The organism is Rothia sp. HMSC061E04 (genome assembly GCF_001813685.1).
Taxonomy (GTDB): Bacteria; Actinomycetota; Actinomycetes; order Actinomycetales; family Micrococcaceae; genus Rothia; species Rothia mucilaginosa.
On sequence record NZ_KV813698.1, the window covers coordinates 160980 to 276322 of the forward strand.

100 protein-coding genes and 5 tRNA genes (1 of these 105 only partly in view) are annotated in these 115343 nt (G+C 58.0%); 22 read left to right on the plus strand and 83 right to left on the minus strand.

The genetic code is table 11. From position 1 onward, the window contains the following. Nucleotides 1-38: 38 nt before the first annotated feature. From truA to rpsJ, 33 genes are all read right to left on the minus strand, one after another. A complete protein-coding gene (gene truA, locus HMPREF2927_RS03540) occupies nucleotides 39-1004 on the minus strand; it encodes a tRNA pseudouridine(38-40) synthase TruA (protein WP_070685616.1) in 966 nt (321 codons plus the stop codon). A 173-nt stretch (nucleotides 1005-1177) separates the two neighbouring features. After that, the gene (rplQ, locus tag HMPREF2927_RS03545) at nucleotides 1178-1831 is read right to left on the minus strand and encodes a 50S ribosomal protein L17 (RefSeq protein ID WP_005505032.1); all 654 of its coding nucleotides are present in this window, start codon (nucleotides 1829-1831) and stop codon (nucleotides 1178-1180) included. A gap of 105 nt (nucleotides 1832-1936) precedes the next feature. Then, nucleotides 1937-2929: a DNA-directed RNA polymerase subunit alpha gene (locus HMPREF2927_RS03550; protein ID WP_070685619.1), complete on the minus strand. Its 993-nt coding sequence runs from the start codon at nucleotides 2927-2929 to the stop codon at nucleotides 1937-1939. A gap of 138 nt (nucleotides 2930-3067) precedes the next feature. Next, nucleotides 3068-3475 (minus strand): 30S ribosomal protein S11, encoded by a 408-nt coding sequence (gene rpsK, locus HMPREF2927_RS03555; protein ID WP_005505028.1) that lies wholly within the window; start codon nucleotides 3473-3475, stop codon nucleotides 3068-3070. 68 nt (nucleotides 3476-3543) lie between these two features. Beyond that, nucleotides 3544-3912, minus strand: a complete 369-nt coding sequence (rpsM, locus tag HMPREF2927_RS03560; protein WP_005505026.1) for a 30S ribosomal protein S13 — start codon at nucleotides 3910-3912, stop codon at nucleotides 3544-3546. 179 nt (nucleotides 3913-4091) lie between these two features. After that, complete coding sequence (gene rpmJ, locus HMPREF2927_RS03565) at nucleotides 4092-4205, minus strand: 50S ribosomal protein L36 (protein WP_004005257.1); 114 nt, start codon at nucleotides 4203-4205, stop codon at nucleotides 4092-4094. A 124-nt stretch (nucleotides 4206-4329) separates the two neighbouring features. Further along, a complete protein-coding gene (infA, locus tag HMPREF2927_RS03570; RefSeq protein WP_005505018.1) occupies nucleotides 4330-4551 on the minus strand; it encodes a translation initiation factor IF-1 in 222 nt (73 codons plus the stop codon). A gap of 287 nt (nucleotides 4552-4838) precedes the next feature. Further along, nucleotides 4839-6053: a dual-specificity RNA methyltransferase RlmN gene (gene rlmN, locus HMPREF2927_RS03575; RefSeq protein ID WP_044150213.1), complete on the minus strand. Its 1215-nt coding sequence runs from the start codon at nucleotides 6051-6053 to the stop codon at nucleotides 4839-4841. Nucleotides 6054-6175: 122 nt separating this feature from the next. Then, entirely contained in the window at nucleotides 6176-7015 is an 840-nt protein-coding gene (gene map, locus HMPREF2927_RS03580; RefSeq protein WP_070685622.1) for a type I methionyl aminopeptidase, read from the minus strand. A gap of 120 nt (nucleotides 7016-7135) precedes the next feature. Further along, nucleotides 7136-7699, minus strand: coding sequence for an adenylate kinase (locus tag HMPREF2927_RS03585; RefSeq protein WP_005505015.1), 564 nt, complete (start codon nucleotides 7697-7699; stop codon nucleotides 7136-7138). Next, nucleotides 7696-9003 carry a preprotein translocase subunit SecY gene (gene secY / locus HMPREF2927_RS03590; RefSeq protein WP_070685625.1) on the minus strand — a complete coding sequence of 436 codons (1308 nt, stop codon included), beginning with the start codon at nucleotides 9001-9003 and terminating at the stop codon, nucleotides 7696-7698. The genes HMPREF2927_RS03585 and secY overlap by 4 nt, the downstream gene beginning before the upstream one ends. Nucleotides 9004-9284: 281 nt before the next feature. Beyond that, nucleotides 9285-9731 carry a 50S ribosomal protein L15 gene (rplO, locus tag HMPREF2927_RS03595; RefSeq protein WP_005505008.1) on the minus strand — a complete coding sequence of 149 codons (447 nt, stop codon included), beginning with the start codon at nucleotides 9729-9731 and terminating at the stop codon, nucleotides 9285-9287. A 2-nt stretch (nucleotides 9732-9733) separates the two neighbouring features. Continuing rightward, nucleotides 9734-9940 (minus strand): 50S ribosomal protein L30, encoded by a 207-nt coding sequence (gene rpmD, locus HMPREF2927_RS03600; protein WP_004005265.1) that lies wholly within the window; start codon nucleotides 9938-9940, stop codon nucleotides 9734-9736. 2 nt (nucleotides 9941-9942) lie between these two features. Beyond that, the gene (gene rpsE, locus HMPREF2927_RS03605; protein WP_199774565.1) at nucleotides 9943-10587 is read right to left on the minus strand and encodes a 30S ribosomal protein S5; all 645 of its coding nucleotides are present in this window, start codon (nucleotides 10585-10587) and stop codon (nucleotides 9943-9945) included. 29 nt (nucleotides 10588-10616) lie between these two features. Then, on the minus strand, nucleotides 10617-10976 hold the full coding sequence (gene rplR / locus HMPREF2927_RS03610) for a 50S ribosomal protein L18 (protein WP_005505006.1): 360 nt from the start codon (nucleotides 10974-10976) through the stop codon (nucleotides 10617-10619). 2 nt (nucleotides 10977-10978) lie between these two features. Next, a complete protein-coding gene (rplF, locus tag HMPREF2927_RS03615) occupies nucleotides 10979-11515 on the minus strand; it encodes a 50S ribosomal protein L6 (protein WP_005505004.1) in 537 nt (178 codons plus the stop codon). A gap of 27 nt (nucleotides 11516-11542) precedes the next feature. Further along, on the minus strand, nucleotides 11543-11941 hold the full coding sequence (gene rpsH / locus HMPREF2927_RS03620; RefSeq protein WP_005505003.1) for a 30S ribosomal protein S8: 399 nt from the start codon (nucleotides 11939-11941) through the stop codon (nucleotides 11543-11545). Between the two features lie 73 nt (nucleotides 11942-12014). After that, nucleotides 12015-12575, minus strand: coding sequence for a 50S ribosomal protein L5 (rplE, locus tag HMPREF2927_RS03625; protein ID WP_005505001.1), 561 nt, complete (start codon nucleotides 12573-12575; stop codon nucleotides 12015-12017). Next, nucleotides 12575-12910 carry a 50S ribosomal protein L24 gene (gene rplX, locus HMPREF2927_RS03630; protein ID WP_005504988.1) on the minus strand — a complete coding sequence of 112 codons (336 nt, stop codon included), beginning with the start codon at nucleotides 12908-12910 and terminating at the stop codon, nucleotides 12575-12577. Before rplX ends, rplE begins: the two co-directional genes overlap by 1 nt. Before the next feature lie 3 nt (nucleotides 12911-12913). Continuing rightward, the gene (gene rplN / locus HMPREF2927_RS03635; protein ID WP_005504986.1) at nucleotides 12914-13285 is read right to left on the minus strand and encodes a 50S ribosomal protein L14; all 372 of its coding nucleotides are present in this window, start codon (nucleotides 13283-13285) and stop codon (nucleotides 12914-12916) included. Nucleotides 13286-13944: 659 nt separating this feature from the next. Further along, on the minus strand, nucleotides 13945-15135 hold the full coding sequence (locus HMPREF2927_RS03640; protein WP_070685632.1) for a YncE family protein: 1191 nt from the start codon (nucleotides 15133-15135) through the stop codon (nucleotides 13945-13947). A 963-nt stretch (nucleotides 15136-16098) separates the two neighbouring features. Beyond that, nucleotides 16099-18858, minus strand: coding sequence for an LPXTG cell wall anchor domain-containing protein (locus HMPREF2927_RS03645; protein WP_070685634.1), 2760 nt, complete (start codon nucleotides 18856-18858; stop codon nucleotides 16099-16101). 473 nt (nucleotides 18859-19331) lie between these two features. Then, entirely contained in the window at nucleotides 19332-19604 is a 273-nt protein-coding gene (gene rpsQ / locus HMPREF2927_RS03650; protein WP_005508401.1) for a 30S ribosomal protein S17, read from the minus strand. Then, entirely contained in the window at nucleotides 19601-19840 is a 240-nt protein-coding gene (rpmC, locus tag HMPREF2927_RS03655) for a 50S ribosomal protein L29 (protein WP_005504969.1), read from the minus strand. Before rpmC ends, rpsQ begins: the two co-directional genes overlap by 4 nt. A 5-nt stretch (nucleotides 19841-19845) precedes the next feature. Further along, on the minus strand, nucleotides 19846-20265 hold the full coding sequence (gene rplP / locus HMPREF2927_RS03660; RefSeq protein WP_005504968.1) for a 50S ribosomal protein L16: 420 nt from the start codon (nucleotides 20263-20265) through the stop codon (nucleotides 19846-19848). Further along, nucleotides 20266-21063, minus strand: a complete 798-nt coding sequence (gene rpsC, locus HMPREF2927_RS03665) for a 30S ribosomal protein S3 (RefSeq protein ID WP_005504966.1) — start codon at nucleotides 21061-21063, stop codon at nucleotides 20266-20268. It abuts the gene before it with no gap. Continuing rightward, nucleotides 21064-21429 carry a 50S ribosomal protein L22 gene (gene rplV, locus HMPREF2927_RS03670; protein WP_005504964.1) on the minus strand — a complete coding sequence of 122 codons (366 nt, stop codon included), beginning with the start codon at nucleotides 21427-21429 and terminating at the stop codon, nucleotides 21064-21066. It lies immediately after the preceding gene. Nucleotides 21430-21489: 60 nt separating this feature from the next. Next, on the minus strand, nucleotides 21490-21771 hold the full coding sequence (rpsS, locus tag HMPREF2927_RS03675) for a 30S ribosomal protein S19 (RefSeq protein WP_004005282.1): 282 nt from the start codon (nucleotides 21769-21771) through the stop codon (nucleotides 21490-21492). A gap of 12 nt (nucleotides 21772-21783) precedes the next feature. Continuing rightward, nucleotides 21784-22620 carry a 50S ribosomal protein L2 gene (gene rplB / locus HMPREF2927_RS03680; RefSeq protein ID WP_005504961.1) on the minus strand — a complete coding sequence of 279 codons (837 nt, stop codon included), beginning with the start codon at nucleotides 22618-22620 and terminating at the stop codon, nucleotides 21784-21786. Nucleotides 22621-22660: 40 nt separating this feature from the next. Continuing rightward, nucleotides 22661-22963 carry a 50S ribosomal protein L23 gene (rplW, locus tag HMPREF2927_RS03685; protein WP_005504959.1) on the minus strand — a complete coding sequence of 101 codons (303 nt, stop codon included), beginning with the start codon at nucleotides 22961-22963 and terminating at the stop codon, nucleotides 22661-22663. Next, nucleotides 22963-23580, minus strand: coding sequence for a 50S ribosomal protein L4 (rplD, locus tag HMPREF2927_RS03690; protein WP_070685637.1), 618 nt, complete (start codon nucleotides 23578-23580; stop codon nucleotides 22963-22965). The genes rplW and rplD overlap by 1 nt, the downstream gene beginning before the upstream one ends. A 6-nt stretch (nucleotides 23581-23586) precedes the next feature. Beyond that, the gene (rplC, locus tag HMPREF2927_RS03695) at nucleotides 23587-24243 is read right to left on the minus strand and encodes a 50S ribosomal protein L3 (RefSeq protein WP_005504955.1); all 657 of its coding nucleotides are present in this window, start codon (nucleotides 24241-24243) and stop codon (nucleotides 23587-23589) included. 13 nt (nucleotides 24244-24256) lie between these two features. Further along, the gene (gene rpsJ / locus HMPREF2927_RS03700; protein WP_070685641.1) at nucleotides 24257-24565 is read right to left on the minus strand and encodes a 30S ribosomal protein S10; all 309 of its coding nucleotides are present in this window, start codon (nucleotides 24563-24565) and stop codon (nucleotides 24257-24259) included. Between the two features lie 486 nt (nucleotides 24566-25051). Here rpsJ and HMPREF2927_RS03705 point away from each other — a divergent pair, with 486 nt between their 5' ends. Continuing rightward, nucleotides 25052-28471 (plus strand): Fe2+/Zn2+ uptake regulation protein, encoded by a 3420-nt coding sequence (locus HMPREF2927_RS03705; RefSeq protein WP_070685643.1) that lies wholly within the window; start codon nucleotides 25052-25054, stop codon nucleotides 28469-28471. Between the two features lie 623 nt (nucleotides 28472-29094). Here HMPREF2927_RS03705 and tuf read toward each other — a convergent pair. The 22 genes from tuf to modA all read right to left on the minus strand — a co-directional run bounded on the left by tuf (nucleotide 29095) and on the right by modA (nucleotide 65240). After that, a complete protein-coding gene (gene tuf, locus HMPREF2927_RS03710) occupies nucleotides 29095-30285 on the minus strand; it encodes an elongation factor Tu (protein ID WP_070685645.1) in 1191 nt (396 codons plus the stop codon). A 199-nt stretch (nucleotides 30286-30484) separates the two neighbouring features. Then, entirely contained in the window at nucleotides 30485-32599 is a 2115-nt protein-coding gene (fusA, locus tag HMPREF2927_RS03715) for an elongation factor G (RefSeq protein ID WP_005504943.1), read from the minus strand. Nucleotides 32600-32671: 72 nt separating this feature from the next. Continuing rightward, nucleotides 32672-33142: a 30S ribosomal protein S7 gene (gene rpsG / locus HMPREF2927_RS03720; protein ID WP_005504941.1), complete on the minus strand. Its 471-nt coding sequence runs from the start codon at nucleotides 33140-33142 to the stop codon at nucleotides 32672-32674. Continuing rightward, the gene (gene rpsL, locus HMPREF2927_RS03725) at nucleotides 33142-33516 is read right to left on the minus strand and encodes a 30S ribosomal protein S12 (RefSeq protein ID WP_005504939.1); all 375 of its coding nucleotides are present in this window, start codon (nucleotides 33514-33516) and stop codon (nucleotides 33142-33144) included. The genes rpsG and rpsL overlap by 1 nt, the downstream gene beginning before the upstream one ends. 664 nt (nucleotides 33517-34180) lie before the next feature. Beyond that, entirely contained in the window at nucleotides 34181-36286 is a 2106-nt protein-coding gene (locus HMPREF2927_RS03730) for a neutral/alkaline non-lysosomal ceramidase N-terminal domain-containing protein (protein WP_083311164.1), read from the minus strand. 508 nt (nucleotides 36287-36794) lie between these two features. Further along, entirely contained in the window at nucleotides 36795-40697 is a 3903-nt protein-coding gene (locus tag HMPREF2927_RS03735; protein ID WP_070685647.1) for a DNA-directed RNA polymerase subunit beta', read from the minus strand. 110 nt (nucleotides 40698-40807) lie between these two features. Continuing rightward, nucleotides 40808-44314 carry a DNA-directed RNA polymerase subunit beta gene (gene rpoB, locus HMPREF2927_RS03740; protein WP_070685649.1) on the minus strand — a complete coding sequence of 1169 codons (3507 nt, stop codon included), beginning with the start codon at nucleotides 44312-44314 and terminating at the stop codon, nucleotides 40808-40810. Nucleotides 44315-44571: 257 nt separating this feature from the next. Further along, nucleotides 44572-46068 carry an L-serine ammonia-lyase gene (locus tag HMPREF2927_RS03745; protein WP_070685652.1) on the minus strand — a complete coding sequence of 499 codons (1497 nt, stop codon included), beginning with the start codon at nucleotides 46066-46068 and terminating at the stop codon, nucleotides 44572-44574. A 275-nt stretch (nucleotides 46069-46343) separates the two neighbouring features. After that, a complete protein-coding gene (gene gcvT / locus HMPREF2927_RS03750; RefSeq protein ID WP_049338079.1) occupies nucleotides 46344-47462 on the minus strand; it encodes a glycine cleavage system aminomethyltransferase GcvT in 1119 nt (372 codons plus the stop codon). Between the two features lie 172 nt (nucleotides 47463-47634). After that, nucleotides 47635-50475: an aminomethyl-transferring glycine dehydrogenase gene (gcvP, locus tag HMPREF2927_RS03755; RefSeq protein WP_012903038.1), complete on the minus strand. Its 2841-nt coding sequence runs from the start codon at nucleotides 50473-50475 to the stop codon at nucleotides 47635-47637. 284 nt (nucleotides 50476-50759) lie between these two features. Beyond that, the gene (locus HMPREF2927_RS03760; RefSeq protein WP_070685655.1) at nucleotides 50760-51980 is read right to left on the minus strand and encodes an MFS transporter; all 1221 of its coding nucleotides are present in this window, start codon (nucleotides 51978-51980) and stop codon (nucleotides 50760-50762) included. A 30-nt stretch (nucleotides 51981-52010) separates the two neighbouring features. Continuing rightward, on the minus strand, nucleotides 52011-52844 hold the full coding sequence (narI, locus tag HMPREF2927_RS03765) for a respiratory nitrate reductase subunit gamma (protein WP_070685657.1): 834 nt from the start codon (nucleotides 52842-52844) through the stop codon (nucleotides 52011-52013). Nucleotides 52845-52870: 26 nt separating this feature from the next. Next, entirely contained in the window at nucleotides 52871-53611 is a 741-nt protein-coding gene (gene narJ, locus HMPREF2927_RS03770; RefSeq protein WP_060824415.1) for a nitrate reductase molybdenum cofactor assembly chaperone, read from the minus strand. A gap of 3 nt (nucleotides 53612-53614) precedes the next feature. Continuing rightward, nucleotides 53615-55228: a nitrate reductase subunit beta gene (narH, locus tag HMPREF2927_RS03775; RefSeq protein WP_005504921.1), complete on the minus strand. Its 1614-nt coding sequence runs from the start codon at nucleotides 55226-55228 to the stop codon at nucleotides 53615-53617. Next, entirely contained in the window at nucleotides 55228-58947 is a 3720-nt protein-coding gene (locus tag HMPREF2927_RS03780; RefSeq protein ID WP_070685660.1) for a nitrate reductase subunit alpha, read from the minus strand. The genes narH and HMPREF2927_RS03780 overlap by 1 nt, the downstream gene beginning before the upstream one ends. 78 nt (nucleotides 58948-59025) lie before the next feature. Beyond that, the gene (locus HMPREF2927_RS03785) at nucleotides 59026-60219 is read right to left on the minus strand and encodes a ThiF family adenylyltransferase (protein ID WP_070685663.1); all 1194 of its coding nucleotides are present in this window, start codon (nucleotides 60217-60219) and stop codon (nucleotides 59026-59028) included. 113 nt (nucleotides 60220-60332) lie between these two features. Beyond that, nucleotides 60333-60839 (minus strand): molybdenum cofactor biosynthesis protein MoaE, encoded by a 507-nt coding sequence (locus HMPREF2927_RS03790; RefSeq protein ID WP_070685666.1) that lies wholly within the window; start codon nucleotides 60837-60839, stop codon nucleotides 60333-60335. Then, nucleotides 60829-61347, minus strand: a complete 519-nt coding sequence (locus HMPREF2927_RS03795; RefSeq protein ID WP_005504911.1) for a MogA/MoaB family molybdenum cofactor biosynthesis protein — start codon at nucleotides 61345-61347, stop codon at nucleotides 60829-60831. The genes HMPREF2927_RS03790 and HMPREF2927_RS03795 overlap by 11 nt, the downstream gene beginning before the upstream one ends. Nucleotides 61348-61412: 65 nt before the next feature. Beyond that, a complete protein-coding gene (gene moaC / locus HMPREF2927_RS03800; protein WP_044150196.1) occupies nucleotides 61413-61913 on the minus strand; it encodes a cyclic pyranopterin monophosphate synthase MoaC in 501 nt (166 codons plus the stop codon). A gap of 108 nt (nucleotides 61914-62021) precedes the next feature. Next, nucleotides 62022-63401 carry a molybdopterin molybdotransferase MoeA gene (locus HMPREF2927_RS03805; protein WP_070685669.1) on the minus strand — a complete coding sequence of 460 codons (1380 nt, stop codon included), beginning with the start codon at nucleotides 63399-63401 and terminating at the stop codon, nucleotides 62022-62024. Between the two features lie 122 nt (nucleotides 63402-63523). Then, nucleotides 63524-64396: an ABC transporter permease gene (locus HMPREF2927_RS03810; protein WP_070685672.1), complete on the minus strand. Its 873-nt coding sequence runs from the start codon at nucleotides 64394-64396 to the stop codon at nucleotides 63524-63526. A gap of 37 nt (nucleotides 64397-64433) precedes the next feature. Continuing rightward, a complete protein-coding gene (gene modA, locus HMPREF2927_RS03815; protein WP_070685675.1) occupies nucleotides 64434-65240 on the minus strand; it encodes a molybdate ABC transporter substrate-binding protein in 807 nt (268 codons plus the stop codon). A 228-nt stretch (nucleotides 65241-65468) separates the two neighbouring features. On the opposite strand from modA, the gene moaA reads away from it, so the two are divergent. From moaA to HMPREF2927_RS03840, 5 genes are all read left to right on the plus strand, one after another. Then, a complete protein-coding gene (gene moaA / locus HMPREF2927_RS03820) occupies nucleotides 65469-66680 on the plus strand; it encodes a GTP 3',8-cyclase MoaA (RefSeq protein ID WP_070685679.1) in 1212 nt (403 codons plus the stop codon). Nucleotides 66681-66807: 127 nt separating this feature from the next. Beyond that, the gene (locus HMPREF2927_RS03825) at nucleotides 66808-67074 is read left to right on the plus strand and encodes a MoaD/ThiS family protein (RefSeq protein WP_070685682.1); all 267 of its coding nucleotides are present in this window, start codon (nucleotides 66808-66810) and stop codon (nucleotides 67072-67074) included. A gap of 14 nt (nucleotides 67075-67088) precedes the next feature. Further along, nucleotides 67089-67766 (plus strand): molybdenum cofactor guanylyltransferase, encoded by a 678-nt coding sequence (locus HMPREF2927_RS03830; RefSeq protein WP_369825415.1) that lies wholly within the window; start codon nucleotides 67089-67091, stop codon nucleotides 67764-67766. 138 nt (nucleotides 67767-67904) lie between these two features. Beyond that, the gene (locus HMPREF2927_RS03835) at nucleotides 67905-69218 is read left to right on the plus strand and encodes a molybdopterin molybdotransferase MoeA (protein ID WP_070685688.1); all 1314 of its coding nucleotides are present in this window, start codon (nucleotides 67905-67907) and stop codon (nucleotides 69216-69218) included. A gap of 168 nt (nucleotides 69219-69386) precedes the next feature. Beyond that, nucleotides 69387-70463: a LacI family DNA-binding transcriptional regulator gene (locus HMPREF2927_RS03840; RefSeq protein ID WP_070685690.1), complete on the plus strand. Its 1077-nt coding sequence runs from the start codon at nucleotides 69387-69389 to the stop codon at nucleotides 70461-70463. 103 nt (nucleotides 70464-70566) lie between these two features. Here the strand turns inward: HMPREF2927_RS03840 and HMPREF2927_RS03845 are convergent, their stop codons facing one another. From HMPREF2927_RS03845 to HMPREF2927_RS03900, 12 genes are all read right to left on the minus strand, one after another. Next, nucleotides 70567-71220: a GNAT family N-acetyltransferase gene (locus tag HMPREF2927_RS03845; protein ID WP_070685692.1), complete on the minus strand. Its 654-nt coding sequence runs from the start codon at nucleotides 71218-71220 to the stop codon at nucleotides 70567-70569. A gap of 273 nt (nucleotides 71221-71493) precedes the next feature. Further along, a complete protein-coding gene (locus HMPREF2927_RS03850; RefSeq protein WP_070685695.1) occupies nucleotides 71494-73491 on the minus strand; it encodes a PTS sucrose transporter subunit IIABC in 1998 nt (665 codons plus the stop codon). Between the two features lie 252 nt (nucleotides 73492-73743). Further along, a complete protein-coding gene (locus HMPREF2927_RS03855) occupies nucleotides 73744-75285 on the minus strand; it encodes a glycoside hydrolase family 32 protein (protein WP_070685698.1) in 1542 nt (513 codons plus the stop codon). Between the two features lie 324 nt (nucleotides 75286-75609). Beyond that, nucleotides 75610-75984 (minus strand): 50S ribosomal protein L7/L12, encoded by a 375-nt coding sequence (gene rplL, locus HMPREF2927_RS03860; protein ID WP_070685701.1) that lies wholly within the window; start codon nucleotides 75982-75984, stop codon nucleotides 75610-75612. 155 nt (nucleotides 75985-76139) lie between these two features. Beyond that, nucleotides 76140-76670 (minus strand): 50S ribosomal protein L10, encoded by a 531-nt coding sequence (rplJ, locus tag HMPREF2927_RS03865; RefSeq protein ID WP_005504882.1) that lies wholly within the window; start codon nucleotides 76668-76670, stop codon nucleotides 76140-76142. Nucleotides 76671-77069: 399 nt separating this feature from the next. Beyond that, nucleotides 77070-78212, minus strand: coding sequence for an ABC transporter ATP-binding protein (locus HMPREF2927_RS03870; protein ID WP_070685703.1), 1143 nt, complete (start codon nucleotides 78210-78212; stop codon nucleotides 77070-77072). Nucleotides 78213-78425: 213 nt separating this feature from the next. After that, complete coding sequence (locus HMPREF2927_RS03875) at nucleotides 78426-79415, minus strand: TDT family transporter (RefSeq protein WP_070685706.1); 990 nt, start codon at nucleotides 79413-79415, stop codon at nucleotides 78426-78428. A gap of 218 nt (nucleotides 79416-79633) precedes the next feature. After that, a complete protein-coding gene (gene rplA / locus HMPREF2927_RS03880) occupies nucleotides 79634-80329 on the minus strand; it encodes a 50S ribosomal protein L1 (RefSeq protein WP_070685709.1) in 696 nt (231 codons plus the stop codon). 137 nt (nucleotides 80330-80466) lie between these two features. Continuing rightward, nucleotides 80467-80895, minus strand: a complete 429-nt coding sequence (rplK, locus tag HMPREF2927_RS03885) for a 50S ribosomal protein L11 (protein ID WP_005504870.1) — start codon at nucleotides 80893-80895, stop codon at nucleotides 80467-80469. A gap of 266 nt (nucleotides 80896-81161) precedes the next feature. Continuing rightward, nucleotides 81162-81908, minus strand: coding sequence for a transcription termination/antitermination protein NusG (nusG, locus tag HMPREF2927_RS03890; protein WP_070685712.1), 747 nt, complete (start codon nucleotides 81906-81908; stop codon nucleotides 81162-81164). Between the two features lie 105 nt (nucleotides 81909-82013). Next, a complete protein-coding gene (gene secE / locus HMPREF2927_RS03895; RefSeq protein ID WP_070685715.1) occupies nucleotides 82014-82292 on the minus strand; it encodes a preprotein translocase subunit SecE in 279 nt (92 codons plus the stop codon). Between the two features lie 77 nt (nucleotides 82293-82369). Further along, nucleotides 82370-82442: transfer RNA gene (locus HMPREF2927_RS03900), tRNA-Trp, on the minus strand. Between the two features lie 353 nt (nucleotides 82443-82795). Between HMPREF2927_RS03900 and HMPREF2927_RS03905 the strand changes: the two genes are divergently transcribed. Beyond that, complete coding sequence (locus HMPREF2927_RS03905; RefSeq protein WP_070685718.1) at nucleotides 82796-83998, plus strand: pyridoxal phosphate-dependent aminotransferase; 1203 nt, start codon at nucleotides 82796-82798, stop codon at nucleotides 83996-83998. A 472-nt stretch (nucleotides 83999-84470) separates the two neighbouring features. Next, complete coding sequence (locus HMPREF2927_RS03910) at nucleotides 84471-85502, plus strand: 6-phosphofructokinase (protein WP_005504866.1); 1032 nt, start codon at nucleotides 84471-84473, stop codon at nucleotides 85500-85502. 124 nt (nucleotides 85503-85626) lie between these two features. On the opposite strand, the gene HMPREF2927_RS03915 is transcribed toward HMPREF2927_RS03910, so the two are convergent. Both HMPREF2927_RS03915 and HMPREF2927_RS03920 read right to left on the minus strand, forming a co-directional pair. Then, the gene (locus tag HMPREF2927_RS03915) at nucleotides 85627-86862 is read right to left on the minus strand and encodes a CAF17-like 4Fe-4S cluster assembly/insertion protein YgfZ (RefSeq protein ID WP_070685721.1); all 1236 of its coding nucleotides are present in this window, start codon (nucleotides 86860-86862) and stop codon (nucleotides 85627-85629) included. Nucleotides 86863-86927: 65 nt separating this feature from the next. Then, nucleotides 86928-87617 carry a nitrobindin family protein gene (locus HMPREF2927_RS03920; RefSeq protein ID WP_070685724.1) on the minus strand — a complete coding sequence of 230 codons (690 nt, stop codon included), beginning with the start codon at nucleotides 87615-87617 and terminating at the stop codon, nucleotides 86928-86930. 557 nt (nucleotides 87618-88174) lie between these two features. Between HMPREF2927_RS03920 and HMPREF2927_RS03925 the strand changes: the two genes are divergently transcribed. The 7 genes from HMPREF2927_RS03925 (at nucleotide 88175) to asd (ending at nucleotide 96752) form a co-directional block, all read left to right on the plus strand. Next, entirely contained in the window at nucleotides 88175-88852 is a 678-nt protein-coding gene (locus HMPREF2927_RS03925; RefSeq protein WP_083311166.1) for a winged helix-turn-helix transcriptional regulator, read from the plus strand. 179 nt (nucleotides 88853-89031) lie between these two features. Further along, complete coding sequence (gene mshD / locus HMPREF2927_RS03930) at nucleotides 89032-90096, plus strand: mycothiol synthase (protein ID WP_070685726.1); 1065 nt, start codon at nucleotides 89032-89034, stop codon at nucleotides 90094-90096. A 66-nt stretch (nucleotides 90097-90162) separates the two neighbouring features. Next, nucleotides 90163-92436: an RNA degradosome polyphosphate kinase gene (locus HMPREF2927_RS03935; protein ID WP_083311168.1), complete on the plus strand. Its 2274-nt coding sequence runs from the start codon at nucleotides 90163-90165 to the stop codon at nucleotides 92434-92436. 251 nt (nucleotides 92437-92687) lie between these two features. Continuing rightward, on the plus strand, nucleotides 92688-93695 hold the full coding sequence (locus HMPREF2927_RS03940; RefSeq protein WP_070685729.1) for an NUDIX hydrolase: 1008 nt from the start codon (nucleotides 92688-92690) through the stop codon (nucleotides 93693-93695). Between the two features lie 153 nt (nucleotides 93696-93848). Beyond that, a complete protein-coding gene (locus HMPREF2927_RS03945; protein ID WP_070685732.1) occupies nucleotides 93849-94730 on the plus strand; it encodes a thymidylate synthase in 882 nt (293 codons plus the stop codon). A 22-nt stretch (nucleotides 94731-94752) separates the two neighbouring features. After that, a complete protein-coding gene (locus tag HMPREF2927_RS03950) occupies nucleotides 94753-95403 on the plus strand; it encodes a dihydrofolate reductase (RefSeq protein WP_070685734.1) in 651 nt (216 codons plus the stop codon). A gap of 209 nt (nucleotides 95404-95612) precedes the next feature. Beyond that, on the plus strand, nucleotides 95613-96752 hold the full coding sequence (gene asd / locus HMPREF2927_RS03955; protein ID WP_049338058.1) for an aspartate-semialdehyde dehydrogenase: 1140 nt from the start codon (nucleotides 95613-95615) through the stop codon (nucleotides 96750-96752). A gap of 107 nt (nucleotides 96753-96859) precedes the next feature. On the opposite strand, the gene HMPREF2927_RS03960 is transcribed toward asd, so the two are convergent. Then, the gene (locus tag HMPREF2927_RS03960; protein WP_070685736.1) at nucleotides 96860-97249 is read right to left on the minus strand and encodes a PGPGW domain-containing protein; all 390 of its coding nucleotides are present in this window, start codon (nucleotides 97247-97249) and stop codon (nucleotides 96860-96862) included. 216 nt (nucleotides 97250-97465) lie between these two features. On the opposite strand from HMPREF2927_RS03960, the gene HMPREF2927_RS03965 reads away from it, so the two are divergent. Together HMPREF2927_RS03965 and HMPREF2927_RS03970 are read left to right on the plus strand one after the other, a co-directional pair. Next, entirely contained in the window at nucleotides 97466-98893 is a 1428-nt protein-coding gene (locus HMPREF2927_RS03965) for an MFS transporter (protein ID WP_070685738.1), read from the plus strand. Between the two features lie 132 nt (nucleotides 98894-99025). Beyond that, nucleotides 99026-99997, plus strand: a complete 972-nt coding sequence (locus HMPREF2927_RS03970) for a histidine kinase (protein WP_070685740.1) — start codon at nucleotides 99026-99028, stop codon at nucleotides 99995-99997. A 104-nt stretch (nucleotides 99998-100101) separates the two neighbouring features. Here HMPREF2927_RS03970 and HMPREF2927_RS03975 read toward each other — a convergent pair whose 3' ends face one another. From HMPREF2927_RS03975 to HMPREF2927_RS03985, 3 genes are all read right to left on the minus strand, one after another. Further along, nucleotides 100102-101208 (minus strand): UDP-N-acetylmuramate dehydrogenase, encoded by a 1107-nt coding sequence (locus tag HMPREF2927_RS03975; RefSeq protein WP_070685742.1) that lies wholly within the window; start codon nucleotides 101206-101208, stop codon nucleotides 100102-100104. A 260-nt stretch (nucleotides 101209-101468) separates the two neighbouring features. Continuing rightward, nucleotides 101469-101930, minus strand: coding sequence for a MaoC family dehydratase (locus HMPREF2927_RS03980; protein ID WP_070685744.1), 462 nt, complete (start codon nucleotides 101928-101930; stop codon nucleotides 101469-101471). Continuing rightward, the gene (locus HMPREF2927_RS03985) at nucleotides 101930-102382 is read right to left on the minus strand and encodes a MaoC family dehydratase N-terminal domain-containing protein (RefSeq protein ID WP_005504824.1); all 453 of its coding nucleotides are present in this window, start codon (nucleotides 102380-102382) and stop codon (nucleotides 101930-101932) included. Before HMPREF2927_RS03985 ends, HMPREF2927_RS03980 begins: the two co-directional genes overlap by 1 nt. A 209-nt stretch (nucleotides 102383-102591) precedes the next feature. Between HMPREF2927_RS03985 and HMPREF2927_RS03990 the strand changes: the two genes are divergently transcribed. Continuing rightward, nucleotides 102592-103593, plus strand: coding sequence for an LLM class flavin-dependent oxidoreductase (locus HMPREF2927_RS03990; protein WP_070685746.1), 1002 nt, complete (start codon nucleotides 102592-102594; stop codon nucleotides 103591-103593). 171 nt (nucleotides 103594-103764) lie between these two features. Here HMPREF2927_RS03990 and HMPREF2927_RS03995 read toward each other — a convergent pair. The 5 genes from HMPREF2927_RS03995 to HMPREF2927_RS04015 form a co-directional block, all read right to left on the minus strand. Next, nucleotides 103765-103836, minus strand: a tRNA-Thr gene (locus tag HMPREF2927_RS03995). A gap of 1 nt (nucleotide 103837) precedes the next feature. Beyond that, nucleotides 103838-103911 (minus strand) — tRNA-Met (locus HMPREF2927_RS04000). 38 nt (nucleotides 103912-103949) lie between these two features. Continuing rightward, a tRNA-Thr gene (locus HMPREF2927_RS04005) sits at nucleotides 103950-104021 on the minus strand. 286 nt (nucleotides 104022-104307) lie between these two features. Then, nucleotides 104308-106467, minus strand: a complete 2160-nt coding sequence (locus HMPREF2927_RS04010; protein ID WP_070685748.1) for a DEAD/DEAH box helicase — start codon at nucleotides 106465-106467, stop codon at nucleotides 104308-104310. 658 nt (nucleotides 106468-107125) lie between these two features. Next, on the minus strand, nucleotides 107126-108988 hold the full coding sequence (locus HMPREF2927_RS04015; protein ID WP_070685749.1) for a DUF2079 domain-containing protein: 1863 nt from the start codon (nucleotides 108986-108988) through the stop codon (nucleotides 107126-107128). Between the two features lie 221 nt (nucleotides 108989-109209). On the opposite strand from HMPREF2927_RS04015, the gene HMPREF2927_RS04020 reads away from it, so the two are divergent. Next, on the plus strand, nucleotides 109210-110439 hold the full coding sequence (locus HMPREF2927_RS04020) for a DNA-3-methyladenine glycosylase family protein (protein WP_070685750.1): 1230 nt from the start codon (nucleotides 109210-109212) through the stop codon (nucleotides 110437-110439). 97 nt (nucleotides 110440-110536) lie between these two features. Here HMPREF2927_RS04020 and HMPREF2927_RS04025 read toward each other — a convergent pair whose 3' ends face one another. The 3 genes from HMPREF2927_RS04025 to HMPREF2927_RS04035 all read right to left on the minus strand — a co-directional run bounded on the left by HMPREF2927_RS04025 (nucleotide 110537) and on the right by HMPREF2927_RS04035 (nucleotide 112030). Continuing rightward, the gene (locus HMPREF2927_RS04025) at nucleotides 110537-110914 is read right to left on the minus strand and encodes a thioredoxin family protein (protein ID WP_005504813.1); all 378 of its coding nucleotides are present in this window, start codon (nucleotides 110912-110914) and stop codon (nucleotides 110537-110539) included. A gap of 397 nt (nucleotides 110915-111311) precedes the next feature. Then, a tRNA-Tyr gene (locus tag HMPREF2927_RS04030) sits at nucleotides 111312-111393 on the minus strand. Between the two features lie 250 nt (nucleotides 111394-111643). Next, nucleotides 111644-112030, minus strand: coding sequence for a hypothetical protein (locus HMPREF2927_RS04035; RefSeq protein WP_070685751.1), 387 nt, complete (start codon nucleotides 112028-112030; stop codon nucleotides 111644-111646). A 141-nt stretch (nucleotides 112031-112171) separates the two neighbouring features. Between HMPREF2927_RS04035 and HMPREF2927_RS04040 the strand changes: the two genes are divergently transcribed. Further along, entirely contained in the window at nucleotides 112172-112663 is a 492-nt protein-coding gene (locus tag HMPREF2927_RS04040) for a YajQ family cyclic di-GMP-binding protein (protein WP_070685752.1), read from the plus strand. Nucleotides 112664-112868: 205 nt separating this feature from the next. On the opposite strand, the gene htpX is transcribed toward HMPREF2927_RS04040, so the two are convergent. Together htpX and HMPREF2927_RS04050 are read right to left on the minus strand one after the other, a co-directional pair. After that, nucleotides 112869-113753, minus strand: coding sequence for a zinc metalloprotease HtpX (gene htpX, locus HMPREF2927_RS04045; RefSeq protein WP_070685754.1), 885 nt, complete (start codon nucleotides 113751-113753; stop codon nucleotides 112869-112871). Nucleotides 113754-113884: 131 nt separating this feature from the next. Continuing rightward, nucleotides 113885-114148 (minus strand): hypothetical protein, encoded by a 264-nt coding sequence (locus HMPREF2927_RS04050; RefSeq protein ID WP_070685756.1) that lies wholly within the window; start codon nucleotides 114146-114148, stop codon nucleotides 113885-113887. Nucleotides 114149-114344: 196 nt separating this feature from the next. Between HMPREF2927_RS04050 and HMPREF2927_RS04055 the strand changes: the two genes are divergently transcribed. Both HMPREF2927_RS04055 and HMPREF2927_RS04060 read left to right on the plus strand, forming a co-directional pair. Next, nucleotides 114345-114932 (plus strand): Fur family transcriptional regulator, encoded by a 588-nt coding sequence (locus HMPREF2927_RS04055; protein ID WP_070685758.1) that lies wholly within the window; start codon nucleotides 114345-114347, stop codon nucleotides 114930-114932. 130 nt (nucleotides 114933-115062) lie between these two features. Next, nucleotides 115063-115343: the 5' portion of a catalase gene (locus HMPREF2927_RS04060; protein WP_070685760.1), read on the plus strand. Its footprint extends 1210 nt past the window's final position; only the first 281 of its 1491 coding nucleotides appear in the window; its start codon is at nucleotides 115063-115065; its stop codon lies off the right edge, out of view.

The window sequence follows — 115343 nt, forward strand, 5'->3', positions numbered from 1 at the left end:
GCATGAGCAACGTGACGGGGCTCAATATATACAGGGCGTTAAGCGCTCTGTGCTTCGTGGTCCTCGCGCTTTGCTCTAGCACGTTCCGCCTGTTCTCCATACAACTCCGGGGCAGGGTAGTAAATCTCAGCTAGTGCCAGAGCATGCGGAGGCGCCAGAGTCAGCGAAGCCTCGCGTCCCGGGTTCTCGATCCGCTCACGCAACCAGGCGGCATCACGTTTACCCGTGCCGTAGAGCACCAACGCACCCACAAGTGAACGCACCATGTGATGACAGAAGGCATCAGCCACCACGCGCGCCTCAATAAGGCCACTTTCAGTACGAGTGAAGCTGAGTTCTCGTAGCTCACGAATCGTAGTCGCGCCTTCACGCGGCTTGCAGAAGGAGAGAAAATCACGCAGACCGAGTAGCTGCTGCGCCGACTGGTTAAGATCAGCACAATCCAGGTGCTCAGGTACCGCCCAGGTGTAGGTACGGTGCAGAGGGTTAAGACCGTCCGCCGCGCCATCTGCAATGCGATATACGTAGCGGCGACCGGTAGCCGAGAATCGCGCATCAAATTCAAAAGAAACTTCACTCACGCGGTGAATCTGAATAGCGCCCTGCAGCATACCACGGACATTCTTCGGCAAGTTCAACTGTTCTTCCGCATCGTAGAGGCAGCGTTGCAGAGCACCGGTGAGGCGGCGCCCCAGGGCAGCCGTCGGGTCGTCCTCCCCCGTTCGACCTTGCAGGCGAGTCCAGTCCTCATCGTTCAGATCGCAATGCAGGGTCTGGGCCTCCGCATGCACACCGGCATCGGTTCGGCCCGCGACCACCACACGGTGAGGCGCCCGCAAAATCAGTTCAAGGGCATTCTCAATGACCCCCTGCACGGTAACCAGGTTCGGTTGGGCAGCCCACCCGCTAAAAAGAGAACCGTCGTAGGCACAATCAATTCGCACGCGGTGCGTAGTAGTGAAGGGCTGTTCTTCACGGTTCTCTAAAGCAGTAGCGTTATGCATTGGTGTGCCTTTCAGCGGTAAAGGACGGTTGAAGAATACGAATCGGCTCTTGTATAGCGAATGCGCAAGAACCGTCTCCTCGTTAAGTATGCATATACACCAATCCGCCGCCCACAGCAGTGGACGGCGGATTGACATATTTTAGGCTTAGCCTAAATCAGCTGGGATCCGTATTACTCGGAAACCTTCTGTGCTGCTGCGCCACCTGCGGGGGCGTAACCTGCAGCCTCTGCCGACTCAGCGGAGTCGAACCAGATTTCAGCCTTGGTGCTGGAGTACCAGCGGGAACCGGGCACGTGGTACTTCATGGAATCGGCGTTACCCTTAACCTCGAAGCCCTCGGGAGCCTCGCCGGACTCCAGGGGTGCGTGGGAGCCTGCGGGCAGGCCCTCAGCTGCTTCAGCCTTGGGAGCCTCAGCTGCCTTCTCAGCAACCTTGGTTGCCTCAGCAACTGCACCCTTGGTTGCAACGGGCTCCATGACGAGCTCGATGACTGCCATGGGAGCGTTGTCACCCTTACGGTTACCGATCTTGATGATGCGGGTGTAACCACCGGGGCGCTCTGCCATTGCCGGAGCAATAACGGTGAAGAGCTCGTGCACGACGGACTTGTCGGTGATGGAACGCAGCACGCGACGGCGAGCAGCCAGGTCGCCCTTCTTACCGAAGGTGATGAAGCGCTCTGCCACCGGACGCAGGCGCTTTGCCTTGGTCAGGGTGGTGGTGATGCGCTTGTGCTGGAACAGCTGCGCCGACAGGTTGTTGAGCATGTGGCGCTCATGGGTCGGGGAACCGCCGAGGCGGGGACCCTTAGTGGGAGTAGGCATAGTTAAATCTCCATAGTTGCGTTCCCTAACGCCCCAGCAGCGGAGCCTCTTAGGGAATCAAGTTTGACTGATCCCGGTGGAACCGGGTGAACTATTCGGTCGAAATTATTCGCCGGAACCGTCTTCGTCATCAAGCGGGTGTGCAGCAGGCTCGAAACCGGGAGGGGAGTCCTTCAGAGCCAGGCCGAGCTCGATGAGCTTTGCCTTGACCTCGTCAATGGACTTAGCACCGAAGTTACGGATGTCCATCAGGTCAGCTTCACTGCGGGTCACGAGCTCACCCACGGTGTGGATGCCCTCGCGCTTGAGGCAGTTGTAGGAGCGGACGGACATGTTCAGGTCCTCGATCGGCAGTGCCAGATCAGCGGCCATGGACTCGTCGGCGGGCGACGGGCCAACTTCGATACCCTCAGCTGCAATGTTCAGCTCACGTGCCAGGCCGAAGAGCTCGACCAGGGTGCTGCCTGCAGAAGCAACGGCGTCACGCGGTGCGATGGCTTCCTTGGTTTCGACGTCCAGAGTCAGGCTGTCGAAGTCGGTGCGCTGCTCAACACGGGTCGCGTTCACGCTGAAGGTAACCTTCAGAACCGGGGAGTAGATGGAGTCAACCGGGATACGGCCAATCTCGCCATCGCCGACCTTGTTCTGAGCTGCAGTCACGTAGCCGCGACCGCGCTCGATAACCAGCTCAGCGTTGAAGTTTGCCGAGGCGTTCAGGGTTGCCAGGTGCAGTTCCGGGTTGTGGATCTCCACGCCAGCGGGAACCTCGATGTCGCCTGCGGTCAGTTCACCTTCGCCCTGCTTGCGCAGGTAGGCCACGACGGGCTCGTCGTTCTCAGAAGAGATGGAGAGCTTCTTGATGTTCAAGATAATCTCAGTGACGTCCTCGGTCACGCCGGGAACGGTGCTGAACTCATGCAGTACACCATCAATGCGGACGCTGGTAACAGCGGCGCCGGGGATGGAGGACAGCAGAGTACGGCGGAGGGAGTTACCCATGGTGTAGCCGAAACCGGGCTCCAGAGGCTCGATGGTGAAGCGCGAGCGGTTGGGCGCTACGACCTCTTCAGTCAGAGTGGGGCGCTGTGCAATAAGCACTTTGTTTCCTTTCGGTGAGCTCCGCTATATGAGCCCACAGGTTGGGGAAAACATATCTTAGGAAGCAGACGGGTGTCTGTACTCTCCGGGTACAGCTCCGTGGAGCGTACCCGTCGAGGGATTAGGTCAGGGACCTAATTAGACGCGGCGGCGCTTCGGGGGACGGCAACCGTTGTGTGCAACGGGGGTAACGTCCTGGATCGAACCGACCTCGAGGCCTGCAGCCTGCAGGGAGCGGATTGCGGTTTCGCGACCGGAACCGGGGCCCTTGACGAACACGTCAACCTTGCGGACGCCGTGCTCCTTGGCGCGGTTTGCAGCAGCCTCAGCAGCCAGCTGTGCGGCGTAGGGGGTGGACTTACGGGAGCCCTTGAAGCCCATGTCGCCAGCGGAGGACCAGGAGATCACTGCACCGGTGGGATCGGTGATGGAGACGATGGTGTTGTTGAAGGTCGACTTGATGTGAGCCTGACCAGCAACGATGTTCTTGCTAACCTTGCGGCGGTTGGTCTTACGAGCTGCCGCAGCGCGAGTCTTGGGAGGCATTTTTGATTCTCCTACAAAGGTTTTCTAATACGTTGGTCGGATAGAGATATCCAACAGAGCAACGTTGCTTACTTCTTCTTACCTGCGACGGTACGCTTCGGGCCCTTGCGGGTACGTGCGTTAGTCTTGGTGCGCTGACCGTGAACCGGCAGGCCGCGGCGGTGGCGCAGGCCCTGGTAGGAACCGATTTCAACCTTACGGCGGATGTCAGCTGCAACCTCGCGGCGAAGATCACCTTCAACCTTGTAGTTGCCTTCGATGAAGTCACGAAGTGCCACGAGCTCCTGGTCGGTCAGGTCCTTGACGCGGGTGTCAGGGTTGACGCCGGTAGCAGCGAGGGTTTCGTGTGCACGGGTCTTGCCCACGCCGTAGATGTAAGTGAGAGCAACTTCCACGCGCTTTTCGCGGGGAATATCAACTCCAGCGAGACGTGCCATACTGGCTTCTCCTTGTTGTTTTCCAGAGGTCTATAGCATCACTGCCCGGGTTGTTCTGACCCGGTCCCCGGCCTCTGAGTCCGGAGGTATCCGAAGTCGCCTCGTGGGCGTTGCTTCGGAGCGGTGCCTATGACAGTTCCGCCCTCTGTTGGGGCGGTTATGAAGTCAGCTGCTAGGGATTAGCCCTGGCGCTGCTTGTGGCGCGGGTTTTCGCAGATCACCATGACCACACCGTGACGGCGGATCACCTTGCACTTATCGCAGATCGGCTTAACGCTCGGCTTGACCTTCATCGCATTCCTTTTGATTGCAACTTGATTACTGGCGAGATAAGAGGTTCCCTCACTTACGTTGGGGAACTGCGTTATCCCTTTGAACACGATTTAAACGCCGCCAGAGGCGACGTTTATCTCGGGTTTACTTGTAACGGTAGACGATACGACCTCGGGAAAGGTCGTAGGGGCTCAGTTCCACTACTACTCGGTCCTCAGGCAGGATGCGAATGTAGTGCTGACGCATCTTGCCCGAGATGTGTGCGAGAACCTTGTGGCCGTTATCCAGCTCAACACGGAACATCGCGTTGGGCAGAGCTTCAACCACAGAGCCTTCAATCTCGATGACGCCGTCTTTCTTAGCCATATCCTCCGCTAACGTCGGTGCCCGTCGCAGGTGCGGCGGGCAATTGTATCTTCTGTTTGTGAGCCCACCTCGGTGAGGCGCTAAGGCGTTTTAAGGCGCACTTAACACTGGCACAAACAACCAACTGTTAACTCTACGGCAAAGAGCATGGAAAAACAACCGTGATTTTTATGACATCAGGCACTTAATGTTTAAAAGGAAGAAGCCCCTCCCCCACGTTCCTGAAAGTCTTATTGACTTCCCTCCGGCAGGAAAGGGGCACCGTTCACCGTTGGCAGCTCAACTGCTTAGTCTTCCTTAGCAGCCAGCTGACCGCATGCACCATCAATATCGGAACCGCGAGTATCACGAATAGTCGTCGGAATACCGTGGGCACGCAGACGCTCAACAAAGTTCTGCTCAACGCCCTTACGGGATGCCGTCCACTTCGAACCCGGGGTCGGGTTCAGCGGAATCGGGTTCACGTGCACCCAACCACGGCCGCGCTGCGCCAGCTTCTTACCGAGCAAATCCGCACGCCAGCCCTGATCATTAATATCGCGAATCAGCGCGTACTCAATGGAGACGCGGCGGCCGGTCGTACGGTAGTAGTCGTACGCAGCGTCCAGAGTCTCGTCAACCTTCCAACGCTGGTTAATCGGGATTAGCTCATCACGCAGCTCATCATCCGGAGCGTGCAGAGACAGCGCCAAAGTAATGGGCAGCTTCTCCAGCTCAAACTTACGAATACCCGGCACCAGACCCACGGTCGACATGGTCAGACCACGAGCAGAAATACCGAGGCCCTCGGGCGAAGGGTCAATCAGGCGGTGCACAGCGCCCATGGTTGCCTTGTAGTTAGCGAGCGCCTCGCCCATACCCATGAAGACAATGTTGGAAACACGCAGCGGACGAGTATCCTCAGAGCCGCCTTCTGCTTCTTCCAGGCCCTTCATCTGCTTCAGGTAGCGGGCACCGGCAACAACCTGCTCCACAATTTCAGCGGTGGACAGGTTACGGGTCAAACCCTGCTGACCGGTTGCGCAGAAGGGGCAGTTCATACCGCAGCCAGCCTGCGAAGAAATGCACATGGTCACGCGGTTATCATAGCGCATGATGACGGACTCAATGAGCGCACCATCAAAGAGGCGGTGCACAACCTTCAGGGTATCGCCACCGTCAGCCTCGAGGGTACGGACCGGAGTCAGAAGCTGGGGCATCGCCTGAGCAACCATCTGCTCGCGATCCTTAGCCGGCAGGTCAGTCATCTCGGCGGGGTCAGTGACCAGACGCTCAAAATAGTGCTTGGACAGCTGGGACGCACGGAACGACTGGTAGCCCAGTTCCTTCAGAAATTCGCGGCGGCCAGCCATATCGAAGTCAGCGATGTGCTTGGGCGGCTTCGCACGGCGCGGTGCTTTCAGGGCAATCTGGCCGGGTGCGGGGCGAACGTTTGAGATTTCAACCGGCACCTTGGTCGCAGCGGGCGCGGTTGCCTCGCCGCTGTTGAGAGTTTCGCTCATGGAGCTTCTTCCTTGTGATGTGGATGCTTTCGGATGCGCTATCACGCACCGGACCGGATTCGCCGGTGTCTTCGGGTGGAGGTGGGGTAGCTAAAGGTGTTCCCCTCCCCCAGTGGTGGGGCTTAGGCGGGAATCGGAACCGGGGTTACGCCAAAGCGAGCAAGTTCGCTGGCGCCGCCGTCTTCTGCGGTCAGAACCCAGATGCCGTCGCTGTGCACAGCAACGGAGTGCTCCCATTGGCATGCATCGGAGCCGTCAACGGTCACAACGGTCCAGTCGTCAGAGAGTACCTTGGTCTCGATGGAACCGGTGACGAGCATCGGTTCGATAGCGAAAGCCATGCCAGGCTTAATCTTCGGGCCCATGTCACGTACTGCGTAATTCAGTACGTCCGGTGCCATGTGCATCTGGGAACCGATACCGTGGCCTACGTAGTCTTCAATGATGCCGTACTTGTCGCCATATTCTTCGGTCACGTACGCTTCGATGGCAAGACCAATTTCGCCGACCTTCTTTGCGGTTGCCAGAGCAGCGATACCGTGCCACATTGCCTCGCGAGTGACGGCGGAGAGCTCCGCGCGGGCTTCGCTCACATTGTCACCGACCAGCACGGTACGTGCCGAGTCGCCGTGCCACTGGCGATTGGTGGCGGGGTCGATGACGTATGCGCCACCGTCGATGGAGAGAATATCGCCGCCCTTGAGCACGTAGTCGCCGGGGATGCCGTGAACAACCTCGTAGTTGACGGAGGTGCATACGGTCGCCGGGTAGTCGTAGTAGCCGTAGAAGTTGGAGGTGCCACCCAGCTCCAGCATGGTGCGTTCAAAGGCGGCGTTCACCTCTGCGGTGGTTACGCCGGGGCGGGCTGCCGCCACTGCCGCATCGAGTGCACGGCTGGTAATGACGCCTGCACGAGCCATCTGCTGAAGCTGTGCATTGGTTTTGATTTCGACTCGTGCCATTCTGGCTCCTTAGGTATGTGGGGCAGTACGCCCAAGCTTAGAACTCTACAGACAGCACTGTACCCCCGCAAGTCTTTGTGATGCATCATGCATCCCAAATTGCGGGGGTACAGCAGAAGATTACTTCAGAGCGTCGAGGATGCGCTCGGTGACTTCAGCAATCTCGCCGAGGCCGTTAACTTCCTTGACAATGCCGCGTTCGCGGTAGATTGCGATCAGCGGTGCGGTCTCTTCTTCGTAGACCTTCAGGCGGTGACGGATGACCTCTTCGTTGTCATCGGTGCGACCCTGCTCTGCTGCGCGGTTGAGCAGACGCTCGACGAGTTCGTCGTTGTCTGCAACCAGCAGGAGAACGCGGTCGATCTTCTCGCCCTTGGCTTCGAGGATGGAGTCCAGCTCGTGCACCTGGGAGGTGTTGCGGGGGTAGCCGTCGAGCAGGAAGCCGTTGACGACGTCGCTTTCCTCCAGGCGTGCGCGCACCATGTTGTTGGTGACGGAGTCGGGAACCAGGTTGCCGGAGTCGATGTACGACTTCGCTTCCTTGCCCAGCTCGGTCTCTTCCTTGATGTTCTTGCGGAAGATATCACCGGTGGAAATCGCGGGAATCTTCAGTGCTTCAGCAATCTTGACGGCCTGGGTGCCCTTACCTGCACCGGGAGGGCCGACGATGAGCAGACGGTTCATCGGAGCAGTCCTTCGTAGTTTCGTTGTTGGAGCTGAGCGTTGATCTGTTTGAGAGTATCAAGACCAACACCCACCACGATCAGCAGCGAGGCGCCACCGAACGGGAAATTCTGGTTTGCGTTGAATAGGATAAGCGCTACCAGGGGAATCATGGAAATTACACCGAGGTAAAGTGCGCCAGGCAACGTAATTCGGTTGAGTACGTAGCTGAGGTAACGCTCGGTGGGCTTACCGGCACGGATACCGGGGATAAAGCCACCGTACTTCTTCATATTGTCCGCTACTTCTACCGGGTCGAAGGTGACCGCCACGTAGAAGTACGCGAAGCCAATAATCATGAAGAAATAGAGAGCAATGTACAGCGGATGATCGCCGCGCACCAGGTATGCGTTGATCCAGTTAACCCAGTCCGGCGGAGTGGAGCCGTTGGTGGGGGTGTTGAACTGGGCAATCAGACCGGGCAGGGTCAGCAGGGAGGAAGCGAAGATCAGCGGGATCACGCCGGCCATGTTGACCTTGAGCGGAATGTAAGTGTTGGTGCCGCCAATAGTGCGTCGACCAATCATGCGCTTTGCGTACTGCACGGGGATACGGCGAACGGACTGCTCCACGTAAACCACAGCGAGCATGACCAGCAGGCCGATGCCGGAGACGGCTGCGAAGATACCCCAACCGTGGGTGCGCTGGATGGAGCCCAGAGCGCTCGGGAAGGAAGAAGCGATAGAGGTGAAGATCAGCAGGGACATACCGTTACCGACGCCACGCTCGGTAATCTGCTCACCCATCCACATGATGACGGTGGTACCTGCACACAAGGTGACGATAATCAGCAGGATGTGCAGTACGTCGTCCTGGGGGATGATGCCGGGGCAGTTACCCAGCAGAACGCCGGAGCGCGCCATCGAGACGATGGTGGTTGCGTTCAGCAGAGCAAGAGCGATGGTCAGGTAGCGGGTGTACTGGGTGAGCTTTGCCTGGCCCTGCGCGCCTTCATCGTGTAGCTCCTGGAATCGCGGGATGACCACGCGCAACAGCTGGATGATAATGGACGCGGTAATGTACGGCATCACGCCGAGGGCAAAGATCGAAAGCTGCAGCAGTGCGCCACCGCTGAAGAGGTTGACGATATCGTAGACGCCACCGCTCGTAACATTGGCGTTCAGACACTGCTGTACATTTCCGTAGGAAACGCCTGGCGCGGGGATGAAAGTGCCCACGCGGTACAGCACAATCATTGCCAGGGTAAACAGCAGCTTACGCCGCAAATCGGCGGTCTTAAAGACTCGCCCGAATGCGCTCAGCACATGTCCTCCTGTAAGTCTATGGGGCGCCCATTCCTCTGAAGGATTTTTAGGGCGCAGTAAACACATCTTCCAGTCTATCGTGTTTGGAGCAGGTAACGATAACTCCCTAGCAGATTATGTAGCTTTTATATTCTCTTAGCGTGATTTCTGAACACTAAATGTGGCGTGCACCAAGCGTTCAAATATACGAATACAGGAATATATCCCTGTTGTGAGTCTTTTCGAGCAGCAAAAAGCCCCCGCCGTACAGTGTACGGACGGGGGCTTTCTCGTCTTGAAGACTACTTAACGGTTACAGAACCGCCAGCGGCCTCGATCTTCTCGATAGCGGAAGCCGATGCCTTGTCGACAACAACGTTCACCTTGACAGAGATTTCGCCGTTGCCCAGAACCTTCACGAGCTCGTTCTTGCGAACGGCACCCTTAGCAACCAGTGCCTCGACGGTGACGTCGCCACCGTTGGGGAACAGTTCCTGGATGCGGTCCAGGTTAACAACCTGGTACTCGGTGCGGAAGGGGTTCTTGAAGCCGCGCAGCTTCGGCAGGCGCATGTGCAGCGGCAGCTGACCGCCTTCGAAGCCTGCACGAACCTGGTAACGTGCCTTGGTACCCTTGGTACCGCGACCTGCGGTCTTACCCTTGGAGCCTTCACCGCGGCCAACGCGGGTCTTAGCCTTGTGGGCACCCGGTGCCGGGCGCAGATCGTGAATCTTGATAGCTTCTGCCATCTTTACTTGACCTCCTCAACCTTCACCAGGTGAGCAACGGTGTTAACCATGCCAACGGTGACGGGGTCAGCAGTGCGGACTACCTTGTTGCCGGGGCGCTTGAGGCCCAGGGAACGCAGGGTGTCGCGCATGTTCTGCTTCTGACCAACATAGGACTTGACCTGGGTGATTTCCAGCTTTGCGTCGCTGGGCTGAATACGCTTGGCCATTACTACGCACCTGCCTTTTCAGACTTGGTGTTGCGCAGGTAGCTGGGGATAACCTCATCGGTGGGCAGGCCACGGCGGGCTGCCACTGCCAGGGGCTCCTCAAGCTCCTTGAGTGCTGCAACAGTTGCGTGAACGATGTTGATCTGGTTCGAGGAACCGAGCGACTTGGACAGCACATCGTGAATGCCTGCGCACTCGAGTACTGCACGCACGGGGCCACCTGCGATAACACCGGTACCAGCGGTTGCCGGACGGAGCATCACAACGCCTGCAGCTGCTTCACCCTGCACGCGGTGCGGGATGGTGCGGCCTTCGATGCGGGGAACGCGGAAGAAGTTCTTCTTTGCTTCCTCGACACCCTTGGAGATTGCTGCGGGAACTTCCTTAGCCTTACCGTAGCCAACGCCGACCAGGCCGTTACCGTCACCAACGACGACCAGTGCGGTGAAGCTGAAGCGACGACCACCCTTGACGACCTTGGAAACGCGGTTGATGGTCACAACGCGCTCGATGTACTTGTCCTTCTCCTCCTCGCGAGCGCGGTTGTTACGGCGCTCACCACGGCCACGACGCTCGCCGCGGGTGTTGCGGCGCTCCTCGCGCTGGTTGGAGGTCTCAGCGGTTTCAGCTACTACTGCTTCGCTCACCTGAGTTTCCTTTACGTTCTGCTCGCTCATTAGAGTGCAAGACCTCCCTCGCGTGCACCGTCAGCAACGGCTGCAACACGGCCGTGGTACTTGTTACCACCGCGGTCGAACACGACTGCCTCAACACCAGCTGCCTTGGCGCGCTCTGCAACGAGCTCACCAACGCGCTTTGCCTTAGCGGTCTTGTCCAGGTCAGCTGCACGCAGCTCTGCTTCCATGGTGGAAGCGGATGCCAGGGTTACGCCCTTGACATCGTCGATAACCTGAACGAACATGTGACGGGTCGAACGGGTGACGCACAGGCGCGGACGCGCAGCGGTACCCGAAACGTACTTGCGGATGCGAGCGTGACGACGTGCACGCTGCGCTGCCTTCGACTTGATAGCCATGTTTACTTACCAGCCTTTCCGACCTTGCGGCGGATGTGCTCACCTGCGTAGCGAACACCCTTACCCTTGTAGGGATCGGGCTTACGCAGACCACGAATGTTTGCTGCAACCTGACCAACGAGCTGCTTGTCGATACCCGACACGGTCAGCTTGTTAGCACCCTCCACTGCGAAGGTAATACCCTCGGGAGCGGTGATGTTGATCGGGTGGGAGTAGCCCAGAGCGAACTCCAGGTCGTTACCCTTCGGGGTCACACGGTAACCGGTACCAACGATTTCCAGCTTCTTCTCGTAGCCGGAGGTAACGCCGATAATCAGGTTCTGAATCAGGGTACGAGTCAGACCGTGCAGCGAGCGAGACAGGCGCTCGTCGTTCGGACGAGATACAACGATCTCGTTTTCGTTCAGAGCCACGGTGATGGGGGAAGCTACCTTGTGGGAGAGCTCGCCCTTCGGGCCCTTAACGGTGACCAGGTTGCCATCGACCTTAACCTCAACGCCGGCGGGAACCGAGATGGGGAGACGTCCAATACGTGACATTATTCTCTTCCTTTCTCTTCTAACCGACTACCAGATGTAAGCGATGACTTCGCCGCCCACGCCCTTCTTCGCTGCCTGCTTGTCAGTGAGCAGACCCGAAGAGGTGGACAGGATTGCGATGCCGAGGCCACCCAGAACCTGGGGCAGGTTGGTGGACTTTGCGTAGGTACGCAGGCCCGGCTTGGAAATACGACGCACGCCAGCGATGGAACGCTCGCGGGACGGACCGTACTTGAGGACGAGGGTCAGGGTCTTGCCGACCTTTGCATCCTCAACCTTCACGTCGGCGATGTAGCCCTCAGCCTTCAGGATCTCTGCAATGCGAGCCTTCAGCTTGGAGTAGGGCATGGATACGGTGTCGTGGTATGCGGAGTTTGCGTTACGCAAACGGGTCAGCATATCTGCGACCGGATCAGTCATAGTCATTGTGGGCTTTAGCCCTTCCTCGTTGTGGTTTCCCTACCCCGCGGTAACGGGGTCTAGACCTACAACGTAGTCGTTAGTTGGTCTTGAACGGGAAGCCCAGTGCCTTCAGGATTGCACGGCCTTCTTCGTCGGTCTTCGCGGAGGTCACCACGGTGATGTCCATACCACGCACGCGGTCAATCGAGTCCTGATCGATTTCGTGGAACATGGACTGCTCGGTCAGACCGAAGGTGTAGTTACCGTTACCGTCGAACTGGCGGTCCGAGAGGCCGCGGAAGTCGCGGATTCGGGGCAGTGCCAGGGTGACGAGGCGGTCCAGGAATTCCCACATGCGGTCGCCACGCAGGGTGACGTGTGCACCAATGGGCATACCTTCGCGCAGCTTGAACTGTGCGATGGACTTCTTAGCGCGGGTAACAATCGGCTTCTGACCGGTGATTGCGGTGAGATCGCGGATTGCGCCGTCCATGAGCTTTGCGTCGCGAGCTGCCTCGCCGACACCCATGTTTACGACGACCTTAACGATCTTCGGGGTCTGCATGACGTTCTCGTACTTGAACTCTTCCTGCAGAGCGGGAACGACGACCTCAGCGTACTTGGTCTTGAAGCGGGGGGTAATCTTGGTTTCGGTCATTAGATGTCCTTACCCGAACGCTTAGCAACGCGCACGCGAACGGTGCGCTCCTTGCCGTCACGCTCTACAGTCTCGAGGCGGAAACCAACACGGGTCGGCTTCTTGGTCTCGGGGTCAACAATCGCAACGTTAGAAACGTGGATCGGTGCCTCAACCTTCTGAATGCCGCCTGCTGCGCCGGTCAGGGGGTTAGCCTTGGTGTGCTTGGTGACGACCTTGACGCCCTCAACAATCACGCGGTTTTCCTTGGGGAGAACCTTCAGAACCTTGCCCTGCTTGCCCTTATCTGCACCGGAAATAACCTGAACCAGGTCGCCGGACTTGATCTTAGCCATGAATTAGAGCACCTCCGGAGCCAGCGAAACGATCTTCATGAACTTCTTGTCGCGAAGTTCACGACCCACGGGGCCGAAGATACGGGTGCCACGGGGATCACCATCAGTGTTCTTCAGGATCACTGCGGAGTTCTCGTCGAACTTGATGTAGGAGCCGTCGGGACGACGGGTTTCCTTCTTGGTGCGGACGACGACTGCCTTGACAACGTCACCCTTCTTTACGGTACCGCCGGGGATTGCATCCTTGACGGTTGCGACAATAATGTCGCCAATGCCTGCGTAGCGACGCGAGGAACCACCGAGAACACGGATGGTCAGGATTTCCTTCGCACCAGTGTTGTCGGCGACCTTCAGTCGCGACTCCTGCTGAATCATATTTCTCCTGTCGTCTCGCCGGTTCCGACTCGCTTTAGGCGCGAGCCAGCCTTGCGGAACATTTTTACGGGATTGGTTGACGCCCCGGGCCCCATCTCTATGGAAGGGGTTAGCGGAAACGCCTGGGGCAAACCCATGCCAGAAGCATTTGGACCCGCGTGAAGCGGGCGTATCCCACCCGTAAGTAGCGGCATTATGCACTGGCACGAGAAGCCCGTGGTTGTGCGGCTACTTGGATACAGCCACACAGTCTTAACACTGTACAGGAAGCAGGTATCTAGCGCAAGGGCTTGTTAACTATGATTTCGGTCTCCACTACCCTATCCACTAAGACAATGCATGCATCGGAGACCAAAAACCTCATACCCCACATCAACACCGAGCGAGAAGGTGGCTTATTTGACACTTAAAGCAGGAGGCCCCTTCGTGTAGTTCCTGACGCATAAGAAACTGAAGGGGCCTCGAGAAATCTACCAAACAATGTGTAAAACAAGGATGGTAGATATTTATATTTTACTACGTTTTAATGCTCCACCACGACAGACTTGCCGTGGCCTAGCGATAGGATCACCCCATCCCTACCCCCCCGCTAGTGCGCACACAGGGCTAGAGAGCGACAGTGACTATTTTGGGTATGCCACCTGCTCTTCACTCTGCAGCTATGACATATATACTTTCGCGATACCATCACGAACGATAGGACGAGGTGCTTCTCCCGGACGGCTTTCTTCCGCAGCCTCATGGTATTCGCCAGAGCGTGCATCCAGCACATAGGAAACCTCAACTGCGGGGTAGTCCCCCGCCTTGTCGATAGCGATGACGCTCCCGTCCTTCAGCAGGACCTGGTGGTTAATACGGGTCGGGGCTACCTGCAAGGTCTCGATGACGGTTCGGTTGAGCGTGTCAATGACAGTGATAGTTCCACCGCCCGCAACTGCAGGCTCTCCCTTACCACCAAAATCAGCAACATAGAGCAGCTGGCGTTCTGCATCGAGCAAGATATCGGTGGGCATTTTGCCGAATGGGAGATAAGCGAGGTGTTCACCCTCAAAACTCAGAACATATAGACCGCCGTTTTTACCCTCGCGCCCCTGTGCAGAGACATACAGTTCGCCGCGCGTTGAATCAATCCCCACGCCGTGAATACCGATTGGAGCATTGGCGTCTTCCCCGCCAGTCACGGGCAACCTACGTACGAGCCCCCAGGTGTTCATATCCACAACCCAGATTTCATCTCGCATACTATTCGGGATGTACAGGCGGCTACGAGCTTCATCAGCTACGGCCCCTAGTAGCATAGCGGGACCGTCTCCTTGAAGAGAGCTAACCGCGCGTTCTCCTTCTGCGTTAGGCGCAGCGATTACCTGGTAACCACCCATTCCGGTCACGAGTACGGCACCGCTGGGTGCAACGTATAGCTCACGCGGAATTAGCATCTCCACTCCTAGAGCGAGAGAATCCCATACGAGCGCTAGGTCTTTTTGGGAGTATGCGGATACCGAGTTTGTGCGGGTTCCTCCGGTCCAGAGAAGCTCCCGCTCGTTGTCTGCTGCTAGACCGTAGGCAGCCTGGATTTGGAAGAGGTTCTCTAACCCGGGGTTATTTTCCGGGATAGCAGGCAGAACAGCCGTCTTCTCAACCTGCAGGGTATCTGCGTTTATGCGTGCGATTGTTGCGCAGAGAGTACCGTGGGTCTTTGTGTGATTGAAGCTTCCGCTTACGAAAAGAACGTCCTCTTCAGGGTTGTATGCCACTTGATACTGCCCAGCGAGCCCCGCAGAACGATCCACGGAAAAACGGTTGGCGTCCAGGGTGCTCTTCTGCCCTTCTCCTGCGACTGAGGGAACCATAGATATCTCCAGAATTGTGTAGGTTGGAGGCTAGCTCACCTCATATTTTGCGGGCTTAGCATCCGGAGCTTTCTGTTATATATCTTACGCTTCACCCTCCACTTTGAGGCTTTTCTGGCGTAGTCCATGCGCTGCGCCGTTCATAATTAAGAGGCTCTATATCGGTAGCACATAATGCTCCCCCTATGCTTTGAGCAGGGCAGTTTTACTCAATGAAAGCTTCGTATTCTGCATATAATCACCACAATAGGCATCAATCTAGAGCTTGTGACATCTTATAGAATTTATAAGTTTATCCTGAGGCATCTAGAGCCATGGATTTTGTAATATTTCGTTACCTCTGAACCCTTCTCAAAGCAGTGTTCTGAAAAAATCTGCTTAAAAATTTAGAAATTAAGGTTTGTTTTTTCAAAAATCAAGTTTTTTGGTAATAAACGCGCTTCAAGGTGCGAAAATCAGCGAGATGTACCATAATAGAAGAGACGCATGCGTCAAATAAGAGGTTCGGTCCTTATCGGACAGATTTCTTGGGTCCCTTTTTCCTCGCTAATCCGTTTGTCTAGGGACCGAACCTCGCTTTGACACTAAACCCGCACTTCGGTGCGGGTTTTCTTTATATCTGAGGCGCTAGAACCCTACATTTCATTCTTTGGGGGCTGTTAAGTCGTCAAATATGGGCGAGCGAGTGCAGAGGGGGGTGCCTCCCCCCCCCCCTCTCTCATTCATTCCCTATTCCCCATCCCCCGCTGCTACTTCTGACCCTGGTCTAGGTCTTCCGCCTATATAACAGGCATATATGCAAACCGAAAGGGGCGGTACCCATCAAATCGATGGGTACCGCCCCTTTCAATGTGTATCGGCAGTTTCAGAGAGTCAATCGGGTTCTTGAATATCTAGTAGATTCCGCTCTGCCTCTTTAGCTACTACCGAGCGGTAGTATCTTGGACTGCCGTGGGGTACGGGCTATGCCTTGCGGCGACGTGCTACCAGCACAGTTGCACCAACGACCAGGGCAAGAACGCCAATTCCGGCTGCAATGACGACGCCCGAAGCACCGGTGTTAGCCAGTGAAGACTTCGAGGAGTTCGAAGAAGTCGAGCCGTTGCTGGAGGAGGTGACGTTCTGCGACGAAGAGCCGGAGGTCTTCGGGGCGGTGCTGTCCTTCTTCTGAGCCTCAGAATTCATAGAGTCCACGGGAGCCTTGGACTGATCCTTCGCCTGGTCCTTAGAATCTGCAGGTGCGGAAGGCTCTGCAGAGGGGTTAGTTACAGGTGCGTTAGCCGACTCGGATGCCTTCGGCTCCGAAACCTTCGGCGCAGGTGCCTGGTTTTCAACGCTGAAGGTGTACTCTACGGCAACGCCACCACGTACGTTATCGTTCTCTGCCAAAGAACCAGAGAGCAGGTAGATAGCAACGCTATCGCCGGTCTTCAGTTCTTCAGTCAGGTTAGAGTTTGCCACGGTGGGGCGGTCGATGGTTGCGGTGAAGTTACCGTTTTCGTCCGCCTTGATGTATGCCCAGATGCCTGCGCTATTGCCTTCAACGCCTTCGAGCTTGGGCTCTTCCTTCGCGGAAATAGCGCCCTTGTTCAGCTTGACGGCGATAACGGAGCCCTTACCGTCCAGAGTCTTGAAGCCTTCACCGCGGAAGGTCAGCTTCTGGCCGTCCCAGGTCTTGGGGAAGTAGACCTTAGCACCGTCCTTGTACTCGTGCACAACCTCATTGGAATTTGCGCTTTCGGAGGGTGCCGGGGTGCTGGGTTCGGGCTTTGTGGACTCGCTCGGAGCCGGAGTAGTCGGCTCAGGCTTAGCAGACTCGCTCGGAGCCGGAGTAGTCGGCTCAGGCTTAGCAGACTCATTCGGAGCCGGAGTGGGCTCATTGCTATCAGGCAGGCTCAGCTTAGTGCCAGCGGGGTACGTGGTAGTCACACCAGAAGGAGCAGCAGCGACCTGGGTAGTTTCTGCCGGTGCGCAGGTCGCAGCGGTGTCTGCCTTCTTCTCTGCAACAGTTGCGGAGAGCGCTTCACCACCACGTGCGGTATCGCCTTCAACCATGGAGCCGGAGAGCAGGAAGACAGATACCTTATCGCCGCTCTTCAAGTTTTCCGTCAGGTTGGAGTTCTCAGTGGTCGGGTACGGCAGCTCAGCGGTGAAGTTACCATTCTCATCTGCCTGGATGTATGCCCAGACGCCTGCGCTGTTGCCGTCAGCACCGTTGAACTTCGGCTCTTCCTTCGCGGAGATACGACCCTTGTTCAGCTTGACTGCGAGTACGGAGCCCTTTGAACCGTCCTGAGTCTTGAAACCTTCGCCACGCAGCTTCAGGGTTTCACCGGTGGTCCAGTCCTTCACTGCGTAGAGCTTAGCGCCGTCGGCGTAGGTCTTCACCAGTTCTTCAGAAGAAGTCTGTGCAGCAGGCTTCGCGCTGGTTTCAACGGTGGTGTTGATCTTCACCATAACGCCGGGAGTAATCGGGGAGTCTGCGTTGTCCTTACCCTTGGGCTCGGTGCTAGAGGTGCGGTATTCGCCGGTGGTCTTATCGATGGTGTAGTCGGTTTCGATAGCGGAAGCACCTTCGGTGCTGCGTGCTACAGCGTATACGCTGCCGTCTGCAGTGACCAGAACATCATTTGCGCCGCTGGTTGCACCGGTAGACACCTGAGAAACAACGGTGCCGGTTCGTGCATCAACAACACCGACGTTGCCGGTGCCGTAATCAGTCACGTACAGCAGGTCACGGGCTTCGTCGGAGGCGAGAGCGAGGGCCTGGCTACCGAAAGGAATGGTCTTCTTGTAGGCACCAGTTTCCAGGTCGTAGACGGTGATACCGGAGTTACTGCCCTTACGGTCACCCTGGGCGCTGACGTAGATTTCCTTCAGGGACTTGTCGATAGTGACGTCCGAGGGGTTCAGAGCAGCTTCAGCATTTTCCTTGTGCAGCTGAATGGTCTTCTCAACCTCGTAGCTCTTGGTGTCGATTACCTTCACGGTGCCGGCGCTCAAGGAGGGTACGTAGAGCTTGCCTTCAGCGGAGTCCACGTGCATGTTCATTGCGATGTCAGATTCACCCTTGGCGTCGGTGAATTCAATCTTCTTGACCAGGGCGTGCAGGGTGGTGTCGAAGACGCTAATGCCGCCGGAGCCAGATACAAAGACCTTGCCGCTGGAGGGGTCGATGCGTACCTCACGAGGGTGGTTGACGTCGCCTTCTGCGCTACTCCAAATAATCTTGTTGGTCGCGGGATCGAAGACAGATACCTTGTTGACGCGGGTCTGGGTCACCCATACGTATCCGGTTGCTTCGTCGTAGGCAATACCGTAGGGAGATTCAATCTGCTTACCGGTCGGTACGGTAGCGCCACGTGCAATATAGTCCGTAGTCGGGAACTGATAGACAGTAGCAAGGCTCGGGGTGGATGCAACGTTCCAGGTACCGACGCCACCGGTCAGAATCGGCGGGCGGCCGGAGGAGAAGGAAGTGTAGAGGGAGGAAGTTGCTGCCGAGTATGCCAGCTGGTACTGGCCGGGCAGGCCCTGGTACTGGGTAGCGCTCACTGCAATGTGGCGGCATTCCTCCGTGGAGTTCTGGGAGTTCCCGCCGGGAACGGATGCGGAGACGTTTGCCGCAAAGGTAGCGGGAACGGCTGCGAAAGAGCCTGCAACAACGGAAAGTGCGCCAGCAATGGCGAGCAGCTTACGTGAGGGCTTGGGTGAAGAAGTCATGATGATCCTCAATGATGTGTAGTGGTACTTCTCCAAAGGTCGTGCAACCTCCGGAAGGTGCAAAGCCACCCGACTGATTATTAGGAAAGGTTACGCTAAGCAACTATAAAGTTGATGATAAGTCCCTAATCAGGTTGTTTTCAAGTACTGCTCATCAGATTCCGCAGACCCCAGGCACCTTACTCAGGTATTACTTTTCATTTTTTCTCCACGATTCCGCTTCCACATGCGCTTTCTTCTCTAGTAGCGTCTACTCATGGATTGCGTCATCAAATCGAGAGAAGAATATTGTTTTCTCGTATGACATATCAAGACATTTATGACAAATGTTGTCTTAGCGTCTGTTATTAGCCCATGCCATAAGGCGCCCGCCCTAGTTTTTCCTGGACAAAGGTTAAACGCAAAGAGCCCCTCTCCTACCGAAGTAGGAGAGGGGCTCTTTTACTGCTCTAGCAGAGAGTCATGAAGAGGGCTTACTTAGCCTTCTCGATGATCTCCACGATACGCCAGCGCTTGGAAGCGGACAGCGGACGGGTCTCTGCAATCAGAACGAGGTCACCGATGCCAGCAGCGTTCTGCTCATCGTGTGCCTTAATCTTGGAGCTACGGCGAACGACCTTGCCGTACAGTGCGTGCTTCACGTGGTCCTCGACCTCGACGACAACGGTCTTGTCCATCTTGTCGGAGACAACGTAGCCGCGGCGGGTCTTGCGGTAGCCGCGCTCTTCGTTCTTTACTTCACTCACTTGGACTCACCTTCAGTTGCGGGACGAATACCGAGCTCGCGCTCACGCAGCACGGTGTAGATACGTGCGATGTCGCGCTTGATAGTGCGGCGACGACCTGCGTTAGCCTGACCGGTGACTTCCTGGAAGCGGATGTTGAAGAGTTCCTTCTTCGCTTCGCTCAGCTTTGCAGCCAGCTCTTCGTTGGAGAGCTCTGCGAGCTTATCGATGCTCAGGTCCTTGGATCCTACTGCCATCTCGCTTATTCACCACCTTCGCGGCGACGCACAACACGTGCCTTCATCGGGAGCTTGTGGATTGCCAGGCGCATTGCCTCGCGAGCCACTTCTTCGGACACACCGGAGAGTTCAAACATGACTCGACCCGGCTTGACATTTGCGACCCACCACTCGGGCGAACCCTTACCGGAACCCATACGGGTTTCAGCGGGCTTCTTGGTCAGCGGACGGTCGGGATAAATGTTGATCCAGACCTTACCGCCACGCTTGATGTGACGGGTCATTGCGATACGTGCAGCCTCAATCTGGCGGTTGGTCACGTATGCGGGCGACAGGGCCTGAATGCCCCACTCACCGAAGCTAACCTCGGTGCCGCCCTTTGCGAGACCACTACGCTTGGGGTGGTGCTGCTTGCGGTACTTTACTCGACGGGGAATAAGCATTTATGCCTCACCGTTCTCTGCAGTCTTGGCCTCGACCTTTGCCGAAGCGTTCTCGTTGCGGCGCTCGCGACGAGGACCACGGTTGCCCTGGCGGCGGCGGTCACCATCGCGGCGGTTGCCACGGCGGTTGTTTGCTGCCTGCTGAGCTGCCAGCTCCTTGTCGGTCAGGTCGCCCTTGTAGATCCAGACCTTCACGCCGATGCGACCGAAGGTGGTCTTAGCCTCGAAGAAGCCGTAGTCGATGTTCGCACGCAGGGTGTGCAGCGGCACACGGCCTTCGCGGTAGAACTCGGAACGGGACATTTCAGCGCCACCCAGACGGCCGGAGCACTGGATACGGATACCCTTTGCGCCTGCACGCTGTGCGGACTGGATTGCCTTCTTCATTGCACGGCGGAATGCAACACGCGATGCGAGCTGCTCTGCGATGCTCTGTGCAACCAGCTGAGCGGAGAGGTCGGGGTTAGCAACCTCGAGGATGTTCAGCTGAATCTGCTTGTTGGTGAGCTTCTCGAGCTCGCCGCGGATGCGGTCTGCTTCTGCGCCACGGCGGCCAATCACGATACCGGGACGAGCGGTGTGGATGTCCACACGCACGCGGTCACGGGTACGCTCAATCTCGACCTTTGCAACGCCTGCGCGATCCAGGTTCTTAGCCAGCAGCTCGCGAATCTTTACGTCCTCGCGGACGAAGTCAGCGTAACGCTCGCCGGGCTTGTTGGAATCAGCGAACCACTTGGAGACGTGGTCAGTGGTGATGCCCAGTCGGAAACCGTTCGGGTGAATTTTCTGACCCATTTAGCGGTCCTCCTCCTTCTCCGGGGTAGCAACTACCACGGTGATGTGGCTGGTGCGCTTGTTGATTCGGTATGCGCGACCCTGAGCGCGGGGCTGAATGCGCTTCATGGTCGGGCCCTCGTTCACGAATGCTTCGCTGATGAACAGCTCTTCCTCGCGGAAGGGCAGACCCTGCTGGGTTGCCTTCTGACGAGCGTTAGCTACTGCCGAAGCAACGATCTTGTATACCGGTTCCGAAGCTGCCTGGGGGGCGAACTTCAGAATCGCCAGAGCCTCTTCCGCCTGCTTACCACGGATCAGGTTGACGACACGGCGGGCCTTCATAGGCGTAACGCGAACGAAACGCGCTGATGCCTTGGCTTCCATTGCCTATCTCTCTTTCGTCTATTGCCGAAAGGGAAACGTTAGCTTATCGGTGTAAACCGACTAGCGACGCTTGCCCTTACGGTCGTCCTTCACGTGGCTGCGGAAAGTGCGGGTCGGAGCAAACTCACCGAGCTTGTGACCAACCATCGACTCGGTGATGAACACCGGCACGTGCTTGCGACCGTCGTACACTGCGATGGTGTGACCGAGCATGTCGGGGATAATCATCGAGCGACGCGACCAAGTCTTGATTACGTTCTTGGTGCCCTTCTCGTTCTGAGCTGCAACCTTCAGGTAGAGGTGCTGATCAACGAAAGGGCCCTTCTTCAAACTACGAGGCATGTTTCAGGCTCCTTAGCGCTTCTTGCCAGTACGACGGCGACGAACGATGAGCTTGTCGCTTTCCTTGTTGGGACGGCGGGTACGACCCTCGGGCTTACCGTTGGGGTTAACCGGGTGACGACCACCGGAGGTCTTACCTTCACCACCACCGTGCGGGTGGTCAACCGGGTTCATGACCACACCACGGACGGTCGGGCGGATGCCCTTCCAGCGGTTACGGCCTGCCTTACCCCAGTTGATGTTGGACTGCTCAGCGTTGCCAACTTCACCAACGGTTGCGCGGCAGCGAACATCCACGTTGCGGATTTCGCCGGAGGGCAGACGGAGCTGACCGTACTTGCCTTCCTTAGCAACCAGCTGTACAGAAGCACCTGCGGAACGAGCCAGCTTTGCGCCGCCACCGGGGCGGAGCTCGACACAGTGAATCACGGTACCAACGGGGATGTTGCGCAGGGGCAGGTTGTTACCGGGCTTGATGTCAGCTGCGGGGCCGGACTCGACGATGTCGCCCTGAGCGAGCTTGTTCGGAGCGATGATATAGCGCTTGGAACCATCGAAGTAGTGCAGCAGCGCGATGCGAGCGGTACGGTTGGGATCGTACTCGATGTGTGCAACGCGTGCGTTAACGCCGTCCTTGTCGTGACGACGGAAGTCGATCAGACGGTACTGGCGCTTGTGGCCGCCACCCTTGTGACGGGTGGTGATGCGGCCGGTGTTGTTACGGCCGCCGGTCTTGTGAAGCGGACGAAGCAGGGACTTTTCCGGGGTGGAGCGGGTGATCTCGGAGAAATCAGCAACGCTCGAACCGCGGCGACCCGGGGTCGTCGGCTTGTACTTACGAATACCCATTTAGATATTTCTTCCTTCGTTAAAGTGGTCTCCGCGGGGCTTATGCCTGCGGACCGCCGAAGATGTCGATGGTGCCTTCCTTGAGGGTCACAATCGCACGCTTGGTGTTCTTGCGAGCGCCCCAACCGAAACGGGTGCGCTTGCGCTTGCCCTGACGGTTGATGGTGTTGACGGAAGCAACCTTGACGTCAAAGATCTTCTCGATGGCCTGCTTGATTTCCAGCTTGTTGGAATCGGTAGCGACCTCGAAGGTGTACTTACCTTCGTCGAGCTGACCGTAGCTCTTCTCGGAAACGACGGGAGCGATGATCACGTCGTATACAGACTTGGTGGAAACGCTCATTACTTAGCGCCCTCCTTCTTCTGAGCTGCAGCAACGAATGCGTCGAATGCTGCCTTGGTGAAGACCACGTCGTCAGAAACCAGCACATCGTAGGTGTTGAGCTGATCTGCGTACAGAACGTGGACGTTCTCCAGGTTACGTGCGGACAGAGCCACAACGTCCTCTGCACGAGCAATCACAAGAAGGATGTTCTTGCGCTCGGTGATAGCTGCGAATGCAGTCTTTGCAGCCTTGGTCGAGGGGGTTTCACCGGAGATGAAGTTCTCGACAACGTGGACGCGGTCGTGACGAGCGCGATCGGAGAGAGCACCGCGCAGTGCAGCGGCGATCATCTTCTTGGGGGTGCGCTGTGCGTAGTTACGCGGGGTCGGACCGTGAACAACGCCACCGCCGGTCATGTGCGGTGCACGGATGGAGCCCTGACGTGCGTTACCGGTACCCTTCTGCTTGAAGGGCTTACGGCCTGCACCGGAAACCTCGCCGCGGTTCTTGGTCTTGTGGGTGCCCTGGCGTGCAGCAGCGAGCTGTGCAACGACAACCTGGTGCAGCAGGGGCACGGATGCCTGCGCGTCGAAAATCTCTGCGGGCAGGTCTACCTTAAGGGTCTTAACAGCCATGATGTATTAGGCTCCCTTCACAGCGGTACGAACCAGAACAACGCCGCCCTTGGGACCGGGGATTGCGCCCTTGATCAGCAGGACATTGTTCTCTGCGTCCACACCCTGGATAGTCAGGTTCAAGGTAGTGTGACGTGCTGCGCCCATACGGCCAGCCATGCGCATACCCTTGAACACGCGTGCGGGGTAGGATGCGCCACCGATGGAACCGGGCTTACGGTGGTTCTTGTGCTGACCGTGAGACGCGCCAACACCCTTGAAGCCGTGACGCTTCATAACACCTGCAAAGCCCTTACCCTTGGTCTTACCAACGACGTCGACCTTCTGGCCTGCTTCGAAGAGCTCAACGGTCAGTTCCTGACCGAGGGAATACTCAGAAGCATCTGCGGTACGCAGTTCGACGATGTGGCGACGGGGGGTAACACCGGCCTTCTCGAAGTGACCAGCCAGGGGCTTGGTAACCTTGCGAGAGTCGATTGCACCGAAACCGATCTGAACAGCTTCGTAGCCGTCAGTTTCCTGGTTACGGATCTGGGTAACAACGTTAGAATCAGCCTTGACGACGGTGACAGGCACGAACTTGCCGTCCTCGTCCCAGACCTGGGTCATGCCGAGCTTGGTGCCCAGCAGGCCCTTCACCTGGCGCTCGAATTTATTAGTCATTAGATGCGATCCTCTACAGCTTGATCTCGATGTTTACGTCTGCCGGCAGGTCGAGACGCATGAGGGCATCAACAGCCTTGGGGGTCGGATCAACAACGTCGATCAGACGCTTGTGCGTACGCATCTCGAAGTGCTCGCGGCTGTCCTTGTACTTGTGGGGAGAACGGATAACACAGTAAACGTTCTTCTCGGTCGGCAGCGGCACGGGGCCAATTACAGTTGCGCCTGCGCCCTTTACCGTTTCGACGATTTTCCGTGCCGAAGAATCGATGACCTCGTGGTCATAGGACTTCAGACGGATGCGGATTTTCTGTCCCGCCATCTGTCGGACTCTCTTTCTTGATGTATTCCCTGTATCGGAGCTTTTGCCCCTTTGTTATAGCGCTTAAGGAACGCGATATATTCATCACGTGCGCCACCCAGAACGGACTGAATCCGGCTTTGCCGGGTTCCTCACCCCGCCTGAGTACCGACCCCCGAACTCGGGCGTGTCGCCTATTTTCTAGACAGACTCATCCCGTCATCCTTCGGACCGGGTCATACGTGGGCCTACCTTTAGTGCAGGTAGACGCTTTGACAACGTCGTCAATTCTCTCAGAGATTGAGCGCTTACGCAATACAAACACGAGTTAAGTGCTTAAGAACACTTAACTGTCTCTGTCGATTTGAGGCACTTCCCCGAATGCAACTCTCAGAGAGCTTTCAATCTACTTTCAGTAAGTTCCATGCGCTTTATTGCTCGTAATAAAGCTTTTAGGTCTAAAGACTCTCGTATCGTAGAAATATCACTACAGCCTAAGGAGAAACCATGTCTCAGCCGACACAACCTCATCAGGCATCCTCTAGCTCTCACTCTTCATCTCAGAGCCCTCAGCATGTCCAGCCGCAAGGTCTCGGCCTGTACGTTCCCCCATCCCTGTCGGGTCCGTATCCTCAGCCTCCTGCGCAGCGACGCCGGGTCAATGAGAATATCTTCCTCAATATTGTTCTGTACATCGGTTCGCTCCTGCTCATCGGTGCTGCGGGTCTTTTCGTCACCTCTGTGACGTCGTCTCAGGATGAAACGGCCATCTTCCGTGTCCTTGCAATGGCGCTTGGAGCAGTCGTCTTCTACGGAGCTGGTCTGCTCACCTACCGTTTCGTGGAGCGCCTACGTATTGCCTCCTACTCTTTTGCAGCAACGGGTCTTGCGTTTATTCCTCTGACCGGCGTTGCTACCTATGTCCTCAAGATTTGGACTGAAGGACGCTACGTCTGGCTTCTCACGTCTCTGGTTGGCACTGCAGCCATTGTTGGAGCCTGTGCCCTCATGCGTAACCGTGTGATGGCGTACCTGCTGATTTCGTTCATTGTTTCGGACTCGTTGGCGGCTACGAAGGTAGCGGCTCTGCCTTTCGTTTGGTATTTCGTTTCACTCACTGCAGTTGCCACCGTTCTCGGTTTGGTTCTGCATTTTGCCCCGAATGCTGCTCCAAAGGGCATCCGCGAAGGTCTTGTTGATTCTTCCCGCATTTTTGTTCCGGCTACTGCCATCGCTATTTTCTTCTTCACCAACGATCTGAGCTACACGGATGCGGGTATTGCGTTTGCAGTCATGTCTGTGCATGCCATCCTTTTCACGTGGCTGAACGGTACGGCAGATTACTACGCCCAGGCACGTATCTACCCAATTGCGTCTATTCTCTCCTTCATAATGGACTCGGATCACGGCCCGTGGTTCCCCAGCATTTTCTTCGTCTCGGCTCTGGTTGTTAACCTGATTTCTGCCTACGTATTTATTCCTCGTCTGCAGAAGACTATTGCTGGTTCTGCTCCTGCTACTGATGAACAGCCCGAGCAGGTGCAAAGCACCCCGGCTATCCCCTGGGCGAAGGAAGCTCTTCACCGTCCCGCTCACAAGATGGAGTGGTTGCCGGCAATTGACGCATGCGTCGGCGTGTTCTTCTCCTTCTTCGCTCTCATTGATGCCTTCTTCACTGCTCATGCTGCCGATAGTCCTGTATACGCAACGCGCTGGAGCGCTTTCCTTCCTTATGCAGAAGGTAATCAAGGTATCTTCCCTGCCCCCTGGGTTATTGGTGTCCTCTGCATTGTAAGTTTCTTGTTGTACCGCAAGGCAATCCAGCCTCTGCTACTCATGAGTTTTGTAGCGTTCATTCCAGTTGTTGGCATGTACGCCTCCCCCGGCAATCAGGGCACTTTCTACCTCTTCTTTACCGCGGCAGTAGTCATCTATCTGGTCAGCGCTAAGGCCCCCGAGGCACGTACCGCGGGAGCGGTACTGAGCAACATCGGTTATGCCATTGGTATGATTCAGCTCTTCCTCGCTCTCATTCCTGAGATGCAGACTTCTGAGTCGCTTCTGATGTTTGCGTTGGTCTGCGCCGCTATTGCGCTACTGACTTTTGTTCTCTCTCAGGGCGTTGCAGCGCAGAACGCAAGCTACCGTCTTGTAGAAATGTCGGTCTACCTGTTCTTGGGCGTTTTTGCTCTCTTCGTTGGGTACGTGGCTAACCATGTTGATGGCGGAGCACATGGCCGGTTCTGGGTTGGTTTCCCTCTCTTCTCGGGTGCTGTCCTCTTCTTGAGCGTCCTGAGCGCTCTTATTCTGGCTCGCGCACTGAGGCTTTCGGACGTTGGTTCCTTCCGCTCTACGCTTGCCTCCTCCATCCGTATCGCGTTCTACACGACTCTGATCATTGCGACGATTGGCTCGCGACACTACCTGCTGTACGGATTGCAGAAGGAATACATTGCTGTAGCACTGCCGGCGCTCCTGACCGTCGTCTACGGTGCACTCGGTTTCTTTATGCCGACTGGCTCTTCGATTCGTTCAGAGCTACTCATCATTGCGCGTTTCCCCATCTGCTGGTCTGTCATTCTGCTCGCTATCAGCGGCAATATGAAGGAATCGCTTGTAGACTTCCTCGTACTTGCCCTGCTGGCGGTTCAGGCGCTGTGCAGCGTGCTACTCTACGCGTACTCCAAGCGAAACTACGAGGCATACGCAGCAGCGACTTTCTTTACTCTTGGTTCTATCCTGAGCGCAGGCCGTTTCATTGGCGACTTTGATAATCTTCTGTTCGCAGTAGCAACTCCGATGATCTTCATCGCCGTGTGGGTACTTGCACTCATCTTCAGGATCCCCCGCATGCAGATTGGTGCCTCCATCAGTATCACGACTTTCTGCATTGGTTCTCTATGGAATCTCTTCAACACGAGGGAAAGCACAATGGTGATGACTCTTCTGGGCTACTACGCTCTGATTGCCGTCGTTATCCTGTTCGTTCTGAAGGTCACGCTCCCGGTTGAGGTCTTCGGTGTGAACGCAAACGTTCGTCCTCGCATTGCTGTCCCGGTCGGTAATACGATGGTTGATTTGCCGATGCACGGCCCGCTGGGTGCCCCCTACGCGCGTTTCATGTCTCGCCGCCCCCTGAGCCAAGGCATCTATGCACCGGTCAATACGCTGCTGATGATTCCCGCTCTGGCGGTGCTGGGATTCTACACTTTCGTTGGGCTGGCTTTTGAGCCCAAGCAGGTAGAACTCAACGCACTTCTCTGGGGTCTAGGCGCTCTGTCTTTCGTGTCTGTCACCAAGGCGAAGAACCTGCCGACCGTCTGCACTACGGCATTCAGCCTCTTCATCGCCCGTCTGGTCATTGATTACTCGAAGTCCAATCCTCTGAGCGTCATTCTTGAGGTTGCTCTCCTGATTCTGCTGGCCGTTGTGGCTGCCAAGGTTCTCAAGAACTTCATCGCAAAGAGGCCTGTAGACGAGCAGGTATCGGATTCTCCTCTGTACTGGGCTTTGGGCCTGCAGGTGTTCCTCACCCTGGTAACGTGGGCAGTTCCCGCTGACGGTCCGGATATCGTAGTGCTGGTACTCGGCATTGCCCTGACTCTCCTGAGCGCTCTGCTGCTTGACCGAGTCTGGACCTATATCGCAACTGCGCTAGTCACCCTCGACCTGGCGATTTTGCTCAACGGTCTAAACCCGCTGACCCTGCTGATTATCTCTATTCTGCTCATCGCAGGCGTTATCTGGCGTCTGCTGGTGCGACAGAACAAGCAGGATGCAGCCGCTCCGCACCAGGATTCTGAGCAGCTCGGGAATTTCCCGCACACTCAAGATCAGCCAGATATGTATCCGCAGGGCAATGTCCAGATGCAGCAGCCCCCGGTTCCTCAGCAGGGCTACCAGCCTCGCTACGAGGAAAACCTCTAGCCATCAGCACACATAGGTTCTATTCCTACGGCATTCTGTAGTAGGATTAGCTATGTCCCTTCCGAGGGGCAGTCATTCGAATTGCGGTTCCCAGCCTTCGGGCTGGGAACCGTTTTTCGTTGTCCGCAGATTCTATATTCCCATCTGCAGGGTCTTTAGTCGCTCCCCCGCCGCAAGCCGGTCCGCATGACCCAGATTCTGTCTCGAGCCAGCAGATCTCTGAACGGAGTAGGCAATCGTTCCCCTACCCAGGTTCTTTCCACGTCCAGCTTCTTTCATATCCAGGAGTTCAGAATCTACGGCTAGAGAGTACGGACATGTCATACCGCCGCCGAGGAGGGTGTTCTCTGCCGTTACAGATTCACCATGAACTCCGCTATCGGCCACGTATACCCCTTCAGAAGCCTTGAGCGGTTGCTGAGACGAACTGATAACGCTCAGCGCGGGGGTTTTATACAGCCCAGCAGAATAATGCCGCTCTCTCCTTCGCCGGAGCCTTCAGCAACCCGCAAAAGGGCATAACAAAAGGACCCCCGCAGATGCGGGGGTCCTTGAGTATCGCTAGCTGGTGGAGGGTTTCCCCTCCGGCAGATCTTTAGCGAATTGTCGTAAATTTACGGCAATTACTTCAGGATCTTGGTAACACGACCCGAACCAACGGTGCGGCCACCCTCACGGATAGCGAAGCCGAGGCCCTCTTCCATTGCGATTTCCTGGATCAGGGTAACGGTCATCTCGGTGTTGTCACCGGGCATAACCATCTCGGTGCCCTCGGGGAGGGTGATAACGCCGGTCACGTCAGTGGTACGGAAGTAGAACTGAGGACGGTAGTTGGAGTAGAAGGGGTTGTGACGGCCACCCTCATCCTTGGAGAGGATGTAGACATTTGCCTCGAACTCGGTGTGGGGGGTGATGGAGCCCGGCTCCACGACAACCTGACCACGCTCAACATCGTCACGCTTCAGACCACGCAGCAGCAGACCACAGTTCTCACCTGCCCATGCTTCGTCGAGCTGCTTGTGGAACATCTCGATACCGGTAACGGTGGTCTTCTGAATCGGGCGGATACCGACGATCTCGACCTCGGAGTTGATCTTCAGGGTACCGCGCTCTGCACGACCGGTAACAACGGTGCCACGACCGGTAATGGTGAAGACGTCCTCGATGGGCATGAGGAAGGGCTTGTCCTTCTCACGCACGGGGTCCGGAATGTAGGTGTCGACTGCGTCCATGAGCTCCTCGACCTTAGCAACCCACTCGGGATCGCCTTCGAGAGCCTTCAGTGCGGAAACGCGAACAACGGGAGCGTTGTCGCCGTCGAACTCCTGCGAGGAGAGGAGGTCACGGACCTCCATCTCGACGAGGTCGAGGAGCTCTTCGTCGTCAACCATGTCTGCCTTGTTCAGTGCAACCAGCAGGGTGGGGACGCCAACCTGGCGAGCGAGCAGAACGTGCTCGCGGGTCTGTGCCATGGGGCCGTCGGTAGCAGCAACCACGAGGATTGCGCCGTCCATCTGAGCCGCACCGGTAATCATGTTCTTGACGTAGTCAGCGTGGCCGGGAGCGTCAACGTGTGCGTAGTGGCGCTTCTCGGTCTGGTACTCGATGTGAGCAATGTTAATGGTAATACCGCGCTGGCGCTCCTCAGGAGCGGAGTCGATCATACCGAAGTCGCGCTTCTCGTTCAGGTCCGGGTACTTGTCAGCCAGAACCTTGGAGATTGCTGCGGTCAGGGTGGTCTTACCGTGGTCAACGTGACCAATGGTACCGACGTTAACGTGAGGCTTGGAGCGCTCGAACTTAGCCTTAGCCAAGAGTGTTCCTCCTAGAACGATTGAAAACATGCACGCGGATCTTCGCTCCGGCGCATCCCGTTATAAAACGGTCTAGCGTCTACAATAGCGGATTACGCCGCAGAGATGAAACTGTTCATGCTCTCAATATGGATTTAATTGAAAATTTTAGCGTGGGCCACAGGTTTTTAGCCCGTGGCCCACGGGTGAGACGCGAAAATTACTCGCCGCGGCTCTTCTGGATGATCTCGTCAGCGACGTTCTTGGGAACCTCGCCGTAGCTATCGAATGCCATCGAGAACACTGCACGACCCTGGGTCTTGCCACGCAGGTCGCCAATGTAACCGAACATTTCGGTCAGGGGCACAATAGCCTTGATGATCTTAACGCCGGATGCGTCCTCCATGGAACGAACCTGGCCACGGCGGGAGTTCAGGTCGCCGATAACGTCGCCCATGTACTCCTCGGGGGTACGAACCTCAACGTCCATCAGCGGCTCGAGCAGGACCGGGTTAGCGCGCTTAGCGCCTTCCTTGAAGACCATCGAACCAGCGATCTTGAACGCCATTTCGGAGGAGTCGACGTCGTGGTAAGCACCATCGATCAGGGTTGCCTTCACGCCCACCATCGGGTAGCCAGCGAGGACACCGAATTTCATAGCGTCCTGGATACCAGCGTCGACCGAGGGGATGTACTCGCGAGGAACGCGGCCACCGGTGACCTTGTCCTCGAACAGGTACAGCTCTTCGCCATCCAGGGGCAGGGGCTCGAAGGAGACCTGCACCTTTGCGAACTGACCGGAACCACCGGTCTGCTTCTTGTGGGTGTAGTCGACCTTCTCGACTGCCTTCTTGATGGTCTCGCGGTAAGCAACCTGGGGCTTACCAACGTTAGCCTCAACCTTGAACTCACGCTTCATACGGTCAACGATGATGTCCAGGTGCAGCTCACCCATACCACCAATTTCGGTCTGACCGGTTTCTTCGTTCAGCGAAACGGTGAAGGTGGGGTCCTCAGCGGAGAGCTTCTGGATAGCGGTGGACATCTTCTCCTGGTCACCCTTGGTCTTGGGCTCGATAGCCACGAAGATCACGGGATCGGGGAAGGTCATCGACTCGAGAACAATCGGGTGTGCAGGGTCGCACAGGGTGTCACCGGTGGTGGTGTCCTTCAGACCGATTGCTGCGTAAATGTGACCTGCGGTGATCTCTTCAACAGGGTTCTCCTTGTTGGAGTGCATCTGGAAGAGCTTACCGATACGCTCCTTCTTACCCTTGGTGGAGTTCAGAACCTGCTGACCCTGAGCTGCGGTACCGGAGTACACACGGGTGTAGGTCAGCTGACCGTAGAACGGGTGAGCTGCAACCTTGAACGCCAGCGCTGCGAAGGGCTCCTCAGCGGATGCCTTACGGGTCAGCTTCTCTTCCTCGTTGGAGGGGTTGGAGCCGACAACGTCCGGAACGTCCAGCGGGGAGGGCAGGTACTCGATCACAGCGTCCAGCATGGGCTGAACACCGCGGTTCTTGAATGCAGAACCACAGAGAACGGGGAATGCCTCACCGGAGATAACCAGCTGACGGATACCAGCCTTAATCTCGGGGATGGTCAGCTCGCCCTCTTCGAGGTACTTCTCCATGAGCTCTTCGCTAGCCTCAGCAACAGCCTCAACCAGCTCAGCGCGGTACTGCTCAGCCTTCTCAACCAGGTCAGCAGGAATGTCCTGAACCTCGTAAGAGGAGCCCATGGTCACATCACCCTTGGCGTCGCCGGGCCAGACGTATGCCTTCATTTCGAGCAGGTCAACAACACCGAGGAAGTCGCTCTCAGCGCCGATGGGGAGCTGAACAACCAGCGGGCGTGCGCCCAGGCGGTCGATGATGGTCTGAACGGTGAAGTAGAAGTCAGCACCCATCTTGTCCATCTTGTTGACGAAGCAGATACGGGGGACATCGTACTTGTCAGCCTGGCGCCAAACGGTCTCAGACTGGGGCTCAACACCTTCCTTGCCGTCGAACACAGCAACTGCGCCGTCGAGGACGCGCAGGGAGCGCTCAACCTCAACGGTGAAGTCGACGTGACCGGGGGTGTCGATAATGTTGATCTGGTTGTCCTTCCAGAAGCAGGTGGTTGCTGCGGAGGTAATGGTAATACCTCGCTCCTGCTCCTGAGCCATCCAGTCCATGGTGGAAGCGCCGTCGTGGGTCTCACCGATCTTGTGGTTAATACCGGTGTAGAACAGAATGCGCTCAGTGGTGGTGGTCTTACCGGCGTCGATGTGCGCCATAATACCGATGTTGCGGACCTTGTTAAGGTCGGTGAACACGTCAAGTGCCACGTTATTCTCCCTAAATGAGATACTCCGAAAGCCTGCCGACTCGAATCGACTCGGCAGGCTCTAAACGGAGAATTACCAGCGGTAGTGTGCGAAGGCCTTGTTGGACTCGGCCATCTTGTGAGTGTCCTCGCGACGCTTCACAGCGGCACCGAGACCATTGGATGCATCCAGGATCTCGTTCATCAGACGCTCAGTCATGGTCTTCTCGCGGCGCTGCTTGGAGAAGCCAACGAGCCAGCGGAGAGCCAGAGCGGTGGAACGGCCGGGGCGAACCTCAACCGGAACCTGGTAGGTTGCACCGCCAACGCGGCGGGAGCGAACCTCGAGAGAAGGCTTGATGTTGTCCATAGCCTTCTTCAGGGTTGCGACCGGGTCAGAACCGGTCTTCTTCTCGACGCCCTCGAGGGCACCGTAGACGATGCGCTCTGCGACGGACTTCTTGCCGTCCAGCAGAACCTTGTTGATCAGCTGGGTGACCAGAGCGGAACCGTAAACAGGATCGTTTACGAGGGGACGCTTGGGAGCGGGACCCTTACGAGGCATTACTTCTTCTCCTTCTTAGCGCCGTAGCGGGAGCGAGCCTGGCCGCGACCCTTAACACCCTGGGTGTCCAGAGCGCCACGAACGATCTTGTAGCGAACACCGGGGAGGTCCTTCACACGACCACCGCGAACGAGCACGATCGAGTGCTCCTGCAGGTTGTGACCCTCACCGGGGATGTATGCGGTAACCTCGACGCCGCCGTTGAGCTTGACACGAGCGACCTTACGCAGTGCCGAGTTCGGCTTCTTCGGGGTGGTGGTGTACACACGGGTGCACACGCCACGCTTCATGGGGTTGCCCTTCAGTGCGGGCGCCTTGGTCTTAACGACCTTGGGAGTCCGGCCCTTACGGACCAGCTGCTGAATAGTAGGCACGTTTTCTCCGTTGCTTGATCAGGTTTCTCGTTAGAGAAGCCCGTATAAACTTACTGGCCCCCATCACGTTGGATGGGTGCTCTCGGTTATCAGAAACGCTCGGATGCATATCCGGTTGGCTTCTATAGGTTCCTCGACATCTCGGCGAGTTCTCAGGGCTAAAATTCCCCATCATCAGAGGTGAAAAAGTTTTTGGGCACGCTTAAAAATGGCATTTAGGCGTCAGCAAAAAGCAACGCCAAAGGACGGTATCCATACTGCCATTGATTCATCATGCCCGCGCCCTCGGGAAATATCCCGCGTAAACCCACCGGGGGTGGATCCTTGTGCACCGAGCTCAAGTACTTCGGATAAGACTATACAGGTTAAATCCCGCTTAATCTAGCGCCTAAGCTGGGATTCTTTGCTTTTAATGCCTCCCCCAGGGGCAAAACCCAATGATTTGCCTCACTTAAATTACATCCTTGGGATTTACCGCTCCCCCACTGCCCCCCTCCCCCACCTCTGTTTCTATTGCCTCCTTGACGCAATTTAAAGCAGAAGGCCGCCAAGAACCTCTCAATGATTCTTGGCGACCCCAACAGATGCGGGAGGCGAGCGCATAGCTGCACCCGCCTCCCACAAGAGAGTATTCAGTTATAGGTCCGCCACAGCAACTGCTGGACTACGCCACCTGGAAGACTCGAGTCTGACCCTCAAACGGGGTGATAGTCTTCGAATTCTTCTTAGCATTGCCGTAGTAGCGGATGCGGTACTGCCCCTTAGGAGTATTAGCCGGCACCTTCCAGCGAACCGTCACCTGAGACGCCGAAACACCAATGCGCTTCCATTCAAAGAAAGTATCCGGATTATTATCCGCGGTGTAGTACTTCCAGGTATTACCCACACGACGCTCAATCACGAAGTAACTACCGTCGTGATGCATGTTGTTATTTGGGTGAGCACCAGCGAAACGAGCCGTCACCTCTTCGCGGCCGGCAATAGCGTCCTGAGGCTGCTGAGTGACCTGGCCGTAACGCATACCAAACATGGGGGTATCGTAGACGACCTTACCCTGCAGGCTCGCTACCGGGCGACGATCGTTCGGGCGGTCACCAATACCCAGAGGGGTACCGTTCTTCAGCGAGGTTCCGACAATATTAATGGTCTGGCGGAACGCACTGGAGGTGTAACGACCGAAGAGGGTCGCGCCACCTTCATACTGCTGAGAGTCATACTCCTCAGGAGTCGTCACGTAGTGATCGTAGGCGTTGGTGTAACCCTGCAGAATAATATGCGATTCGGGAACACCGAAGAGCTTAGCTGCATCCTGGCGGTACTGCACACCCACCGCGCCGGTGAACTCACCGGGCATACCCAGCAGGTAGTAGTCACCGAAGCGCATAATCTGCACCGGATACTTTTCCTGAATGATCGTTCCATTTTTTGCAGAGAAAAGAATGCCCTTCGGCTGCTGGCAACGCGTCTGCGCAGCGCTCGGAGTGAACACCAAAGTACCCAGAATAGAGGGGCGACCAGAGCCTTCCTTATAGACCGCCCAACCGCCGCCGCCGTCCTCAGTGGAGCCGGCACCAAACGGAGTACCCAAGAAACCCTGACAGGTGCGCTCATTATGACCGCTACCGGTGTACTTGGCATCCACGTTCATACCCGAGAAATTGAAGTACGAAATACGTGAATCCAGACCCTTACCCACCGGAGTACCCGCGCTCTTGAGCTGAGAACGCACAGCATTAGCCTGCTTCTCACCCTGAATCTTCACATTCTTGAACTGGTCATTAGTGGGACCCTGACCAGGCTTCAACCAAGTATTCGGGGAAACATCACCAGCATTAGCATTTGCAAACGCCGCAACGAAACCATCACCACTACCGGGAACATTGCGGTCAACGCCGTGATCCTGAGTCTCCAGCAGATACTCCGCATAACCCTTGTTATCACTCGAAATCAGAGTATTCTTCGAGGTCAAAGAAGTCGGGTGAATCGCATACCAGTTCAACACCGCACGAGTCTTACCGTTGCGCTCCAGACGCAGAGTCATATTGGTCGGATCGGTACCGCCGGGCAACTTAGAACGCAACTGGGGAGAATCCAGATTAAACGCCTCGCGGGAACGGTTAGCGCCAACACCGGTCAGCTTCGAAGATGAAATCGTCAGGTTACCTGGAGCCAGGTCCTTAGTTGCCTGGCGGATTGCCTTCAGCGAACCATTCACCTGAGCATTGAAAGTGTCCTGATGGAAGCCCAGAGTGGTGATATTGTAGAGGCTCTGGTGCGTAATACCACCGGGGGTCGCATGGGTGTGAGTCGCGGTAATCATAATGTTTGACTCATCGTATGCGGAGCCAAACTCTGCACGGATACGCTTGACCAGTTCATCACGCAGAGACTGCCAGCCAGTCAGAGAGTCCAAGACAACAATGAGGTTGCGCTTACCGGAGGCGCGATCCACCGCAATAAAAGCACGAGCATACTGGCGAGTATGCACGCCGCTACCTTTCTGAGAGCTCTCACCGTAGCCCATGAAACCGACTTCACCGGGCTCACCGGTAATATCCGCCGCACCCGCACCTACCAGGTAGGGGGTAGCACTAGCGCTCTGAGAGGCAGGAGCTGCGGTCGCAACCTGACCGGCAGGAAGAACTGCGGAAGCCGCAATAAGGCATGCTGCACCAATGCGAGCAATAGAGTGGGTGGGTGCTTTAAAACGCGAAAAAACAGAGGAGCGCTTTCGCTCCCCTGCAGACAAAGAGGAATTCTGTTCAAGCATCTGAGATTGAGATGTTCCGGAGGGCAGTCGGGTGCCGCTAGTAGTCACCCACCCGGAAGTGATTGGAGTGATATGCATGCCTTCAAGAATAGAACCTAGTCAAAAGGCTTTCCAGTTGAATTAGCATTGTTCAAATAAAGAACATTTATTCTATATATACCCCAAAGAAAAACGAGTGAATATTCTATATATTGCAGTTCTAGTGCGGTTTCTAGGGAGATTTAGAATATTTGACCGCCATCTAATTTCTTGCTCTGTCAAGCAATTTTCTCATCATGAAAAATGATGCACTCCAATGATTTTTTCATAAATAAATTCGTCCACTAGGCATAAAATCTACAACCTCACATTGAAGGGTAAAGAATATTAAAGCCACGCTTAAAAGAAACCTCCACCTCCTCGTGAAACAAAAAACGCGGATACCCGAGACAAACTCGAGTATCCGCGTTCTTTATCAAGGACCAGGCCGGGGCTCTAAACCCTCAACCTACCCCTCACGGCAGAAGCCTTAGTCCAGACCACGACCGTACTCATCCAGCGAAACAGCCATAAAGCCGCCGTTGCCGTAAGTGTACACCTCGTTATCCATCTGGAACGCGCTCTGGTAACCACCGAAAGTGTCCAGAGCCTGCATACGCTCAGCAGTAGCCTGGGCGCTGGGCTCAACCTCAATATCGTTGTAACGTGCCAGACCGGTACCGGCGGGAACCAGCTTACCGATGATCACGTTCTCCTTCAGGCCGAGCAGCGGGTCAGTCTTCGCCTCCATAGCAGCCTGAGTCAGGACGCGGGTGGTCTCCTGGAAGGAGGCCGCCGACAGCCAGGACTCGGTAGCCAGCGAAGCCTTGGTAATACCCATCATTTCCGGACGGCCAGCTGCGGGCTTCTTACCCTCAACCAGTGCCTTGCGGTTAGCAGTCTGGAAAGCAATGTTATCAACCAGCTCACCAGGCAGCAGATCGGTATCGCCGGACTCAATCACGGTCACGCGACGCAGCATCTGGCGAACAATAACCTCAACATGCTTGTCGTGGATTTCCACACCCTGCGACTTGTACACGCCCTGAACCTCGCTCACCAGGTGCTTCTGAGCCTCACGAGGACCACGAATACGCAGAACCTCCTTCGGATCAACAGAACCGGTAGCCAGCTGATCGCCAACCTGAACGTGATCGCCGTTCTGCAGCTTAGAAGCTGCACGACGCAGAACAGTGTAGGACTGGGGCTCGGAACCATCGTCCGGGGTCACCACAATCTTGTAGGACTTCTCGGTATCCTCAATGGTCACGCGACCGGACACCTCAGAAATCGGGGCAACACCCTTGGGGGTACGAGCCTCGAACAGCTCCTGAATACGGGGCAGACCCTGAGTAATATCGTCAGCCGAAGCCACACCACCGGTGTGGAAGGTACGCATGGTCAGCTGGGTACCGGGCTCACCAATCGACTGAGCCGCAATAATACCAACAGCCTCACCAATGTCCACCAGCACATTCGAAGCCATCGAACGGCCGTAGCACAGTGCACACACACCAATAGCGGACTCACAGGTCAGAACCGAACGGACGCGAACATCCTTCACGCCTGCCTTGAAGAGCTTCTCAATGAGCTCATCAGAGACATCGGAACCAGCAGCAGCCAGAACGTTGCCAGCCTCGTCCTTCACGTCAACCGCAAGGGTACGACCGTGAATCGAAGTCTCGACATCCTGGTGCAGACCGCCATCCTCATCAATCAGAGGCAGAACCAGACCGCGGCGAGTGCCACAGTCGTGCTCGCGAACGATAACGTCCTGCGAAACGTCCACCAGACGACGAGTCAGGTAACCCGAGTTAGCGGTACGCAGTGCGGTATCCGCCAGACCCTTACGTGCACCGTGGGTCGCGATGAAGTACTCCAGAACCGACAGGCCCTCACGGTACGAGGACTTAATCGGGCGAGGCATAATCTCACCCTTCGGGTTCGACACCAGACCGCGGATACCCGCAATCTGACGGACCTGCATCCAGTTACCACGTGCACCGGAGGTCACCATACGGTAAATGGTGTTCAGACCACCGTGAGAGCTCAGGTTCTCACGCATAGCCTCAGCAACCACGTCGGTAGCCTCAGTCCAAACCTTAATCAGCTCCTGACGACGCTCTTCGTCATCGATGGTACCGATCTCGAAGTCGTCCTGAATTGCAGCAGCCTGCTTCTCGTAGCGCTCCATAATTGCCGGCTTCTCAGCGGGAGTAGCAATATCGGAAACAGCCACGGTCACGCCCGAACGAGAAGCCCAGTAGAAACCGGAGTTCTTCAGGTTATCCAGAGCACGAGCCACAACATCCATCGGGTAACGCTCAGCCAGATCGTTAATCAGGCTACCCAGGCCCTTCTTATCTGCCACGCCGGAGAACCAGGGGTAATCCTTCGGCAGAGCCTGGTTGAACAGAACCTGACCAACGGTGCAGTCCAGCAGGACAGGGTCGCCAGGCTTGTAACCCTCGGGAGCTTCCCAGCCCTCAGGAGCAACAAACTGGTCACCATCAAGGCGAATCTTCACCTTGGTGTACAGCTCAATCTCGTGACGATCCATCGCCATCAGAGCCTCAGACACCGAGGAGAATGCGTGACCCTCGTTCTTCTGACCATCGCGGGGGCTGGTCAGGTGGTACAGACCAATGATCATATCCTGCGAGGGGACAGCCACAGGGCGACCATCCGAAGGCTTCAGGATGTTGTTCGAGGACAGCATGAGGATACGAGCCTCAGCCTGAGCCTCGGGAGACAGCGGCAGGTGAACTGCCATCTGGTCACCATCGAAGTCAGCGTTGAACGCGGAGCAAACCAGCGGGTGCAGCTGAATAGCCTTACCCTCAACCAGCTTCGGCTCAAACGCCTGAATACCGAGGCGGTGCAGGGTAGGTGCACGGTTCAGCAGAACCGGGTGCTCAGCAATAACCTCTTCCAGAACGTCCCAAACCTGCGGGCGGAAACGCTCAACCATACGCTTAGCGCTCTTAATGTTCTGAGCGTGGCTCAGCTCCACCAGACGCTTCATAACGAAGGGCTTGAACAGCTCCAGCGCCATCTGCTTGGGCAGACCACACTGGTGCATCTGCAGCTGAGGACCAACCACAATCACGGAACGACCCGAGTAGTCAACACGCTTACCGAGCAGGTTCTGACGGAAACGACCCTGCTTACCCTTCAGCATGTCAGACAGAGACTTCAGGGGGCGGTTACCGGGGCCGGTCACCGGGCGACCGCGACGACCGTTATCGAACAGCGAGTCCACAGCTTCCTGTAGCATACGCTTCTCGTTGTTCACGATAATCTCGGGAGCACCCAGCTCCAGCAGACGCTTCAAACGGTTGTTACGGTTAATCACACGACGGTACAGGTCGTTCAGGTCGGAGGTCGCGAAACGGCCACCGTCCAGCTGAACCATCGGGCGCAGTTCCGGCGGAATAACCGGAACAACATCCAGGACCATACCCAGCGGGGAGTTGTTAGTGGTCAGGAAGGCGTTAACAACCTTCAGACGCTTCAGAGCGCGGGTCTTCTTCTGACCCTTACCGGTCTGAATGATCTCCTTCAGAGCCTCAGACTCAGCCTCCAGGTCGAAGGACTCCAGACGCTTCTTAATAGCCTCTGCGCCCATCGCACCCTCAAAGTACAGGCCGTACTTATCAATCATGGAACGGTACAGAGCCTCATCACCTTCAAGGTCAGCGACCTTCAGGTTCTTGAAGCGATCCCACACACGATCCAGGTGCTCAGCCTCACGCTCGTAACGCTTACGCACTGACGCGAGCTGACGCTCAGCGTTATCACGCAGCTTACGCTTCTCAGCAGCTTTGCCGCCCTCTGCCTCAATACGAGCCAGCTCCGCCTCAACCTCACGGCTAATAGCGTTCACATCAGCGTTCAGAGCAGCCTCAAGCTCCTGCTTCTCACGGTCGTGAGCAGCCTGCAGCATCGGCAGATCCTCGTGACGAGCTTCCTCATCAACCTTAGTGATCATGTACGCAGCGAAGTAAATGACCTTCTCCAGGTCCTTCGGAGCCAGATCCAGCAGGTAACCCAGACGGGAAGGAACACCCTTGAAGTACCAAATGTGGGTAACAGGAGCAGCCAGCTCAATGTGACCCATACGCTCACGACGTACCTTAGAGCGGGTCACCTCAACACCACAGCGCTCACACACAATGCCCTTGAAGCGCACGCGCTTGTACTTACCGCAGTAGCACTCCCAGTCCTTGGTGGGGCCGAAGATACGCTCGTCGAAGAGACCGTCCTTCTCGGGCTTCAGGGTACGGTAGTTGATGGTCTCGGGCTTCTTAACCTCACCAAAGGACCAACGACGGATGTCGTCGGCGGTGGCGAGGCCAATTCGCATCAAACCAAGCGAAGATTCGTTGGACATATCGGTCCTAATCTCTTTCTGTAAGTTTCTGAAGACTTGGGTTAGCGGGCGGGAACCCCACAACGCACGCGAGCGCATGCGGGGTTCCCCACCCTAGAAGGAGGCGGTGCTTATACCTCGTCGACGGAGCTAGGCTCGTCGTGGGTCAGGCTCACGCCCATATCTTCTGCTGCCCGGAAGCCTTCTTCCTCCGAGTCGCTCATCTCAATAATCTTGCCGTCGGTGGAGAGCACCTCGACGTTCAGGCACAGAGACTGCATTTCCTTGATAAGAACCTTGAAGGATTCGGGGATACCCGGCTCAGGGATGTTCTCGCCCTTCACGATAGCCTCGTAAACCTTCACACGGCCCGCCACGTCATCGGACTTGACGGTCAGGATTTCCTGCAGGGTGTATGCGGCGCCATATGCTTCCAGCGCCCACACTTCCATCTCACCGAAGCGCTGACCACCGAACTGAGCTTTACCACCCAGAGGCTGCTGGGTAATCATCGAGTACGGACCGGTGGAACGAGCGTGAATCTTGTCATCCACCAGGTGGTGCAGCTTCAGGATGTACTGGTAACCAACCGAAATCGGGTCCGGGAACGGTTCACCGGAACGGCCGTCAATCAGACGTGCCTTACCGGAACGGTTGATCAGACGGTCACCATCGCGGTTCGGGTTCGAGTGGTCCATAAGGTCGAACAGTTCGTCCTCGTGGGCACCGTCGAACACCGGGGTTGCCAGGCGGGTCGGGCCGGATTCCTTCGGGAAGTTCGGCATGTGCTTAAGCCACTCGGGCTCGCCCTCAATCTTCCAACCCTGCTTAGCCAGCCAACCGGTGTGGACTTCCAGAACCTGACCAATGTTCATACGACCGGGCACGCCCAGCGGGTTCAGGATAACGTCCACGGGGGTACCGTCTTCCAGGAAGGGCATATCCTCGATCGGTAGGATCTTGGAAATAACACCCTTGTTACCGTGGCGGCCTGCAAGCTTGTCGCCGTCGGTAATCTTACGCTTCTGAGCCACGTACACGCGAACCAGCTGGTTCACGCCCGGGGGCAGATCGTCCTCATCGTTGTTCTCGCGGTCGAAGATACGGATACCGATGACGGTACCGGACTCGCCGTGAGGAACCTTCAGGGAGGTGTCGCGAACCTCGCGAGACTTCTCACCGAAGATTGCGCGCAGCAGGCGCTCCTCGGGGGTCAGCTCGGTCTCACCCTTGGGGGTGACCTTACCAACGAGGATGTCGCCAGCCTCAACCTCAGCACCGATGTGGATGATGCCGCGCTCGTCCAGAGCCGAGAGAACATCCTCGGACACGTTCGGAATGTCGCGGGTAATCTCCTCGGGGCCCAGCTTGGTGTCGCGGGCGTCAATCTCGTGCTCCTCAATGTGAATCGAGGTCAGCACGTCCTCAGAAACCATGCGCTGGGAGAGGATGATCGCATCCTCGTAGTTCAGGCCTTCCCACGGCATGTATGCCACGAGCAGGTTCTTACCCAGTGCCAGCTCGCCGCCGTCGGTGGAGGGGCCATCAGCAATAACGTCGCGGTACTCGACGCGCTGGCCTTCCTTCACCACAACGCGCTGGTTGTAGCAGTTACCCGGGTTCGATCGGGAGAACTTCATGATCGGGTAGGTGGATACAGAGCCGTCGTCGTTACGGACGATAACGGTCTTAGCGTCCACGGAGGAAACCACACCGGGCTTCTTCGCGAGCACGGAGTCACCGGAGTCCAGTGCTGCGTACTTCTCCATACCGGTACCAACCACGGGAGCCTCAGACTCCAGCAGGGGCACAGCCTGACGCTGCATGTTAGCACCCATCAGTGCTCGGTTAGCGTCGTCGTGCTCCAGGTAAGGAATCAGAGCGGTAGCAACAGACACCATCTGGCGCGGGGAGACGTCCATGTACTGAACGGCGCCGGGAGCAACCAGAACAGCTTCGCCAGAACCATCGCCCGCACGGCAGAGAACCTCGTTCTCAGCGAAAGTGCGGTCAGCGTTCAGCGGTGCGTTTGCCTGTGCGATAACAACAGACTTCTCGTCGTCAGCGGTCAGGTAGCGGACCTCATCGGTCACGCGACCGTCAGTCACCACGCGGTAGGGGGTCTCAATGAAACCGAAGGAGTTGATACGACCGTAGGTTGCCAGCGAACCAATCAGACCAATGTTCGGGCCTTCAGGGGTTTCAATGGGGCACATACGACCGTAGTGCGAGGGGTGGACGTCTCGAACTTCCATACCTGCACGGTCACGGGACAGACCGCCCGGGCCCAGTGCGGACAGACGACGCTTGTGGGTCAGACCTGCCAGCGGGTTGTTCTGGTCCATGAACTGCGACAGCTGAGAAGTACCGAAGAACTCCTTGATAGCCGCCACGACGGGGCGGATGTTCACCAGGGACTGCGGGGTGATAGCGTCCACGTCCTGGGTGGTCATGCGCTCGCGAACCACGCGCTCCATACGGGACAGACCGGTACGGATCTGGTTCTCAATCAGCTCGCCCACGGTGCGGATACGACGGTTACCGAAGTGGTCGATGTCGTCGATATCAATCTTGAGGGAGATCTCCTCGCCGTCACGGACGCCGGGGATGCTGGTCTCGCCTGCGTGCAGAGCGCAGAGGTAACGAATCATCTGAGCGATGTCGTCCTGGCTCAGAACGGAAGCCTCGGGGGAATCCATGGGAACGTCCACACCGAGCTTACGGTTCAGCTTGTAACGGCCAACCTTCGCCAGGTCGTAGCGTCGCGGGGTGAAGTACATGTTGTCCAGCAGAGCCTGGGCAGCTTCAACCGTCGGGGGCTCACCCGGACGCAGCTTGCGGTAGATATCCAGCAGAGCCTCGTCGCGGTCCTTGACGGAGTCCTTCTCCAGGGTTGCGCGGATGGAGTCGTACTGACCAAACTCAGCCAGGATCTTGGACTCGGTCCAGCCCAGAGCCTTCAGCAGAACAGTCACGGACTGCTTACGCTTGCGGTCCAGACGCACGCCAACCTGGTCGCGCTTATCAATCTCAAGCTCGAACCATGCACCGCGGGAAGGAATCACGCGGGCAGAGTAAATGTCCTTATCGGAGGTACGGTCCGGAGCCTTCTCGAAGTAAGCACCGGGGGAACGCACCAGCTGAGAAACGACCACACGCTCAGTACCGTTAATAACGAAGGTACCGGCCTCGGTCATCAGGGGGAAGTCACCCATGAACAGGGTCTGCTGCTTGACCTCGCCGGTAGCGAGGTTCATGAATTCAGCCTTAATGTACAGCGGAGCCGAGTAGGTTGCGTCGCGGTCCTTGCACTCCTCAACAGAGTACTTGGGGTCAGCAAACTCAGGCTCAGAGAAGGAGAGCTGCATAGTCTCCTGGAAGTCACGAATCGGGGAGATTTCTTCAAAAATCTCAGCCAGACCGGACTGAGCGGGGACAGAAGTGTCACCAGCAGCCTGCGCCTTCTCCAGACGCTCCGCCCAGCGCTCGTTACCAACGAGGCGGTCGAAGCTATCGGTCTGGATAGCAAGCAGGTTGGGAACCTTCAGCGGTTCGTTAATCTTCGCGAATGAAATTCGGCGCGAGACGTTCTCTGCGCCGTTAGCGGCGTCATGGTTAGAGGTGCTCGAAGCGACCAAAATGGGGATCCTTCCACAGACATGTCTGTTAGCAATCAGCCTCCCGGCGACATTACCGGCGACACGACAACCTCAGCCCCCGAATAAAACGGTGCTCGAAGCTATAGAGTCGGACGGAAAAACGTCACCTTCAGCCCGTGCCCACCGCTATATGAAGGCACAAAGGTTAGGGAAAGCGTAAATACTAACGATACAGGAAGAAAGCCCTTCTGTCTACCACACCCTCATCAGGAGTGCAAACCTGCCACAGCGTGCACCTAGCATTCCACCACATTCACAGCCAAACCACCCATGGACGTCTCCTTATAACGGTGAGACATATCCAAACCGGTCTGACGCATCGTCTCAATCACCTGATCCAACGACACACGGTGCGTACCATCACCACGCAACGCCATACGAGCCGCCGTCACAGCATTCGACGCAGCCATCGCATTACGCTCAATACACGGAATCTGCACCAAACCACCCACCGGGTCACACGTCAGACCCAGGTTGTGTTCCATCGCAATCTCAGCCGCATTCTCAACCTGCTCGGGAGTACCACCCATCACCTGCGCCAAACCAGCAGCAGCCATCGAGGAGGCGCTACCCACCTCACCCTGGCAACCCACCTCAGCACCAGAAATCGACGCGCGCTTCTTATACAGCACACCCACAGCAGCAGACGCCAAGAAGAAATCAACAACCGCCTGATCACGAGCAGCCTGACCGCAATGGCGAATACCCTGCGTGTAATTCATCGCGTAATGCAACACCGCAGGAATAATACCCGCAGCACCATTCGTCGGAGCAGTCACCACACGACCGCCAAAAGCATTCTCCTCATTGACCGCCAAAGCAATCAGATTCACCCAGTCAATAGCGAACTCAGGAGACTTCGAAGGGTCCTCCACCATCAAATCGCGATGCCACGCACCCGCACGGCAACGCACCTTCAAAGGCCCCGGCAAATAACCCACACGCGCCAGAGAAGAGCCAATGCACTCCTTCATCACACGGTAGATATGCAAGATACCGTCACGGACCTCCTGCTCAGAACGCAGAGAACACTCATTCGCCATCTTCAACTGAGCAATCGACAGACCAGACTCATTCGCCATCTCCAGCAGCTCAGCAGCCGAACCAAACGGATACGGAGGGTTCATCAGCGACGCACCACCGGTCGCCTCCTCATCACCCTCAACAATGAAGCCGCCACCAATCGAATAGTAGGTGCGCTCCAACAGCAGCTGCTCGCCCTCAAATGCCGCAATCTTCATACCGTTCGTATGGCGCGGCAAAACAGTCAAAGGACGCAGAGTCATATCCAGCTCACGGTACTTCACCACCGGGCCGTACACCTTCTGCTCCTCACCACCGGGCGCAGTCACACCGTAAGCAGAGGACGGGTAACCAGCAAGCGGCAAAGTACCATCCACGCTATTGCGCTCCATCAACGCCTCAGAATCAGCAATATTGATCGTCTCAGGCACAAAACCGCACAGACCCTTCAACGCCGCGCTCATCGTGCCGTGACCGGCACCCGTAGCCGCCAACGAACCATACAGATCCACGTGCACACCCGTCACACGATTCAGCAGGTCCTCATCGATCAGCTCCGCCACAAAACGATTCGAAGCACGCATCGGACCGACCGTATGCGAGCTCGAAGGACCCACGCCAATGCTGAACATCTCAAAAACACTGATGTCATACGGCAGAGCCTCTGCCTTCTTCTGCACGCTGCTGGGCGCGCTCTGGGTAATAGCCACGTTCTGTCCTTCAAATAAAAATGTCTGTGCACCGCGCCAAAAGATATGCGCCCTTCAACAGAGGAGCCGCCCACCAAGCTACGGTCTATAAGTGCGGACAATCACCTTTGACTGGCCGCTCTAATCCTAACGCACTTCAGAACCAGCACAAACTAAGGCTCAGAACACCTCACACACTCCCCCGCCGCTCAACGCCCACCTCACGGCGCAGAAAAGGCGCCGTGCCCACACAGGACACGACGCCTCTGCCCTACAGATTACCTGCAGAAAAACTCTTACTTCTCACGCTTGTAGAACGGCAGAGCCACAACATCAAACGGAGCACGCTTACCGCGGATATCAACATCCACAGTAGAACCAACCTCAGAGAATTCACGGTTCACCAGCGCCATAGCAATCGGGAAGCCCAGAGTCGGGGAAGGAATACCGGAGGTAACCTCACCGATCTCATTACCCTCAGCATCAACCAGCTTAGAACCGGCACGAGCAGGACGCTTCGCCTGAGCCTTCAAACCAACCAGGATGCGCTTCGACTCGCTCTTAGCCAGCTCAGTCAGAGCCTCACGACCAACGAAGTCAGCCGCTTTCTTCTCCAGAGCGATCTCAACCAGACGGCCCAGACCGGACTCAAACGGAGTAATCTCAAGACCCAGCTCATGACCGTACAGCGGCATACCAGCCTCAAGACGCAAGGAATCACGAGAAGCCAGGCCAGCAGGAATCATACCGAAAGGCTCACCAGCAGCAGCCAGCTTATCCCACAGCTCAACAGCGTTCTCATTCGGAACGAACAGTTCGAAGCCGTCCTCACCGGTGTAACCGGTACGAGCCAGCAGAACATCAACGCCAGCAACAGTCAGCGGCACCGAAGCGTAGTACTTCAGCTCGCGGACAGCCTCCTCATCAGAAACACCAGCAGCCAGCAGAATCTCCTCAGCACGAGGACCCTGAACAGCCACCAGGGAAGTCTGATCCGACTCATTCACGAACTCAACGTTGAAATCACCCAGGCGCTCGCTCATCGCAGCGAAGTCAGTGTCAATGTTCGAAGCGTTCGGAACGACCATGAACTCCTCATCGCCCAGACGGTAAGTAATCAGGTCGTCAATCACGCCGCCCTTGTCGTTGACCAGGATCGAGTACTTTGCCTTACCGACCTTCAGGATGGACATGTTCGACACCAGAGCATAATCCAGGAACGCGCCCGCATCCGGGCCGGTCACACGGAACTCACCCATGTGGGACAGGTCGAAAATACCGGCACGAGTACGGACAGCCTCATGCTCAGCAACGTCATTAGCGTACTTCAGGGGCATATCCCAGCCGCCGAAGTCGGTGAAAGAAGCGCCCAGCTTCTCGTGGACCGGGTACAGGGAGGTCTTCTTGGGGGACATTAGATTCTCCTCACGCACAGCCTTGTGCTGTTATCGTTCAATCGTCGTAGATTTAGTTCACCCCCACAGACACGAGATACGCTGCGGAGGCGGTCCCCACCCGCCCCCAGAAACCTGAGGACGAGTGAGGCAGGTAGACCGCTACAGCCCACCCAGGAGCGTTACAGGCTCCTTATGCTTCCAGGTCGAAAGCCTCCATCGGGGGGCATTCGCACACGAAGTTACGGTCACCGCCAGCGCCATCAATACGACCCACCGAGGTGAAGTACTTGTTAGCGCGCAGGCTCGGGACAGGGAAAGCCGCCTGAGTACGGCTGTAGGGGCGATCCCACTCATCAGCGCTCACCACATCAACGGTGTGCGGTGCGTTGCGCAGAACCGAATCCTCCACAGCGACCTTCCCCTCAGCCACCTCAATAATCTCATCGTAGATGGTCTCCATTGCCTCAATGAAGCGGTCCAGCTCTTCCTTCGACTCAGACTCAGTCGGCTCAACCATCAGGGTGCCCGGAACCGGGAACGCCAGGGTCGGAGCGTGGAAGCCGAAGTCCATCAGACGCTTGCAGACATCCTCAGCAGTCACGTGAGACTGATCGGTCAGCTGACGCAGGTCCAGGATGCACTCGTGAGCGACCAGACCGCCGGGGCCGGTGTACAGCACCGGGTACTTGTCGTTGAGCTTCTTCGCAATGTAGTTAGCGTTCAGCACCGCGTACTGCGAAGAGTCCTTCAGACCCTGAGCACCAGTCATCGCAATGTACATCCAGCTAATCGGCAGAACACCGGCAGAACCGAAGAACGCCTGAGAAATCGGCAGTGCAGCATCGTTGGGGAGCTTACCTTCAGCATCAGCGCGGTATGCGTCGCCGGGCAGGAACTTCGCCAAGTGCTCACGAACAGCCAGCGGGCCAACACCGGGGCCGCCACCACCGTGAGGAATGGAGAAGGTCTTGTGCAGGTTCAGGTGCGAAACGTCGCCGCCGAACTTACCGGGCTGAGCGAAGCCCATCTGAGCGTTCAGGTTCGCGCCATCCAGGTACACCTGGCCGCCAGCCTCGTGAACCAGCTGGCACACCTCAGCAACCTGCTCCTCAAACACACCGTGAGTGGAGGGGTAGGTAATCATGATGCCGGCAACCTTGGGGCCGTACTTCTCGATCTTGGCTTTCAAGTCGTCAACATCAATCGAACCGTCAGCCGCAGTTGCCACGCCGGCAACCTTCAGACCAGCCAGAGCAGCAGATGCCGCGTTGGTGCCGTGAGCAGACAGCGGAATCAGGACGGTATCGCGCTCGTGGTCACCGTTAGCCTCGTGGAAGGAACGGATAGCGCGCAGACCAGCGTACTCACCGGTCGCACCCGAGTTCGGCTGCAGCGAGATAGCATCGTAACCGGTAATAGCAACCAGCCACTCGCTCAAATCCTTAATCAGCTCGTGCCAGCCCTCAGCCTGATTCTCCGGGACCAGCGGGTGGATGTTCGCGAACTCAGGCCAGGAGATGGGCTCCATCTCAGCGGCCGCGTTCAGCTTCATAGTGCACGAACCCAACGGAATCATGGTGCGGTCAAGTGCCAGATCCTTGTCAGCGAGGTGACGCAGGTAGCGCATCATCTCCGTCTCGGAGCGGTACTTGTGGAAAATCGGGTGCTGCATGTAGTCATCGGTACGCAGCAGCTCAGCGGGCAGATCGTACTGTGCATCTGCCTCACCCAGGGTGCCGCCCAGAGCCTCAACCAGGCCCTTGAGCAGCTCCTCACCGTGAGACTCACCCACGGAAATACCGATGCGGTTCTCGTCGAAGCGGCGGATGTTCACGCCAGCTTCCAGAGCCTTCGCAACCAGCTCGTCAGCACGGCCAGCAGCCTCCACCACGACGGTGTCGAAAAAAGTATCGTGAGCGATACCGTAGCCCGCAGACTTCAGCGCGGTAGCAACACGAGCGGCATTAGTGTGCAGGCGGTTCGCGATAGCGCGCAGACCCTCAGGACCGTGGTACATCGCGTAAGCACCAGCAACAATCGCCAGCAGAGCCTGAGCAGTACAAATATTGGAAGTAGCCTTCTCACGGCGAATGTGCTGCTCACGAGTCTGCAGAGCCAGACGGTACGCAGGCTTACCAGCCGAATCCTTAGAAACACCCACCAGACGGCCAGGCATGGTACGCTCCATGCCCTTGTGAACAGCCATGTACGCAGCGTGGGGGCCACCGAAGAAGAAGGGCAGACCGAAACGCTGAGTGTTACCAACTGCGATATCAGCACCCAGCTCACCCGGAGACTTCAGCAGGGTCAGAGCCAACAGGTCAGCGACCACAGTGACCAGGGCGTTACGCTCCTTAGCGGCCTTAATCAGCGGCTCAATATCGCGAATATCGCCTTCATTGCCGGGGTACGCCAGGACGATACCGTACAGGTCGCCCTCAGGCAGACCCTCAGAGAAATCAGTAATGACGAAGGGAATGCCGAGCATCTCTGCACGGCCGCGAGTCACCGAAATAACCTGAGGCAGGCAACGGGAGTCAATCGCGAAGAAGCCATTCTTCACCTTGCGGTTCGCACGGTGCATCATGACAGCTGCCTCAGCTACTGCGGATGCCTCATCCAGCAGGGAGGAGTTTGCAATCTCCAGGCCGGTCAGCTCCATCACGGTGTTCTGGAAGTTCAGCAGAGCCTCCAGACGGCCCTGAGAAATCTCAGCCTGGTACGGGGTGTAAGAAGTGTAGAAACCGGGGTTTTCCAGAATGTTACGGCGCAGAACCGCGGGAGTTACTGCATCGTAGTATCCGGCACCAATCATCTGGGCGAGAACCTTATTCTTCGCAGCATAGCCGGCAATCTTTGCCTGAGCCTCATGCTCCGACAGCGGAGCAGGCAACTGCAATTCGCCGTCAAGGCGAATCTGCGAGGGGACAACAGCGTCCATCAGCGCATCCAGGGAAGAGTATCCCAGGGTTTCGAGCATCTGCTCTGCGTCTGCGGAACGGGGGCCGAGATGACGATCAATAAAGGACATAGGATTCTCCTATTAGTCGGCGCAAACCGTAAAGGGGTCACGTCGCGCTATTGCGACGAGTCGAACGCTTTAAGTGTCCCACATCTCCGCAAAGTTTTGCTAGCTTTACCAACATTTGACATGCCTAAACATCAAAGTCTTTTGCCCCGCTAAGCTCCCTCCCTGTTAGAGGAAAAACAGCAGAAACGCACAAAGCCCGGCTCGTTCTCTCCGAAGAGAAAACGAGCCGGACTCAGTCAAAGCAAACTTCACATACATCCCGCAGAAGGATGTATTAGAAGACCCTACTTAGCGTGGTTGGGCTTGCCACCGTGCGGCACGAGGAATGCCGACAGAAAGGCGAGGAACGCGGTCACGGCCAGCAGCATCAGACCGATGAAGTAGTTGTTCTCAGCCTGGTTGTAGGTTGCACCCATCACCAGCGGCGGGAAGAAACCACCCAGAGCGCCAGCAGCAGCAACCACACCGGACACCGCACCAACGTTCTTCGGATCAGCCGCACGAGCCACCCAGCCGAAGACCGAGCCGTGGCCCAGACCCAGAAGAGCAGCCATCAGGATGAAAACAGCACCATACACGTGCTCAGCATCAGGCTGGAACGCGGTAATAACTGCCAGGATCACCACACCACCCAGGGAGATGAGGGTGATAATCTTCGGACCGAACTTATCAGCCAGCACACCACCGATGGGACGAGCAATCACAGCAGCAACCGCAAAGCCAGCCGCACGCATACCAGCGTCGTTAGCGTTGAAGTTGTAGATGTTGCTCAGGTAAGTAGGCAGGTAGTTCGAGAATGCCACGAACGCACCGAACACAACAGCGTAGAGGAAGCACAGCTGCCAAGTGGTCTTCACCTTGAATGCCTGAACAATCTTCGGCATCAGCGGAGTAACCTCACGGCCGATGGTTGCCGGGGAATCCTTCAAGAAGAAGAAAGAGATAGCAGCGGTTACAGCACAGATAACAGCAATCAGAACGTGAGTCTGGAAGTAACCAATACCCTGCACCAGGCGGGGGGTAGCGAATGCAGAAATTGCAGTACCCACCATGCCGGCACCGAACACACCGGTCGCAAAACCCTTCTTGGAAGCGTCATACCATGCGGAACTGAAGGGAATACCCACAGCGAACACGGTACCCGCAATACCCAGGAAGAATGCCACAACAAGCAACATGGGCAGCGAGTTCATCTGACCAGCAACACCAACCAGGAAGACCAGGGGTGCGCTAATCGCCAGAACAGCGGTGAACATAATACGACCACCGTAGCGGTCAGTCAGACCACCAACGGGAATACGGCCGATAGCGCCGATGAAAATCGGCATAGCAACCAGAAGGCTGGTCATACCAGCGTCCAGGTGCATCTGCTTTGCGTACATCTTCGCCAGCGGGCCAATGATGGTCCATGCCCAGAAACCAATGGTAGAGACGAAGGTAGCCAGCAGAACGTTACGGAGCTGACCATTCTTTAGGTCGTAGCTCGGTGCAGCAGGGGTGCTCATATTTCCTCTTTTGCAATATGGATATGTGTATTAGCGGTCGGCGCGCTCACGTGGGAGAGTACCTACCGGATCCCAACCTCGACGTGCACCAACACGCTGGCCGCCACGAGTGCGGTACACGGTGTAGGGGCGGAAGAGGTAGTGCAGGGGCACAGTCAGTGCATGCACCAGGCGGGTAAAGGGCCAAATGATGAACAGAACCATAGCCACCACGATGTGAATCTTGAAAGCCACGGGAATATTCACCATCAAAGCTACCTCAGGGTGGAAGTAGAACAGCGAACGGAACCAAACAGCGATGGTCTCACGGTAGTTGAAGTGAACCTCGTGACCATTCACCGGAGGCAAACCGCCCGAGGGGTTCACAGCCGAAACCAGAGTAGCCGCAGTGCCAGCGAGAATCACCAGGACCAGAATGACGTACATGAAAACGTCATTACGGGTGGTAGCCGAACGAACACGAGAGTTCGAAGCGCGACGACCAATCAGAATGAACATACCAACGATGGTTGCAACCGCGGCTGCAGAACCTACAACCAGCGCCATCATGTGGTAAGCGTCTTCCGACAAGAACAGGTCGGTAAACGACTTGGGAATCAGCAGACCACCAACGTGGCCAAGGAAAACGGCCGCAAGACCGTAGTGGAACAGGGGTGAAGCGATGCGCAGCAGCTTCGATTCATAGACCTGGGACGAGCGGGTAGTCCATCCGAACTGGTCAGTACGGTAACGCCAAATGGTGCCACCAATCAGAACGACCAGCGCAACATAGGGCAGAACGCCCCACAGCAGGATGTCCACAATACCCGGATCGGCTACAGCCTGTGCAGCATGTCCTGCGTTCTCAGAAGCAAGTACGTACACGTGTTGTCTCCTCACAAGGGATAAAACTAGTTAGAACGCGCCGAAGCCTGCTGGAGCAGCTGATGATCAGCGTAACCATTCAGGCCAACAGTCTCGACGGGAGGGCCGTAGCCAGCCATCTTCTGAACCTCCTCCTGAGTCTCCGGAGAGACGCCAGGAAGGGTATCGCAGATGCTCTGCAACAACCCGTAGTGGGGCAGATTTCCGTCCTTCATGGACAGACGAAGAAGCTCAAGGGACGGACGGTACGCCTGCAAAGCGGAACGGCCCTTCCGGCGATCCACCAACGCACAGAACTCCAGCACCAGCGGCAGGTAGTCCGGAAGCTCACCGTTCAAAACGGTCAACATACCGGAGTCGCGGTACATCTGCTTGAAACGCAGAAGAGTCTCACCACGGCGGCGGGTATCGCCATCGGTCCAGTAGGACAGATGCAGAGAATGACGACGCGAAAGGTCGTACTCCTGCACGTACTCGGACTGCACATCCTCAAGGTCCTTAGAAGTCAGCCACTGCTGAACCGCATCAACGGCAGCAATGAAAGCCTCATCCTGGGTGGAAGCGGTAATCTCCACCAGTTCAGGCAGAACCTTCAGAGTTTCCTCATCGGGGTAGCCCAGGAGCATACCGCTCACCTGGTAGATCACCGAGTCTTTATCCTCGCCGGGACCGTAATCGATATCGAACGGGTTCTCCGGCTGAGCCGGTTCCGAGACAGCAGCCTCGGAACCGGCCTTGCCCATGAGCTTGGAAAAGAATCCAGCCACTTATTACTTCTTTCCGGTGGTATTCGGGAAGAGGCCGTCAGGACGGGAAGAACCGTCCCAGCTGAACAAGCTGACCTTGTTGTTAGCCTCGTAGACACCGGTGGACACGGGGGTCGGGCGACCCTCCATGTCGTTGAACGCATCGCCGTACATGCCGGGTCCGCCATCCACGCTCAGGGAGCAGCCCATTTCCTCAAGGTTGTGGGCGTCTTCCATGTGAGCCTTCGGAATGACGTAACGCTCGTTGTACTTAGCGATAGCCATCAGGCGGTACATCTCGTACACCTGCTGACCAGTCATGCCAACTGCCTGAGCAATCTCCTCGTTGCCTTCGCCACCGAGGTTGATGTCACGCATGTACGAACGCATCGCAGCCAGGCGGCGCAGAACGTTAGTAACAACCTCAGTGTCACCAGCGGTGAACAGCTCAGCCAGGTACTCAACCGGAATACGGAGAGACTCAATAGCGCCGAACAGGTTGTTGCTGTTCTCTGCATCGTGGCCCTGCTCCTTAAGCAGGTCAACAATCGGAGACAGCGGCGGCACGTACCAAACCATCGGCATGGTGCGGTACTCGGGGTGCAGGGGCAGAGCCACCTTCCACTCCTTCGCCAGCTTGTACACGGGCGACTTCTGAGCTGCAGTAATCCACGCATCGGGGATGTCGTTCTTACGAGCCTGCTCAATCACAGCCGGATCCGAAGGATCAAGCATCAGCGACAGCTGAGCCTCGTAGAGGTCCTTCTCATCCTCAACCGAAGCAGCCTCAGTCACGCGGTCTGCATCGTAGAGGAAGATACCGATGTAGCGCATACGACCAACACAGGTCTCAGCACACACGGTCGGAATACCAGCCTCAATACGGGGGTAGCAGAAGGTACACTTCTCAGCCTTACCCGTCTTGTGGTTGAAGTACACCTTCTTGTAGGGGCAACCGGTGATGCACTGACGCCAACCGCGGCAACGGTCCTGGTCAACCAGAACGATGCCGTCCTCAGCACGCTTGTAGATAGCGCCGGAGGGGCAAGAAGCCATGCAGGAGGGGTTCAAGCAGTGCTCACAAATACGAGGCAGGTAGAACATGAAGGTCTGCTCGAACTCGAACTTAATCTTGTCCTCAGCCTTCTTGCGAACCTTCTCAACCAGCGGGTCCAGGTGACCGTACTCGGTCGCACCAGCCAGGTTGTCGTCCCAGTTCATACCCCACTCGACCTTGGTGTCCTCACCGGTGATGAGGGAGACCGGCTTAGCAGCCGGGAAGTCATCACCCAGAGGAGCACTGGTCAGGTTCTGGTAATCGTAGGTCCAGGGCTCGTAGTAGTCATTCAGCTCGGGCTGAATCGGGGAAGCGAAGATCGTGAAGAGCTTCTGGAAGCGGTTACCGCTCTTGAGCTCCAGACGACCGCGCTTGTTCAGCACCCAGCCGCCCTTCCACTTCTCCTGATCCTCGTAACGGCGGGGGTAACCCTGACCGGGACGAGTCTCAACGTTGTTGAACCAGACGTACTCGGTACCGGCTCGGTTCGTCCATGCCTGCTTACAGGTCACGGAGCAGGTGTGGCAGCCGATGCACTTATCGAGCGCCATCACCATAGCAACTTGTGCCATAACGCGCATTAGAAAGTTACCTCCTGGGACTTACGGCGACGGATGTACGAGACGATGTCTCGCTGGTTACCGGTCGGTCCAAGATAGTTGAAGGCGAACGCCTGGTGAGCGTAGCCACCAATCATGTGGGTGGGCTTCAGAAGAATACGGGTCACCGAGTTGTGAATACCACCGCGCTTACCGGTGACTTCAGACTTCGGGCTAACCATACGCTCCTGAGCGTGGTAGACGAAGCAGACGCCCTCAGGCATACGGTGAGAAACAACCGCACGGCCCACGAAGACACCGTTGGTGTTCACACACTCAATCCACTCGCCGTCCTTGACGCCAATCTTGTCAGCATCCTGCGGGCTCATCCATGCAGTCGGACCGCCACGGAACATGCTCAGCATGTAGTGGTTATCGAAGTACTGCGAGTGAATTGCCCACTTGTTGTGCGGGGTCAGGTAGCGAACAGCAACCGAAACACCATCGGTAGTACCGAGCTCAGGCTCGTTGTACAGGCCGGTCATATCCAGCGGCGGACGGTAAATCGGCAGAGCCTCGCCCATTTCGTGCATCCAGTCGTGGTCGAGGAAGAAGTGCATACGGCCGGTCAGGGTGTGGAACGGCTTCTTCTTCTCGATGTTGACGGTGAACGGAGCGTAACGGCGACCACCGGTCTCCGAACCGGACCACTCGGGGGAGGTCATCACGGGCTGCGGTGCGGCCTGGGTCATGGGGAAGGTGATACGACGTTCCTCGTTACCTTCTGCCAGGTCCATCAGGTGCAGACCAGTCTGCTTCTCAAGCTCCTTGAAGCCCTTGACAGCGACCTCACCGTTGGAGGTACCGGAAATCATGAGGATTGCTTCAGAAATCTTCACGTCGGTATCCAGTGCCGGACGGCCTGCGCCCTTACCGGAGTCCATCACACCGAATTCCTTAGCCATCTTCGCGACTTCGTCCTTCAGGTCGTAAGTGATGAACTTGGTGGTTGCACCGAGCTTATCGAACAGCGGGCCAACGGTGGTGTACATGTCGTACAGTGCGCCGTAGTCGCGCTCGACGGTGACGAAGTTCGGCATGTTCTTGCCGGGTACGCCCACCATACCGGGGGTGTTCTTCCAGTCGGGTGCGTGACCGCCGGGCTGAGCAATCTGGCCGGGGGTGTCGTGCAGAAGCGGGACCGAAACGATGTCCTTACGGACGCCGAGGTGCTTCTTAGCCAGGCGGCTGAACTCAAACGCCAGTGCCTTGAAGGTCTCGTGGTCGGTCTTTGCCTCCCACGGCGGGTCAATTGCCGGGGAGAACGCGTGCAGGAACGGGTGCATATCGGTCGAGGAGATATCGTGCTTCTCGTACCAGGTAGCAGTCGGCAGAACGATGTCAGACAGCAGGGTCGTGGAGGTCATACGGAAGTCCGAGGTGACCAGCAGATCCAGCTTGCCCTGAGGCGCGTCCTCAACCCACTTCACTTCGTTCGGCAGCTTCTCCGAGTCGGAGCCCTGGACGTTGTCCATGCTACCGACCAGGTGCTTCAGGAAGTAGCTCTCACCCTTAGCGGAGGAACCGAACAGGTTCGAACGCCACAGGGTCAGGGTACGAGGCCAGTTGACGGGGTTGTCAACGTCCTCAACGGAGAACTCCAGGTCACCGGAGTTCAGGCGCTGTGCAATGTAGTCCGCGTTCGAGGAAGCCTCGCCGCGTGCCACTGCCTGCTCTGCCTTGTCTGCCAGATCCAGCGAGTTCTCGGGGAACTGCGGGTAGAACGGCATCCAGCCCATACGGGTAGAACGTGCCACAACGTCAGCAGTGTGAACATCGCGCAGCTCGCCCTTAGCCAGCGGGGACTGCAGGTAGTCGGTGGAGTATGCGTCCTGACGGAACTGGTCAGTGTGCATGTACCAGAAGCCGGTACCGATCATGTGACGCGGCGGGCGGCTCCAGTCCAGAGCGTTCGCAATGTTGGTCAGACCGGTCAGAGGACGTGCCTTCTCCTGGCCCACGTAGTGAGCCCAACCGCCACCGTTACGGCCCTGGCAACCGGTCAGGTTCAGCAGAGCGAGGATAGCGCGGTAGGTGGTGTCAGCGTGGTACCACTGGCAAATACCTGCACCGAAGATGACCATGGAGCGACCGCCGGAATCCAGGGCGCTCTTGGCGAACTCGCGGGCAACGCGAATAACAGCCTCGGCGGGGACAGAAGTAATCTGCTCCTGCCATGCCGGGGTATTCTGAACGTTCCAGTCCTCGTAGTCCTTAGCCCAGGTACCGGGCAGACCCTCACGGCCCACACCGTACTGTGCCAGCATGATGTCGAAGACGGTAGTAACTTCGTGACCATCAACGTAGGTTACGGGCACGCCGCGGGTAATGACGTCGCCGTGGCCCTTCGGGTTATCGAAGGTCGGCATCTTAATCTCAACCGCTGCGGACTGGCCCTGAGGCAGGTCGCGAATCGACAGAATCGGCTTACGACCCTGCAAATCCAGGTTCCACTTGCCCTGGTCTTCCTGAGCGTAACGGTGACCCATGGTGCCGTTGGGCACGAAGACCTCGCCAGTCTCGCGGTCCATCAGGACGGGCTTGAAGTCAGCGTTCGGCTGCTCAGCCTCGCCAGCGAGCTTTGCAGCGGTCAGGAACTTGGAGGGAACCTTAATGCCGTCTTCACGGGTTTCCAGGGTGACCAGGAAGGGAAGGTCGGTGTAGGTCAGGGAGAAGTCCTCGAAGAACTCGACACGCTGGTCGACGTAGTTCTCCTTGAGGATGACGTGACCCATTGCCATTGCCAGTGCCGCGTCGGTACCTGCCTGTGCGGGCAGCCACTCGTCAGCGAACTTGGTGTTGTCGGCGTAGTCGGGGCTCACGGTGACAACCTTGGTACCGCGGTAGCGAACCTCGGAGACCCAGTGAGCGTCCGGGGTACGGGTCAGCGGAACGTTTGCGCCCCACATGATGAGGTATGCAGCGTCCCACCAGTCGCCAGACTCGGGCACGTCGGTCTGGTCACCGAAGACCTGCGGGGAAGCCACGGGGAGATCAGCGTACCAGTCGTAGAAGCTGGTCATGACGCCGCCCATCAGCTGGACGTAGCGAACACCCGCACTGAAGGACACCATGGACATTGCCGGAATCGGGGTGAAGCCGGTGTTACGGTCGGGACCGTAGTACTTGATGGTGTGCACGTGAGCAGCAGCCATCAGCTCGAGAGCCTCAGCCCAGGTCGAGCGCACCAGACCACCCTTACCGCGTGCGTTAACGTAGCGTGCACGCTTAGCGGGGTCGGACACGATGGAGTGGAAGGCGTCCACGGGATCGTTGTGGATTGCCTTCGCTTCGCGGTACATCTCCAGCAGGAGACCGCGAACGTAGGGGTACTTAACGCGGGTGGGAGAGTAGGTGTACCACGAGAATGCTGCACCGCGGGGACAGCCGCGGGGCTCGTACTCGGGGCGGTCGGGACCAACCGAGGGGTAGTCAGTTTCCTGTGCTTCCCAGGTGATAATGCCGTCCTTGACGTACACCTTCCAGGAGCAGGAGCCGGTGCAGTTCACGCCGTGGGTAGAGCGAACTTCCTTATCGTGGCTCCAACGGTCGCGGTAGAAGGCGTCACCTTCGCGGCCGCCTTCACGGAAGACGGCGCGGCCGTCTTCAGTCTCATCCCAGCGGGAGAAGAACTTACCGAACTTGATCAGCTGATCGGTAAGGGGGCCGTCCGGGCCCTTAATCTGTGATGCTTGTTCCATACTGCCCAATATATCGGAAATTTGGCATGGAAAATACGAGATAAAAACCTTGCCTAATTCATACGAAATAAGGGTGTTTTAGACCGTAAGCCAGGCGGAAATTCCACCCTCAAGCATGTACACAGAACGCTCCTCCAGAGGCGCTATTTCACGAGCCGCCTCAACCGTTCGGGTGTATCCGGTGCAGTAAATAACGATTTTCTGGGCATTTGCGGGGATTTTACGCTCAATCAGGGCTTTGAGAGAGTCATTTCGAGCCGCTTCAAGCAATTCAGTGAGGGGTAGGTTAATGGCACCGTCAATCGCAAAGGCATTGAACTCCACCTGCTCACGGACATCCAAAAGGGCAATATTTTCACCCGATGACATCTTTTTAAGGTCCTGAGCGCTCATCGAGCGGGGTTTCGAGTCAGCAGAAGAGCTTGTAAAATCCTGAGAAATATTACGAATTGTTACATGATTTTTGGGCTTATGACTCGTTTCTTGGGGCAAAACAGCGCTTTTCTTAGGTACAGCTTGCACGCTAGCTACAAGAGGTATATATTCCCACCTTCCGCTTAATGCCGAATATAGGCCAACCTCACCCATGAGCGGCTCCCCCACCCCGGTCAGCAGCTTCACCGCCTCCATGGCCATCGCAGCACCCACCACGCCAGCCATAGCACCCACCACGCCAGCAGTACTACACGACGGCACGCTACCGGCAGCAGGAGCATGAGGGTACAAATCCTCATACACCGGACCGCGACCAGCCCAAAACACACTCAGCTGCGCATCAAAACCAAGGATCGCAGCCCACACATGCGCAATCCCAGCACGCGCAGCCGCCGCCGACACCACATAACGCGACTCGAAATTATCGCTACCATCCAGCACCAGGTCAGCACCAGACAGAAGCTCATCAACATTCGCCTCCGTCAAACGCTCTCGCACCGGCACAACCTCAATAAAAGGATTCAACGAGCGCAAAGACTCTGCGGCAGACTCAGCCTTAGAATTACCCACTCTGGCGTGCGTATGAATCACCTGGCGGTGCAGATTCGAGGCATCCACGAAGTCATCATCAACCACCACAATCTGACCGACCCCGGCACCCGCCAGGTACAGCAGCGCGGGAGCACCCAAACCGCCAGCACCCAGCACCACCACGCGTGCGCGCTTGAGCGCCAACTGAGCCTCGTAACCCATTTCGGGCAGAATCAGCTGACGAGAGTAGAACGCACGCTCAGCGGCAGAGAGCTCGCCCGTGCCGGTTGAAGGCTGAGAAGACATAGGGATTCCTCGCGTCTAGTAGTAGAGGTGACTTGAGCTTTCAAGGAGAATAAGCCTGCCCGAGAGAAATCCCCCTGACAGGCTTATATAGAGATATCAGAATATTCAGAAGGCTAAGCAGGCGAAGTGTCCACACCAACCCACTCGATGCTTCCATCGAGCAGTTCCTGTTCCTTCCAAATCGGCACACGAGCCTTCACCCGGTCAGCCACCAGCTCACAGGCATCAAACGCACGGCCACGGTGAGCAGCCGCCGCCATCACGGTCAGAGCCGACTCACCAATAGCAATCGGACCCACACGATGCACAGCCCACAGACGCACACCGTCCAGCTCGGCAGCAACCTCGGCGGCAACCTCCGCAATATACTCACGAGCCTGCGGATGCGCGCTATAGGACAGCCCGCGAACCGCACTACCGTGATCATGGTTGCGCACAATACCGTCAAAAGTTACCAGGGCACCCATGGCGTCAGTCATGACCTCAGTCTTAGCCGCCGCGTACAACGGCTCCAAGGGAGCCTCCGTAATATCGGTGAACACCACGGTCGAGCCGCTCGGCTCAGCACCGTGCGCACCCGAATGGTCCAGGGATTCTTCGTTCTGCGGCTTAGTGGTCATGGTAGTCCTCCATCTGGCGGCAAATGTGCTCAACAAGCGGGTCGAGGGTTGCCACGCCGTCCTTCACACCACCGCGCGAACCGGGCAAGGTCATCACGAAGGTTCGGTCAATAACACCCGCCACGCCGCGTGAAAGCACCGCCGCGGGAACGTTCTTCAGACCGTTCATCCAGAAGGCGTGCATGATGCCGGGTACTTCCTTGTCCAGGTGGGGGCGAACCGCCTCCACGGTCTGGTCGTCAGAGTTCAGACCGGTACCACCACTGGTCAGGATGAAGGTCGGCAGGTTACCGTTCTTCTTACCTTCGGTCACCAGGGTGTTGAAGTACTCGACAATATCGCGGTCTTCAATGACCACGGCATCCGGGGTGTCGAAGCCGCGCGAGCGCAGCCACTCCACAGCGATGGGGCCGGACTTATCCTCGTACACGCCGCGGGCTGCACGGGTGGAGGCGACAATAACCAGGCCGGTGAGGTTCTCGGGCATGGTGTAGTCTTCGCTACTCATTGGAATTCCTTTTCTGTATCTATCAGGTGACGGTGGGATCGGTGGGGGCGGTGTGCCGCCGGAGCTTAGGAGTCCTCGCGGACGGACCAGTCGCCGGACTTGCCGCCGCTCTTCTCCAGAACACGGATATCGGTAATGACGGCGTGCTTATCGACTGCCTTAATCATGTCGAAAACAGTCAATGCCGCTGAGGAGACGGCGGTGAGCGCCTCCATCTCTACGCCGGTGACGCCACGGGTCTTCACGGACGCCTCAATACGCACAAAGTCGGTGCCGCGCTCAAAGTCCACCGTAATCTTACCCAGGGGCAGCGGGTGGCAGAGGGGAATGATTTCCGGGGTGCGCTTAGCACCCATAATGCCCGCAACGCGTGCGACGGGAAGGGCGTCACCCTTGGGCAGGTCAGCGTCAAAAATCATGGCAATCACGTCTTCGCGGGTGCGCACGGTCGCCTCAGCCAGGGCGGTTCGGGTGGTGACCGACTTCTCCGTAACGTCCACCATGTGTGCTGAGCCGTCGGCGCGCACGTGGGTCAGTTCCTGGTTGGGCTGCGAGGTAGAGGTCATCGTTTCTCCTGGCTTCTGCGCGGTATTCTTCTGCCGCGAATCGTTACTTAGTGTGAGTCTCAATTATTCCTTGTCGTTCGACCAAGGAACAATGCGGGGATGTTGCCCCTAGTTATCGGTGAGGCGAATGCGGTGGTAGGGTACCGCCTCTCCCCCGGTGTAGGTGGTTCCGGGCGCCAGCTCGATGAGCACATCCGCCTGAGCGGCGCGGTGCAGTAAGTGCGAGCCTGAGAGGATGTCCGGGTAGAGCTCCACCCGGTAGGTTCCGGGTTCCACCTCGACCATGGCGAGGGTGCCACGCAGGAACTGGCGCTTGGTCGCCGGTGCGGTGAGCGGGGTGTCGGTGACGAGCACGCCTCGCGGTGCATTGTTCAGGGTTGCCTGTTCGGAGGCGACCGCGTAGGGCACGCCGTAGGGGCCGCCAGCACGCAGGTAGGGGCGCAGAATTAATGCGTACGAGATGAGCGTGCTCACAGGGTTTCCGGGGAAGGAAATCATGGGCACGCGGTGGCCCTTGAAGTCGAGCAGGTTCACGCCCTGGGGGCCGCCGGGCTGCTGGCTGACGTGGCCGAACCAGGAGACGGGCACCAGGATATCGGCTTCGTGTGCCTTGGCGATGGCGTTGCGGACCACCTCGTATTTACCGTGGCTGATACCGCCCGAGGTGATGATGATGCCCGGTTTGAAGCTCTCGTATTCTGCCGTGAGGCGGTGCAGTAGCTCGATAGGATCGTCACCGATAGCGATGCGTCGCACCTCCGCTCCGTCTTCTCGGAGCATGGCGGTGAGCATGGGGCCGTTGGCGTCAAAAATCTGGCCCTGAGCGAGTTCCTGAGTGGTGGCGCTTCCGTCTTCTTCAACGCCGGAGAAGATCTCGTCGCCGCCGGTGCACACGAGCACGCGGGGACCCGCCGCGACGGTCAGGCGCGCGTAGCCCTGGGAGGCGAGCGCACCAAGCAGGGCGGGGGTGATGCGTTCACCAGCACGTGCAAGGACCTGTCCGGTGACGACGTCCTCGCCGCGGCGACGGACGAACTGTCCGGGCTTGCCGGGGGCGAGTTTGACCTTTTCGCTGGGACGGCCGAAGGATTCGGGTAGGTCAGGGTATTCGATGCGTTCGGACTGTTCGACGGGGATGACGGCGTTGTAGCCCTTGGGCATGGGCGCGCCGGTCATGATGGGGTAGGTCAGGTCGTCGGAGGAGCGGGAACGCTGGAGAGGTCGGCCTGCGGGGATTTCACGTCCGACGGTAAAGATGCGGTCTTCGCGTTCTGCGGCTTCGGCGGTGAGGGCGTAGCCGTCCATTTGGGAGTTGTCGAAGCTTGGTACGTCCATGCGTGCGGTGACATCTTGGGCGAGGATGCGTCCTGCCGCGTGGTAGAGGGGAACCGTTTCTGCTGTGCCAATAAAAACTTCGCGTAGCAGTAGCGCCAGGTAGGCGCGGTATTCTTCGGTGCTGGGGGTTCCGTTGAATTCGGGGGAAATCATGGCGGTTCCAATCGTGCGGCGGCGGTTATGACTAGTGTATGTGTGTGTTTGTGGGCTGGTAAATGGAGCTTGTCCTAAGGCTCTCTGCATGCCAGGGTGGGTGGGGTGAGCGGCGGGGTAGCTTATCGGGTGCTTTCGCGTAGTTTTTTGAGGGCGCGGATTAGGCCGAGGACCCCGAAGATTCCTAGGTAGAGGCTGATGAGTATCAGGGCGCTTCCGAGGGCGCTGGGGATGTCGCTGCTGTTGATGGCTAGGTCGATGGCGAGGGGTATGGTTTGGGTTTTGCCTTGCACGTTGCCGGCGAAGGTGACGGTTGCGCCGTATTCGCCGAGGGCGCGGGCGAAGGAGAGCAGGAAGGCGGTGGCGAGGCCGGGCGCGGCGAGGGGCAGGAGCACTTTGAAGGTGATTTCTGCGGGTTTAGCGCCTTCGACGAGGGCGATTTCTTCGTATTCACGGGGAATAGCCTGCAGGGTGGTGACCGCGGTGGCAACGAAGAAGGGTAGGGCGACGAAAACCTGGGCGACAATCACTGCGTTGGGGGTGAAGGGGATGGAGATTCCTGCCTGGTGGAGGTAGGTGCCGATCATGCCTTTGCGTCCCCAGAAGAAGAGCAGCCCGAGGCCGGAGACAACCGGGGAGAGAATCACCGGGGTGTAGATGATGGCGTAGAGAACTGACCCGAATCGGTGTAGCCGCGAGCGGTTGAGCACTTTGGAGAGCACGAGCGCCAGGGGTGCACCGAGAAGCCCGCAGATGAGGGTGGAGACGGTGGCGGTGCTGAGTGAGAGGTTCGCCGCCCCGAGCACCTGCGGGGTGAAGATGCTGCCGAGCTGGTTCCAGGGGATGTTGAGGAATAGCCCGAGGAGGGGTCCGGCAATGAGGAAAATACCCAGCGACGCCGGAACCAAGAAGAGCACGGGCACGGAGGCGAAGAGTCTGTTTCCGGGTGTGCGTGAGGTTCCGGCGTTGCGGCGGGTAGCGGTAGTGTCTGTCATGGGTGGTGAGACGCGGGTTGTTCCCTACTGTGTTGAATTACTTTGCGGTGCTGAAGCCGTACTCGGTGAGAATCTTCTTCGCCTCATCGGAGTTCTTCAGCCATTCGTTGAACTTCTTCGCGGTCTCGGAGGAGGAGCCGGTCTTGCTGAGCGCTGCGGGGTATTCGTTGCGTTCCACGTCGGTCAGTTCGACGGAGCCGAGGTTGACGCCCTTTTTCTTGGCGGCGGCGAGGTCGGTGGTGTAGATGAAGCCCGCATCGGCGTTACCGGTGGTGACCTTGGTTGCTACGTCGGTGACCTTGCTTTCGGTGGTTGCGTTCTTGAGGGTGATGTCGTGCTTCTTCAGTTCCTGGTGGGCGATGGTGCCGCAGGGGACTTCTTCTTTGCAGACTGCGACGACGCCGTCGGTGGTCTTGAGGTCGTCGAGGCTGTTGATTTTGCCGGGGTTTCCTTCGGCGGTGACAAGCACGAGCTTGTTGGTGACCAGAACGTTGGTTTCAGAAGCCGAGAACTGGTCGAGCTTCTTTGCTTTGTCCATGTTCTTGGTGTCTGCGGTGATGAGCAGGTCGGGGGTTGCGCCCTGCTCAATCTGGTTGACGAGCTTTGCGGAGCCTTCGTAGACGAAGGTAACGTCCACGCCGGGGTTGGCGGCTTCGTATGCCTTTTCGAGGTCTGCGCCGGCGTTGTTCAGGGAGGCTGCAGCGAAGACTTCGACCTTGCCGGAGGCAGCCTGACTACTCGATGCGGAGGCAGTGGACGAAGAGGAGCTCTGGGTGGCGCCACAACCGGTGAGGGCGAGGGTTGCTGCGGCGAGCGCGCTGAGGGCTGCGAGGGGGCTCTTCATGAAATTTGTTTCCTTTGTGGTTCGTACTCTTGCGGTGGTGAGGTGTTTCCCTGTCCGGGCTTTGTGTGACGTTTTGTGTACGTCCCTAGCTTGTACACGTTGTTTTCGTCATGGTGGTCTGCGGTGGCGCAGTTGTAACTTACCCTGCACACACTATGTGCGGGGCACCGGAACATGGAATAATCATATTGTCACCTGAAATATGCAAATTTTCCACATAGGTTTTACATGGCGTACACGGCAAATTCGGCTTCTTCTGAGCTCATTGCGGGCCCAATGTTAAGCACCTTATCTTCTGCGGAGGGTAATGGGGCTGCTTTTGTGACGCCCCAAAAATCTGAAAGTAGCGCAAAGACCCAGCGTAAACTCCCGAATATTACGAATAGCGGTCCGCTCTTGGACCGTTGGGGTCGCGTGGCGACGGATCTGCGTATCTCTCTGACCGATAAATGTAATCTTCGTTGCATTTATTGCATGCCGGCGGATGGTTTGCAGTGGCTTCCCAAGGAGAATCTGCTCTCCGCCGAGGAGATCGCGCGCCTTGCCGATATTGCGATTACTGAGCTGGGCGTGGAGGAGATCCGCTTTACCGGTGGCGAGCCGCTGGTGCGCGCCGATTTGGTGGACATTATTTCCCGTATCCATCAGGCGCATCCGGATGTTCCGCTTGCTATTACGACGAACGGTATTGGCTTGGAGAAGCGTGCCGCAGCCCTGGCGGAGGCTGGTCTGACCCGCATCAATGTTTCTCTGGATACGATTTGCCGTGAGACTTTCGCGGCTCTGGCTCGCCGCGACAAGCTCGATGCCGTACTCAAGGGTATTGACGGTGCTGCCGAGGCTGGCCTGTGGCCCATCAAGATTAATGCTGTGCTGATGCCGGGCCTGAATGATGATCAGGCTCCGGAGCTTCTGCGCTGGGCGTTGGCGGGTGGCTATCAGCTGCGTTTTATTGAGCAGATGCCGCTGGATGCCGATAACCGTTGGACCCGTGAGGGCACGATTACTGCCGCTGAGATTCGTGAGAAACTGTCGGCTGAGTACGTTTTGGGTTCGGTGGCTGAGGCTCGCGGCGACTCCCCCGCTCAGCTGTGGGAGGTGTACCCGCTCGGTACTGCCCTGGATGAGGCGGGCTTCCCGGCTGACGGCACCGAGTCGCTGGGCCGTGTGGGCATTATCGCTTCGGTGACCGAGTCGTTCTGCAATGCGTGCACCCGCACCCGTCTGACGGCGGACGGCAAGATTCGCTCGTGCCTGTTCTCTGACACTGAGACTGACCTGATGCAGCTTCTACGTTCCGGCGCTGACGATCAGCAGCTGGCTCTGCGTTGGCGTGAGGGCATGTGGTTTAAGCCGCGCGCTCACGGCAAGGAAGACGCTGACTTCGATATTGAGGAGTTCGCCAAGGCGAGCCGCTCGATGAGCGCTATTGGTGGCTAAAGAAGCTACCCTATTTATTAGCCGGATATACAGCCAAATATGCGTGGGACAAGGTCTTTTACTGGCACCTTACACCCCTGGCTTTCGGCTACCCTGCTCAGAGTTTAATCAAGGATTGAGGAGCATTATGCAGGTTCATTTTTTCGCTGCCGCGCGTTCTGCGGCGGGTACCGCGCAGCTGTCGGTGCCCCTGGCTGAGCTGTCGTCTGCAACTCTTGGCGTGCTGATTGAGCATCTGGGTCAGAGTTTGGAGGGTACGACCCCTTCAGGTCTGACTCTTGCGCAGGTCATGGAGCAGTGCTCGTTCCTGATCAACGGTGCCCGTTCTGATGCGCAGGCTCCGCTGCAGGATACCGATCGTGTGGACGTTCTGCCTCCCTTTGCGGGTGGATAATGCGGACGGATAAGATGCCCAGTTCTGAGCTTCCCGCTGAGGGTGATTTTTCGTGCGCCGCGGTCATTGTTGCCGGAGGCGCTTCTCGCCGCCTGAACCACGTTCCGAAGGCGTCTCTGTCTGATGGCACGAATACCCTGCTGGGTTGTGCCCTGGAGGCGGTGGCCGCCGCATCCCCGCGCGTGGTCGTGGGTCCTGAGAGCTTGCCGTTGCCGTCCCGGGTGTTGCGCACTCGTGAGGATCCGCCGTTTTCGGGTCCTGCTGCGGCGATTCATGCCGGCTTGGAGTGTATTGCGGCCGATTGCGAGCGCTCGCAGGTGCCTCTGCCTGAATGGTGTCTGATTTTGGGTGTGGATACTCCGCGTATTGCCCCGGCGGTTCAGCAGTTGATTGCCACCGCGCGGGCTGCCGAACAGGCTTCTGTAGGGCAGTCAGCCCCCACCGATTCTGAATCATCTGCAGGTTTCTGGGGTGTTGCTGAGGGCATCTATCAGCCCCTGGTGGGTATTTACCGTTTTGATGCGATCCGATCGGTCTTTTCGACCGGCACCACCGACGCTTCTGTTCGTTCTTTTTTGCGCCGTTTGAACCCGGTGGCGGTTCAGATGTCTGCCGCTGACACAGCCGATGTTGATACGTGGGAGCAGGCGCAGTCTCTCGGTTATACGACTTCGCTCTGGTCGAGTTATTAGCATCTGAGGCGCCCAGGAGCGCTAGTTGCCAAGCTACGAGTAACCTAGGTAGTAGGTTAGGGCTCTGGGCACCGCATTCGGTAGCATTTTTGAGCTCGCGCGCTGTTGCGCGTCCCGCACACACTTTTACGAGGTACGATGTCTCACCATATTCCTTCTGTTTCGTGGCAGCAGGCCCGCCAGATTCTGCATGAGCAGGGCCTGGACATTGCGCATCATGTGAAGACAGAGTCTTTGCCCCTGTTGGCGACGATTGGCCACTATTTGGCGGATGATGTTTATTCGATGATGCCGGTGCCCCATTACAGCTCTTCCGCGATGGACGGTTACGCTGTGGCGGGTGCGCCTCCGTGGCGTCTGGTGACGCCGGCGTATCCGGAGGATTCTCGCGCGAATATTCACCGTCTGACGGTGCCGATTGTTCCGGGTGAGGCGACTCCGATTCTGACGGGTGGTTTGCTCCCTGAGGGTGCCGAGGCGATTGTGCGTGAGGAGCATTCCCGCCTGTATGAGGGTGCGGAGGGTTCTTCTCGTCCGGGCATGGGTTCCCATTTGGAGACTCAGGCGAGCATTCATTACCTGGATATGGCGGAGGGTTTTGAGCCTCCGGCACCGGGTGCTGATATTCGCCATGCTGGTGCTGAGCTGGAGCGTGGCGAGCTGTTGGCGCGCCACGGTGACCGTGTGTCTGCTCGTATGGCGGCGTTTTTGGGCACGAATGGTTTTGATGAGTTGCCGGTGTATACTCCGATTCCGGTGCGTTGCGCGTTTACGGGTAATGAGGTCATTACGTTTGGTGTGCCTGCGCCGGGTCAGGTGCGTGATGCGTTTGGCGGCTTTATGGAGCATGCGATTATTTCTGCTGGTTGCGAGGCGCGCCCTTCGATTCGCTTGGCGGATGTTGAGTCTGAGTTCCGCACATTTTTGTCTACGTCGACGGCTCGCGTGTTGGTGTTTACGGGCGGGTCGAGCACTTCGGGTGTTGATTTGGTGCGTAAGGTGCTCAACGATATGGGTGCGACGTACCTGTTTGAGTCGGTGGATGTGCGTCCGGGTCATCCTGCGTTGGCTGCGCGTTTGCCGGTTCCGGAGACGGGTCCGAATTCGGGTCGTGAGCGTTTTGTGTTGGGTCTTCCGGGTAATCCTTTGGCTGCGTACACGGCTTTGTATTCGTATTTGCCGCCGCTTTTGGCTGGTATGAGGGATATGCCTCTTCCTGAGCTGGATTCGGCGGTTCTGGGTGATCCAGTGGATGCTTTGCGTAAGCCGGCGGGGGCTCGTCTGCTTCCGGTGTCGGTGCGTGATGGTGTGGCGTATCCTCTGCCGAAGTCGGCGTCGCATATGTTGTCCTCGTTGGCGGCGGCTACTCACTGCGCGGTGTTGGATGATTCTTCGGTGCGGGGTTCTGCGCATGAGGTGGGGGCTCGCGTTCCGATTATTCCGGTGCTGTAGACCGGCACGGCGAATCGGTGCGTTTGACAGCGCAGGGGAGACAGCACAGGGGAAAAGCGCTTTTTCTGGTTTTGAGGCCACGTCTGGTTTTTGAGGCCACGTTAGCCCCGGTGAAGAAGGTATAGTAGAGAGATATGTCAATCGTTTAGCATACCGAAGGGGGCCCCCGTGGCTAAGCCCAAACTCAGCGACGTTGCAGCCCTGGCGGGAGTCTCCCCCACCACGGTCTCCCGCGTGCTCAACAACCGCGGCTACCTGAGCGAAAGCACCCGCACCAAGGTCCACGAGGCAATGCGGGAACTCGGCTACCGCCCCAACGCCATCGCCCGCAGCCTGCAGGGCCAGCGCTCGCAGATGGTGGGCCTCATCTTCCCCACGGTCGCAAACCCCTTCTACGGGGAGATGGTGTACCGCCTCGAAAGTTACCTTGCCGAAGCAGGCTACCGGGTCATTCTCTGCAATAGCGATGACCACCCCGAACAAGAGAAGCGCTACCTGGAGATGCTTTTCTCCAACCAGGTGGACGGCATTATCAGCGGCGCGCACTCTGACGCGCTGGTGAATATTCCGCACGCCCAGGCTCCCCTGGTGACCGTGGACCGCCTCGAAAGCGGCTTTTACCCGAATGTCCGCTCCGATAATTACGGAGGCGCTCGCGCCGCCACGGAGCACCTCATCGCCACGGGTGCGCAGAATATTGTGCACGTGACATCAACCCTGGGTGAGCACAATGAGCGTCAGCGCGGATACCGTGAGGCAATGCTCGAAGCCGGACTCATGCCGGAGTTCCTGGAGCTGGGCTTCCGTCCTTCACTGGGTATTAAACGTGAGGTGCTCTACCGCTACCTTGATGAACGCGCCGATAGTCCGGAGCCGGTGGATGCGGTCTTTGCCTCCAACGATAATTACGCCGCGTTGGCGCTGGGCTGGGCGCGCGCACGCGCTATTCGTGTTCCGGAGGATTTCCAGGTGATTGGTTACGATGGCACGCAGAGCGTTCAGCTGCTCATGCCGGAGTTGGCGACCGTGGTTCAGCCGATTGAGGGCATGGCAGAGCGTACCGCGCAGCGTCTGCTGGAGTTGATTGAGCTACGGCAGGGAGAATCCGCCGAGGAAACTACTCCCCCGATGAGCCAACCTGAGGATGTACTCCCCGTTGAGCTCCATCTGGGGGCTACGGTGCGTTCCATCCCAGATCTGGATCAGATTCAGCCTGATATGTCTGCTCCGGATGAGCTCCAATAAGAAACTCGTCTTCTGAGAATAAAAATCCGCCCCACCGTGCGAGTGCTCACGGTGGGGCGGATTTTGTATATACATTTATCGGTTTTGTGAGCGTCCGGAAGTTTTAGGAGTTGCGCTGCACAATCTCGGTCGGGCCGGTTCCGGGGTAGACCATGCCAACGGCGTGCGCCTTGGAGAAGATGCCGTGGAGCGGGCCGAGGGAGAAGAATCCGCGGCGCTCGTAGAGGCGTGCACTGTCGTAGGTCGATGCTTCGAGGTAGGCGGGGTAGTCGCCGATGCGTTCGGTACCGTAGTCGAGTAGCTGGGAGCCAATGCCCCGGCCACGATACTCTTCGAGAACACCAATGTTGAAGAGGTACCAGTGCTTGTACGCGGGACGGTACTTGAGCAGATGCAGCTCCATTAGGGTCGCCTTCAGCAGAGTCTTGCAGCCGAGCGCCTTGTAGTAGGCGCCAATCTGCTTGAGTTCGTTAGCGAAGGAACCTTCGTGGGATTCGGGGGTGTTCCAGAGGCAGACACCCACGATTTTTCCGGTGGTGTCGTCAATAGCAATGTCGATACGTCCGCGGCCCTGGAAGTTGCCGTAGACCTGCAGGGTCATGATTGCGCGAAGCTTGGCAAGTTCCTGTCGGCGGCTACCACCTGCAATGACTGCCATCATGGCGGGGTCTCCGTCGAATGCGGCAATCAGTACCTCGAGCGCATCTGCATATTCATGAGACTCGGCGGTGCGGACGGTATAGGAAGCTGAGGTCATATTTACCCTTTACAAAAGCTTGAAACTATACATAAATATTAGCTGGATTATTCACTCCTGGCTAATAAATTGTTCCTTATCAAGACATTTTTCATGACCATGCACCAATGTGCGCCAGCTTATATTGCACCAATATGCATAATTTTAGTGAATATTTATTCGCATACTTTTTGCACGCTTTTGCAGGAAAAATTGAACACCCCGCACCAGCTCTAGGAAGAGCGGTACGGGGTGCACGTCACGTTGAGGTTATCTACTCATCAAGAGTGCAGACTATGCGTTAGCCTTTGCCTTCAAGGCAACCTTCAGAAGCGAATCCGCACTGGTCACAGATGCACCAGAAACCTGAACATCTTCAACCGAAGCGGCTGCCTTCTTAGAGTTGGTAATCACCATGGGGGTTGCCAGCGGGTAGCCAGCAGCCTTAATCGCGGGAATATCGAACTCAGCGATGACGTCGCCGCGCTTGACGGTGTCATCCTTAGCAACCTTGGGCTCGAAGTGCTTGCCGTCGAGCTCAACGGTGTCCATGCCGATGTGCATCAGCAGATCCAGGCCATCTTCGGTGCGCAGACCGTATGCGTGGCCGGTGGGGAATGCAACGGTAATCTTGCCGTCAGCCGGTGCATAGAGCTTACCTTCGGTGGGCTCCACTGCGGTGCCTGCACCCAGCGCGCCGGAGGAGAAGGTGGGGTCCTTGACGTCAGCCAGCAGAACCACGGAACCAACCATGTGGGAGCCGATTTCGACGCTCTCACCAGCCTCAGCTGCTACGGCAGTAGCGGGGGCTGCGGCAGCTGCTACGGGAGCCGCAGCAGCGGGTGCCTCAGCTTCCTCAGTGTTGTCAGTGTTGCCAACCTCAACCTTCTTACCCCAGATGAAGGAGGCAATGAAGGCGATGACGGTGGTCAGGACGAGGCAGCCCAAGAAGCCCGGGATACCGGCACCGACGGTTGCTTCAATCGAGGGGAAGCCGAGGTAACCAGCAGCGCCCAGCTTACCCGCCTTAATTCCAAGGATAGAGGTAACCATCGAACCAATACCCGCGGAAACGATTGCAATGTAGAAGGGCCAGCGCAGAGCCAGGTTGACACCGAACATTGCGGGCTCGGTAATGCCCAGGAACGCGGAGGGTGCGGCTGCCGAAGCAATACCCTTAATCTTCTTGTTCTTGGTGGTCAGTGCGACACCGGCCGCAGCAGCGCCCTGAGCCACGTTAGACATGGAGGCAACAACAAAGATGAAGGAACCGCCGGTTGCCCACAGGCTCATCTCGATGGGCGGGAATGCCTGGTGCATACCGGTCATCACGATGAATGCGTAGAAGGTACCGAAGAGCAGACCGCCGAGCGGGCCGGCAACAGTGTAGAGCCAGTTGATACCTTCGCCCAGCCAGGTGCCCAGCTGGAACATCGGAGGTCCAACCAACAGGAAGGTCAGGAAGCCGGTGATGAGGATGGTCAGGGTGGGGGTGAAGATGAAGTCGATGGTTCCCTTGAGGACCTTGTGGAAGAACTTCTCGATGTGGGACAGAATAAAGGCAACCAGCATGATGGGCAGCACGGTACCCTGGTAGCCCGCCTGCTGAACCTGCAGACCGAAGAGGTTCCAGTACTTCATCGGGTCGGTGCCTTCAGCACCCGCCAGGGATGCTGCGACGCTGTAGCCGTTCATTAGTGCCGGGGAGACCATTGCGGCACCCATGGTCAGACCGAGGTAGGGATTACCACCGAAGACCTTGGTGGCGGAGAAGCCGACCAGCACGGGCAGGAAGGCGAAGGGGGCGGCGGAGAGCAGGTTAACAATATCCGCAAAGTCAGCCCATTCGGGGAAAAGTTCAATAACAGCCTGAGGACCGAAAATACCCTTAGAGGTCAGGAGGCTATTGAGCGCCATCAGCATACCGCCACCGACCAACACCGGAATGAGCGGCACGAAGATGTCAGCGATAGTCTTGATGAAGCGGGAGACAATGTTGCCCTGCTTGGAGGCAATTTCCTTGAGCTCATCCTTGGATGCCTCGGGCGCACCAGCGGCGATGAGGTGCTTGTGTACCTCGTTGACGTCGCCGGGGCCGACGATGATCTGGAACTGGCCAGCGTTGAGGAAGCTGCCCTTGAGGTCTTCGTCATTGTCGATTGCTGCCTGGTCGACCTTGTCCTGGTTCTTCAGGACGAGGCGAAGGCGGGTTGCGCAGTGCGCGGCTGCAACGATGTTGCCGGCGCCACCGACGTCCTTCAGCACGCGCTGTGCCACTGACTTGTGGTCCACGCTCGCTCTCCTTTGTTTGGAGCACCACCGTATGATGCTTTGTGAATGGGGTGGGGCATATGTCTGTGCGTGTATGTCATGTGTATGTCATGTGTATGTCATACGTTTGACATATTGGATGTAAAACATCCTATCACGGGAAAGTTCTTAAAAGCGAGGGCTCACCCTCCACACGGAGAGTGAGCACTCAGACATATTCAGAAATTACCGGAAACCACCCGCGCGGGCGGCTCCTAACGCTTAGAAAACGACTTAGAGACGACCATACTCCAGGGACAGCACCTCGCCACCGGTCAGGCGGACGCGACGCTTATCACCCTTGAAGAAGGTGCGAGCGGTCATAACCTCAGCACCCATGGACGCGACCAACTTGCCGCCCACGTACAGTTCGGTAGCCGAGCCATCCACCAGCAGATCAAACTCGCGAATCTTCGAACGCTTCAGGGTGCGGCGACGCAGGCTACCACCCTCGGTGTAGCGAGTACCGCCACGGTCCATCTGCACAAAGTCCTTATCCAGGACAATGCTCAGAGCCACGCCGTGAGTGTCCTTAATCTTCAGCTTCACGCGCTCATCAGAGACGTTCACACGGCCGCGCAGACGGAAGGTCAGGGCGTTCTTCAGCTCCACGAGCTTGCCCTTCTCCTCCTCACGGTACAGAGGCTTCATCTCCATCGCGTCATTCAGCTGCGGAACCGGACGCTGGAAAATCTTGCCGTTACGCAGGTGCAGCTCACGCGGGTAGGTGAACATGTGCACCCAGCGGTGAGTCCACGAGGGCAGGTCGTCCTGGGCTGCGTTGCCCAGCCACGCGATCATCACCGGGGCATCGCCGCTCACGGTGTGCGGTGCCTTCGGGTCAGCAGTCAGGCCGGTACCGGAGATAGTCTGCGGAGCGTAGAACTCGAAACCTGCATCTAGCTCGGTGAAGGGGGTCTCCACGGTGAACTTGAGGGTCTCGTTATCCAACGAACCAACAATGTAGCCGCTCTGGAAAATGTTGTTGTACTTCTCGCCGAGGGGCTCCATGCCCTGCGGGCTGAAAATCAGCACGTCGCGGATCTCGCCGGTCAGCTCATCGCGCATGCTCAGCAGGGAGGGGCACTCGTACATGTAGGTGCCCTTGAGGGTCTTGTCCTTGATGCCCAGCTCGCCGCGGAAGGTCCACTCGCGGCGATCCTTGGAGGTGTACACGACCACAGCGCCGGTCAGGTCCTCACGCTGAGCGCCAATAACCATCCACCATTCGCCGTTACGTTCAAAGACGTGCGGGTCACGGTAGTGCGCGGTGTAGCCCTTCTCTGGACCAGAAATCAGCGGGGGCAGCTGACGGGTCGGCTTCGCGTCCTCACCCGCAGTTGCAAGGATCTGGTAGGTTTCGCGGTTGCCCTTTTCGTCCTTCACGTTACCGGTGTAGAAGAACTCAAAACCGCCGGGAACCTTAATACCCGAGCCGGAGTAGCAGCCGTGCGAATCGTAGCGGCTATCGGGCACCAGGGCGGTACCCTCATCAGTCCAGTGGGTCAGGTCCTCGCTCACCGCATGACGCCAGTAGACCATACGCTCCGGATGCAGGGGCGAGTACTGGTAGAAGGCGTGGTAGCGCTTACCGTCGAAGACCAGGCCGTTCGGGTCGTTCAGGCGACCCACGGGAGGCGCCAGGTGCAGTGCCGGGTAATCGCGATCTTCACGAACACCGGCGCCGAAAGCGTCCAGAATCTGCTGTGCTTCAGCCGCCAGATCGCGGGCGGGTCGCTCGGTCGCGCTCTTCTTCTTTTTCTTCTGCTCGCTCATGTCTATCCGCTTTCGTGCAAAGGAATGTCTGGGTTGTCTCATCCCATCATACGGCACCTCTGACCCGTTGCCGGGCTCTAGGAGAGAGGAACCACAATGCTCTCAGCCTCTCTCATCCGGGGCACAGTGCGGTCACAGCGGCTTATACCGCCGTCCGCCGAGTATATGGCACATACCCCGTTTGCTACAGGAGAAAAAGGGCTGATACGGCAAAACCCGCCGCCTCACCCAGCATAGTGGGGCGAGGCGGCGGGTGCCGTTAAATGCCGCGGGGCGGCGCATCCATAAGATGCACCGCCCGCGTAAGAATCGAGAAGAAGTCGATTACTTGAGGGTGATGGTTGCGCCAGCAGCCTCGAGCTGCTCCTTAGCCTTCTCAGCGTCTTCCTTGGAAACGCCCTCGAGCAGAGTCTTGGGAGCGCTGTCAACCAGGTCCTTTGCTTCCTTCAGGCCGAGGGAGGTCAGGGCACGAACTTCCTTGATCACTGCGATCTTCTTGTCGCCAGCGGACTCCAGGACAACGTCGAACTCGGACTTCTCTTCAGCAGCCTCGCCTGCTGCGCCGCCTGCTACAACTGCAACGGGAGCAGCTGCGGTGACGTCGAACTCTTCCTCGAATGCCTTGACGAACTCGGAAACCTCAACGAGGGACAGTTCCTTGAATGCTGCAATGAGTTCTTCGATGGACAGCTTAGCCATTGTTTGGCTCCTTCACTATCTGGTGCGGGCTGACGCCCGCGGTGTAAATCTTCAGTACCTACCCGAGAGGGTCGGTCAAATTTAGGGTGCGTTACACGCTATTCGCGTTCACGCTGCTGAGTATCTCAGCGCTGGTGCAGTAGCACGAAAGGGGCTTATGCCTCTTCCGAAGCCTCCTCGGCAGCAGCGGGAGCTGCGCCTTCCTGCTCCTCCAGCTTGACGCGCAGTGCGTCCACAACCTGTGCGATGCGTGCGATGGTAGCCTTTGCACCACCTGCAACCTTGGACAGCAGAACCTCGCGGGATTCCAGGTCAGCGTAGCGCTTGACGTCGTCCTCGGTCAGAGCGGCACCTTCGTAGTAACCGTTCTTCACAATCAGCTGGGGGTTAGCCTTGGCAAAGTCACGCAGGCCCTTAGCAGCATCAATCAGGTCGCCCTTGATGAATGCCAGTGCGGAGGGACCCTGGAGGTGGCCTTCGAATGCGTCGATGCCAGCTTCCTTAGCTGCGATAGCAGCCAGCGTGTTCTTCACCACGGCGTATTCGGTCTCTGCACCGAGTGCGCGGCGCAGCTCCTTGAGCTGTGCAACAGTGAGACCGCGGTATTCGGTCAGGATGACTGCGTTCGAAGCTTCGAAGAGTTCCTTCAGCTCGGATACTGCAGCGATCTTTTCCTGAGTCGCCATGGTAGTTCCTTCTTCCGATTCTTGTAAGGTCGCCGGTAGAGCCTCGAAGCATTTATTACAAGCAATAAAAAATGCCCCGACGCGTAGGCGTACGAGGCACGATAGACGGCACCCTAAATCAGGGCAACGACTATTCACTTCGAGTTACCTACGCGGGCGGCGATTTCTAGTGAAATCTGCTCTTATCAGAACTCTGTTCTTCGTCTCCACCGAGGTGGCGATAAAGGACATAGTTCTAGACCGGCGGTCTTTGGTTCATTCATCATCTCAGGTTAAAGCCCGAGTCGCAAGTTAAAAACGTGATTAAGCGGGATTAATCACTTAAAGACCCCTTTTAAGCCAAATAACCGCTCTTTCTCCCACCTAAAAGGCCCGATTGAAAGGCCCAGAAACCGTGTTCTAGAGGTAAAAGCGCTTTCCGCCCGAGAACAAGAAGCAGCGCTCAGCCGCCACCCCCAGGTGCACCCGCTCACCTGCACCCAGGAAGGTACTGTTCGGGGAGGTGCCGCTCAAGGAGCCGCCCTGCGCATCCGAGATAAAGAACTCAAGCTCCTGACCGGCACGCACTCGGGCACTCAGCTCAGAATCCGCCGAAGCCCGCCGAGATTCCAGAGGCAGGGACACAGCTTCCACCAGACGCGCACGGTACAGCATGCCACCCACCAGATGGCGGCTGCCGAGCACTTGCACCGGCAGAGCATGAGCAGCGTCTGCCGCCACAGGGCACAGAGCGGTCGCACGAATCGCCAACTCGCACCCAACAGGAAGCGACTCCGAATCCTCAAGGGCCAAAAGGTTCAGCGCAGGTGCCGCCAAAAGCTTCGCCACCTGCAGAGTATGCGGATGCGCCAGCAGTCGCTCCGGAGTGTCTACCTGCACCAGGTAGCCAGAATCCATGACCGCCACCCGTTGCCCCAGCATGAGCGCCTCATTCTGATCATGGGTCACGTACAGGCCCGTAAAACCGTAACGCTCATGCAGGCGCACAATATCGGCACGAATACTCGCACTCATCTGCTCATCCACACTCGCCAGCGGCTCATCAAAAAGAACCACCGGGGCACGACGAATCAAAGCACGCGCAATACCCACACGCTGAGCCTGACCACCCGACAGTTGCGAAGGCTTACGGGACTCCAGCCCCTCAAGTTTCAAAGCCTCCAGCAGCTCACGGTAGTAGTCCATATCAACCCGACCGGCGAACGCGCCCAGCCGGGTCGGAAACAGAATATTGTCCTTCACGCTCAGGTGCGGGTACAGAATAGGGCGCTGAAACACCACCCCCACCGAGCCGCGTTCCAGAGGCTGACCGGCGTAGGTCACCCGACCGGCGCTCGGCTCCTCAAGGCCGGCAATAATACGCAGCAGGGTCGACTTACCCGTGCCCGAAGAACCAACCAGAGAAATCAACTCACCGGGGTGCACGTCCAAGTCAATCTCATTCAGAACCGTCGTATCGGTGCCGAAGGTCTTAGCGACACCTCGAATACGCAGGTCTTCAAAAGGCTCCGCCGCGGCAGAAGAGTAGGATGCAGAAGTCATTCCCCCATTATCGCCGAAACTTGTGCCCTGCACGGGTTCAGAAGATAAGCGCCGTCATAAACAAACGCCTCAGCCTGCACGCCGCCTGTCTGGAGAAAGACCACACAGGAAAGCCCCCCCCCCAACAAGAAAGATTAGGCATGGCAAAGCCCCGGACCACGCATCCGGGGCTCACACCATATGCCTAAAAATGCCTCAAGCAGCAAGAGGACCCTAGCGCCGACCCACCAGCAGACGCCCCTGTGACGCCACATACGCCACACCGCCCCACAGGAAGACCAAGAAACCGGTACCAATCACCATCAGCACAATACCCAGCGGGTTCAGCACGTTCGCGGCGCTCAAATGCACGCCGGTAGAAACCATTGCACCCATACCGAAGGAGAAACCCCACAGGCTCATGGAGAAGCCGCCCTCCATAATCCAGGGCAGCAGGCGCATCAGGAAAATCAGCTGCAAAATGCCGTAACCGGTCATGATGAGGAAGAACCAGTCCACCGTGCCACCATTAGCCGCCAGGTACGCGTTACCTCCCACAAACGGCGGAGCCAGCTGCACACCCATCAGGCCGCGCTCACCAACGTTCATCGGAGCCAGGTTACGCAGACGATTCAAAATTGCAGACTCCACGCTAAACCACGAAATCAGGCCCGCGCCGAAGAAAAGCATCGCTGCGTCCTTCCAACCCATCATGCCCATCGCGGTTGCCGTCGCAAAGTTCGTCGCAACCGTCGGCAGGTACAGTACCGGGGTGGTCGCCTCCGCCACGTGGGTACCGCGCCACATACCCGCAATGCGGTGGGAGGCAAAGTACAGCTGCCCCAGAGCACCAAGAACCGCCAGGGCGTAACCCAGGTAGGACAGGTACGGGAAGACCGTCGCGCCCATCTGCGCGGTCGTCGCCGGAATCAACGAAAAGAAGCAGCATCGTACCGGATGTGCCCACTGCTCCCGCAACCACGGGCGGAAATTCAACACCGCAACAACCATAGCGGCAATCAGAATCAGCCACACCACAGTGGCGAAGGCAAGAATCGCCTCACCCACCCAGGCGGAAGCCATATCCGCGGAGGCGGCGGCACGCCATGCCGCACCCAGGGCACCGGTACCCAGTGCCATCGCGAAGTAGTTGACGGGAATCGGGAAGGGACGGGCGGTAGCCTGCGCCGAGGGAGTCGAAGAAGCCGATAAAGGCTGAGTCATGGATAAATCCTTGAGGTCTGCTTGAGCCCGCGCATCAGGCGAGCTGAACTAGGCTGATAAGAACGAAGTGTGTGCGCTGTTTATTCTAACGGGCTCGCCGCAGATATATTCCAGAACATACAGACAGAGATGCAGAAGAGCAGGCATAAAAAATCACCCCCGACGCCTAAACGCCGGGGGCGACTACTAGCTCATGCTAGAAGCTACAGGTGCATACCTTAGGCAGCAACGGCAGCCGGATCAACGGGGATGCCGGGGCCGAAGGTGGTAGCAACGGTTGCCTTGGAGATGTAACGGCCCTTAGCCGAAGAGGGCTTCAGACGGTTAACCTCTTCCAGAGCTGCCTGGAAGTTCTCCTCGAGCTGCTCAGCGGTGAAGGAAGCCTTACCGATGATGAAGTGCAGGTTGGAGTTACGGTCAACGCGGAAGTCGATCTTACCGCCCTTGATGTCTGCAACAGCCTTTGCAACATCCATGGTCACGGTACCGGTCTTGGGGTTCGGCATCAGGTTACGGGGACCCAGGATCTTACCCAGGCGGCCGACCTTGCCCATCATGTCGGGGGTTGCAACCGCTGCGTCGAAGTCAGTCCAGCCGCCAGCGATCTTTGCGATCAGCTCGTCGGAACCAACGTAGTCAGCGCCAGCTGCCTCAGCCTCAGCAGCCTTGGGGCCTGCTGCGATAACGACCACGCGAGCGGTCTTACCGGTGCCGTGGGGCAGGTTCACGGTACCGCGAACCATCTGGTCTGCCTTACGGGGGTCAACGGACAGACGCATTGCAACCTCAACGGTTGCGTCGGTGTTGGTGGAAGAGGTTTCCTTCGCCAGGGCAACTGCCTCAGCGGGGGTGTAGAGCTTACCCTCTTCAATCTTGGCTACAGCTGCCTTGTACGCCTTGCTGCGCTTTGCCATCTGCTTTTCTCCTTATGCAGTTGTGGTCTCGTGAGCCGCGCTCGGCTCTGCCACATCCCGTCCATACGACGGGCATTTACAAGTTCTGTGTAGAAAAATCTACGGTGCCGATTACTCGGCTATTCGGCGAACCGAAATTACTCGACGGTGATACCCATGGAACGAGCGGTACCTGCGATGATCTTGGAAGCAGCATCCAGGTCGTTTGCGTTCAGGTCGGGCATCTTGGTCTCAGCGATCTCGCGCACCTGAGCCTCGGTCAGCGAACCAACCTTGGTGGTGTGAGGAACAGCGGAGCCCTTAGCAACGCCAGCAGCCTTCTTGATCAGCTGGGAAGCCGGAGGGGTCTTGGTGATGAAGGTGAAGGAGCGATCCTCGTAGACGGTAATCTCAACGGGGATGATGTTACCGCGCTGCGACTCGGTTGCAGCGTTGTATGCCTTGCAGAACTCCATGATATTCACACCGTGCGAGCCCAGTGCGGGGCCGACGGGGGGAGCCGGGTTAGCGGCGCCTGCCTGGATCTGCAGCTTGATGAGGCCAGTGACCTTCTTCTTGGGAGCCAATGTAGGGTCCTTTTCTTAGCTGGGAACCGACGCACAGGAGCGTACGCCGGCAAGACGGTGACCGTGGCGCGGTCACCCGTGCATCCGCATGAAAGCGTGACATGCGCATACACAAACCAACATTCTAGCGTTAATCAGCGACTTAATCCAGCGCCAGCTAGCAGAAAGAGTAAACCTCACCTGCACAGCCGCCGCCGGCTATACAGCCGCTACAAAATATGAGCCCCACACCGAAGTGCGAGGCTCATATTCACACGCTAAAAACGTTAAATCTTTTCGATTTCGGTGAAGCTCAAGGTCACCGGGGTGTCGCGGCCGAAGACGGAAATCATCACGACAATCTGCTGGGACTCGCCCTTAATCTCCGAAACGGTAGCGTCCATACCCTCGAAAGCACCGGACTTCACGCGGACGTTCTCGCCCACCGTGTAGTCGGACTCGATAACGGGCTTGGAAACAGGCAGGCCCTGGCTCTGCTGCTGCTCTTCGAAGACCGGCAGGAGCATGTCGAAAACCTCGTCCATGCGCAGCGGGACCGGGTTGTACGCATCCTGACCCACGAAGCCAGTCACACCGGGGGTGTGGCGGACAACACCCCACGAGTGGTCGGTCAGTTCCATACGCACCAGAACGTAACCGGGAACGCGCACGCGGCGGACGGTCTTCTTCACGGTGTTCTTGAACTCAACCACGGTCTCCATGGGAACCTGAACCTCGAAGATCTCATCTTCAGCTTCCAGGTTCTGGATACGGGTCTCGATACCGGTCTTCACCTTGTTCTCGTAACCGGAGTAGGTGTGCACCACGTACCAGTCGCCCATCTGACGGCGCAGCTTGGACTTGAATTCTTCCAGAGCGTCGACTTCCTCAGCCGCCTCAGCAGCTGCTTCAGCTACCTCGACAGCCTCGGTAGCTTCCTCAGCCTGCTGCTCAATAGCCGCAGACTCCTCAGTAGCCTCAGCAGCGGCTACCTCGACCTCTTCAATCTCGGATACCAGTTCCTGCTCGGACACGTCGCTCCTACTTTCTATCGTTAATCATCTAGAGGGGACTCCCACTCGCCAATGCGCTGAGGGAAATCACTGATGGGGCACCCCAGAATTAGGATGCAGCCAGTACTAGTTACGCTGAATCGTTCCGTTACCGAAAATCCAGAATGCTCCCTGGCCGAAAAGATAATCCAGACCAGAAATGAGCAAGAGCATCACCACGACGAAGAACAGAACAGCAAAGAAGTAGCCAACCAGTTCGCGTCCGGTGGGAGTAGTAACCTTCTTCAACTCCGCAATAACTTCACGGAGGAATGCAAAAATACGGCCGAAGAAACCGAGCTTCTTATCGCTCTTCGACGATGCGCCGGGCTTAACAACCTTCTCGGCGGTAGCAGACGATGCCATTTCTTCTGCCCCTTTCTGAGTCTAAAAAAGTACGCCCGGGGAACGGGCGTACAAAGATGTTATTGAGGCAATAAAAGCAGGGCGGACAGGACTCGAACCTGCAACCTGCGGTTTTGGAGACCGCTGCTCTACCAATTGAGCCACCACCCTTTGAAGCGTTAACTTCAGGTGTGAGAGTTGCTTCTCACGTGTCTACTCCTCCATTGCCTCCTAAGCCGTGGCTTTAGAGGGGCAAACAATTACACCCTTGCGGGTGCAGAACTAACTGTAAACCATCTTTCGGGGCCGATGCAACTTCAAAATGTAATATTTTTCGAAAAACCTCTTGAGATACCTTGACGAAGGGTTCCGTATCGCTACTAGTGGACCGTATCCTATTACAAGGAACGCCGCACACACCCGCGCCCATCACGCGCGGATTGGTCCCACACGCGCATTCCCATCACCTATTTCCTTGTCGACTTCACGCCGGCAGCGCACAAGAAGAAAGAGAAGAGAGCCCCATGGCGCGTATTTCAAGCCGCATCGGTGCCATCGCACCCTCCGCAACCCTTGCCGTCGACGCAAAGGCAAAAGCACTCAAGGCTCAGGGACGCCCCGTCATCGGTTTCGGCGCAGGCGAACCGGACTTCCCCACCCCCGCGCATATTGTGGACGCAGCACGCGAAGCGCTCAACGACCCCAAGAACTTCCGCTACTCCCCCGCGTCCGGTCTTCCCGAACTGAAGAAGGCAATCGCGGAAAAGACCCTGCGCGACTCCGGCGTAGAGATTGACCCCTCCCAGGTTGTCATCACCAACGGCGGCAAGCAGGCGGTCTACCAGGCATTCGCAACCGTCATTGACGAAGGCGACGACGTCCTGTTGCCCGCACCCTACTGGACCACCTACCCCGAGTGCATCCGCCTGGCAGGCGGCAACCCCATCGAGGTGTTCGCCGGTAGCGACCAGCACTACAAGGTCACCGTCGAGCAGCTCGAAGCCGCCTACACCCCCGCAACCAAGGCGCTCATCTTCGTCTCCCCTTCCAACCCGACCGGTGCTGTCTACACCGAAGAGGAAACCCGCGCTATCGGCGAATGGGCTCTGTCCAAGGGCATTTTCGTGCTGACCGACGAGATCTACGAACACCTCACCTATGACGGTGTTCAGGCAGTCTCCATCCTGAAGGCAGTACCCGAGCTCGCTGACCTGTGCGTCATCCTCAACGGCGTGGCAAAGACCTACGCCATGACCGGTTGGCGTGTGGGCTGGATGATTGGCCCGCGCGATGTCATCGCCGCAGCCTCCAACCTGCAGTCCCACATGACCTCCAACGTCAACAACATCGCCCAGCGCGCAGCTCTTGCCGCTCTGACCGGTCCGCAGGACGACGTGGAAATCATGCACGCCGCGTTCGACCGCCGCCGCCGCACCATCGTCGACGGCCTGAACGCTATTGAAGGCGTGCGCTGCCCCATACCCACCGGCGCGTTCTACGCCTACCCGGACGTACGCGAACTGCTCGGCAAGGAAATTGAAGGCGTACGCCCGCAGACCACCGCAGAGCTGGCTGAGCTCATCCTCGAAAAGGCTGAGGTCGCCGTAGTTCCCGGCGAGGCATTCGGCCCCAGTGGCTACCTGCGCCTCTCCTACGCCCTGAGCGACGAGGACCTGGCGGAGGGTCTGGCACGCCTGCAGAAGTTCCTCGGTCAGGCACGCGACTAGTTCCGTCCCCCTCTGAGCGCGCCTGCTGAACCTGCAACTCACCCCGTGGGAAGCGGTTCAGACGTGGGATAAACCGGTGCGAAACGATCAATCACAGGACTATTGACCGTTTTTTGTCCTAAAAACGGAGAATCCCACAAATATTTAAAAATATTTTTAAAACGAATGAGGCTTCCCGCATCTTTACAGATGTGAGGAAGCCTCATTCGCTTCTTCGGTGCCATAGGTGGGAAAGGGCGGCTATTTGTGTTTCAAACCCAAACATACAGGTACTAAAAACCTGAACTTTTCAGCACCGAAACGGGCGTTCCCACGGCTTTCCACCACTACCCACATAACCCAAACATCGCTAAAATAGAGACCAAGAGAACGACCTCCCGACCGGCGAACATTCGCGTGCCGAATTCGTGGAGGTCATAGTTATATACACGCGCGCACAACACCTAAAACGCGCAGACATTAGGAGCCAACTATGAAGATCGGTCTGCTTACTTCCGGCGGCGACTGCCCCGGCCTGAACGCTGTCATCCGCGGCGCTGTCCTCAACGGCGTCAAGAAGTACGGCTACGAGTTCGTCGGCTTCCGTGATGGCTGGCGCGGCGTCGTTGAAGGCGACTACATGGACCTGCCCCGTCAGAAGGTCCGCGGCCTGGCAGCCCAGGGCGGCACCATCATCGGTACCTCCCGCACCAACCCCTTCGACGGCCCCAACGGTGGCCCCGAAAACATCGAAATCATGATGGAACGCCACGGCATCGACGCAATCGTCGCTATCGGCGGTGAAGGCACCCTCGCAGGCGCAAAGCGCCTGGCAGACGCAGGCCTGCCCGTCATCGGTGTCCCCAAGACCATTGACAACGACCTGCGCGCAACCGACTACACCTTCGGCTTCGACACCGCAGTGTCCATCGCAACCGAGGCTATGGACCGCATCCGCACCACCGGTGAATCGCACCACCGCTGCATGGTTGCAGAGGTCATGGGCCGCCACGTCGGCTGGATTGCACTGCACTCCGGTATGGCAGCAGGCGCACACGCAATCCTAATCCCCGAGGTTAAGGTCTCTATGGAACAGGTCGCTGAATGGGTCAAGGAAGTACACGACCGCGGCCGTTCTCCCCTGGTTGTCGTTGCTGAAGGCTTCATCCCCGAAGGCTTCGACGACGTCATGGCAAACAAGGGTACCGAAAAGGACGGTCGTCCCCGCCTCGGTGGCATTGGTGAGTACATCACCCACGAGATCGAGAAGATGACCGGCGTCGAGACCCGTAACACCATCCTGGGCCACATCCAGCGCGGTGGCGCACCCACCGGCTACGACCGCGTGCTCGCAACCCGCCTGGGCATGGGCGCAGTCGACATGGTCGCTCAGAAGCAGTGGGGCAAGATGGTCTCCGTGCAGGGCACCGAGATCAAGTACGTACCCCTCGAAGAGGCACTGGACGGCCTGAAGTCCGTACCTCAGGAACGCTGGGAAGAAGCAGCCGTCCTCTTCGGCCGCTAAACCCCGCAAGCTCAGCAAGCTCGCTAAGCACTCATACTTAAACCGCGGAGGCGGGCACTCGTAACGGGTGCCCGCCTCCGCGGTTTTATATTGGTCGTCAGATGCTATTGCGTAGCCAGATGCTCTAGCGCTTCAGGAAGTCCTGACCCGCCAAAGAACGACGCGCCACCTCACCGGACTCCGGTGAAACCACCGTCGTCTGAGCCACCGCGTACTCGGTCGCCGGTGCCGGCGAACCATCGGGCAGGAAGTCGCCGCCATCAACCGCACGCAAAGGCACCTGCGGGTCAACGCCGCGCTTAATCACAGCCAGAGCAATCGGGCCCGCCTCATGATGCAACGCCACCGAGGTAATACGACCGACCGGGCGGGACTTGCCCTCCACTAACAGCTCGCTACCTGCCGCCGGCAGGGTGTGCTCCGAACCGTCAATATCCAAGAACACCAGGCGGCGCGGCGGGCGGCCCAGGTTATGCACGCGAGCCACCGTCTCCTGGCCCTTGTAGCAGCCCTTATCGAAATGCACAGCCGTACGGGTGTAATCCAGCTCCTGCGGGATGGTCTTATCGTCAGCCTCAGTGCCGTAGCGCGGGCGCCACGCCTCAATACGCAGAGCCTCCGCAGCCCACAGACCCGCAAAACGCGCGTCCGAAGACTCAGCCAGGGCGGGCAGAACAGAGCGCGGCACGATGCTCAAGAAACGCACGTAGTCCGCACCCGGGTGAGCATCGCCCGCCTCATCGTAGCGGTAGCTACCCGGTGCCGGAGTGTGCCAAGGGTCCTCCCACACCAGCGGCTTGCACTCAGCGAGCGCCGGATGCACCGAACCGTTCTGCAGGATCGGGTTGCGGGCACTCTCCAGTACCGCGTACTCGTCGCTGAGGTTCTGCACCTCAACGCGCATCATGAACTTCATGCGGTTTAGGTAATCGGTCAGCGGCTGTGCCTGGTTGCCCTCAACGATCAGCCAGAGTGCCTCGCCGTCTTCAATTGCGGCGGGTGCGTACTCCACGCGGCCCTGAGGGGAAAGCAACAGGAACTCGCGGCTCTCCCCGGCGGTCATGCCGGTCAGAATCTGCGAGGCAATGGAGGTCAGCCAGGTCTGGCGGTCCGGCCCCTCAACACGCACCACCCCCAGGGAGGAGCGGTCCACTAGCACCAGCGGTTCGCTTGCCTCGGCGGAGCGGTCGAAGCTGAGGGTGCGCTGCTCCAGCATGGGGTTGCCGTAGTGTGCGGCGACGCCGGCATCCAGCCCGGAGGCGGCAAAAGCGCCGTGCAGGCCCAGCAGGGGGCTCACCGGGCGGGCGGCATCGGGCTGGGGTACCTCAGCCTGAGGCGCTTCAAGCGAAGATTCAGTCACGGAAGGTGCACCTTTCACGCAAAGAGTCTGCCCCGCCGACCGGCGGGGCAGACACAAGTTATTTATTAGGCGGTGGGCTCGGAGCCGGGCTCGCCGGTGGGCTCTTCGCCATCCAGGGAACCGAACATCGAGGTGCCCAGGGAATCGCCGGTCATCGAGGAGGTCTTGCGCAGTTCAGCGGAGGCGTGCTTGTGCAGCTTACCCTCAGCGTCTGCGATCTCCCAGTCCCACATGAGGTTGCCGTTGACCAGGCCCCACAGGCGCACGGAGCCGGCGTAGTCGTGGGAAATATCATCGCGTAGCAGGTTGCCGGTCTGCATGCGAATAACCGGGCCCTTGACCATGCCCACGTAGTTTTCGCTAATACCGCCGGGGTGCGCAATGGTTGCCAGCAGAGAGAAGCCGTCGTCCGCGTTGCGCAGGGTCTCAACGCTCTCGGCGCTGGGGAAGGCGGGTACAACGTCCTTGGGGACAATGCCGAAGCCGCCGTCGGCGTCGGTCAGGGGGCGGTCAATCTGCCAGAAACCGGTTTCAACGGTGATGGGGCGCAGCTTCTGACCCTCGTCATCGAGCAGGAAAGACTCAGCGCGGTATTCGATGAAGGGCAGACCATCCTGCTCAAAAGTAACAATCTGGCCGAAGGGGGTGTTTTCCTGGCCTTCGTACCACATGGTTCCGGTGCCTTCCCAGGTGCCGAGCAGCCATGCGAAGGGAACAAGTTCAGGGGTTAGGTTGGTAGGGATTTCAATAGCCATACTTTCTATTTTAGTACCCGTGCGTACAACAGTAGCCTGTTCGTTCGCTCACGGCACGGGGTAGCGCCGCCTCCTGCCGAGTAAACGGTACGGCGGGCAGCATAAAGAAAACCCCCAACCGGAGGGGACCGGGTGGGGGTTCACGCCGTCATTGGCGAGGCGGTGCGAACCGTACGACCGCCTAAAGCCCTGTGTGGGCGATGCTTCTGCTCTGTGCGGGAAGACTACTTCTGGCCGCTGAAGAGGCCACGCAACACTGCGAATGCACCGATACCGATGCACACGGAGATAATAGCCATCAGCGACATGAAGAGAGCTTCAAGAGCCATAAGATTGTTTTCCATGCCTTAAACCTACCATAGACTCCCTCTGAAAAGGGTGCAGAATCGGTGCTAAAGACATACTGGACAGAGCTATCGGCAGCGACCTGCGCAGACGGGCGAGTAAACAGTCCGGTATACGATATCTGCATCTGCTCTTTACCGCCTCCACAGCTGCACCATAGGCGGGCGAGTACACTAGAAAGAGCCTAATATTTTACCGGGAAAGGAGAGGGTGTGTACCGTATTGTGCTTCTGAGCGATACCGCCGCGCAGGATATGATCCCCTCGCTGAGCCTCCTCAGCCACAAGGTACACGTCTTCCCCCTCGACACTGCCCACACCACCCTCGAATCTGAGACTTTCGACCTGCTCATGGTCGACGCCCGCACCGCACTCGTCAAAGCACGCCAATGCGCCCAGCTATTGCGCGCCACCGGCGTACAGTTGCCGCTCATCGCGCTCCTGAATGAAGGCGGTATGGCGGCGGTTGCAGCCTCCTGGCAGGTTGACGATATTGTTTCTGACCAGGCGTCCCCCTCCGAAATGGATGCGCGCCTGCGCCTCGCCATCAAGAGCGACGCAGCCGCAGAAGAAGAGAACTCCGAAGAGCGCATCGTGCGCGCGGGCAACCTCATCATTGACACCCAGGCGTACTCGGCGCACCTCTCCGGCACCGCTCTGAACCTGACCTTCAAAGAGTTTGAACTGCTCAAGTTCATGGCTCAGCACCCCGGACGCGTCTTCTCCCGCGCCCAGCTGCTCTCCGAGGTGTGGGGTTACGACTCCTACTACGGTGGCACCCGCACCGTGGACGTGCACGTGCGTCGTCTGCGTTCCAAGCTCGGCACCGAATACGAGCAGATGATTTCGACCGTGCGTAACGTGGGCTATTCCTTCAACAGCACCCGCTAAATTTTGGGGTTCCAACCCCTGTTTTGGTGTACCCGTTATGAAGTAGCCTCGCCGCTGAGCCGAGTACCAGAATGTGTAAATGTTCCGGTTCTTGTCATATTCGCCCAGGACGAAGAACAAACTCTTCAAAGAGCAACTATCCCCGGTAGAGTTGAATCAGAAGGCTACGAAAGAAGGCGATGATGGTACACAGTCAGACACCCAATCCCTCCACCCTGCCCGCTGAAAGCTCCCTTGTTTACGCGGAACCGCAGCTCACCGAAGAGCTGCTGGAACGATTCGATTCCTTTGCGCAGAAGGTTGCCCGCCATGACGGCGTCTCGGCGTTCTCTGAGCAGACCCGCGTTGAGCTGAGCAAGGCATTGCGCGAAAGCGCCCTCACTCCTCCGCGTTTCTTTGTCGCCGAGGATAACGGCACCCTCGCCACTATCTTTGTGGCGCTCACCCCCGCCAGCAACGAAGACACCGGCGTGATTGAGGCAGCCGTCGCCCCCGAATACCGCGGACGAGGCGCCGGCAGCACATTCTTCGACCACGCCGTCCGCCAGCTGGGAGAAGACGCCGTACGATACCGACTCTGGGTTCACGGCAGCGCCACCGACACCGGCATTGAAAGCCCCGCCCACGCGTTCGCGACCCTGCACGGTTTCGAGCCGGTGCGCGTGCTGTACAAGATGGTTCTGCCCCTGGACGCTCAGACCCGCGAAGAGCTCGTGGAACGCTCCGACGCGCGCACTCTGCCGGAGAACCTGCGGATGCGCACCTTCACCGGCGCGGATGAGTTCCCCTGGTTGCGCGTGAACGCCGCAGCTTTTGCGCACCACCCGGAGCAGGGCAAGCTCACCCTTGCCGATTTGCGCGAGCGCACCGGCTCCCCCTGGTTCCGTCCCGAGGGTTTCTTCATCGCCTCCGAGGTGGATGATGACTCCGCCATTGCGGCATTCACCTGGACGAAGATCCCGACCGGTCAGGAGCAGGGAGAGCTGTCCCCCTCAGGGGAGATTTACGTGGTGGGCGTGAACCCGCAGGCGCAGGGAGGCGGCCTGGGCCGAACCCTCACCCTGCGCGCGCTGGCATACCTGGCATGCGCTGAGGACGAGAATGGCGAGCCGCTGCGCGCCATCGACCTGTACGTGGATGCCGATAACACCACCGCATATTCCCTCTACACTTCGTTGGGTTTCGGCGTAGCGACGGTTGACCGCATGTACGCCCCCGCCCAGCAGGACGCACCTGCCGCCTAGCTTTTGGTGCGCCACAGTTGGCGTGCTTCTTCACGACTTATCCCCGATCAGAAAGGCAAGTACAGTATGGTACCCGCCCCCAATGGCCTGAATAAGGCGCCTAAGCCTAAGCCGTCTGAGCCGGCACCCATGACCGGTGTCATTCATATCGGCCACGATATTTCGAAGATTGAGCGTGCCGAGTCTCGCGGCGACCGCATTGAGAAGGGCGAGAAGCGCTCCTACTTCAGTCTGGAAGAGGAGTTCGGCCCGGAGCGTTTCTTCGACCGTGAGAGCAGCTGGCTGGACTTCAACACCCGCGTGCTGGAGCTGGCGGAGGACCCGAACCTATTCCTGCTGGAGCGTCTGAACTTCCTGTCGATTGTGGCGTCTAACCTGGATGAGTTCTTCATGGTGCGTGTGGCGGGTCTGAAGCGCCGCATTGCGACCGGTCTGGCGGTGCCTTCGGCAGCAGGTCTGAGCCCCGAGGAGCAGATGGAAGAGATCGCTGAGCGCGCTCACCAGTTGCAGACTCGCCACGCTGATGTGTTCCAAAACCAGGTTCTTCCGGCTTTGGAGGAGCAGAACATCCGCATTGTGGGTTGGAACGACCTGGATGCGGACGCTAAGCAGCGTCTGCGCGAGGAGTTCATGCGCGATATTTTCCCGATTCTGACTCCTCTGGCTGTTGACCCGGCGCACCCCTTCCCGTACATTTCGGGTCTGTCGCTGAACCTTGCGGTGCTGGTGCGTAACCCGCAGACCGGCAAGGAGCTGTTCGCTCGCGTGAAGGTGCCCGATCAGCTGGACCGTATGGTCTCTGTGGATGGTTCGCGCGCCGCCAACACTGCGGGCCGTGAGAGCCGCTACATTGCGCTCGAAGACATCATTGCTGAGCACTTGGATACCCTCTTCCCGGGTATGGAGGTTGTGGAGCACCACGTCTTCCGCGTGACCCGTAATGAGGATCTTGAGGTGGAAGAGGACGATGCAGAGAACCTGCTGAAGGCTCTGGAGAAGGAGCTTCTGCGCCGTCGTTTCGGTCCGCCGGTCCGTCTGGAGGTTGAGGACACCATCAACCCGACCATCTTGGATCTGCTGATTTCTGAGTTGAACATCAACGAGTCTGAAGTGTACCGTCTGCCGGCTCCGCTGGATCTGCGCGGTATGAGTGCGATTGTTCGTGCGAACCGTCCGGCGCTGCACTACCCCAAGCACATTGCGCACACTTCCCGTTGGCTCAACGCTACCGAGACTGCGAAGGCTGCAGACGTTTTCGCTGCCGCCCGCGACCACGACGTGTTGCTGCACCACCCGTACGATTCCTTCGCGACCAGTGTGCAGGCGTTCCTGGCTCAGGCTGCCGCTGACCCGCGTGTTCAGGCGATTAAGCAGACCCTGTACCGTACCAGTGGCGACTCCCCCATCGTGGATGCGCTGATTGAGGCGGCTGAGGCTGGCAAGCAGGTTGTGGCGCTGGTGGAGATTAAGGCTCGTTTTGATGAGGAAGCCAACATCTCGTGGGCTCGTAAGCTGGAGCGCGCTGGCGTGCACGTGGTGTACGGCATCGTGGGTTTGAAGACTCACTGCAAGCTGTCGCTGGTGGTGCGCCGCGAGGGTAACCACCTGCGTCGTTACGCTCATATTGGTACCGGTAACTACCACCCGTCGACCGCTCGTTTCTACGAGGATTTGGGTCTGATTACCTGTGACGAGCAGATTTGTGAGGATGTCTCCCGCCTGTTCAACCAGCTGTCCGGTTACGCGCCGAAGACCAACTACCAGTCGCTGCTGGTGGCGCCGCGTACTCTGCGTAGCGGCCTGATTGAGTGCATTGATCAGGAGATTGAGAACCACAAGGCTGGCCGCCCTGCGAAGATTCAGTTCAAGTGCAATTCCATGGTGGATGAGGCCGTCATCGATTCGCTGTACCGCGCTTCGCAGGCTGGTGTGCCGGTGGATGTGGTAGTTCGCGGTATTTGTGCTCTGCGCCCGGGCGTTAAGGGTCTGAGCGAGAATATTCGCGTCCGTTCGGTGCTGGGTCGTTTCTTGGAGCATTCGCGTGTGTTTGCGTTTGAGAATGGTGGCGATCCGATTGTCTACATTGGTTCTGCCGATATGATGCACCGCAACCTGGACCGCCGTATTGAGGCTCTGGTGCCGGTGAAGGATCCGCGCCACGTGAAGTATCTGCGTGACATGTTCACCACGTATATGAGTGATTCTTCGCGTACCTGGCACCTGGATTCTGAGGGCAACTGGACCCGCCACGACACCGACGACCAGGGCAACCCGCTGCAGGATGTTCAGTCGTACTACCTGAGCTCGCGTTCCCGTAAGAACGTGGTCGATAAGGTCTAAGGATGTGCCGCTGACCTACCGGTAATTTCTGGTGGTGAACCCCGTCTGTTCTCACGCTTTTTGGTGTGAGGGCAGGCGGGGTTTTCCGCGTGTCGTGCAAAAACGTGCGGTGGACTAGTGCACTTAGAGCAAAAGTGAACAACAGGTTACGTTGAGATTACAACTTGACGCTTCTCTCCCCTACAATTAGACGCGGAGCATGGTGCCCTCTGGCATTGTGCACAGCCTAGCGAAGAGGATCTGAGAGAGATATGGCACCGCTGGATTCCCCCTCCATCTACTACTCGGCACGACGTTTTGACGCGGTCAACAGCATTGACCGCGCCCCCGCAAACACTGCGGATATTGTTGCTTCTGGCGCACTGATTTGGCGCATGCGCGACGGTGCGCTTGAGGTCCTCATCATTCACCGCCCCCGCTACGATGACTGGTCCTGGCCTAAGGGCAAGCAGGATCCGGGCGAGTCCCTGGCTGAGACCGCTATTCGTGAGATTCGCGAAGAGGTCGGTCTGCAGGTTGTTCTGGGTGTGCCCCTGGCGGTGACTTCCTACCCGGTGGGCGGCCGTCCGAAGGATGTTTTCTACTGGGCTGCTGAGCTTCCCGAGGGTTCCCGCGCCCTGGCGGATGAGGGTGAAGTGGATGAGCTGCGTTGGGTGACCACCGAGGTTGCTCGCGCGCTGCTGACTAACCAGGATGACCTGGCACCCTTGGAATCCCTGGAGGCTCTGGCTGAGGCGGATGCGCTGCGTACCCGCCCGATTCTCATTGCCCGCCACGCGAAGGCGAAGCCGCGTTCGAACTGGGCTGCCGCTGAGGATGACCGCCCGCTTGCGGCTACCGGCAAGCGTCAGGCGTTGGCTTCTAGCCGTCTCTTTGCGGCGTGGGCTCCGAGCCGTATTATTTCTTCCCCGTGGCTGCGTTGCGTTCAGACCGTGACCCCGTACTCGGTTGATTATGGCGTGTCGGTGAAGGAGAAGAAGTCCCTGTCTGAGGCTGGCGCTCAGCGTCACCCGGCGCGTGTTGCCCGCACCGTGGCATCGCTGTTCGATAAGGATTCTTCCTCGTTGCTGTGCACTCACCGCCCGGTTCTGCCCCAGGTGATGGAAGTTCTGCGTGAGTACCTGTTTGAGAGTTCCGCGGAGGTTCTTCCGCCCGAGGACCCGTACCTGGAGCCTGGCGATGCCCTGGTTCTGCAGGTGACTGAGGGCGATAACCCGCGTATTGTCTCGGTAGAGCGTGTACGCGCGGCTCTGGACTAGCATCCATATACTTTGATCTTCTAACGGCGAGCGCGCTGGGCTTTATGCTCAGCGCGTTTGCTCTACCTGCGCCCGTTCGAGGGTTTTACAATAGAGGGGCGGTTGATTTGTGGCCGTCTCTCACGTCTACTGACAGGATTCAAGGTTTTTCTTATGACTCACGCAATCCCCACTCCCTATGAAGATCTTCTGCGCGAAATCCTCGAGGAGAACAAGGACGCCATCGCGGCGGATGCGCAGCGTTCCGACCGTACCGGCACCGGCACTTTCGGCGTGTTTGGCCGTCAGATGCGTTTTGACCTGAGTGAGTCGTTCCCGCTGATTACCACCAAGCGCGTGCACTTCAAGTCTGTTGCCATTGAGCTGCTGTGGTTCTTGCGCGGTTCCTCGAATGTGCGTTGGTTGCAGGAGCGCGGCGTGACCATTTGGGATGAGTGGGCTGATGAGAACGGCGATTTGGGCCCGGTCTACGGCGTGCAGTGGCGTTCGTGGCCGACCCCCGACGGCGGCACGATTGACCAGATTGCGAAGGTTATCGATTCGTTGAAGAATAACCCGAGCTCGCGCCGCCACATCGTCTCAGCGTGGAACCCTGCCGAGGTGGACAACATGGCGCTTCCGCCCTGCCACGCACTCTTCCAGTTCTACGTACACGAACGCGCGGACGGTGTGAAGGAGCTGTCCTGCCAGCTGTACCAGCGTAGCGCGGACATGTTCCTGGGCGTGCCCTTCAACATCGCCTCGTACGCGCTGCTGACCTACCTGATTGCGCAGGAGGTGGGCATGGAGCCGGGCGAGTTCGTGTGGACCGGCGGCGACTGCCACATCTACTCAAACCACCTGGAGCAGGTGAAGAAGCAGCTGGGCTACGGCACCGACCCGGACGGCAACCCCTACCCGCCGCGCGAACCGTACCCGTACCCGAAGTTGGTTATTAAGACCAAGAAGCCTTCTATTTTCGATTACGAGTATGAAGACTTTGAGCTGGTGGATTACAAGCACCACCCCGGTATTGCCGCCCCGATTGCGGTCTAACTGCAGGTAACGAGGAGGCATGATGTATCGTTTGGGCGCTATTTGGACACAAACTGATGCCGGTATTATCGGCCGTGACGGGGATATGCCCTGGTACGCTCCGGAGGATTTGGCGCACTTCAAGAAGGTGACGCTGGGTGCTCCGGTGATTATGGGTCGCCGCACCTGGGAGTCGGTCCCGCCGCGTTTTCGTCCCCTGCCGGGCCGTACGAATATTGTGATTAGCCGTTCGGTCACCGAGGCGGAAGAACGCGACGGTGCGCTGTGGGTTCCCTCGCTGGATGCGGCGCTGTACGCAGCTCGTGACGTTGCAGGCGCGCCGGTCGAAGCTACCCCGGCAGATACCGCCGCGGTTGATGCTTGGATTATTGGTGGCGGCTCCGTCTACGCGGAGGCGCTCTCCCGCACCGACCTGCCCACCTTCGGTCGGGTGGAGACGGTGGAGCGGACCCTCTTCTACTGCCAGGAAGGCAACGAGATTACCGGCGATACGCGAGCGCCCGAACTGCAGCTTGCAAATTCTGCGGGCAGTTGCGAGGGCAGCTCACCGAACGGGTGCTGGCGAGTCACCTCCGAGAGTGCATGGGAGAATAGCGAGAAGGGTTACCTGCTCGATGAGTCGGGCACGAAGAACCCCATGTACTTCTCGTTCCAGCGGCTCGAACGTATCTAGTTCAAGCTTCCCTCGTTCACTCGCTGATATAGACATGCATTTCAAGCCTGCGGCTGCTCCACCCGGAGTACCGCGGGCTTGAGTGTTTAATGCGCCTCCCGGTGCCCCGGTAATAAGCCCCGCCTCTTCACACGGTATTCCGTTCCGAATATCAAATTTTTTGTACGGTGTTAGTCCGCACCCGCCAGCCTGAGAGTACACTGGGAACCATGAACTTTAATCCCGGTGACTCTGTAGGTTTTGTTGGCTGGCGCGGTATGGTGGGCTCCGTCCTCATGAAGCGCATGGTTGAGGAAGGCGACTTCGAGGGCATTACCCCCGTCTTCTTCACTACCTCTAATGTTGGTGGCGCTGCGCCCACCTTCGACGGCGTAATTGAACCGTCCGAACTGAAGGACGCATACGACATTGATGAGCTGCGTAAGCACTCGATTATTGTGACCGCTCAGGGCGGTGGCTACACCGAGGCTGTGCACCCGAAGCTGCGTGCAGCCGGCTGGGACGGCCTGTGGATTGATGCCGCTTCCACCCTGCGCATGAACGATGACTCCATCATCGTGCTGGACCCCATCAACCGCGACGTCATCGACCGCGGCCTGGCATCCGGCGTGAAGGACTTCGTCGGCGGTAACTGCACCGTCTCCTGCCTGCTGATGGGCCTGGGCGGCCTCTTCAAGAACGACCTGGTCGAGTGGGCTACCTCCATGACCTACCAGGCTGCATCCGGCGGCGGTGCCCGCCACATGCGCGAGGTGCTCGCACAGTTCCGCGACCTGGGCAACGAGGTCTCCGAGGAGCTGAACGACCCCGCATCCGCAATTCTGGACATCGACCGCAAGATCCTTGCTAAGCAGCGCTCCGGTGAGCTGGATTCCTCCCAGTTCGGTGTGCCGCTCGCCGGCTCCCTGATTCCCTGGATTGACTCTGACCTGGGTAACGGCCAGTCCCGCGAAGAGTGGAAGGCTGAGGTTGAGACCAACAAGATTCTGGGCCGCTCCGAAGATGACAAGATCACCATGGACGGTCTGTGCGTCCGCATCGCTGCGATGCGCTCGCACTCTCAGGCGCTGACCATCAAGCTCAAGAAGGACCTGCCGATCGAGGAGATCGAGCGCATCATCGCTGAGGACAACCCCTGGGTTCGCTTCGTCCCGAACCAGCGTGAGGAGTCCATGGAGCAGCTGACCCCCGTGGCTGCTTCCGGTTCTCTGGAGATTCCGGTTGGTCGCGTGCGTAAGCTTGCGATGGGCCCCGAGTACATTAGCGCGTTCACCGTGGGTGACCAGCTGCTCTGGGGTGCTGCTGAGCCGATTCGCCGCATGCTGCAGATTGCTGTTGGCAAGCTCTAAAGCTCACTGACACGCTATAAGAAAGCCCTCGCTACCATTCTTATCGGATGGGGGCGAGGGCTTTTTTGTGTCTGCGTATAGCTCGTGTGGGCTTAGTGCAAGCCAGGTTAGCGCTGGTTTGCGGCGGCGGCTTTGCGTTCTGCCTTGCGTGTGGCTTTGCGTTCCTTGCGTTGCTGTCGCCAGGCGCGGTAGCGGTACCAGGCGGTGAGCACCACATGCTTCATGAAAATATTGGCGCGGCGTGCCCAGGTGAATTCGGTACCCCAAATGCCCAGGCCTATGAAGATGAACAGCCAGCCGGGGCCGGGAGTGACGAGCATAATCAGACCGGCGATAAAGCAGAAGGCGCCCACGCCGATGACGAGGGGCTTGTAGAGATGACGCATGACCGGATGCGCGTGCATGCGTTCCTTGCGGGCTTCGAGCCAGCGGTGAAAGCGGCTGGTCTCGCTTTCGTTGACTTCATCTTCAATGGTTTTCAGGGGTGGTCCTTCCAAACGTGCCGTAGGTGAGTTTCACCGGGCGGCGGTGGTTAGAGAATAGCACCTACCGCTGGGCGGCGGCTGTGAAAGATTTCTTCATGTTGAGATTTTTCCGTCATCTTCAAAATTTTTTTTGTTTCAATAGTGTTCAAGTCGAAAGTACCTTTATACACTGTAAGGGAACAATTCGCCCGGCACTACGCCTAAACACTAAGGAAGCGACCCACTACCGTGTCCTCCCCCCGTCCCGTATCAACGGACTCATCCCGCACCAACGCTGTTGCACCCGCTGGTACCTCTGCACCCGCTGCTGAACGCAACGCCGCACCGACCCTCAACGAATGCCTCGAAAACCTGCCCTTCACCCGCGCCCACGGCAAGCTCCTGGGCATCTCGGGTCTCGGCTGGGCACTGGACGCCATGGATGTTGGCCTCATCTCCTTCGTCATGGCGGCCCTCATCAAGGAATGGCAGCTCAGCCCCACCGAAGCCTCCTGGCTCGGATCCATCGGATTCGCCGGCATGGCGCTCGGCGCAACCTTCGGCGGCCTACTCGCCGATAAGCTCGGCCGCCGCTACATCTTCGCCCTCACCCTGCTGGTATACGGTCTGGCGACCGGCGCCTCCGCCCTGGCGACCTCCCTGGGTGTGCTGCTCGTCTTCCGTTTCCTGGTCGGTCTGGGTCTGGGCGCGGAGCTTCCCGTGGCATCCACTCTGATTTCTGAGTTCTCGCCTCGCGCTATTCGCGGCCGCGTCGTGGTCGCACTGGAGGCTTTCTGGGCTCTGGGCTGGATCCTCGCCGCTCTCATCGGTACCTTTATCGTTCCGCAGGCGAATGGCTGGCGCTGGGCGCTTGCCATCGGTCTGATTCCCGCCATCTACTCGCTCGTAATCCGTATGGGAACCCCCGAGTCCGTGCGCTTCCTGGAGTCGGTCGGCAAGCACGATCAGGCACGCCAGGTCGTCGAACGTTTCGAGGCCTCCCCCGCGCTCTTCTCCCGAACCGGTAAGAAGCAGACCGAAGACGCTTCCGTACACGGGGCCGCAGAAAGTGCTGACAACGCAGAATCCGCAAAAATCCACTCCATCTGGGCTGCCGGTCAGCGCCGCAAGACCATCGCCCTGTGCATCATCTGGTTCTGCATCAACCTCTCCTACTACGGCGCGTTCATCTGGATTCCGGCGCTGCTGAACGCCCAGGGCTTCAGCCTCGTGAAGTCCTTCGCGTTCACGCTCATCATGACCCTCGCACAGCTGCCCGGCTACGCGGTCGCCGCCTACCTCATCGAAAAGTGGGGCCGACGCGCAACCCTGGCGACCTTCCTGCTCGGCTCCGCCCTCGCAGCGGCTGGCTACGGTATGGCGCACGCCGAGGTATTCATTATCCTCGCCGGTTGTATGCTTTCCTTCTTCAACCTCGGTGCGTGGGGCGCCCTCTACGCCCTGAGCCCGGAAATCTTCCCGACCCACCTGCGCGGAACCGGAACCGGTGCCGCCGCCGGTATCGGCCGTATCGCCTCCATCGCGGCGCCGCTCATTGTGCCGCCGCTGGTCGCATTCGGTGGAACCCCGCTGCTCTTTACGCTCTTCTCCACCGCGTTCCTGGTAGCGGCAACCACCGTGTTCCTGCTGCCTGAACGCCGCGGCGAATCCCTCTAACGAGCCGCCTAGCCTACATGATGGGCTGTCCCTCCTGAACACTCTTTCCGAGCCATCAGAAGGGACAGCTCATTTGTCATTTAAGCCCCCTATCCATGCGCCACAACCTCAAACTATGAGAGGATAACGTCTATGCTCGATTCCTTCCTCTCCAGCCCCTACCGCACAGAGTTCAGCCCCTGGCCCGTGAGCGAACACTACGCCACCGAACGTGCCGGCGGCGTGCCCGAAGCCATGCTGCTGCCGGGCGAACTCACCGTGCACCGTGGCGACGGGGCAAAAATGAGCTACTACCTGGACTGGCCCGAGGAATTCAACGAATACACCCGCGCGATCACCCTGCGCCCGCGCACCAAAAATGGCTACCCGCAGGACTTTACGCTCAGCGTCGCCGTACGCGACGGTCAGGCTGTCTTCACCGCAACCGCCCTCAGCTTCTGGGAGCAGCGCGACGGCCGCCCCTACGACCGTGAGCCCATCGCCCGCGGCTACGTGGATGTCGCAGCCTACGAATCCTGCGAGGACTACGCAGGCAATTCCGCCGCGCCCGCCCTCATCGGCTGGGATATCGCAGACCTCTACCCAGCACGCATGGCGCTCGTCCGTGCCTTCTGCGAAGGAATTGCCAGCAGCATCACAATGGGCACCCAAATCCTCGCGGACGGGCAGGTACAGGTCGACCACAAGGACGGGGATCTGCTCGCCCTACACGTAAACGCGATCAGCACCGTAGGCGGCATGGTCCGCGCCCTCATCATTGAGCAGGACCGTGTGCCCAGCGGTGTATCTACCGGCACCGCTACCGGTACCTCCGAGCGTGCCGACCTGCAGACGCGCGCCTACTACGCCAACGTGCTTTCCCCCGTTCCCGGCGAGTTCGGCAACCTTGTCTGGTCGCACAGCGAGGACGCGGAATACTACCCGTACCGTCCCACGCGCCATAAGCCGATTTTCCACGCCCCCAGCCCGCCGCAGAAGCTTCCCTTGGCGGTTCAGGTGTTGATGGAGCACCTGCCTGCCGCTCCCCTTGCGGCAACGCGCACAGCACCCAAACGCAGGCCCTACCTGCCGGGGCAGGTGCGCATCTCCTCACCTCGCCACTAGCTCAGTGAGTCAATACAACGCTTCGGGCGGCCTCTTTTATCAGAGACCGCCCGAAGCGTTTATTCTATGCGTCCTCGCGCTATAAGAGGCGAGAAGTTGAGCGTTTAGATTTCGCCGTTGACCACGACAGGTTCAGGAACCAGGGTCACGCCAAAACGTTCACGCACGCCGTCGCGCACAGCGCGGGCGATAGCGAAGATGTCCTCAGCGGATGCGCCGCCGCGGTTCGTAATCGCCAGGGTGTGCTTGGTCGACAGGCTTGCGCGGCCCTGAGCGATTTCGCGGGACTCACCCTCCAGGCCGAAGCCCTTCTCGAAGCCTGCGTGCTGAATCAGCCAAGCAGCCGAGAGCTTCACGTGATCGGGGTCCTCGACACCCGCGGTGAACGGGGAAGTCTTCACGACCACCGGGAAGTTCGGGGCGCCCTCCGGCAGGGAATCCAGGGTCGAGCGCGGAACGATCGGGTTGGTGAAGAAGGAACCGGTGGAGAAGGTGTCACGGTCCTCGGGGTTGAGCACCATGCCCTTGGAACCGCGCAGCTCCAGCACCTTTTCGCGTACCAGGGCGGATTCGGCGCGCTGGCCGGGCTCAACGCCCAGGCTCCTCGCCAGCTCGGCGTAACGAATCGGGGAAGACAGGCTACCGAGGGTGAACTGGAAATCAACGGTCAACACCACGTAGCGGGGCGAGCCGTTGACGGTTGCGCGCTTAAGCACCGAGTCGCGGTAGCCGAAGCGCAGGTCTGCGCTCGCGAAGGTCTTCCGAGTGTTCTTTTCGCGGTCCCAGGTGTGTACGGAGGCGATGAACTCTCCCACCTCAACGCCGTATGCGCCGACGTTCTGCACGGGGGTTGCACCCACGGTGCCGGGAATACCGGAGAGAGCCGCGGGGCCAACCCATTCGTTCTCGATGCTGAGCTTCACGAAGTCGTCCCAGATGGTGCCCGCCTGCACGCGCACGTTCGCGCCGCCGCATGCGGGGATGGGCAGAATCTCTACGCCTTCGGAGGCGATGTGCACGACGGTTCCGTTGAAGCTTTCGTCGGAAACCAGCAGGTTGGAGCCGCCGCCCACGATGAGGACGGGTTCGCCTGCGGCGTCTGCAGCGGAGACTGCTTCGATAATTTCTGCTTCGGAGGTGGCGCGGACGTAGGTCTTAGCGGGGCCGCCTACCTGGGCGGTGGTCAGTTCGCTCAACAGCTTTTCAGTCATAGGTTAAGAATACCGGTCGTTGTGCGGGGTCAGCACCCACCACGCGTTAAAGTCATGAAAACCTTATGGTGATTTTGCCTTCATTTTCCGGCGCGCCTCCCCACAAAAAGAAGCGCCGCCACCCGCCAGCGAGCGCGCAGCCGAACAAACAGCCGAGCGCACAAAAGCCCCGGCACCACCTCATCGGGGTAGCGCCAGGGCTTTCGCATAGTTGCTTTCACATGGTTGCTTTCACACGGCTATCTGCAAGCACAGAAACTCTATGCCGAGAGACGAACCACAGCCTGGCTCTTCATCAGGACCTTCTGCTCCTTGCCTTCCTCATCACGAGCGGTGACGGTCAGGTCAATGCGGGCGGTGCACTCCTCCTCATTCAGGGCACCCACCTTACCGCTAATGGTCAGGGCGTTCGTGGGGGTGTCGGGGTTTTCGCCGCCGGGTGCATCCGCCACGGGAACGGGCTTGGTGAATCGAGTCTGGTAGTCCACGATCGCGCCGGGGTCGCCCACCCAGTCGCTCACGAGCTGCACGGCGGTACCCATGGTCAGCATGCCGTGAGCGATCACGCCGGGCAGGCCCACCGACTGTGCAAAACGCTCGTTCCAGTGAATCGGGTTGAAGTCACCGGATGCGCCAGCGTAACGCACCAGCGAAGCGCGGGAGAGCTCCACGGTACGCGAACCGATGTCCTGGCCCTTTTCAAGATCTTCAAAACGCACCATTAGTTTTCCTCCTCAGCACGAACCAGCAGGGAAGAAATGCAGGTGGTGACCGGCTCGCCCTGCGCGTCAACGATTTCTTCGCGGGTGGTCAGCATTGCGCCGGCGCCCATAACGCGCACGGAGTCCACGTGAACTTCGGTGCGTAGCTCATCACCGGCAACGATGGGGCGGTGGTGGGTGAAGCGCTGGTCGGCGTGCACCACGCGGGAGAAATCAATACCGGCGGAATCGTCGTTGATGAGTGCCGCGTCGGCTGCCTGCGCCAGGATAATGGCGAAAGTCGGCGGGGCAATCACATCTGCGTACCCTGCCGCGCGGGCTGCCTCAACGTCGTGGTGGAGGGGGTTTTCTGCGTGAACTGCTCGGGCAAATTCGCGGATCTTTTCGCGACCGACAACGTAGGTGTTCTCGGACGGGTAGACCCTGCCCACAATCTCAGGGTTAATGCTCATGATTTCAGTCTACCGTTCTTGTGCACAGTGTTCAGCTCAAACGCACAGAGTGGACAGACCACTGTACAGGTAACCGGCGTGCAGGCAACCAGCGTGCAGGCGTGCAGTATTTCGTCGCATTTTTACCTGCTAGCGAAGGCCCCTACCCATCCAGCCCAAGCAGGCGTAGGCTGGACGGGTACCCGCAATCTATTTCAGAAGGAAAAGTTATGTCTTCCAACGTAAAAATTTCGGTGCTTGACCTGATGCCGCACCGCCCCGACCAGAGCCAGCACCAGACCATGCTCAACACCATCGATGCCGCCCGCGCGGCTGAGTCCTACGGCTACGAGCGTTTCTGGGTCGCTGAGCACCACAATGCCGGCTCCCTGCTGTCCTCGGCGACCGTCGTGGTCATGGCGGAGATCGCCGCCGCAACCGAGCATATTCGCGTGGGTTCGGGCGGCATTATGCTCCCCAACCACGCACCCTACGTGGTGGCGGAGCAGTTCGGTACCCTCAACGCATTCCACCCCGGCCGTATTGACCTGGGTGTGGGCCGTGCGCCCGGCACCGACCCGATGACCGCCGCCGCTCTGCGCCGCGACGATTCTGCCGCCATGAGCTTCCCCGCCGAGGTGCAGCAGCTGCAGCGCTTCCTGGGCGAGCCCTCCCCCATGCACCGCGTGCACGCCATTCCCGGCCAGGGCTCGAAGGTGCCCCTGTACATTCTGGGTTCTTCCCTGTTCGGTGCGCAGCTTGCCGCACAGCTGGGTCTACCCTACGCATTCGCTTCGCATTTTGCGCCCGCAATGCTGCAGGAGGCAGTGGACGCCTACCGCGCGAACTTCAAGCCCTCGGAGCACCTGGAACAGCCCTACGTCATGGTGGGTGCAACCGCGATGCTCGCCGATACCGATGAGCGAGCACGCTACCTGTACACGACCCAGCAGCAGCATTTCCTGGGTGTGGTGCGCGGCAATTTGTCTTTCGCACCTCCCGTGGAAGATATGGACGCCGTCTGGACCGACGCGGAGAAGATGCACGTTGAACGCATGACCGCTGAGGCAATCGTAGGCTCTCCCGCCACCGCCCAGGCTCGTATTGAGGACCTGGTGGCGCGCACGGGCGCTGACGAGCTTATCGTCATGACCGAGGCGTGGGAGCACGAGGACCGCCTGCGCTCCTACGAGCTGCTGTCCCAGCTGCCGGTGGTGCGCCGCGCCTCCTAACGCTTAGATCAGAGCATAAAGACGAAGCCCCCGAGTTTTTCTCGGGGGCTTTGCTATACCCGGCATGCTCTACCCGGCATCGAGCCGTTCGCTAAGCGCCTGCAGACCGGGTTTCAGGCAAAGAAAATTGGCAAACAAAAAAGCCTGCCTCCGAAGAGACAGGCTTATCTGAGCCCCGACCGGGAATCGATCCCGGGACCTCCATCTTACCAAGATGGCGCTCTACCACTGAGCTATCGGGGCGTAGCGGTGGACGGGCTCGATCCGTCGACCTCACGATTATGAGTCGTGCGCTCTAACCAGCTGAGCTACACCGCCAAATCATTAATACGTGCTCTCGCATGAATTAATGAGAGAGCCCCGACCGGGAATCGATCCCGGGACCTCCATCTTACCAAGATGGCGCTCTACCACTGAGCTATCGGGGCAACAGGTAAAACTATACAGGTCTTCAAGAATGCTCGCAAGCGGAGAAGCTATGGCATACACCACATTTAACGTTTTCCTGTTTTCCGCCCTGCCGCATGATAGCCCAGCTTTGACCAGGCACCACCGCAACAGCTGACGCAAACACATCAACACACAAATACATAAAGACCGGCAGGAGAGCTCATCACTCCCCTGCCGGTCTTTGACTCATATGCGGACGACAAGGCTGCTAGCCGATAGACTCAGCAAGCTCCTCCTACCGCAAATTCAGGCTTAGCTGAAATCTTAGTAGCGCTTGCCGCGGCCGCCGAAGTCACGGCCGCCGTCACGGTTACCGCGGTAGCCGCCATCACGGCGGTTATCACGGCCACCGAAGTCACGGCCACCCTCACGGTTGCCACGGTAGCCACCCTCACGGCGGTTATCACGGCCACCGAAATCGCGACCACCAAAGTCACGGTCATTGCGCTTGCCACCGAAATCGCGGCCGCCACGCTTGAAGTCGCGGTCACCGTCACGGTTACCGCGGTAGCCACCTTCACGACGACCACCCTCGCGGCGATCGAAGTCGCGGAAACCGCCCTCACGACGGCCACCACCGAAGCTGCGGCCGCCGCCGCCACCCTTGGGACCGTTGTCCTTACGGATGTTGATGAACTCGCCAGCAATCTTGGTGTCGCGCAAGCGATCGAAGAAGTCGCGGGGCAGGTCCTCGGGCAGGCCAACAATGGTGAAGTGCTGGCGAATGTCGATGGAGCCAATCTGGGAGCCCTTAATGCCACCCTCGTTAGCCAGCGCACCCACAATAGCACCTGCGGTCACGCGGGAGGAACGGCCAACGTTCAGCTTGTAGTTGACCATACCCTCATCGTTGTGCGCGCGCTTTGCCTTACGTCCGCCGCGGTCCGAATCATCGTCAGAGAAGGGGCGAGAGTTACGGGCAATATCTTCCTCCTCATCCAGGAAGAAGGGGCGACCCTGCTGAGCGATAATAGCCAGTGCGGCTGCAATGTCCTCAGCGGTGGTGTCGTGCTCGTTCTCATAGTCCTCGATAATCTGGCGGAAGAAGCTCAGGTCCTCAGACTCGATGGTCTCGGTAATCTGCTGAGCGAAGCGCTGCTTACGGGTCTCATTCACTGCCTCTGCGGTGGGCATGTGCATCGGCTCGACCTTCTGGCGGGTTGCCTTCTCGATCTGACGCAGCATGTACTTCTCACGCGGGGTGACAAAGAGGATTGCTGCACCCTCGCGACCTGCACGGCCGGTACGACCGATACGGTGCACGTAGGACTCGGTGTCGTGGGGGATGTCGTAGTTGACGACCAGGGAGATGCGTTCAACATCCAGACCGCGTGCCGCTACATCGGTTGCAACGAGGATGTCGATGCGGCCGTCACGCAGGGCGTCAACGGTGCGCTCACGCAGCTGCTGGGGGATGTCACCGTTAATCGCTGCTGCCGCGAAACCACGTGCCTTCAGCTTGTCGGCAACTTCCTCGGTTTCCTTCTTGGTGCGCACGAAGACGATAATGCCGTCGTAGTTTTCGACCTCGAGCACGCGGGTCATTGCATCCAGCTTGTGGGAGTGCATGACCTGCATGTAGCGCTGAGTAATATTTGCGCTAGTGGTGGTCTTAGCTTTGACACGAATCTCAGTGGGATCATTCAGGTACTGCTGAGCGATCTTGCGGATCGAGTTGGGCATGGTTGCGGAGAAGAGTGCAACCTGCTTGGTGTCGGGGGTGCCTTCGAGGATCTTTTCCACGTCTTCGGCGAAGCCCATGCGCAGCATTTCGTCTGCCTCATCCAGCACCAGGTACTGCAGGTTGGACAGGTCCAGGGAGCCCTTTTCCAGGTGGTCAATCACGCGGCCAGGGGTACCGACAACGACCTGTGCGCCGCGGCGCAGACCGGCCAGCTGCGGGCCATAGGGGGAGCCACCGTAGATAGGCAGAACGGTGAAGTCCGCCATGTGGGTTGCGTAGGAGGAGAAGGCTTCTGCAACCTGCAGAGCCAGCTCACGGGTGGGTGCCAGAACCAGAACCTGGGTGTCGCGGGAGACGCCGTTGATGTCGGCGAGTTCAGCCATGCGGGACAGCGCCGGCAACGCGAATGCTGCGGTCTTACCGGTACCGGTCTGTGCCAGACCAACCACGTCGTGGCCCTCAAGCAGCAGGGGGATAGTCTGTTCCTGGATGGGGGACGGCTTCTCGTAGCCAACCTCTTCCAGGGCAGCCAGGACGCGGCCATCCAGGCCCAGGTCGGTGAAGCGTACGCCTTCTTCTTCAGCCTTTTCGGCGGTTTCTTCTGCGGCGGGTGCTTCTGCAGTAGTTTCTACGGTGGTTTCTTCTGCTTCTACAGCAGTGCTCCCAAGGGTATTCTCGGTGGTCACAACGGCCTCTGCCTCGGCATTCAGTTCGGCCGGGGTAGCAGTATTCTCAGTCAATTTTTCCTCTATACGGTAGGGGTGGAAGCGCACGCTTTTCGGCGCTTACCGGGTGTCCCCTTCACGGCCCAGCCACACATCATCCCCTGGGGAGTAGAACGTCCAGGGAGCCTCCGTTACCGGCACATTCTGCAGAGGTATTCTGCGGATGCTACGGGTAGCGGCTTTTGCTGGGGGTGGTCTTGAATTTCTCTGCACATTATCCGCACGTCTACTCATACTCTACGCTCGGCACACAGTAGTCCCTGTGATACAGGGGTGTACAGGGTGGATAATGCTCACATGTAATATCACGTATTCCTGGTGGTTCGCCTTCTCGCTCTACGGCGGTGGTGTATCTGTTACAGCAGACGTAGCAAAGACGCTGGACCAGAGATCGTTAAGAGAAGCCCGCGTGTACGGTGTAAACCGCAAGTTTATGGGGCATATCAATCGGTGATGGTGAGTACGGCGCACCTACAATTCCAGCACCACCTTGGGTGCTGGGTGCGCACAAGACCTTCATCGGGGGTTCCCGTGTTCTACCTAGTGTACCGTAGCGGCACCTATCTGACCTCAAAAGGTGCTTAAAACCTCATCTCTTAACGGCGAGCACCCACCCTCACAGCCGGAGGGCAGGCGCTTTTCAGGCACGCATCATGCCTATGTAGTCCTCGGATTAATCTACGCGCCGCACAATATCAATCGTGCCAACGGTCGCGTACTTCGCGTAGGAGTGGCGGTAGCGGTCAGCCGCATACTGTGCGGCATTGGTCGGCGGGTTGCCACCCCAGGAGTTGCTCATGCGGTCGATGACCACGTAGTCGGGGGCAGGCTCACCATCATGTCCAATCCAGTAGACGGTACGACCAGGAATCAGCTGAGTCAGAATCGACAGGTCAGATGCGACCGATACCCCTTCGGGTACCTTCTGGACGGCGTCCTGCTTCATCTGGTCAGTCCTAGTCAGCGCGGAGGCGGTGAACTGCGCATTACCCAGGGATGCGAGGGGCTGCTGGGAGCCGGGCATAAAAATCGGGGATGCAGCAAGGAAGAGCGCCACGGCGGGTAGAGCCCACACGGGCATGCGGCGTACCGTGGCGGTGAGGCGGCTGGGCTGGGTGTTGGTCTGAGGTTTCTGTGCGGAGGCGCTATCGATTGCGCGCGTAGCCGAGCGTATCGGAACCACTGCGGGAACCACGCCGTAGCGTATCCGCATGACGGCGTCAAGCAGGGCGAGGAAGACGATGGGCATGAGCACGAGCGAGTAGTGCCAGGTGCTTGCCCAGTAGGACTCCATGGTGGAGAGCAGACGCCAAGCAAGGGTCGGTAGAACTATTGCCGCGAGCGGAGAAATCACCCAGAGGACTGCCCCGGTAATGAGTAGCAGGCTGAGGGTTGCCAGCTTGGTGTTGTTGCTGAGCATCTGCAGTGCCGAACCGAAGGGGTCGCCCAGAGCCGCAGAGAAATTCACCTTGTCTGCATAGTCGAAGTGTCCCCCACTGTTGAAGTAGGGCAGAATCACGTAGATGGCAACGGCCGACCAGAATACGCCCCAAATCATGACCATGGTCGATTCGGCGACGGCGGGGGTACGAGCCCAGGAGGAGTAGAGCTGATGCACGCGGATTCGCATCGGGGCCGGGGTGCCCACAGAGAGGCGCGGCATCAGAATGTCTACGGCGGTGCTCAGCCAGCCGGTGCGGATAAAGATAATGAGGCCGATGGCTGCGACAGTAATGCCCATATCTTCTTTGACGAAGGCAATGGGTAGAGCCCACCAGCAAGCATAGGCGAGGTAGCGTGCGCGTTCGGTGCCGCTCACGCGAGAGGCGAGCACCAGGTAACCGAGGCTCATGGCGAGCAGCGGCACGGCGAAGGCTACTTCGTGGAATTGGGCGGCGATAGCTTGCTGAACGCCAAAGCTGAGGGCGAATCCGGCGCCGAGTAGCAGACCGGTGATGGTCGGGATAACGCCCTGAAGTTTTGCGGATTGAACGTTCTGCGTCGGTTCGCTCTTCTGCGCATCTTCAGTTTTCTGCGTATCTTCAGTTTTCTGGGCGAGCGCGAAGGCACGCTGAGTGAAGCGCACAATGGCAAAGCTTGCGAAGGCAACCAGGGCGTTCTGCACCACCAGTAGCGTGGTCGGTGAGGGGAACAACGCATAGACAGGTCCCAGGAGTACCAGAATCGGGTGGAAGTGATCACCCCAGAGGTTAAAATTGGGCCCCTTAATAGGCACGATGGGTACAGAGAAGTGCGAGTACGCCTGTGCCATCTGGGTAAAAATCGCTAGATCCCAAGAGGGGGTAATCCAGTGCTTCATCTGTTGCAGCGAATAGTAGGTGTACAACGCCATAACGGCGGCGGATAGCAACAGACCGGGTAGTAGTTCTAGGGGGCGGATGCTCTTGACGCGCTCGGTAAGGGACTGACGCGACTGTTTCTTGGCGCGCTGAGTACGGCCCGCGCTGGTGGCGGTACTGTTCTTCTGTTCAGGTGCGTCAGTATTCGAGGATGCTTCTTGTGCTTCCGCTGCCATAGGCGTCCTTCTCTCGGGGTGCATGTCCGGGCTGTAGGCGCCCTTGTGAACGGGCAGAACGCATAGCCTATATAGTGCCGGTGGCGGTGTTTGCGTTCATTTCTGCTCTATCTTTTAGGGTATCGCATTAGCGGTGTGACTGCTCTGCCGGGTATTTCTGTCACTTTAGCTGAGGGGCGTATATTGGTTGGGCATCGTCAATGAGGGAATAGACTGGTGGGGTGAGTACGATTCCTCCTGTTTCTCCGCATGGCCGCTCCGAAGCGGATGCACGGCACACCCGGCATCCTTTGGCGGCAGCTGGTGTACCCTATGCACCGGCGCTTGCGGATGCTCTTTACGAACCACGCATTCAGATTCGTACTCTCTCCCCCGCTGTTTCGTCTCTTCCGGGCGTTCTGAGCCCGGAGGTGTGCGAGGTTGTGATTGAGCCGCATGTTCCGGTGCAGTTGGTGCAGACGTTGGGGTCGCTACGCCGCGGTGCCCAGGATCTTTCGTATCGTGCGCTGAGCCGCGCGGATGGTGCCGAAAGGATTTGGTTGACGGCTCGCACGCCGTTTCATGAGTTCCCGGCAGTGCTGTACGCCGAACGATTGGGGCAGCCCGCTAAGCTTCCCGAGGCCCTCCCCTCCCTACATCGCCTGCTGATGCGCCCGGTGCGTATTCGCATCTGGGTTTCTTATAGTGCCGCTAATCAGCAGATGCAGGCGCGAGCCGACCTTCAGGCGTTAGCGCAGGAAATGACGTACTGGCTGGGGTTGCACGACCCCGCTGAGCAGTTCGGCGCGCTGTCTTCTTTTGAGTCTCTTCCGTCCCGTGTTCAGCAGGCCTGGCGGCAGAATCCGGGGCTCCGCCTCAGCGCCTCGGGGCAGCTGGACCGGCAGATGCTCAACGCCATTGTGGAACAGCGCATCACCCAGACCGAAGCGTTCAGAGCCCTGGGCTGGGTTCTGCGAAAGTACGGTTCCCCCGCCCCTTTAACCGGGTTGGGGCATCAGCCGGAAGGAATGCGCGTCTACCCAAGCGCCCGGACCCTGGCGATGATTCCTACCTGGGATTGGCATCGGGCCGGTGTTGATAAAAGCCGCTACGACGCTGTGTACGCTTACGCTCGTTCCGCAGAATCTCTAAAAAACATTGCGGCAGAAGGCGACATCGCGCTACTGGCGCGAAGCCTGCACACTGTGCGCGGTGTGGGCCCGTGGAGTATTTCCGAGGCCCTGCAACGGGTGTGCGGGCACCCTGACGCCATCAGCGTGGGCGACTACCATCTGGCGCACGCGGTCGGTGAGCTGTTCACCGGTCAGCGCACCGATGATGCGGGAATGCTCACTCTGCTGGCGCCCTTTAGCCCGCATCGGCAGCGTCTGGTGCGGCTCATGCATGCTTCAGGCTTTTCGAAGCAGCGCTACGGGGCGCGCATGACCATTGAGGATCACCGCGACCGCTAATGCTCCTGCACCCTCACGAGGTTAAAAGGGGACGGGGCGCCCCTGCCGGTTGTGCCGGCGGGTACACCCCGTTCAAGCTCTTTTGTAGTGTTGAGCCTTACTTCTTCTCTGCAGAGCCCTCTGCTGCTGCGATCTCTGCACGGACCTTGTCCATGTCGAGCTCGCGGATCGAACCGATTACGGTCTCCAGCTGGTCTTCGCGCAGTGCGCCAGCCTGCTGGTAAACCAGGATACCGCCACGGAAGCCCATGATGGTGGGAATGGAGGTGATGCCTGCTGCCTGAGCAAGCTGGCCCTGGTCCTCGGTGTCGACCTTGCCGAAAACAATGTCACTGTGCTTCTCCGAAGCCGCCTCGTAGACGGGAGAGAACTGCTTGCAGGGACCGCACCAATCTGCCCAGAAGTCCAGGAAGACGATGTCGTTGCTCTCGACGGTAGCAGTCAGGTTCTGCTGAGTAATTTCAATAGTAGCCATGAGATAAAGCTACACCCTCAAGACCCCAATCGCTAATTGTTCGCCCTGGGATTCAAACATTGTGAAAGATATGACAAATTGCGGTCATAGTAAGTACTTTTCGCGGCTGTTTCAGCCGGTTTACGGGCGTGCCGCGAATACTCTGGCGAATGCCCTCATAGCCGAATAATGGAGGCGCCCGACTCGGCAGGCGAAGCCCCTTGGTTATCCCCTACAGCGTCCTGGGGAAAGCCCCCAATGTGGGCACCAAGAAAATACGGGCTCAACCGTGGAAGACCACTATGGTAGAAGATCTTCGCAGTGGAAAGCGGCTTGGCTAGAAAGCGGCTACGGGATCCACCCTGAAACTAGTTTTAGATACACAAAAACCCGGTTACTTTTGTAACCGGGCTATTTGTGGCAGGTGAGGGATTCGAACCCCCGTAGGCAGTGCCAGCTGATTTACAGTCAGCCCCCTTTGGCCGCTCGGGTAACCTGCCGCCTAGCTAAGTGCTAGTTGCTCGCTCAAGCGAACAGAGACTACTCTACAGCAGTTTTAGAGACTTGTACACTTCACATAGGGTTTTGTGACGAAGGTTATATATCTGGTTGCATTTATCGTCTTTTCATCACGCAAGAGCATCATCACACGCTCACCGCGCACCCATATCTATCGCACACATCTATTGCAGCGCGCGTGCTCTCACCTTATGAATAAAGCCGTGAATAAAGCCATCACCTACAGCAGTTTTAGAAGGAACGGGAAGGAATATCGCCATCCTGTTCAAGCAGAAGCACAATCTCCAGGTGCTCCAGGTAGCGGCGCGCCTGCTCCACAGTACACATGTCACCGGCAATCTCACGTTCCAGATCACGGCGAACACCACGGAAACGTGCCACCAGTGAAGGCTCAGTCAGAGTAATACCAATGCCTTCAAAGGGAGAATCCTTAGATTCTTCCGAATGTGGGTCAAGGTGAATATCGTTGTGGTCAGACTCGCTGAGGCGCTCAGCCTCAGGAATATCTTCGGGCTCAGCACCCAGAGAGGTATGTAAGTCAATGAAGAGCAGGGTTTGCAGATCGCGAGCTTCCTCGCTCGTGTGTGCGTCCGTTACAGACAGATTATGAATGGTCATATCTCCATTGTCCTCTTTTTAGGTTGGTAACACCTGTAAAACAGGCCCGTATTTCTGTTAGTTAGCTGTGAACAAGAGCCCCAACCCGGTAGGCTAGTACTAACCGGTGCCAGAAGCACCTCATTCACGAAAGGAAAGCCCATGGCTAGCGAATCGTCATTCGACATTGTGTCCAAGGTGGACAAGCAGGAAGTTTCCAACGCACTGCACCAAGCGCAGAAGGAGATCTCCCAGCGTTACGACTTCCGCGGCGTTGGCGCAGAAATCGATTACTCCGGCGACAAAATCCTCATCAAGGCAAACGCCGAAGAGCGCGCACTGGCAGTGCTGGATGTTTTCCAGTCCAAACTGGTCAAGCGCGGCATCTCCCTGAAGTCCCTGGACTCCGGCAAACCCTACGCATCCGGCAAGGAAACCCGCATCGAGTGCTCCATCAAGGAAGGCATCGCACAGGATCAGGCAAAGAAAATCTCCAAGATGATTCGCGAAGAGGGCCCCAAGGGCGTGAAGGCGAACATCCAGGGCGATGAGCTGCGCGTCTCCTCCAAGTCCCGCGATGACCTGCAGGAAGTCATTGCAATGCTCAAGTCCGCCGACCTTGAGGTTGACCTGCAGTTCACCAACTACCGCTAAGCTCATGCACTCCCCCGCGAGGGAGCACGGTTAGAGACCAATACATAAAAACCTCGGGGTAACTACTTCCACAGTAGCCACCCCGAGGATTTTTTGTCTGCCGACCCGTCATCGCGGGTCACAATCGTCACCCCGGGTCATATTCATGCAACGCCATATTCATAGAGCGTCACATTCAAGCCCGGAGACGAGGGCGAGAAAAGACTTAGTACTGACCCATCTCACGAGCCTGCTGCTGCAGACGCGCAATACGCTGATCCATCGGCGGGTGAGTAGAGAGCATATTCTTCAACGAACCGAAGGGATTCGCAATCATCATAGCGCTTGCCGCCTCGGTATTGCGGTTGTTCGGATCCATCGGATACATGGACACACCGCTCTCCAGCTTGTGCAGCGCCGAGGCCAGAGCCAGCGGGTCGCCGGTCAGACGTGCGCCGTCCTCGTCGGCGTCAAATTCACGGGTGCGACTAATAGCCATCTGAATGACCTGCGTAGCAATGGGAGCCAGCATGGCAACCACGAACATGGCGAGGGGGTTGGTGCGTTCACCATCGCGATTGGATCCACCGAACATCGCCCCAAACGAGAGGAACTGAGCCACAGTACCGATGATAGAGGCGATACCCGCCGCAACGGAGGAGGTGAGGATATCGCGGTTGTACACGTGCATCAGCTCGTGGCCGAGCACGCCGCGCATCTCGCGCTCATCCAGCAGCTGCAGAATACCCTCGGTGCAGCACACCGCCGCATTCTGCGGGTTACGACCGGTTGCGAACGCATTCGGGGTCATAGTCGGCGCCACGTAGAGGGCAGGCATGGGCTGACCCGCGCGGGAGGACAGCTCCTCCACAATGTCGTAAAGCACCGGAACCTCTTCACGACTAACCGGGTATGCATCCATGGAACGCAGGGCGAGCTTATCGGAATTCCAGTAGGTGTACGCGACCGAAGCCAAACCGAACAAACCCATAATCCAGATGAAAATGGAGGAGCGGAAGCTCACCGAGAGCAGACCGCCAATGAGCAACATCATGCCCACCATGGAGCCCATCAGCAGGGCAGTTTTAAATCCATTGTTATGACTGTGCATGGGTATCCTCCTGAGCAAATAGGTCAGCGTGTACTTGACTCTATAGAGTACGTGTAAGCACCCGCCAGCGCACCTTATGGCACGCGGATTCACCCAGAGCGTCACCGGCGCACCGAACTATGCGGAAGGTGTTAGGGAATGGCACCCGGGATATTCACCAGGGGCACCTGCTCCATTACCTGAGCCGTAGCAGTCGGGAAAATACCGAGCAGCAGAATCGTGCCGTAAGCACCCAGGAAAAGGGTGAAGAGCAGACCAAGCATCAGCTGCCCCTCCAGATCAAAACCGGTGGTAGTACTGCGGTATTGACCGTAAATTACGGGGGTCACGATGGGTACACCAAAGAGCAAAACCATCAGCAGAATGTAAATGGGATTTGTGAAGTCGTATACCATGCCCCTATCCTCCTTGATGGTAATCGCCGGTGCGGGTTACTCTAGGTTCTTTGATTGTACGGCATCTTTTTACACCCGAAGCAGAGGGGGGCGGAGGGGCACCACAGAGTGGATGAAAAGGACACTTCACCGGCTTATTATGAGTTTTTCATAAGATAATTATGAACTTCTCATAATAATGTGTAGACTTATACCTATGACCGACGCAAAGACAACCTCCGATACGAAGAAGACCCAGCATCCAGAACACCACAATACTGGCTGTGCCCACACCACCGGCCTACCTCTGCTCCCCGCAATGAGCCCCGAACAGCTCGAAGAAGCATGGACCACCGGCCTGCGCGCCAAGGGCCGCCGCGTCACCAAGCAGCGCCTCGCCGTACTCCATGCAGTACAGGATCACCCGCACTCCACCGCCGACACCATTGTGCAGGCAGTCCGCGAGCGCATCCCCGCCATCACTGTTCAGTCGGTCTACGTGATTCTTGCCGATCTGACCGATATCGACCTGTTGCGCAAGTTTGAGCCGCCGGGAACCCCCGCCCTCTACGAAACCCGAACGGGCGACAACCACCACCACGCCTTCTGCGTACGTTGCGGCAAGGTCGAAGACGTGGACTGTGCGGTCGGTTCCGCGCCTTGCCTGACTCCCAGTAATTTTCATGGCATGGCGCTCTTTAGCGCAGATGTACTGTATCGAGGCGTCTGCGCAGGCTGTCAAACTGAGGCAGAAGCAGAACTGGCGAAGAGCCAGATGCAAGCCGCAGCGAGCGTTCAGCACTAACGAACCACATTCCCACACCTTACTCCGGGCGTGAAAACAGCCCCTCGGTGTTCGTTAGTTGCACCCTAAAACAGGAAGAATGCTCATCGAAAACCACATAGCATCACCAAAAACACAAGGAGAAGCAAATATGTATCAGACCCCGCAGAACCCCATTCATCCCGGTTCTTACACCACCACGAGCACTGGCACGCCGGTGGCTTCAGATGATCATTCGCTCACCGTGGGCGCCGATGGTCCCATCGTTCTGCACGATGCTTACGCTGTTGAAAAGCTCGCTCAGTTCAACCGTGAGCGTGTGCCCGAGCGTGTGGTGCACGCGAAGGGAACCGGCGCATACGGCTACTTTGAAACCACCGAAGACGTTTCGCAGTACACCCGTGCGGCGCTCTTTCAGCCCGGCGTTAAAAC

Coding starts and splice junctions, on each gene's coding strand:
- rplV (WP_005504964.1), bottom strand. CDS start 21,429: ATGGAAGCCAAGGCATCAGCGCGTTTCGTTCGCGTTACGCCTATGAAG.
- rpsS (WP_004005282.1), bottom strand. CDS start 21,771: ATGCCTCGTAGTTTGAAGAAGGGCCCTTTCGTTGATCAGCACCTCTAC.
- HMPREF2927_RS03705 (WP_070685643.1), top strand. CDS start 25,052: ATGTCTCAGCCGACACAACCTCATCAGGCATCCTCTAGCTCTCACTCT.
- HMPREF2927_RS04015 (WP_070685749.1), bottom strand. CDS start 108,988: ATGGCAGCGGAAGCACAAGAAGCATCCTCGAATACTGACGCACCTGAA.
- HMPREF2927_RS03825 (WP_070685682.1), top strand. CDS start 66,808: ATGCAGGTTCATTTTTTCGCTGCCGCGCGTTCTGCGGCGGGTACCGCG.
- HMPREF2927_RS03805 (WP_070685669.1), bottom strand. CDS start 63,401: ATGATTTCCCCCGAATTCAACGGAACCCCCAGCACCGAAGAATACCGC.
- modA (WP_070685675.1), bottom strand. CDS start 65,240: ATGAAGAGCCCCCTCGCAGCCCTCAGCGCGCTCGCCGCAGCAACCCTC.
- infA (WP_005505018.1), bottom strand. CDS start 4,551: ATGGCTAAGAAAGACGGCGTCATCGAGATTGAAGGCTCTGTGGTTGAA.
- HMPREF2927_RS04055 (WP_070685758.1), top strand. CDS start 114,345: ATGACCGACGCAAAGACAACCTCCGATACGAAGAAGACCCAGCATCCA.
- HMPREF2927_RS03980 (WP_070685744.1), bottom strand. CDS start 101,930: ATGGTGCGTTTTGAAGATCTTGAAAAGGGCCAGGACATCGGTTCGCGT.
- rplA (WP_070685709.1), bottom strand. CDS start 80,329: ATGGCAAAGCGCAGCAAGGCGTACAAGGCAGCTGTAGCCAAGATTGAA.
- HMPREF2927_RS03905 (WP_070685718.1), top strand. CDS start 82,796: ATGGCGCGTATTTCAAGCCGCATCGGTGCCATCGCACCCTCCGCAACC.
- HMPREF2927_RS03780 (WP_070685660.1), bottom strand. CDS start 58,947: ATGGAACAAGCATCACAGATTAAGGGCCCGGACGGCCCCCTTACCGAT.
- HMPREF2927_RS03935 (WP_083311168.1), top strand. CDS start 90,163: ATGGTACCCGCCCCCAATGGCCTGAATAAGGCGCCTAAGCCTAAGCCG.
- rpsJ (WP_070685641.1), bottom strand. CDS start 24,565: ATGGCGGGACAGAAAATCCGCATCCGTCTGAAGTCCTATGACCACGAG.
- narH (WP_005504921.1), bottom strand. CDS start 55,228: ATGCGCGTTATGGCACAAGTTGCTATGGTGATGGCGCTCGATAAGTGC.
- rpsC (WP_005504966.1), bottom strand. CDS start 21,063: ATGGGTCAGAAAATTCACCCGAACGGTTTCCGACTGGGCATCACCACT.
- HMPREF2927_RS03845 (WP_070685692.1), bottom strand. CDS start 71,220: ATGACCTCAGCTTCCTATACCGTCCGCACCGCCGAGTCTCATGAATAT.
- HMPREF2927_RS03950 (WP_070685734.1), top strand. CDS start 94,753: ATGTATCGTTTGGGCGCTATTTGGACACAAACTGATGCCGGTATTATC.
- rplW (WP_005504959.1), bottom strand. CDS start 22,963: ATGAGCGTTTCCACCAAGTCTGTATACGACGTGATCATCGCTCCCGTC.
- secE (WP_070685715.1), bottom strand. CDS start 82,292: ATGGCATCGTCTGCTACCGCCGAGAAGGTTGTTAAGCCCGGCGCATCG.
- HMPREF2927_RS04025 (WP_005504813.1), bottom strand. CDS start 110,914: ATGGCTACTATTGAAATTACTCAGCAGAACCTGACTGCTACCGTCGAG.
- map (WP_070685622.1), bottom strand. CDS start 7,015: ATGGCACGAGTCGAAATCAAAACCAATGCACAGCTTCAGCAGATGGCT.
- truA (WP_070685616.1), bottom strand. CDS start 1,004: ATGCATAACGCTACTGCTTTAGAGAACCGTGAAGAACAGCCCTTCACT.
- rpsK (WP_005505028.1), bottom strand. CDS start 3,475: ATGCCTCCCAAGACTCGCGCTGCGGCAGCTCGTAAGACCAACCGCCGC.
- HMPREF2927_RS03910 (WP_005504866.1), top strand. CDS start 84,471: ATGAAGATCGGTCTGCTTACTTCCGGCGGCGACTGCCCCGGCCTGAAC.
- rplE (WP_005505001.1), bottom strand. CDS start 12,575: ATGACCGAAACCAAGATTACCCCCCGCTTCAAGACCAAGTACGCTGAG.
- htpX (WP_070685754.1), bottom strand. CDS start 113,753: ATGCACAGTCATAACAATGGATTTAAAACTGCCCTGCTGATGGGCTCC.
- HMPREF2927_RS03870 (WP_070685703.1), bottom strand. CDS start 78,212: ATGACTTCTGCATCCTACTCTTCTGCCGCGGCGGAGCCTTTTGAAGAC.
- HMPREF2927_RS03940 (WP_070685729.1), top strand. CDS start 92,688: ATGGCACCGCTGGATTCCCCCTCCATCTACTACTCGGCACGACGTTTT.
- gcvP (WP_012903038.1), bottom strand. CDS start 50,475: ATGTCCTTTATTGATCGTCATCTCGGCCCCCGTTCCGCAGACGCAGAG.
- rplC (WP_005504955.1), bottom strand. CDS start 24,243: ATGACTAATAAATTCGAGCGCCAGGTGAAGGGCCTGCTGGGCACCAAG.
- HMPREF2927_RS03645 (WP_070685634.1), bottom strand. CDS start 18,858: ATGACTTCTTCACCCAAGCCCTCACGTAAGCTGCTCGCCATTGCTGGC.
- HMPREF2927_RS03735 (WP_070685647.1), bottom strand. CDS start 40,697: ATGTCCAACGAATCTTCGCTTGGTTTGATGCGAATTGGCCTCGCCACC.
- gcvT (WP_049338079.1), bottom strand. CDS start 47,462: ATGTCCCCCAAGAAGACCTCCCTGTACCCGGTCCACGAGAAGCTGGGC.
- rplB (WP_005504961.1), bottom strand. CDS start 22,620: ATGGGTATTCGTAAGTACAAGCCGACGACCCCGGGTCGCCGCGGTTCG.
- HMPREF2927_RS03830 (WP_369825415.1), top strand. CDS start 67,089: ATGCCCAGTTCTGAGCTTCCCGCTGAGGGTGATTTTTCGTGCGCCGCG.
- rplD (WP_070685637.1), bottom strand. CDS start 23,580: ATGGCTGTTAAGACCCTTAAGGTAGACCTGCCCGCAGAGATTTTCGAC.
- HMPREF2927_RS04050 (WP_070685756.1), bottom strand. CDS start 114,148: ATGGTATACGACTTCACAAATCCCATTTACATTCTGCTGATGGTTTTG.
- rplJ (WP_005504882.1), bottom strand. CDS start 76,670: ATGGCGACTCAGGAAAAGATCGCTGCAGTATCCGAGCTGAAGGAACTC.
- mshD (WP_070685726.1), top strand. CDS start 89,032: ATGATGGTACACAGTCAGACACCCAATCCCTCCACCCTGCCCGCTGAA.
- moaA (WP_070685679.1), top strand. CDS start 65,469: ATGGCGTACACGGCAAATTCGGCTTCTTCTGAGCTCATTGCGGGCCCA.
- moaC (WP_044150196.1), bottom strand. CDS start 61,913: ATGACCTCTACCTCGCAGCCCAACCAGGAACTGACCCACGTGCGCGCC.
- HMPREF2927_RS03730 (WP_083311164.1), bottom strand. CDS start 36,286: ATGCTTGAACAGAATTCCTCTTTGTCTGCAGGGGAGCGAAAGCGCTCC.
- rplL (WP_070685701.1), bottom strand. CDS start 75,984: ATGGCTAAGCTGTCCATCGAAGAACTCATTGCAGCATTCAAGGAACTG.
- rpsM (WP_005505026.1), bottom strand. CDS start 3,912: ATGGCACGTCTCGCTGGAGTTGATATTCCCCGCGAAAAGCGCGTGGAA.
- rpmD (WP_004005265.1), bottom strand. CDS start 9,940: ATGGCCAAGCGTATTCAGCCCAGCGACGCAAAGCTGGAAATCACCCAG.
- HMPREF2927_RS03785 (WP_070685663.1), bottom strand. CDS start 60,219: ATGTCTTCTCAGCCTTCAACCGGCACGGGCGAGCTCTCTGCCGCTGAG.
- HMPREF2927_RS03920 (WP_070685724.1), bottom strand. CDS start 87,617: ATGGCTATTGAAATCCCTACCAACCTAACCCCTGAACTTGTTCCCTTC.
- HMPREF2927_RS03975 (WP_070685742.1), bottom strand. CDS start 101,208: ATGACTGAAAAGCTGTTGAGCGAACTGACCACCGCCCAGGTAGGCGGC.
- HMPREF2927_RS03970 (WP_070685740.1), top strand. CDS start 99,026: ATGCTCGATTCCTTCCTCTCCAGCCCCTACCGCACAGAGTTCAGCCCC.
- HMPREF2927_RS03855 (WP_070685698.1), bottom strand. CDS start 75,285: ATGAGCGAGCAGAAGAAAAAGAAGAAGAGCGCGACCGAGCGACCCGCC.
- HMPREF2927_RS03945 (WP_070685732.1), top strand. CDS start 93,849: ATGACTCACGCAATCCCCACTCCCTATGAAGATCTTCTGCGCGAAATC.
- rplQ (WP_005505032.1), bottom strand. CDS start 1,831: ATGCCTACTCCCACTAAGGGTCCCCGCCTCGGCGGTTCCCCGACCCAT.
- HMPREF2927_RS03985 (WP_005504824.1), bottom strand. CDS start 102,382: ATGAGCATTAACCCTGAGATTGTGGGCAGGGTCTACCCGTCCGAGAAC.
- HMPREF2927_RS03585 (WP_005505015.1), bottom strand. CDS start 7,699: ATGAACCGTCTGCTCATCGTCGGCCCTCCCGGTGCAGGTAAGGGCACC.
- HMPREF2927_RS03640 (WP_070685632.1), bottom strand. CDS start 15,135: ATGGTTCCCTCAGTCGCAGGAGAAGGGCAGAAGAGCACCCTGGACGCC.
- rpmC (WP_005504969.1), bottom strand. CDS start 19,840: ATGGCAGTAGGATCCAAGGACCTGAGCATCGATAAGCTCGCAGAGCTC.
- rlmN (WP_044150213.1), bottom strand. CDS start 6,053: ATGAGCGAAACTCTCAACAGCGGCGAGGCAACCGCGCCCGCTGCGACC.
- HMPREF2927_RS04035 (WP_070685751.1), bottom strand. CDS start 112,030: ATGACCATTCATAATCTGTCTGTAACGGACGCACACACGAGCGAGGAA.
- rpmJ (WP_004005257.1), bottom strand. CDS start 4,205: ATGAAGGTCAAGCCGAGCGTTAAGCCGATCTGCGATAAGTGCAAGGTG.
- rplF (WP_005505004.1), bottom strand. CDS start 11,515: ATGTCACGTATTGGACGTCTCCCCATCTCGGTTCCCGCCGGCGTTGAG.
- HMPREF2927_RS03760 (WP_070685655.1), bottom strand. CDS start 51,980: ATGAGCACCCCTGCTGCACCGAGCTACGACCTAAAGAATGGTCAGCTC.
- HMPREF2927_RS03790 (WP_070685666.1), bottom strand. CDS start 60,839: ATGACCACTAAGCCGCAGAACGAAGAATCCCTGGACCATTCGGGTGCG.
- rplX (WP_005504988.1), bottom strand. CDS start 12,910: ATGGCTAAGATCAAGTCCGGCGACCTGGTTCAGGTTATTTCCGGTGCA.
- HMPREF2927_RS03835 (WP_070685688.1), top strand. CDS start 67,905: ATGTCTCACCATATTCCTTCTGTTTCGTGGCAGCAGGCCCGCCAGATT.
- rpsH (WP_005505003.1), bottom strand. CDS start 11,941: ATGACTATGACTGATCCGGTCGCAGATATGCTGACCCGTTTGCGTAAC.
- HMPREF2927_RS03990 (WP_070685746.1), top strand. CDS start 102,592: ATGTCTTCCAACGTAAAAATTTCGGTGCTTGACCTGATGCCGCACCGC.
- asd (WP_049338058.1), top strand. CDS start 95,613: ATGAACTTTAATCCCGGTGACTCTGTAGGTTTTGTTGGCTGGCGCGGT.
- HMPREF2927_RS03810 (WP_070685672.1), bottom strand. CDS start 64,396: ATGACAGACACTACCGCTACCCGCCGCAACGCCGGAACCTCACGCACA.
- HMPREF2927_RS03795 (WP_005504911.1), bottom strand. CDS start 61,347: ATGAGTAGCGAAGACTACACCATGCCCGAGAACCTCACCGGCCTGGTT.
- rpsG (WP_005504941.1), bottom strand. CDS start 33,142: ATGCCTCGTAAGGGTCCCGCTCCCAAGCGTCCCCTCGTAAACGATCCT.
- rplO (WP_005505008.1), bottom strand. CDS start 9,731: ATGGCAGAAGCTATCAAGATTCACGATCTGCGCCCGGCACCGGGTGCC.
- rplR (WP_005505006.1), bottom strand. CDS start 10,976: ATGGCTATCAAGTCGAAGGCAGCGCAGCGTGCACGTCGTCACGCTCGC.
- HMPREF2927_RS04040 (WP_070685752.1), top strand. CDS start 112,172: ATGGCTAGCGAATCGTCATTCGACATTGTGTCCAAGGTGGACAAGCAG.
- rplP (WP_005504968.1), bottom strand. CDS start 20,265: ATGCTTATTCCCCGTCGAGTAAAGTACCGCAAGCAGCACCACCCCAAG.
- rplN (WP_005504986.1), bottom strand. CDS start 13,285: ATGATTCAGCAGGAGTCGCGACTGAAGGTCGCCGACAACACTGGTGCG.
- HMPREF2927_RS03875 (WP_070685706.1), bottom strand. CDS start 79,415: ATGACTCAGCCTTTATCGGCTTCTTCGACTCCCTCGGCGCAGGCTACC.